Annotated in this window: 116 protein-coding genes, 4 tRNA genes, 1 other RNA gene and 1 pseudogene (2 of these 122 only partly in view); 67 read left to right on the forward strand and 55 right to left on the reverse strand. The window is 55.1% G+C overall.

The genetic code is table 11. The annotated features are described in order from the left end of the window. On the reverse strand, positions 1–129 hold the start of the coding sequence (locus SynBIOSU31_RS03375; protein WP_186492034.1) for a hypothetical protein. The gene continues 576 nt to the left of window position 1, outside the view; the window shows 129 of its 705 coding nt (coding positions 1–129); its start codon is at positions 127–129; its stop codon lies off the left edge, out of view. 73 nt (positions 130–202) lie between these two features. On the opposite strand from SynBIOSU31_RS03375, the gene SynBIOSU31_RS03380 reads away from it, so the two are divergent. Beyond that, positions 203–541, forward strand: coding sequence for a hypothetical protein (locus SynBIOSU31_RS03380; protein WP_186492036.1), 339 nt, complete (start codon positions 203–205; stop codon positions 539–541). A gap of 68 nt (positions 542–609) precedes the next feature. Further along, positions 610–963: a hypothetical protein gene (locus SynBIOSU31_RS03385; protein ID WP_186492038.1), complete on the forward strand. Its 354-nt coding sequence runs from the start codon at positions 610–612 to the stop codon at positions 961–963. Between the two features lie 153 nt (positions 964–1,116). Here the strand turns inward: SynBIOSU31_RS03385 and SynBIOSU31_RS03390 are convergent, their stop codons facing one another. The 5 genes from SynBIOSU31_RS03390 to petP form a co-directional block, all read right to left on the reverse strand. Continuing rightward, positions 1,117–1,332, reverse strand: a complete 216-nt coding sequence (locus SynBIOSU31_RS03390) for a hypothetical protein (protein WP_186492040.1) — start codon at positions 1,330–1,332, stop codon at positions 1,117–1,119. Positions 1,333–1,593: 261 nt separating this feature from the next. After that, positions 1,594–3,045: a site-specific integrase gene (locus SynBIOSU31_RS03395; RefSeq protein WP_186492041.1), complete on the reverse strand. Its 1,452-nt coding sequence runs from the start codon at positions 3,043–3,045 to the stop codon at positions 1,594–1,596. A gap of 72 nt (positions 3,046–3,117) precedes the next feature. Further along, positions 3,118–5,124 (reverse strand): transglycosylase domain-containing protein, encoded by a 2,007-nt coding sequence (locus tag SynBIOSU31_RS03400; protein WP_186492043.1) that lies wholly within the window; start codon positions 5,122–5,124, stop codon positions 3,118–3,120. Beyond that, a complete protein-coding gene (gene chlG, locus SynBIOSU31_RS03405; protein ID WP_186492045.1) occupies positions 5,121–6,074 on the reverse strand; it encodes a chlorophyll synthase ChlG in 954 nt (317 codons plus the stop codon). The genes SynBIOSU31_RS03400 and chlG overlap by 4 nt, the downstream gene beginning before the upstream one ends. Positions 6,075–6,085: 11 nt before the next feature. Then, on the reverse strand, positions 6,086–6,334 hold the full coding sequence (gene petP, locus SynBIOSU31_RS03410; RefSeq protein WP_255477416.1) for a cytochrome b6f subunit PetP: 249 nt from the start codon (positions 6,332–6,334) through the stop codon (positions 6,086–6,088). Between the two features lie 77 nt (positions 6,335–6,411). On the opposite strand from petP, the gene hisF reads away from it, so the two are divergent. The 13 genes from hisF to SynBIOSU31_RS03475 all read left to right on the forward strand — a co-directional run bounded on the left by hisF (position 6,412) and on the right by SynBIOSU31_RS03475 (position 17,166). After that, on the forward strand, positions 6,412–7,191 hold the full coding sequence (gene hisF, locus SynBIOSU31_RS03415) for an imidazole glycerol phosphate synthase subunit HisF (RefSeq protein WP_186492046.1): 780 nt from the start codon (positions 6,412–6,414) through the stop codon (positions 7,189–7,191). A 48-nt stretch (positions 7,192–7,239) separates the two neighbouring features. Then, complete coding sequence (locus tag SynBIOSU31_RS03420; RefSeq protein WP_255477335.1) at positions 7,240–7,497, forward strand: hypothetical protein; 258 nt, start codon at positions 7,240–7,242, stop codon at positions 7,495–7,497. Continuing rightward, on the forward strand, positions 7,494–8,195 hold the full coding sequence (ubiE, locus tag SynBIOSU31_RS03425) for a bifunctional demethylmenaquinone methyltransferase/2-methoxy-6-polyprenyl-1,4-benzoquinol methylase UbiE (protein WP_186492048.1): 702 nt from the start codon (positions 7,494–7,496) through the stop codon (positions 8,193–8,195). Before SynBIOSU31_RS03420 ends, ubiE begins: the two co-directional genes overlap by 4 nt. An 85-nt stretch (positions 8,196–8,280) precedes the next feature. After that, positions 8,281–8,628 carry a hypothetical protein gene (locus SynBIOSU31_RS03430; protein WP_067094159.1) on the forward strand — a complete coding sequence of 116 codons (348 nt, stop codon included), beginning with the start codon at positions 8,281–8,283 and terminating at the stop codon, positions 8,626–8,628. Between the two features lie 53 nt (positions 8,629–8,681). Continuing rightward, a complete protein-coding gene (gene glyQ, locus SynBIOSU31_RS03435; protein ID WP_186492050.1) occupies positions 8,682–9,587 on the forward strand; it encodes a glycine--tRNA ligase subunit alpha in 906 nt (301 codons plus the stop codon). 38 nt (positions 9,588–9,625) lie between these two features. Continuing rightward, on the forward strand, positions 9,626–11,548 hold the full coding sequence (locus SynBIOSU31_RS03440; RefSeq protein WP_186492052.1) for a ComEC/Rec2 family competence protein: 1,923 nt from the start codon (positions 9,626–9,628) through the stop codon (positions 11,546–11,548). A gap of 55 nt (positions 11,549–11,603) precedes the next feature. Next, positions 11,604–11,690, forward strand: a tRNA-Ser gene (locus SynBIOSU31_RS03445). 172 nt (positions 11,691–11,862) lie between these two features. Next, positions 11,863–13,128, forward strand: a complete 1,266-nt coding sequence (locus SynBIOSU31_RS03450) for a tyrosine-type recombinase/integrase (protein WP_186492055.1) — start codon at positions 11,863–11,865, stop codon at positions 13,126–13,128. A 278-nt stretch (positions 13,129–13,406) separates the two neighbouring features. Beyond that, complete coding sequence (locus tag SynBIOSU31_RS03455; RefSeq protein WP_186492057.1) at positions 13,407–13,601, forward strand: helix-turn-helix transcriptional regulator; 195 nt, start codon at positions 13,407–13,409, stop codon at positions 13,599–13,601. 86 nt (positions 13,602–13,687) lie between these two features. Further along, positions 13,688–14,137, forward strand: a complete 450-nt coding sequence (locus SynBIOSU31_RS03460; protein ID WP_186492059.1) for a hypothetical protein — start codon at positions 13,688–13,690, stop codon at positions 14,135–14,137. A gap of 897 nt (positions 14,138–15,034) precedes the next feature. Continuing rightward, positions 15,035–15,391 (forward strand): hypothetical protein, encoded by a 357-nt coding sequence (locus SynBIOSU31_RS03465; RefSeq protein WP_186492061.1) that lies wholly within the window; start codon positions 15,035–15,037, stop codon positions 15,389–15,391. Positions 15,392–15,463: 72 nt separating this feature from the next. Then, positions 15,464–16,009, forward strand: coding sequence for a tetratricopeptide repeat protein (locus SynBIOSU31_RS03470; protein WP_255477336.1), 546 nt, complete (start codon positions 15,464–15,466; stop codon positions 16,007–16,009). Positions 16,010–16,233: 224 nt separating this feature from the next. Beyond that, on the forward strand, positions 16,234–17,166 hold the full coding sequence (locus SynBIOSU31_RS03475) for a tetratricopeptide repeat protein (protein WP_186492063.1): 933 nt from the start codon (positions 16,234–16,236) through the stop codon (positions 17,164–17,166). Between the two features lie 344 nt (positions 17,167–17,510). Here SynBIOSU31_RS03475 and SynBIOSU31_RS03480 read toward each other — a convergent pair whose 3' ends face one another. From SynBIOSU31_RS03480 to SynBIOSU31_RS03500, 4 genes are all read right to left on the reverse strand, one after another. Continuing rightward, positions 17,511–17,807: a DUF1311 domain-containing protein gene (locus SynBIOSU31_RS03480; protein ID WP_255477337.1), complete on the reverse strand. Its 297-nt coding sequence runs from the start codon at positions 17,805–17,807 to the stop codon at positions 17,511–17,513. Positions 17,808–17,992: 185 nt separating this feature from the next. Continuing rightward, positions 17,993–18,607, reverse strand: coding sequence for a tetratricopeptide repeat protein (locus tag SynBIOSU31_RS14910; protein WP_370593702.1), 615 nt, complete (start codon positions 18,605–18,607; stop codon positions 17,993–17,995). Positions 18,608–19,010: 403 nt separating this feature from the next. Then, positions 19,011–19,217, reverse strand: coding sequence for a hypothetical protein (locus SynBIOSU31_RS03495; protein WP_186493195.1), 207 nt, complete (start codon positions 19,215–19,217; stop codon positions 19,011–19,013). Continuing rightward, on the reverse strand, positions 19,217–19,792 hold the full coding sequence (locus SynBIOSU31_RS03500) for a recombinase family protein (protein ID WP_186492066.1): 576 nt from the start codon (positions 19,790–19,792) through the stop codon (positions 19,217–19,219). Before SynBIOSU31_RS03500 ends, SynBIOSU31_RS03495 begins: the two co-directional genes overlap by 1 nt. A gap of 240 nt (positions 19,793–20,032) precedes the next feature. Here SynBIOSU31_RS03500 and SynBIOSU31_RS03505 point away from each other — a divergent pair, with 240 nt between their 5' ends. Further along, entirely contained in the window at positions 20,033–20,266 is a 234-nt protein-coding gene (locus SynBIOSU31_RS03505) for a DUF1651 domain-containing protein (protein WP_370593703.1), read from the forward strand. A gap of 552 nt (positions 20,267–20,818) precedes the next feature. Here SynBIOSU31_RS03505 and SynBIOSU31_RS03510 read toward each other — a convergent pair. Then, positions 20,819–21,076, reverse strand: a complete 258-nt coding sequence (locus SynBIOSU31_RS03510; RefSeq protein WP_186492816.1) for a hypothetical protein — start codon at positions 21,074–21,076, stop codon at positions 20,819–20,821. Between the two features lie 196 nt (positions 21,077–21,272). Between SynBIOSU31_RS03510 and SynBIOSU31_RS03515 the strand changes: the two genes are divergently transcribed. Next, entirely contained in the window at positions 21,273–22,031 is a 759-nt protein-coding gene (locus tag SynBIOSU31_RS03515; protein ID WP_255477419.1) for a sugar transferase, read from the forward strand. Here the strand turns inward: SynBIOSU31_RS03515 and cbiB are convergent. Genes cbiB through SynBIOSU31_RS03540 form a run of 5 tightly spaced genes read right to left on the reverse strand, consistent with a single transcriptional unit; the run spans position 22,025 to position 26,627 of the window. Next, on the reverse strand, positions 22,025–23,029 hold the full coding sequence (cbiB, locus tag SynBIOSU31_RS03520) for an adenosylcobinamide-phosphate synthase CbiB (RefSeq protein WP_186492071.1): 1,005 nt from the start codon (positions 23,027–23,029) through the stop codon (positions 22,025–22,027). The two genes, SynBIOSU31_RS03515 and cbiB, sit on opposite strands and share 7 nt — an antisense overlap. A gap of 28 nt (positions 23,030–23,057) precedes the next feature. Continuing rightward, positions 23,058–24,053, reverse strand: coding sequence for a ketol-acid reductoisomerase (gene ilvC, locus SynBIOSU31_RS03525; RefSeq protein WP_186492072.1), 996 nt, complete (start codon positions 24,051–24,053; stop codon positions 23,058–23,060). A 56-nt stretch (positions 24,054–24,109) separates the two neighbouring features. Beyond that, complete coding sequence (locus tag SynBIOSU31_RS03530) at positions 24,110–24,712, reverse strand: ATP-dependent Clp protease proteolytic subunit (protein WP_186492073.1); 603 nt, start codon at positions 24,710–24,712, stop codon at positions 24,110–24,112. Positions 24,713–24,765: 53 nt separating this feature from the next. Continuing rightward, positions 24,766–25,443, reverse strand: coding sequence for an ATP-dependent Clp protease proteolytic subunit (locus tag SynBIOSU31_RS03535; protein ID WP_186492075.1), 678 nt, complete (start codon positions 25,441–25,443; stop codon positions 24,766–24,768). Positions 25,444–25,472: 29 nt separating this feature from the next. Continuing rightward, complete coding sequence (locus tag SynBIOSU31_RS03540; protein WP_186492079.1) at positions 25,473–26,627, reverse strand: PIN/TRAM domain-containing protein; 1,155 nt, start codon at positions 26,625–26,627, stop codon at positions 25,473–25,475. A gap of 70 nt (positions 26,628–26,697) precedes the next feature. Here SynBIOSU31_RS03540 and hemW point away from each other — a divergent pair, with 70 nt between their 5' ends. Then, entirely contained in the window at positions 26,698–27,960 is a 1,263-nt protein-coding gene (gene hemW / locus SynBIOSU31_RS03545; protein ID WP_186492081.1) for a radical SAM family heme chaperone HemW, read from the forward strand. On the opposite strand, the gene panB is transcribed toward hemW, so the two are convergent. Next, entirely contained in the window at positions 27,872–28,690 is an 819-nt protein-coding gene (panB, locus tag SynBIOSU31_RS03550) for a 3-methyl-2-oxobutanoate hydroxymethyltransferase (protein ID WP_186492082.1), read from the reverse strand. The genes hemW and panB overlap by 89 nt on opposite strands. Positions 28,691–28,734: 44 nt before the next feature. Here panB and ffs point away from each other — a divergent pair. After that, positions 28,735–28,831: signal recognition particle sRNA small type (ffs, locus tag SynBIOSU31_RS03555), an RNA gene on the forward strand. Between the two features lie 64 nt (positions 28,832–28,895). Here ffs and ftsZ read toward each other — a convergent pair. From ftsZ to SynBIOSU31_RS03585, 6 genes are all read right to left on the reverse strand, one after another. Further along, positions 28,896–30,056, reverse strand: a complete 1,161-nt coding sequence (ftsZ, locus tag SynBIOSU31_RS03560; protein WP_186492083.1) for a cell division protein FtsZ — start codon at positions 30,054–30,056, stop codon at positions 28,896–28,898. A gap of 72 nt (positions 30,057–30,128) precedes the next feature. Beyond that, on the reverse strand, positions 30,129–30,971 hold the full coding sequence (locus SynBIOSU31_RS03565; protein WP_186492085.1) for a cell division protein FtsQ/DivIB: 843 nt from the start codon (positions 30,969–30,971) through the stop codon (positions 30,129–30,131). Continuing rightward, positions 30,971–31,381: a hypothetical protein gene (locus tag SynBIOSU31_RS03570; protein ID WP_186492087.1), complete on the reverse strand. Its 411-nt coding sequence runs from the start codon at positions 31,379–31,381 to the stop codon at positions 30,971–30,973. Before SynBIOSU31_RS03570 ends, SynBIOSU31_RS03565 begins: the two co-directional genes overlap by 1 nt. 25 nt (positions 31,382–31,406) lie before the next feature. After that, positions 31,407–32,468, reverse strand: coding sequence for a D-alanine--D-alanine ligase family protein (locus tag SynBIOSU31_RS03575; RefSeq protein WP_186492089.1), 1,062 nt, complete (start codon positions 32,466–32,468; stop codon positions 31,407–31,409). Positions 32,469–32,507: 39 nt separating this feature from the next. Further along, a complete protein-coding gene (gene miaB, locus SynBIOSU31_RS03580) occupies positions 32,508–33,920 on the reverse strand; it encodes a tRNA (N6-isopentenyl adenosine(37)-C2)-methylthiotransferase MiaB (protein ID WP_370593704.1) in 1,413 nt (470 codons plus the stop codon). 1,508 nt (positions 33,921–35,428) lie between these two features. Continuing rightward, positions 35,429–35,501: transfer RNA gene (locus SynBIOSU31_RS03585), tRNA-His, on the reverse strand. Positions 35,502–35,545: 44 nt separating this feature from the next. Between SynBIOSU31_RS03585 and SynBIOSU31_RS03590 the strand changes: the two genes are divergently transcribed. From SynBIOSU31_RS03590 to SynBIOSU31_RS03600, 3 genes are all read left to right on the forward strand, one after another. Next, the gene (locus tag SynBIOSU31_RS03590) at positions 35,546–35,974 is read left to right on the forward strand and encodes a DUF4359 domain-containing protein (RefSeq protein WP_186492093.1); all 429 of its coding nucleotides are present in this window, start codon (positions 35,546–35,548) and stop codon (positions 35,972–35,974) included. Then, positions 35,971–37,218 (forward strand): amidohydrolase family protein, encoded by a 1,248-nt coding sequence (locus SynBIOSU31_RS03595; protein ID WP_186492095.1) that lies wholly within the window; start codon positions 35,971–35,973, stop codon positions 37,216–37,218. Before SynBIOSU31_RS03590 ends, SynBIOSU31_RS03595 begins: the two co-directional genes overlap by 4 nt. A gap of 72 nt (positions 37,219–37,290) precedes the next feature. After that, entirely contained in the window at positions 37,291–38,568 is a 1,278-nt protein-coding gene (locus tag SynBIOSU31_RS03600) for an FAD-binding oxidoreductase (protein WP_370593668.1), read from the forward strand. Here the strand turns inward: SynBIOSU31_RS03600 and SynBIOSU31_RS03605 are convergent. From SynBIOSU31_RS03605 to murA, 5 genes are all read right to left on the reverse strand, one after another. Continuing rightward, positions 38,558–39,085 (reverse strand): pentapeptide repeat-containing protein, encoded by a 528-nt coding sequence (locus tag SynBIOSU31_RS03605; RefSeq protein WP_186492099.1) that lies wholly within the window; start codon positions 39,083–39,085, stop codon positions 38,558–38,560. The two genes, SynBIOSU31_RS03600 and SynBIOSU31_RS03605, sit on opposite strands and share 11 nt — an antisense overlap. A gap of 23 nt (positions 39,086–39,108) precedes the next feature. After that, a complete protein-coding gene (locus tag SynBIOSU31_RS03610) occupies positions 39,109–40,278 on the reverse strand; it encodes a bifunctional folylpolyglutamate synthase/dihydrofolate synthase (protein ID WP_186492817.1) in 1,170 nt (389 codons plus the stop codon). A gap of 66 nt (positions 40,279–40,344) precedes the next feature. Beyond that, entirely contained in the window at positions 40,345–41,565 is a 1,221-nt protein-coding gene (locus SynBIOSU31_RS03615) for an aspartate aminotransferase family protein (protein ID WP_255477338.1), read from the reverse strand. Between the two features lie 112 nt (positions 41,566–41,677). Continuing rightward, positions 41,678–41,759 (reverse strand) — tRNA-Leu (locus tag SynBIOSU31_RS03620). Between the two features lie 38 nt (positions 41,760–41,797). Beyond that, positions 41,798–43,096 (reverse strand): UDP-N-acetylglucosamine 1-carboxyvinyltransferase, encoded by a 1,299-nt coding sequence (murA, locus tag SynBIOSU31_RS03625; protein ID WP_186492104.1) that lies wholly within the window; start codon positions 43,094–43,096, stop codon positions 41,798–41,800. Positions 43,097–43,240: 144 nt separating this feature from the next. Between murA and SynBIOSU31_RS03630 the strand changes: the two genes are divergently transcribed. The 5 genes from SynBIOSU31_RS03630 to trpC all read left to right on the forward strand — a co-directional run bounded on the left by SynBIOSU31_RS03630 (position 43,241) and on the right by trpC (position 47,232). Continuing rightward, positions 43,241–43,324 (forward strand) — tRNA-Leu (locus SynBIOSU31_RS03630). Between the two features lie 430 nt (positions 43,325–43,754). Beyond that, positions 43,755–44,003: a hypothetical protein gene (locus SynBIOSU31_RS03635; RefSeq protein ID WP_186492819.1), complete on the forward strand. Its 249-nt coding sequence runs from the start codon at positions 43,755–43,757 to the stop codon at positions 44,001–44,003. Position 44,004: 1 nt separating this feature from the next. Then, complete coding sequence (locus tag SynBIOSU31_RS03640; RefSeq protein ID WP_255477339.1) at positions 44,005–44,880, forward strand: TrmH family RNA methyltransferase; 876 nt, start codon at positions 44,005–44,007, stop codon at positions 44,878–44,880. Continuing rightward, on the forward strand, positions 44,877–46,325 hold the full coding sequence (gene lpdA, locus SynBIOSU31_RS03645) for a dihydrolipoyl dehydrogenase (RefSeq protein ID WP_186492105.1): 1,449 nt from the start codon (positions 44,877–44,879) through the stop codon (positions 46,323–46,325). Before SynBIOSU31_RS03640 ends, lpdA begins: the two co-directional genes overlap by 4 nt. 22 nt (positions 46,326–46,347) lie before the next feature. Further along, the gene (trpC, locus tag SynBIOSU31_RS03650) at positions 46,348–47,232 is read left to right on the forward strand and encodes an indole-3-glycerol phosphate synthase TrpC (protein ID WP_186492106.1); all 885 of its coding nucleotides are present in this window, start codon (positions 46,348–46,350) and stop codon (positions 47,230–47,232) included. 1 nt (position 47,233) lies between these two features. Here trpC and sodX read toward each other — a convergent pair whose 3' ends face one another. From sodX to SynBIOSU31_RS03670, 4 genes are read right to left on the reverse strand one after another with little or no spacing between them, the layout of a single operon-like run. Continuing rightward, complete coding sequence (gene sodX, locus SynBIOSU31_RS03655; RefSeq protein ID WP_255477341.1) at positions 47,234–47,611, reverse strand: nickel-type superoxide dismutase maturation protease; 378 nt, start codon at positions 47,609–47,611, stop codon at positions 47,234–47,236. Between the two features lie 26 nt (positions 47,612–47,637). Continuing rightward, positions 47,638–48,111: a superoxide dismutase, Ni gene (gene sodN / locus SynBIOSU31_RS03660; RefSeq protein WP_186492108.1), complete on the reverse strand. Its 474-nt coding sequence runs from the start codon at positions 48,109–48,111 to the stop codon at positions 47,638–47,640. A gap of 43 nt (positions 48,112–48,154) precedes the next feature. Then, positions 48,155–48,757 (reverse strand): FKBP-type peptidyl-prolyl cis-trans isomerase, encoded by a 603-nt coding sequence (locus SynBIOSU31_RS03665; RefSeq protein ID WP_186492110.1) that lies wholly within the window; start codon positions 48,755–48,757, stop codon positions 48,155–48,157. A gap of 35 nt (positions 48,758–48,792) precedes the next feature. Further along, on the reverse strand, positions 48,793–49,122 hold the full coding sequence (locus SynBIOSU31_RS03670; protein WP_186492112.1) for a phasin family protein: 330 nt from the start codon (positions 49,120–49,122) through the stop codon (positions 48,793–48,795). A gap of 54 nt (positions 49,123–49,176) precedes the next feature. On the opposite strand from SynBIOSU31_RS03670, the gene SynBIOSU31_RS03675 reads away from it, so the two are divergent. Next, a complete protein-coding gene (locus SynBIOSU31_RS03675; protein WP_186492114.1) occupies positions 49,177–50,694 on the forward strand; it encodes an apolipoprotein N-acyltransferase in 1,518 nt (505 codons plus the stop codon). On the opposite strand, the gene mnmA is transcribed toward SynBIOSU31_RS03675, so the two are convergent. Beyond that, positions 50,618–51,787, reverse strand: coding sequence for a tRNA 2-thiouridine(34) synthase MnmA (gene mnmA / locus SynBIOSU31_RS03680; RefSeq protein WP_186492115.1), 1,170 nt, complete (start codon positions 51,785–51,787; stop codon positions 50,618–50,620). The genes SynBIOSU31_RS03675 and mnmA overlap by 77 nt on opposite strands. A gap of 40 nt (positions 51,788–51,827) precedes the next feature. Here mnmA and SynBIOSU31_RS03685 point away from each other — a divergent pair, with 40 nt between their 5' ends. From SynBIOSU31_RS03685 to SynBIOSU31_RS03695, 3 genes are all read left to right on the forward strand, one after another. Beyond that, positions 51,828–53,399, forward strand: coding sequence for an NAD(P)H-hydrate dehydratase (locus SynBIOSU31_RS03685; RefSeq protein ID WP_370593669.1), 1,572 nt, complete (start codon positions 51,828–51,830; stop codon positions 53,397–53,399). Positions 53,400–53,552: 153 nt separating this feature from the next. Then, positions 53,553–54,494, forward strand: a complete 942-nt coding sequence (locus SynBIOSU31_RS03690; RefSeq protein ID WP_186492116.1) for an RpoD/SigA family RNA polymerase sigma factor — start codon at positions 53,553–53,555, stop codon at positions 54,492–54,494. Positions 54,495–54,524: 30 nt separating this feature from the next. Further along, the gene (locus SynBIOSU31_RS03695; RefSeq protein ID WP_186492117.1) at positions 54,525–55,439 is read left to right on the forward strand and encodes a histone deacetylase family protein; all 915 of its coding nucleotides are present in this window, start codon (positions 54,525–54,527) and stop codon (positions 55,437–55,439) included. Between the two features lie 11 nt (positions 55,440–55,450). On the opposite strand, the gene pdhA is transcribed toward SynBIOSU31_RS03695, so the two are convergent. Beyond that, positions 55,451–56,554 (reverse strand): pyruvate dehydrogenase (acetyl-transferring) E1 component subunit alpha, encoded by a 1,104-nt coding sequence (pdhA, locus tag SynBIOSU31_RS03700; protein WP_186492118.1) that lies wholly within the window; start codon positions 56,552–56,554, stop codon positions 55,451–55,453. A gap of 46 nt (positions 56,555–56,600) precedes the next feature. Here pdhA and SynBIOSU31_RS03705 point away from each other — a divergent pair, with 46 nt between their 5' ends. The 6 genes from SynBIOSU31_RS03705 (at position 56,601) to SynBIOSU31_RS03730 (ending at position 62,886) form a co-directional block, all read left to right on the forward strand. Next, positions 56,601–58,769, forward strand: coding sequence for an ARC6/PARC6 family protein (locus tag SynBIOSU31_RS03705; RefSeq protein ID WP_186492119.1), 2,169 nt, complete (start codon positions 56,601–56,603; stop codon positions 58,767–58,769). 87 nt (positions 58,770–58,856) lie between these two features. After that, positions 58,857–60,308 carry a signal recognition particle protein gene (ffh, locus tag SynBIOSU31_RS03710; protein WP_186492121.1) on the forward strand — a complete coding sequence of 484 codons (1,452 nt, stop codon included), beginning with the start codon at positions 58,857–58,859 and terminating at the stop codon, positions 60,306–60,308. Positions 60,309–60,382: 74 nt separating this feature from the next. Next, complete coding sequence (rpsP, locus tag SynBIOSU31_RS03715) at positions 60,383–60,790, forward strand: 30S ribosomal protein S16 (RefSeq protein WP_186492126.1); 408 nt, start codon at positions 60,383–60,385, stop codon at positions 60,788–60,790. Between the two features lie 8 nt (positions 60,791–60,798). Next, positions 60,799–61,830, forward strand: coding sequence for a PhoH family protein (locus tag SynBIOSU31_RS03720; RefSeq protein WP_186492128.1), 1,032 nt, complete (start codon positions 60,799–60,801; stop codon positions 61,828–61,830). Positions 61,831–61,882: 52 nt separating this feature from the next. Next, positions 61,883–62,617: a Bax inhibitor-1/YccA family protein gene (locus SynBIOSU31_RS03725; protein WP_186492130.1), complete on the forward strand. Its 735-nt coding sequence runs from the start codon at positions 61,883–61,885 to the stop codon at positions 62,615–62,617. A gap of 77 nt (positions 62,618–62,694) precedes the next feature. Beyond that, positions 62,695–62,886 carry a carbohydrate porin gene (locus SynBIOSU31_RS03730; protein WP_186492132.1) on the forward strand — a complete coding sequence of 64 codons (192 nt, stop codon included), beginning with the start codon at positions 62,695–62,697 and terminating at the stop codon, positions 62,884–62,886. 220 nt (positions 62,887–63,106) lie between these two features. Here SynBIOSU31_RS03730 and SynBIOSU31_RS03735 read toward each other — a convergent pair whose 3' ends face one another. Then, positions 63,107–63,625: a hypothetical protein gene (locus tag SynBIOSU31_RS03735; protein WP_186492133.1), complete on the reverse strand. Its 519-nt coding sequence runs from the start codon at positions 63,623–63,625 to the stop codon at positions 63,107–63,109. 65 nt (positions 63,626–63,690) lie between these two features. Between SynBIOSU31_RS03735 and era the strand changes: the two genes are divergently transcribed. The 6 genes from era to larB are packed head-to-tail and all read left to right on the forward strand — an operon-like array spanning position 63,691 to position 67,529. Further along, positions 63,691–64,635, forward strand: a complete 945-nt coding sequence (era, locus tag SynBIOSU31_RS03740; protein ID WP_186492823.1) for a GTPase Era — start codon at positions 63,691–63,693, stop codon at positions 64,633–64,635. A gap of 58 nt (positions 64,636–64,693) precedes the next feature. Continuing rightward, positions 64,694–65,194, forward strand: coding sequence for a phycobiliprotein lyase (locus tag SynBIOSU31_RS03745; RefSeq protein ID WP_370593670.1), 501 nt, complete (start codon positions 64,694–64,696; stop codon positions 65,192–65,194). Between the two features lie 3 nt (positions 65,195–65,197). Beyond that, the gene (trmD, locus tag SynBIOSU31_RS03750) at positions 65,198–65,926 is read left to right on the forward strand and encodes a tRNA (guanosine(37)-N1)-methyltransferase TrmD (RefSeq protein WP_186492135.1); all 729 of its coding nucleotides are present in this window, start codon (positions 65,198–65,200) and stop codon (positions 65,924–65,926) included. A 12-nt stretch (positions 65,927–65,938) separates the two neighbouring features. Next, on the forward strand, positions 65,939–66,424 hold the full coding sequence (ispF, locus tag SynBIOSU31_RS03755) for a 2-C-methyl-D-erythritol 2,4-cyclodiphosphate synthase (protein ID WP_186492137.1): 486 nt from the start codon (positions 65,939–65,941) through the stop codon (positions 66,422–66,424). After that, entirely contained in the window at positions 66,421–66,867 is a 447-nt protein-coding gene (locus tag SynBIOSU31_RS03760; RefSeq protein WP_186492139.1) for a TIGR03792 family protein, read from the forward strand. Before ispF ends, SynBIOSU31_RS03760 begins: the two co-directional genes overlap by 4 nt. Continuing rightward, entirely contained in the window at positions 66,864–67,529 is a 666-nt protein-coding gene (gene larB, locus SynBIOSU31_RS03765) for a nickel pincer cofactor biosynthesis protein LarB (RefSeq protein WP_186492145.1), read from the forward strand. Before SynBIOSU31_RS03760 ends, larB begins: the two co-directional genes overlap by 4 nt. Here the strand turns inward: larB and SynBIOSU31_RS03770 are convergent. From SynBIOSU31_RS03770 to SynBIOSU31_RS03785, 4 genes are all read right to left on the reverse strand, one after another. Then, a complete protein-coding gene (locus tag SynBIOSU31_RS03770; RefSeq protein ID WP_186492148.1) occupies positions 67,520–67,699 on the reverse strand; it encodes a hypothetical protein in 180 nt (59 codons plus the stop codon). The genes larB and SynBIOSU31_RS03770 overlap by 10 nt on opposite strands. Positions 67,700–67,805: 106 nt before the next feature. After that, complete coding sequence (locus tag SynBIOSU31_RS03775) at positions 67,806–68,780, reverse strand: DUF1517 domain-containing protein (RefSeq protein ID WP_370593705.1); 975 nt, start codon at positions 68,778–68,780, stop codon at positions 67,806–67,808. Positions 68,781–68,805: 25 nt separating this feature from the next. Further along, positions 68,806–69,012, reverse strand: a complete 207-nt coding sequence (thiS, locus tag SynBIOSU31_RS03780; protein ID WP_186492152.1) for a sulfur carrier protein ThiS — start codon at positions 69,010–69,012, stop codon at positions 68,806–68,808. Between the two features lie 43 nt (positions 69,013–69,055). Continuing rightward, positions 69,056–70,117: a thiamine phosphate synthase gene (locus SynBIOSU31_RS03785; RefSeq protein ID WP_186492825.1), complete on the reverse strand. Its 1,062-nt coding sequence runs from the start codon at positions 70,115–70,117 to the stop codon at positions 69,056–69,058. A gap of 33 nt (positions 70,118–70,150) precedes the next feature. Between SynBIOSU31_RS03785 and SynBIOSU31_RS14695 the strand changes: the two genes are divergently transcribed. Next, positions 70,151–70,285, forward strand: coding sequence for a hypothetical protein (locus SynBIOSU31_RS14695; RefSeq protein WP_255477474.1), 135 nt, complete (start codon positions 70,151–70,153; stop codon positions 70,283–70,285). Here SynBIOSU31_RS14695 and SynBIOSU31_RS03790 read toward each other — a convergent pair. Then, entirely contained in the window at positions 70,267–71,193 is a 927-nt protein-coding gene (locus SynBIOSU31_RS03790) for a bifunctional riboflavin kinase/FAD synthetase (RefSeq protein WP_186492826.1), read from the reverse strand. The genes SynBIOSU31_RS14695 and SynBIOSU31_RS03790 overlap by 19 nt on opposite strands. Positions 71,194–71,252: 59 nt before the next feature. On the opposite strand from SynBIOSU31_RS03790, the gene SynBIOSU31_RS03795 reads away from it, so the two are divergent. Next, complete coding sequence (locus tag SynBIOSU31_RS03795; protein ID WP_186492154.1) at positions 71,253–71,813, forward strand: DUF3611 family protein; 561 nt, start codon at positions 71,253–71,255, stop codon at positions 71,811–71,813. On the opposite strand, the gene surE is transcribed toward SynBIOSU31_RS03795, so the two are convergent. Next, positions 71,798–72,607 (reverse strand): 5'/3'-nucleotidase SurE, encoded by an 810-nt coding sequence (gene surE, locus SynBIOSU31_RS03800; protein WP_186492156.1) that lies wholly within the window; start codon positions 72,605–72,607, stop codon positions 71,798–71,800. The genes SynBIOSU31_RS03795 and surE overlap by 16 nt on opposite strands. Before the next feature lie 71 nt (positions 72,608–72,678). Between surE and pheS the strand changes: the two genes are divergently transcribed. The 7 genes from pheS to SynBIOSU31_RS14700 all read left to right on the forward strand — a co-directional run bounded on the left by pheS (position 72,679) and on the right by SynBIOSU31_RS14700 (position 77,399). Further along, the gene (pheS, locus tag SynBIOSU31_RS03805) at positions 72,679–73,686 is read left to right on the forward strand and encodes a phenylalanine--tRNA ligase subunit alpha (RefSeq protein ID WP_186492158.1); all 1,008 of its coding nucleotides are present in this window, start codon (positions 72,679–72,681) and stop codon (positions 73,684–73,686) included. Positions 73,687–73,851: 165 nt separating this feature from the next. Further along, complete coding sequence (locus SynBIOSU31_RS03810) at positions 73,852–74,760, forward strand: NAD(+) kinase (protein ID WP_186492160.1); 909 nt, start codon at positions 73,852–73,854, stop codon at positions 74,758–74,760. Further along, positions 74,757–75,476 (forward strand): winged helix-turn-helix domain-containing protein, encoded by a 720-nt coding sequence (locus SynBIOSU31_RS03815; protein WP_186492164.1) that lies wholly within the window; start codon positions 74,757–74,759, stop codon positions 75,474–75,476. Before SynBIOSU31_RS03810 ends, SynBIOSU31_RS03815 begins: the two co-directional genes overlap by 4 nt. Then, the gene (locus tag SynBIOSU31_RS03820) at positions 75,476–75,916 is read left to right on the forward strand and encodes a DUF192 domain-containing protein (RefSeq protein ID WP_186492165.1); all 441 of its coding nucleotides are present in this window, start codon (positions 75,476–75,478) and stop codon (positions 75,914–75,916) included. Before SynBIOSU31_RS03815 ends, SynBIOSU31_RS03820 begins: the two co-directional genes overlap by 1 nt. Before the next feature lie 308 nt (positions 75,917–76,224). Beyond that, positions 76,225–76,572 carry a hypothetical protein gene (locus tag SynBIOSU31_RS03825; protein ID WP_186492166.1) on the forward strand — a complete coding sequence of 116 codons (348 nt, stop codon included), beginning with the start codon at positions 76,225–76,227 and terminating at the stop codon, positions 76,570–76,572. Between the two features lie 87 nt (positions 76,573–76,659). Then, complete coding sequence (locus SynBIOSU31_RS03830; protein ID WP_186492168.1) at positions 76,660–76,905, forward strand: hypothetical protein; 246 nt, start codon at positions 76,660–76,662, stop codon at positions 76,903–76,905. 203 nt (positions 76,906–77,108) lie between these two features. Next, complete coding sequence (locus SynBIOSU31_RS14700; RefSeq protein ID WP_255477342.1) at positions 77,109–77,399, forward strand: hypothetical protein; 291 nt, start codon at positions 77,109–77,111, stop codon at positions 77,397–77,399. 68 nt (positions 77,400–77,467) lie between these two features. On the opposite strand, the gene SynBIOSU31_RS03840 is transcribed toward SynBIOSU31_RS14700, so the two are convergent. The 5 genes from SynBIOSU31_RS03840 to cbiE form a co-directional block, all read right to left on the reverse strand. Next, the gene (locus tag SynBIOSU31_RS03840) at positions 77,468–77,710 is read right to left on the reverse strand and encodes a DUF1651 domain-containing protein (RefSeq protein ID WP_255477343.1); all 243 of its coding nucleotides are present in this window, start codon (positions 77,708–77,710) and stop codon (positions 77,468–77,470) included. Positions 77,711–78,372: 662 nt separating this feature from the next. Further along, entirely contained in the window at positions 78,373–78,840 is a 468-nt protein-coding gene (locus tag SynBIOSU31_RS03845) for a hypothetical protein (RefSeq protein ID WP_186492169.1), read from the reverse strand. 217 nt (positions 78,841–79,057) lie between these two features. Next, positions 79,058–79,648, reverse strand: a complete 591-nt coding sequence (locus SynBIOSU31_RS03850) for a hypothetical protein (RefSeq protein WP_186492171.1) — start codon at positions 79,646–79,648, stop codon at positions 79,058–79,060. 774 nt (positions 79,649–80,422) lie between these two features. Continuing rightward, on the reverse strand, positions 80,423–80,545 hold the full coding sequence (locus tag SynBIOSU31_RS14705) for a hypothetical protein (protein WP_255477344.1): 123 nt from the start codon (positions 80,543–80,545) through the stop codon (positions 80,423–80,425). Between the two features lie 33 nt (positions 80,546–80,578). Further along, positions 80,579–81,829, reverse strand: coding sequence for a precorrin-6y C5,15-methyltransferase (decarboxylating) subunit CbiE (gene cbiE, locus SynBIOSU31_RS03855; RefSeq protein ID WP_186492173.1), 1,251 nt, complete (start codon positions 81,827–81,829; stop codon positions 80,579–80,581). A gap of 12 nt (positions 81,830–81,841) precedes the next feature. On the opposite strand from cbiE, the gene SynBIOSU31_RS03860 reads away from it, so the two are divergent. The 6 genes from SynBIOSU31_RS03860 (at position 81,842) to SynBIOSU31_RS03885 (ending at position 88,818) form a co-directional block, all read left to right on the forward strand. Then, positions 81,842–82,117 (forward strand): hypothetical protein, encoded by a 276-nt coding sequence (locus tag SynBIOSU31_RS03860; RefSeq protein ID WP_186492175.1) that lies wholly within the window; start codon positions 81,842–81,844, stop codon positions 82,115–82,117. Positions 82,118–82,521: 404 nt separating this feature from the next. After that, positions 82,522–82,743, forward strand: a complete 222-nt coding sequence (locus tag SynBIOSU31_RS03865) for a hypothetical protein (RefSeq protein ID WP_186492177.1) — start codon at positions 82,522–82,524, stop codon at positions 82,741–82,743. Positions 82,744–82,926: 183 nt separating this feature from the next. Further along, the gene (locus SynBIOSU31_RS03870) at positions 82,927–83,991 is read left to right on the forward strand and encodes a DUF1254 domain-containing protein (RefSeq protein ID WP_186492179.1); all 1,065 of its coding nucleotides are present in this window, start codon (positions 82,927–82,929) and stop codon (positions 83,989–83,991) included. A 273-nt stretch (positions 83,992–84,264) separates the two neighbouring features. After that, positions 84,265–85,842 (forward strand): DUF1254 domain-containing protein, encoded by a 1,578-nt coding sequence (locus SynBIOSU31_RS03875; RefSeq protein WP_186492181.1) that lies wholly within the window; start codon positions 84,265–84,267, stop codon positions 85,840–85,842. Positions 85,843–85,879: 37 nt separating this feature from the next. After that, the gene (locus SynBIOSU31_RS03880) at positions 85,880–87,433 is read left to right on the forward strand and encodes a DUF1254 domain-containing protein (RefSeq protein WP_186492183.1); all 1,554 of its coding nucleotides are present in this window, start codon (positions 85,880–85,882) and stop codon (positions 87,431–87,433) included. A gap of 86 nt (positions 87,434–87,519) precedes the next feature. After that, positions 87,520–88,818 (forward strand): flavin monoamine oxidase family protein, encoded by a 1,299-nt coding sequence (locus SynBIOSU31_RS03885; RefSeq protein ID WP_186492184.1) that lies wholly within the window; start codon positions 87,520–87,522, stop codon positions 88,816–88,818. Positions 88,819–88,845: 27 nt separating this feature from the next. On the opposite strand, the gene SynBIOSU31_RS03890 is transcribed toward SynBIOSU31_RS03885, so the two are convergent. Next, positions 88,846–89,925, reverse strand: coding sequence for a hypothetical protein (locus tag SynBIOSU31_RS03890; RefSeq protein ID WP_186492186.1), 1,080 nt, complete (start codon positions 89,923–89,925; stop codon positions 88,846–88,848). 144 nt (positions 89,926–90,069) lie between these two features. Here SynBIOSU31_RS03890 and SynBIOSU31_RS03895 point away from each other — a divergent pair, with 144 nt between their 5' ends. The 3 genes from SynBIOSU31_RS03895 to SynBIOSU31_RS03905 all read left to right on the forward strand — a co-directional run bounded on the left by SynBIOSU31_RS03895 (position 90,070) and on the right by SynBIOSU31_RS03905 (position 94,868). Continuing rightward, positions 90,070–91,077: a neuromedin U gene (locus tag SynBIOSU31_RS03895; protein ID WP_186492188.1), complete on the forward strand. Its 1,008-nt coding sequence runs from the start codon at positions 90,070–90,072 to the stop codon at positions 91,075–91,077. A gap of 165 nt (positions 91,078–91,242) precedes the next feature. Then, positions 91,243–92,091 carry a formylglycine-generating enzyme family protein gene (locus SynBIOSU31_RS03900; RefSeq protein ID WP_186492189.1) on the forward strand — a complete coding sequence of 283 codons (849 nt, stop codon included), beginning with the start codon at positions 91,243–91,245 and terminating at the stop codon, positions 92,089–92,091. Between the two features lie 353 nt (positions 92,092–92,444). Beyond that, complete coding sequence (locus tag SynBIOSU31_RS03905; protein WP_186492191.1) at positions 92,445–94,868, forward strand: arylsulfatase; 2,424 nt, start codon at positions 92,445–92,447, stop codon at positions 94,866–94,868. A 79-nt stretch (positions 94,869–94,947) separates the two neighbouring features. Here SynBIOSU31_RS03905 and SynBIOSU31_RS03910 read toward each other — a convergent pair whose 3' ends face one another. The 3 genes and pseudogenes from SynBIOSU31_RS03910 to SynBIOSU31_RS03920 form a co-directional block, all read right to left on the reverse strand. Then, positions 94,948–95,556: a hypothetical protein gene (locus tag SynBIOSU31_RS03910; protein WP_186492193.1), complete on the reverse strand. Its 609-nt coding sequence runs from the start codon at positions 95,554–95,556 to the stop codon at positions 94,948–94,950. A gap of 9 nt (positions 95,557–95,565) precedes the next feature. Beyond that, a pseudogene (locus SynBIOSU31_RS03915) lies at positions 95,566–96,456 on the reverse strand (bile acid:sodium symporter family protein); the annotation flags it as partial. Between the two features lie 27 nt (positions 96,457–96,483). Then, positions 96,484–96,864: a YidH family protein gene (locus SynBIOSU31_RS03920; protein WP_186492196.1), complete on the reverse strand. Its 381-nt coding sequence runs from the start codon at positions 96,862–96,864 to the stop codon at positions 96,484–96,486. 162 nt (positions 96,865–97,026) lie between these two features. Here SynBIOSU31_RS03920 and SynBIOSU31_RS03925 point away from each other — a divergent pair, with 162 nt between their 5' ends. Then, positions 97,027–97,386, forward strand: coding sequence for a DUF1622 domain-containing protein (locus SynBIOSU31_RS03925; protein ID WP_066907215.1), 360 nt, complete (start codon positions 97,027–97,029; stop codon positions 97,384–97,386). A gap of 53 nt (positions 97,387–97,439) precedes the next feature. On the opposite strand, the gene SynBIOSU31_RS03930 is transcribed toward SynBIOSU31_RS03925, so the two are convergent. The 3 genes from SynBIOSU31_RS03930 to SynBIOSU31_RS03940 all read right to left on the reverse strand — a co-directional run bounded on the left by SynBIOSU31_RS03930 (position 97,440) and on the right by SynBIOSU31_RS03940 (position 102,137). Further along, positions 97,440–99,758, reverse strand: a complete 2,319-nt coding sequence (locus SynBIOSU31_RS03930) for an arylsulfatase (protein ID WP_186492197.1) — start codon at positions 99,756–99,758, stop codon at positions 97,440–97,442. Positions 99,759–99,867: 109 nt separating this feature from the next. Then, a complete protein-coding gene (locus tag SynBIOSU31_RS03935; RefSeq protein WP_186492198.1) occupies positions 99,868–100,887 on the reverse strand; it encodes a helix-turn-helix domain-containing protein in 1,020 nt (339 codons plus the stop codon). 209 nt (positions 100,888–101,096) lie between these two features. Then, on the reverse strand, positions 101,097–102,137 hold the full coding sequence (locus SynBIOSU31_RS03940; RefSeq protein ID WP_186492199.1) for a helix-turn-helix domain-containing protein: 1,041 nt from the start codon (positions 102,135–102,137) through the stop codon (positions 101,097–101,099). A gap of 145 nt (positions 102,138–102,282) precedes the next feature. Between SynBIOSU31_RS03940 and SynBIOSU31_RS03945 the strand changes: the two genes are divergently transcribed. Further along, positions 102,283–103,353, forward strand: coding sequence for a sulfotransferase family protein (locus SynBIOSU31_RS03945; RefSeq protein ID WP_186492200.1), 1,071 nt, complete (start codon positions 102,283–102,285; stop codon positions 103,351–103,353). A gap of 14 nt (positions 103,354–103,367) precedes the next feature. On the opposite strand, the gene SynBIOSU31_RS03950 is transcribed toward SynBIOSU31_RS03945, so the two are convergent. Continuing rightward, entirely contained in the window at positions 103,368–104,351 is a 984-nt protein-coding gene (locus tag SynBIOSU31_RS03950; protein ID WP_186492201.1) for a hypothetical protein, read from the reverse strand. Further along, positions 104,348–104,845: a hypothetical protein gene (locus tag SynBIOSU31_RS03955; RefSeq protein ID WP_186492202.1), complete on the reverse strand. Its 498-nt coding sequence runs from the start codon at positions 104,843–104,845 to the stop codon at positions 104,348–104,350. The genes SynBIOSU31_RS03950 and SynBIOSU31_RS03955 overlap by 4 nt, the downstream gene beginning before the upstream one ends. A 114-nt stretch (positions 104,846–104,959) precedes the next feature. Between SynBIOSU31_RS03955 and SynBIOSU31_RS03960 the strand changes: the two genes are divergently transcribed. The 4 genes from SynBIOSU31_RS03960 to SynBIOSU31_RS03975 all read left to right on the forward strand — a co-directional run. After that, a complete protein-coding gene (locus SynBIOSU31_RS03960) occupies positions 104,960–105,259 on the forward strand; it encodes a hypothetical protein (protein ID WP_186492203.1) in 300 nt (99 codons plus the stop codon). Beyond that, positions 105,246–105,518, forward strand: coding sequence for a hypothetical protein (locus tag SynBIOSU31_RS03965; RefSeq protein ID WP_255477345.1), 273 nt, complete (start codon positions 105,246–105,248; stop codon positions 105,516–105,518). Before SynBIOSU31_RS03960 ends, SynBIOSU31_RS03965 begins: the two co-directional genes overlap by 14 nt. 69 nt (positions 105,519–105,587) lie before the next feature. After that, positions 105,588–108,086, forward strand: coding sequence for a GH116 family glycosyl hydrolase (locus SynBIOSU31_RS03970; protein WP_186492205.1), 2,499 nt, complete (start codon positions 105,588–105,590; stop codon positions 108,084–108,086). Between the two features lie 233 nt (positions 108,087–108,319). Then, positions 108,320–112,142 carry the beginning of an autotransporter domain-containing protein gene (locus SynBIOSU31_RS03975; RefSeq protein WP_186492206.1) on the forward strand. 4,271 nt of this gene lie beyond the right edge of the window, so the window shows 3,823 of its 8,094 coding nt (coding positions 1–3,823); the start codon lies at positions 108,320–108,322; its stop codon lies beyond the right edge, outside the window.

Raw genomic sequence — 112,142 nt, forward strand, 5'->3', positions numbered from 1 at the left:
TAAATCCATCACATCGTCTCCAACAGACGCAATCGCAAACGGAATAGATTCAGAAAAAGTTAATTCAATTGAGTTATCACCACTTGTAGAAATGATGTTACTGCCAGGCTGACTATTTGTTTCAGTCATTATTGCCTAAAGCCGTTGTTGATAGAAACAGGGTAGCAAGGTATTGTGCTAGTGACAGAACGGGAAGCAAACAATGAAAACCATTCTTTTACTAGCTGCTCTTGTTATGTCTAGTGTGCCAGTAAAAGCTGATGACACACGGCTTCTTCATAGATCAAAAGTGGTAGGAGCTTTAGCATTTGCAGAGTGCCTTGTAAGGAAGGGAGAAATAACAGAAAAGCAAGCAAAAGAACTAATGAATGAATATGTAAGCGAGAATCCAGAACTCAATGCTGCATATTCATGGTCATTAACATCTGACAAAGTATCTAAAGCTGTGCAAGCATTAGTTCCTCATTTGAGCTCTGATTGTGGCGAACTTACTATTTCAGAAGATGAGGCATTGCGATTAGCTGGACCTTACATGAATTAACAGACGCTCAACCAATGAAGAAATTATCAGTCCTCCTAGGCGCTCTGCTCCTCTCAGCATCACCTGCTGTGGCACAGGATATTGTTTTTCTTAAATGTGATATCACGTATTATGGCACTCTTATTGATGCTGAAACATCAGATGTTGTTGACTCCATGAAAGAAGAGTACACAACGGGTTTTATGATTGATCTAAGGAATGAAACTCTTAATGGATGGCATGATACGCCAGATCCTGTTGAGATTAGGGATGGGGAAGTGATATACAAGTATGTAAAAGATGATAAAACATTAAATATGACGATGAAGTTCAATCCACCTGGAGAGATGTTAGGAACTGGAGATGCGTCCGTGGTCGTGGATGGTAAAAAATATAATTTGATGTTGCGTATGACTGGTAGTTGTAAAGGGGCTAATCAATGAGACTTCCAACCCTCCTGGTGCTCTGCAATGAGTTTCTGAAGGGTTTGGATAGACCCAGTTCGTACAAGTAGTTCTTGCTGTAACTCTTGGAACTGTTGCTGCCTAGCGTTGTATTCAGTGATGGCTAGTTGCAGGGTCTCTTCTAGGTTGTGATTACACATCTGTTTCTTCCTCTGGTGTAGGTGTAGTAGTTGCTGGTTTAACGAGACCAGTGCTCATCTCATAGACATATCCAGGAGCAACCATTGATGCTGCTAATGGTGATGGCCGTTTCTCGAACTGACGTGCATTGGCTGGATACTTAAATTCGAATGATGGATAGACTGGAAGCTCTTCTGTTGTTGTTTTAGATTTACGTTTTGAGGACATTCTGATTACGATTGGTAAGTTTTAGAAGTTGTTCAAACTCTCTTGACTTGATAAGCATGATGTAAGCGTTGTTGCTGACATCCATCTCATCTCCAAGAGTTAGCAGTGCTGTGTAGATATCCCACAGGTCATCTTTGATGTTGTTCTTCCATTCACCAGATGCTTTGCTGTAATCCCTGAGGGAGCTAATCCATTGATGAAAGAGCGATTCTATTTGTACTGATATAGGTACGGTCATTTAATAAGTCCATTGGTATTAGGTCAATAATCAACATCCCACTCAAGGATTTCAGGAAGGATCTCTTTCCTTCTGCCGGGTGTGAATGCCGCTGCTTCTTTAGTTGCACGTTCTCTGGCTGGTAGGCGTGCATAGATCTTTTGCATCACTGACACATCGTGACCTAACAGGTCTGCAGCAAGTAGAGGATCAACACCCATTCTTTTGAGTTCCATAGCTCTGTAACTACGGAATGAATAGGGAGTGTATTTACGGTCTGTTAGCTCTGCACCTTTGAGCTTTGTGTTGCACCTTTCCATAATGGTTTCCCAGCCTGTGGCATAGGTGCGTTCAGCTAGTCGTCTCCATTCATTGTGAATAGGTAGTGCGAAGACCAGTGTGTCTTCAGTGAGCTTGAGAGAGCCTCTTTGTTTGGCTAGCTCTTTACGTTGCCATTCTTTCCAGGCTAGTAAGCGTTCAGCTGCTCTACAGGAGACCTCTCTGGCTTTGTGAGTCTTGGAGTGAAGGATTCTGATGTGAGTAACTACATCATCAACCATTCCAAATGACATCCGTTCTGGGTTGTCTTCTGGTAAGTCAATGATGCGTTGAATGTCTATCTCTGGGTTCTCTATGCTGAGCTTCTGCATGTTCTCTTCGAACATCGTTTTGCTGAACCGTTTGACATTATCGAATTCAATATCAGACCATTTGACACCTAAAGCTTCACCGGGTCTACAGCCACTAGCTCTAAGGAATGCAAAGAAGGCCCACATCCTGCGTCTTGAGTGCAGCCATCTCCCATTAAGTATCCAGCCTCCTTCTTTAACCCAGGCGTGCATCTCTTTCCAGAAGACTGCTAGGTCACTGTCTCTCCAAGGCGGATTGGAGTCGTAATCGCTGTCCTTTGGTTTGACAGCAGGTATGAGCTTTTTGTTGATGAGTAGAGCTGCATCTAGGTGACCAGCTGTAACTAGGTGAACTATGAACTCTTTGAGGTGAGTGAGTTCCCGCCTCCAGGTCCAGATGGAGTACTCAGCTCTGTAAATCGGGTAGTTGTCAAAGCAACCAACCTTGATCTGGTCTGTGTAGGTAAGACCTTCCTGATTCAAGAAAGGGATGAGGCCATCCATGTTGGATTTCCTATTCCTCAACGTCGCATCTCTGATGAGACCTGCTCGGTGCTGCTTAATGAATCCCTGATGCCACTCGTGCATTAGGTCAACAATCTTTTGCTTGCGCTTCTTTGTGCTGCCAACGGTTGAACCTCTCTTTGGCTTACTGCCTGCTTTGAGGTTCTGAGACAGTCCTATGAAGGCATCCAAGGCCATGCTTTTGGCCTCAGTGAGAGATCCAGCCTCTTCGAGCTTCTGGCTCCTGTAGGCACGTCTGGATGCGTCGTAAACCCTGAGGAAGTAGGTAGAGGGATCACGGGTATAGGTGAGTAACTCAGCTCTCCCGTCCAGCACCTGTTCCTTATGGGAGATAGCCGGCATTTGTTAGACAGGCGTTAGACAAGCAGTGTGTCAGACCTTGAGATCCCTTTCTACAGCTGATGCTATCTGCCGCTACTGCACCGGCAGCGGTCTGAAGTTTTCATCCACTGGTGGACCACCAGCTGGTGCGATGTAGCGCCTTGGAGGTGCGCCCGGAGCGACTGTTGTTGGTTCTCCGCTGCTAAAAGGCTGGTCACCATTACTTTCTGAGGCAGCGTCTCCTGTTGTGGTGCGGCCCTGCTTTTTCGGTCCTGTGAAGGGGCGGTTGAGGACTGGTTTGGGAGGAAACTTCTGGATGTTGTAGCTGCCTTTGACAGTGGTCATGAATTGCTTCCAGGCCCAGGCAGCCTCACCGCTGCTGCTTTTGGTTTCGGCGTTGTTGTCGTAGCCAAACCAGACCGCTGTGGTGAGTTGTGGGATGGAGCCGATAAACCACAGGTCCCTGGCTCCTTCCGAAGTACCGGTTTTGCCCGCTACAGGGCGATCATCGAGTCGGGCAGCAGCACCCGTTCCTCCTGTTACCACCCGTTGCAGCATCCAGTTCATGGCGTCGGCTACCTCGCTGTCGAGGGCCCGACGCCCCTTGTCGCCATCAATGCGCCTGCTCCAGAGAACGTTGCCTTCAGGACCGCGGATTTCTTCGAAGGCCATTGGTTTCACGTACACCCCGCGATTGGCAACTGCGGCATAGGCCGCGGTCATGTCGAGCACGGTCTGCTCATAGGCACCGATCGCCATCGGGTAGTACTTGCCCAGAGGGCGCTCGTTGCCAATCCCGAGCTGGTTCGCGGTGCTGATGATTGCGTCGAAGCCCACCTTGTCCTGCAGCTGCACGGCCACCGTGTTCAGAGAATTCTTCAGGGCATCAGCTAGTGAAATTTTGCCGAAGTATTTGTTCTTGAAATTTTTGGGGCAGTAGCCGGACCAGCAGCGGGGCGCATCCACAAAGATGTCCTCTGGCTTCACTCCCGATCTGATGGCGGCGGCATACGGAAAGAGCTTGAACGTGGATCCCGGCGAGCGCAGACCTTGGGTTGCTCTGTTGAATTGACTGCTGCTGAAGTTCTTGCCGCCTACCATCACGCGCACTAGGCCCGTTCCTGGTTCCATCGACACGATCACCCCTTCGGTGTTGAAGGGGGCAAACTTCCGGACCACTTGCTGGGCTTTCTTCTGCCAATCAAGATTGAGGCTGGTGCGGATCTTCAGGCCTCCAACTTCAATTTGCTCAGCAGTGAGCAGCTGCGGCAACTGCTGGGCCACCCAGCTGGTGAAGTACGGCGCTGAGCTGTTGAAATATTTGGGAATGGCTGGTTTGAGATCGAGCGGGCTGGTGCGCGCCTGCTCGGCTTCGCTTGCGGTGATGAAGCCAGCCTGTTGCATTCGATTCAGCACGATGCTTCGCCGCTCCAGGGCAAGGTCTGGATTGACCAGAGGCGAATACACCGATGGAGCAGGGGGTAGGCCCGCAATCAGTGCGGCCTCCTGAAGGTTGAGTTGATCTGGTGTCTTGGAGAAATACACCCAGGCGGCATCGGATAGCCCATAGGCGCTGGCGCCGAGATACACATAGTTCAGGTATTGCTCGAGAATCTGCTCCTTGCTGAGTTGGCGTTCGAGTTTGTAGGCCAGGGCAGCTTCCTTGAGCTTGCGCGTGATCGTGCGGTCCTGGCTGAGGAACACTGTTCGTGCCAGTTGTTGGGTGATCGTGCTGGCGCCTTCCCGCACGGCTCCTTGACGCACGTTGCGTACTAGAGCCCGACCGATTCCCCAAATATCAACGCCGTTGTGGTCGTAGAAGCGTCGATCCTCCGCGGCGATGAAGGCCTGCTTCACGAGCAGAGGCATCTTCCCGGGTTCGATCTTTTCACGAGTCGCGGGCCCCAGCTTTTGGATCACCGCTCCATTACTGGCCAGCAGGGTGATCGTGCCGGGTCTGTTGAAGCGGCTGATGCCGCGTGCATCGGGGAGCGTTGCATCGAAAGCGCTGACAAGAGCAGATTGCGCCAGAGCCACGCCACTGCCGATCACAACGGCTGAACCCCCTATCAGAATCCAATGACGACGGGTGCGGATCACATGACTTGGGTCAGAGGGCTGTGACCAATCGCTAAAGCAGTGACCAACATGCCGAGCACCAGGAAGGGTTGCGCGCTCGCCTGATACTTCACGTCATAGGCCACGGGATCGCGCAGCAGCCAGATGTCCTGGAAGGTGATCTGGGGCACGATCAGCAGCACAAGAAGAACAGCAGCAAAATGCTGCCCGATCGCGATCAGCACCGCAACCATCAGCAGCTGAAAAAGATCAATCATTCCAGCGCTGATCCAGCTTGCGGGGCCAATCCCGAATGCAACTGGAAGTGACTGAAGGCCAAGTGCACGGTCGCCCTCAACACTCTTGAAGTCGTTCACGACGGCGATGCCCAGTCCTGCCAGGCTGTAAGCAAGGGTGAGCAAAGCGGTCGCCCAGGTGAGCTGTCCGAACAGCGCCTGCCCTGCCCACCAGGGCAGGGCGATATAACTCGCACCCAGGGCGTAGTTCCCTAACCAGCCGTTCTGTTTGAGCTTGAGAGGAGGGGCTGAATAGATGTAGCTGACGAGAGACCCGCCGATAGCCAGCAGAAAGAGAACGGGGGTCTCATGGTGGGCCCACTGGTCGAGCCCCCAGGCCACAGCCAGCCCGCTTAGCAGCAGTACCCAGATCTGCAGCCTCACCTGTCCGAGTGAGATCGCTCCGGAGGGGATCGGCCGATAAGGCTCGTTGATCGCGTCGATTTCGCGGTCGTAGTAATCGTTGATGGTCTGGGTGTAGCCGGCAAGCAGCGGACCACTCATCACCATGCAGATCGTGGCGGCAAGAAAGTGATCAAGCCGCCATTCGTAGTTTCCGCTTGCCGCAGCACCGCAAACAACTCCCCAGATCAAGGGGATCCAGGTGACCGGCTTCATCAGCTGCAGACGCAGCTTCCAGATGTTGGTGGTGCCGCTGGCACCCTTCATGCCGAGCAGTTGTCGGGCGTCACTCACAGAACTAAGCCTCAGGCGGCGACGATCTCGTCTTCAAAGAACCAGGAGCTGGATCCATCACTGAGCTCGACGACCACTCCAATCCCTTTGCCATCGACTGTTCGGAACTCAGTGACGGTGCCGAAGGCATCACTTTTGAGCAGGTCAACCATGCCCTGGGGAATGCGATCACGAACCCGGGTCACTCGAACTTTGCTTCCAACTTCAATGGATTCGAGTTGAGGTGTTGGAAGAGGTTCGGAGCCGGTTAATCGTTTGATCAGATTGAGAACATTTCCCAGCATGACCTGCAAGGCTTGGAAAGACGCTGCACCTTAACAGCCATGTATCGAATGCCATGGTCGCCCTGCGCTTGATTCCCTGCCTTGATGTCGCCAAAGGGCGCGTGGTGAAGGGTGTGAATTTCGTAGGACTTCGCGATGCGGGAGATCCTGTCGAGTTGGCTTGCCGTTACAGCCAGGCCGGTGCTGATGAGCTGGTGTTTTTGGATATCGCGGCCAGTCATGAGGGCCGAGCCACTCTGGTGGATATGGTCCGCAGGACATCGGATCAGGTCACCATTCCCTTCACGGTTGGTGGCGGCATCGCTTCGGTGGAGGGCATTACCGAGTTGTTGCGGGCCGGTGCTGACAAGGTCAGCCTCAACTCCTCAGCGGTGCGAAGGCCGGAGCTAGTGAAGGAAGGCGCGGATCGCTTTGGCTGTCAGTGCATCGTGGTGGCCATTGATGCTCGCCGACGGCAGGCAGGCGGCTGGGACGTGTATGTGAAGGGTGGACGTGAAAACACCGGCCTGGATGTCACCGCATGGGCACGCCGGGTTGTTGAACTCGGAGCTGGCGAAATCTTGCTCACATCCATGGATGGTGACGGCACCCAGGCGGGGTATGACCTGGAACTCACGCGGTCGGTCGCACAGGCCGTACCCGTGCCTGTGATCGCTTCCGGAGGCGCCGGTTGTCTTGATCACATCGCTGCCGCCCTCGACGACGGCCCAAATGGCGGGCAGGCTTCCGCGGCACTGCTGGCATCCCTGCTTCATGACGGAATCCTCACCGTTGAGGCGATCAAGTCGGATTTGCTCGGCAGAGGTCTGATGATCCGCCCTCTGGAGACTTGACTTCTCATTAATGTGTAAAGAACTGTTCTGCGTGGTCGGACTCCCTTAGTGCATCTCCTGCTTTCCACGATTGAGGCACTGACGGTTTCTTCAGTTCACCCACTGATCCCAACGAGCTGGGCGCTTCCTCTTGGCATTCTGCTCGTGTTCGTGGTGATCGTCCTTGTGGGCTGGGCACTTCAGTTGATGCAAGCCGCCATGGACCAGGGTGAGTTTTCGCTCATGCTGGCTGGCTGCATGGTGTGTTCAGCCGCCGTCGGACTCGCCACTGTGATGGTGATGACTCTCAGTGATCTGCCGCTTTGAAGCCTGGCGATGCTGAAGCCGTTGAACAGTTGTTCAACGATGCTGCGCCCAGTTACGACAAGTTGAACGACTGGCTCAGTCTCGGGCTGCATCGCCAATGGAAGCGAGAGATGGTGCTGCAGCTCTCGCCACAGCCAGGAGAGCAATGGTTGGATCTTTGTTGTGGGACGGGTGACTTAGCCCTCTCTTTGGCTCGCCGTTTGCGCCCTGGAGGACACGTGATTGGTGTGGATGCGGCCGCTGCACCTCTCGCGATTGCGGACCAACGATCGGCGCGCGAACCCTGGCTGCCGGTGCAATGGCAGCAGGGTGATGCTCTGAATCTGGAGATGCCGGATGCCTGTGCCGATGGGGCGTTGATGGCCTATGGATTACGAAATCTTGCCGACCCAGCTGCGGGCCTCATGGAGCTTCGGCGCGTGCTGCGTGATGGGGGCCGGGCCGGTCTGCTGGATTTCAACCGACTGCCCTCTGGCACTGCTGCGGCTGTGTTCCAACGCACTTACCTGCGCAGAGTGGTGGTTCCGATTGCATCTCGGGTTGGTCTTGCTGAGCACTACGCCTATCTGGAGGAGAGCCTCAAGCGTTTTCCCGACGGAGCCGCTCAGCAGCAGCTGGCTCTCGATGCCGGTTTCCGCGAAGCCTGCCATCGCCCAGTAGCAGGAGGGCTGATGGGCCTTCTCATCGTTTGGGCCTGAACCATTCATCCTTCGACGCACCTCGCTTGCGACAAGCGAGACCGATGAACTATGAAGGAATGATTAAGAAGCGGGGGAGAAACGTATGGCCTTTCCGTTGCCGTCTCTGCTGTCCTCCATCGAGGATCTGCTAGATGAAGTCCAGTGGCTGGATGGAATGATCCTGGTCACTGACTCACAGAAGGCCACCTTCGTTTCGTTCTCTCAGGTGGATCCGGTTCTGCGCCGGCTGCGCTCTCGCCCCAGGGGTGCGGAGGTGGCTGAAAAGCTCTGCATGTCGCTGCTAGAGACCCACGGCAAAGGGGCTAGTAAACCGGTCCTGGTTTTTCAGGGTGATGGCAGTTTCTGGTTGGGCACGATGGGCCCAGGGCGTAGTCATCCCCATCGCCATCACGCGATCGCCCATCTGCGCCGCTGCCTTTCCCTGAGCTGAGCTGCCGAGGCGGCTCTGACGCGAGAATGCATCGGATTGGCTCCAGCGCACGGATGCATTTTCAAGACATCATCAGCACTCTTAACCGTTTCTGGTCCGAGCAGGGGTGCCTGCTGCTGCAGCCTTACGACACGGAAAAGGGCGCAGGAACGATGAGTCCGCACACGGTGCTCCGAGCGATCGGGCCTGAGCCCTGGGCCGTGGCTTATCCCGAGCCTTGTCGCCGCCCCACTGATGGTCGCTACGGCGACAATCCCAATCGAGCCCAGCACTATTTCCAGTACCAGGTGCTGATCAAACCTTCGCCGGATGGCATCCAGGAGACCTATCTCGCTTCGCTGGAAGCGATGGGTATTCGAGCTGCTGATCACGACATCCGCTTCGTGGAAGACAACTGGGAGTCGCCCACCCTCGGGGCCTGGGGCGTGGGCTGGGAGGTGTGGCTCGATGGCATGGAGGTGACCCAGTTCACCTATTTCCAGCAGTGCGGCGGCATCGATTGCAAGCCGGTGTCGATTGAGATCACCTACGGGCTTGAGCGTTTGGCGATGTACTTGCAGGACGTGGAGAGCATCTGGGATCTGAGTTGGAATTCCGACCGCAGTTATGGCGATATCTGGCTTCCTTTTGAGAAAGGACAGTGCCATTTCAACTTTGAGGCCTCTAACCCTGAGCGCCTCAAGCAGTTGTTCGCGATCTATGAAGCGGAAGCCGCTGATCTCATTGAGAAAAATCTGCCTGCGCCGGCCTTGGACTTCGTGCTCAAGTGCAGCCATACCTTCAACCTGCTTGAGGCTCGTGGGGTGATCTCGGTGACGGAGCGCACGGCCACGATTGGCCGTATTCGCAACCTGGCGCGCAAGGTCGCGGAGGCCTGGCTGGCTGAGCGCGAAGCGCTGGGATTTCCGTTACTTGAACAGCCCGCCGCCGCTGCTGCTGCAACCACCACCGCTGTCTGATTGCGGGGGAACCCTCGTTCCAACTCCGATCGTGCTGAATGAAACCGGTTTTCAGTGCCGGGTTGTTGCTGTTCATGGCCTGCATCGGGTCGGCCTGTGTCAGCTCCTCAGAGCAGTGGCTGAGCCTGGTGGCGGTTCTGGTCGGCGGACTGGCTGTCTGGGGGCGAGCCTTTCATCGGCCGAAAAAGGCCATGGCGGCTCTCGCTTTGATGCTCTGTCTGGTCTGCGCTCGCTGTGGAACTGGCGCCATGCCTCAGCCTCAGCCAGGCGATCCCAGCCTGCTCATTCCTCCTGATGGCAAGCCTTTCGTGGTGCGCCTGGTGGGCCGCATCCACGCTGACGCTGCTGTGACGAACGGTCGCTGCCGTTCGTTGCTGGAGGTCAGCAGCCTTAATGGCCAGGTCAGTCGAGGGCGAACGGAGCTGACACTCGATCCCTGTACGACCCCTTTGCTGACTGGGTCTTGGCTTGAGGTTCAGGGAGAACTGCGCCGTCCTCAACCTGCCTCCCACCCACTGTTGGCGAGTGGTGATGAGCGATTGGCTCTGCAGCGAACTTGGAGTCGTCTGCGCACTGATGCCATTCAAGTGTTCCGGCAAGACTGGACCCCACTGGCTAATGCACGCCGAACCATTGCTCAGCGCTTCACTGATCTCGCTGGAGAGCAGTCAGGTGGCTTGCTCGCGGCTCTGGTGCTTGGAGGTGCCCAGGTGTCCTTGCCGCAAAGCCTGCGCGATGGATTCCGGGTGGCTGGCCTATCGCATGCCTTGGCGGCTTCTGGATTTCACCTATCTGTGCTGCTGGGCAGCACACTCGCTTGCGCCAAGACGTTGCCTGCGGCCTTGAGGATTGCTGCGGGGAGTGGCGCTATGGCTTTGTTTCTCGCCCTTACGGGTGCGCAGCCATCCGTGGTGCGCGCGGTGTTGATGGGTGCAGCGGCACTGCTAATTGGTGAAAGCGGACATCGCAGTCGCCCGCTAGAGGTGCTCCTGGTCACGCTGGTGCTGATGCTGCTGGTGCATCCGGCATGGGGGCGTTTCATCGGCTTTCAGTTCAGCGCCGCGGCGACGGCCGGCTTGGTGATTTCGGCAGGCTCTCTGGAGCAATGGTTTGTGCAGCACTGGCCCCAGTGTTTGCATCGATTGGCTCCGGCGCTTTCGATTCCCCTTGCTGCTCTGTTCTGGACCTTGCCACTGCAATTGCTGTATTTCGGCGCAGCGCCTCTTTATGCATTAGTCAGCAACCTGCTTGCTGCTCCGTTGCTAGCTCCACTCACGCTGGCCGCCATGGCACTGGCTGTGATGGTGTTGCTGCTGCCGGCTGCTCTGAGCGCTGCTCTGTTGCCTTGGTTGATCTGGCCTGTGCAGCAGTTGAGTTGGTGGCTGATCAGTTTGGTGCACTGGATCAGTCAGTGGCCAGGGGCTCAGATGCTCACAGGGCCGGTGCATCCCCTGCTTGTGTTGTTGTTTGCTCTGGGGCTGCTCCCCTGGCTGATGCCCGCTACGCAGCGCTGGCGCGGTCTGTCGTTGTTGTGGCTTGTGTTGGCGGTGTGCCTGCAGGTTCGGGTTCAGCTTCGGGATGACTTGATTCGTGTGGAGCAGTGGGGACGCCAGTGGTTGGTGCTGCGCCACCGAGGTCGGGCGGCCATGTTGAGCAGCCATGGCGATGACCTCAGTTGCCGAATCGCGACACGACTGAGTCATGGGCTTGGTCATCAACGGCTTGATTGGATTGCGGTCCTCGACCCGGTGGGTACGGATCAGCAGGTGTGTTGGAACGTATTGGCGCACACGCTTGAAGTGGAACAGAGAGGACGGTTCCCCCTCACTCCAGGGCAGCGTCTGCAGAGCGATGGACTGAGTGTTGGCGTCGCTGACCAGCGGGGCCGCATGTTGACAGTCCGCTTTGGAACTCGAGTTCAACGACTACGTCGCAGCAATCTTCGCCCCCAATCGGGCTGATTGCTCATGGTGTGAGAGGGCTGCCTACTAAAGTGATAATGCGCTTTGAGCGCTTGGAGAGGTGGCAGAGCCCGGTTGAATGCGCACGACTCGAAATCGTGTAGGGGTAACACCCTCGTGGGTTCGAATCCCACCCTCTCCGTTTTTAGTAAGTCCTTGTAGGTTCCGTGTCGCCCCAAACCCGTTGCGGTAAGGGACTTTTTGATGCCTGGTTGTCTCGAATAGTCGCATAAAACACCAGGGTGTCTCGCGGATGTGTTGTTGGATTTGGGGGTTGTGTTGTTGGATAAAATCGGTGTTGTTGGATTTCTGAGATGTCCCTCTCTGACTCGCAAGTCAAGGCAGAGAAGGCAGGACAAGGAAGAAGGAGTGTCTCTGTTGGAAACTCTCTGATTCTGGTTATCGAATCAGAATCCAGAGGAGGTGGAAAGTCCTTTGAGGGACGTATGAGGTTCCCTCCTGGGCGCAAGGGCAAGCAGGTTCCCGTGCGGATTGGTGTCTATGGAAAAGGTCTTGGGAAGTGGTCTCTCAGGGAGGCAAGGGATGAATGGGACCGCATCAAGACTTGGAGCAGGGAGACAGGCAGAGACCCCAGGGAACTGAAAAAGGAAGAACAGCAGGACAAGGTTCAGCAGTCCTCAGGTCCGACCTTCGAGCAGGCATGTGAGTCCTATCTCTCCAACTCAACGGCAAAAGAGAGAACCAAGCAGAACTACCGAAATGTCTTGTGGAACCAGGTGCTTCCAAGGTTTGGGGCAGAAACTCCTGTTGAGCACCTCTCTTGGGACCACAAAGGAGAAGGAGGGAAGAAGGGACGGGAACTGGTGATGGATTACTTCCGTTCCGTGGAGGTCAGGGCACCTGTTCAGGCACAAACGAACCTGATGGTCATGCGTGGGGTCTTTGACCATGCGATTGACCAGGGGTGGATGGAAAGGGACCAAAACCCTGCTCTTGGGACCAGAGGAACCAAGACCAAGCACCAACCCAAACCTCATCCATCGTTGCGTTGGGACCAACTTCCTCAGTTCTTCGAGGAGTTGGAAGGGAACAAGGCAAACGGAACTCTGGTGATGGTTGGTGCGGTGAAGGTCCTTTTCATGACCTTCCTCCGGGTTGGTTCTTTGGTTCCGATGCGATGGGAGGAACTGGATACCGCAGAGGACCTCTGGGTCATCCCAGGCAACCGAATGAAGAACGGACAGGACCACTTGGTCCCTCTGACGGACCCACTCAAAGATGTCCTGGATTCACTGCGGAAGGTGACTGGCGATGAAGAGTTCGTGTTCTTCTCCCATAGGTCCAGAGGCACTCCACACATCAACCCTTCATCCATCAACCAGCATCTGATTCGGATGGGATACAAATCGGTTCTGCGGGCACATGGAGTGCGTTCTATTCCGATGACCGCAGGACAAGATGTTCTTGGGTTTCCTGCTGAACTGATTCAGAGGCAGTTGTCCCACAGCATCGGGGACAAAGTTCGCAAGGCATACGACAGGTCTGAGATGCTGAATGAGAGGAGAAAGTTTATGGTTTCTTGGTGCGATGCTCTGCTTGCTCAGGGCATGAAGGTCTGACGATTTAGGGGGTGGTTTGAGTTAGTCGGACCTCATGAGACCACCTGGTATGACTTGGAGGTCATCCTACAAACCAGCACATAGAACCGGCGGGTCGGGTTCTCCTGGATTATACTATATTCATCGAAACGAAGGGAGCATACCTTCCGCTGCGATACAAATAAAATAATCACTTGCCCGCAAGGGTCTTTCTAAACCAGACATCCCCTCTCTGGTTTCTCTGTCTAACAAGATAAAAAGCAAATAACCGACTTTCTTTCCTCTTGCTTTTTGCCCTTATGTCCGCTTATTCACATTTTCTGCGACTGAAACAGGTCAAAGAAATCACCTGTCTCTCTAAATCCTCCATTTATCGACTAATGGAGCAGGGGGATTTTCCAAAGCAAGTTCCTTTGAGTGCTCGTTCTGTCGTCTGGGTAAAGTCTCAGGTCGAAGATTGGTGTGCTCAAAAGGTTTGTGCTGCTCTTAGTTGAGCAATTGTTAGTCAATAAACTGACTCAAAACCCTATCGGTGAGAGAACACCGAGAAAAAACATATTCACACTATCTCTCTTGTATCATGGTGACGCAAATTAGCAAGTCTTTTGTCAAGACGACCGATATATTAACTCATGAATCACTAAATATCCTCCAAATACCAGCACCTGAAACTCTCAAAGAGCACTCATACTTCACCCTCAAGGGGCGCCTTGAGTTTTCAAAGGACTACAAAGGAGTTCTTTGGGCAATATCGCAGACTCCTGGCATTTCTCGTGTCGAATACAACCATACGGACTTTTCTGTCTCCTGTTCATGGTGTCTAACTCATGACCATTTGACCACTGAAGAGTCATTGGCATTTACCTGCGAGTACATAGATACCTTTGTCTCCAAACTTAAAATGGTTGTTGGCGATAAGGTTATGGAATTCAAGGACATGGGCATCGAACCTCATGTCTTTATTGAAAGTCTGAAACCGATTAATGAATACGACGGGGAACGCAATGGACTCTGGTCAAAGTACTACTAAATAAATATTGGTTTTCTCAGACTCAGATTTCTAAAACCCCTAGGAGTTCAAAAACCTGGGGGATTTTTTTTGAGAGAATGGATTTGATATATCAATGACGCAAAGCACTTCCTCTGGAGGTCAACGGGACCCATCGTTTTAGATGTCAACAAGAAACCAATTGCTGCTTATCGCTTTGTCTTACTTTTGTAGTTTTCTTCTATAAGTTCTGCGATCAGATCTTCTATTTTTATTCTCCATCGTTTGCCTAATGCCACAAGCATTTCATATTGGACTGAACTGATTTTGACTTGCCTCATGTGATCTCCAAGTGTGCCTGCTTTCTTTGTCTGTACAGGTTCTTAAGTGCGATCTTGTATGTATCACTCCTGGTGGGAATATCTAAATCATCCATCAGGAACTCTTCCATCGGCATATAAACCGGAACCTCCTTTGTCTTAAAGGAAAGTTGGAACCTGTTTTGTTTCTTCTTTGGGAACATCGTTTTGACTGGTGTATTAAATGTGAGTGGAATTTGCTTTTGGTCTCTAGAGGTACCTCTGGAGTCTTCGTGAGTAGCAGTCTTAGGTCGCCAGAGATGCAAAGAGCACCTATATTTATTTGATGCTTCTTTAGTATTTTCACCCCACTTCGTGTGGTGAAAATGCCTTCGGCATCTACTCTTATATTTGGTCTTTAATTATTTAGAGGTAGAATTTCTGAAAGACTCTATGTATTATATAGACAACTAAGAAGTTCAAGGTACACAGCGCTTGCCGAAGAACCCTATGTATTCATTCTATTGGATAATTGTTGTTCTGCCAAGTGTTATTGATCGACATAAGTATTGACTAAATAGAATAAATCGTGTATAATGTACATGTGCCAATAAGGGCAATTGTATTTCGCTTTAAACTAATGACTATTACGGAAAAGTATATCCAGATGATGCAACTATCTTTGCTTCACTGCAAAAAGAAACAGTTCAGGGATGGAATGGGTTGGACTCTTGCCTGCCCCTTCTGTAGGGATGCACAGAAGCGTGAGAGCAAGATCAACGAGAAGTGTGCTTCCCTCTACCCAGTAAAGGGCACCTTCACCTATTTCTTCTCCTGCAATAGGGGACTGAATGGTGGAGTTCAAGGTGTTCATTCCTGTAATCACACAATGAAGTTCTCCACCTTCCTCAAGCAGTGGAACCCACCTCAATACAGTAAGTATGTAAGGGAGAAGGAACTGGCAAAGAAGAACTACAAACCCAAGTTCTCTGGTTAGAGATAGAAGAGGTCTGACTGGTTCTTCCTCAGACATCTCTGATTGCCTTCGTAGCATTATCTGTTTACCTTGATGGAATCAGAATCCAAATCATTGTCTCGCAGGACTATTGCCATTGCTTCTGCATTGTCTGTGCTTGCGCTTGGGTCTCCGTTGATGACTGCAGACGCGAACACTTTGGCGGATCATTTATATAGTATTGGAAGAGAAAAATATGAACAAGGTAATTATCAAGGAGCAATTGATGATTGGAGTAAGGCAATAGAGATTAATCCGGAATTTGCTGCTGCCTACAACAATCGTGGTTATGCTAAGTATAATTTAAAAGATTACCAAGGAGCAATTGCTGATTGCGATAAGGCAATAGAAAGTAATCCGCAGGATGAAATTGTCTATCTTAATCGCGGTGTTGCCAAATATAATTTAAAAGATTATAAAGGGGCAATTGCTGATCTCGATAAGTACATAGAGATTAATCCTCATCATGCCAATCCCTACTACATCAGTGGTCTTGCTAGAGAATTGGCAAATGATCTTGAGGGTGCCTGTGATGATTGGAGAAAAGCAGCAGATCTTGGCGAAGTACGCTCTGCTGAACGGGTGAAGAAACAGTGTTAGGGATTGGTTTCTAATCACTGAATGAGGTTCTCCACCTTTCTCAAGAAGTGCAATCCACCTCAATACCGGAAATATGTAAGGGAGAAGGAGATGGCAACGAAGAACTATCAACCAAGGTTCCCTGGTTAGTGATAAATGAGATCAAACTGGTTCTTCCATGATGCATCTTTAATTGCTGTGCCAGTGCTCCCTTCCTAGATTGATGGAAGCAGAACACCTCTTATATGTCACGCAGGACCACTGCCATTGCTGCTGCACTGTCTGTGCTTGCTCTTGGGTCGCCGTTGATTACCGCTTGTGCGAACCCTTTGGCGAACAATTCATACAATAGTGGAGTAGACAAATATGAACAAGGCAATTACCAAGGAGCAATTGCTGATTACACCAAGGCAATTGAGATCAATCCTGATTTTGCCGATGCCTTCATTAATCGTGGTGCCGCCAAGGATGAATTAGGAGATCTTCAAGGAGCAATTTCTGATTACACCAGGGCAATAGAGATCAATCCTCAGAATTCGATTGCTTACGGCAATCGTGGCAATTCCAAGAATAAATTAGGGGATCATCAAGGCGCAATTGCTGACTACACGAAAGCAATAGAGATCAATCCTGAGTCTGCCAATGCCTATTACAATCGTGGCAATGCCAAGAGTGAGTTAAAAGATTATCAAGGAGCAATTGCTGATTACACAAAGGCAATAGAGATTGACTCTCAGCATTCCAATGCCTACAGCAATCGTGGTATTGCCAAGTATGATTTAGAAGATTATCAAGGAGCAATTTCTGATTACACCAGGGCAATAGAGATCAATCCTCAGAATTCGATTGCTTACGGTAATCGTGGCAATGCCAAGAGTAAATTGGGGGATCATCAAGGAGCAATTGCTGATTACACGGAGGCAATAGAGATCAATCCTCAGGATTCGATTGCTTACGGTAATCGTGGTACCACCAAGAATGAATTGGGGGATCATCAAGGAGCAATTGCTGATTACACCAAGGCGCTAAAGATTGATCCGAAGGATGCCAACACTTATGAGAATCGTGGTATTGCTAGAGAATTAGCAAATGATCTAGAGGGTGCTTGTCGTGATTGGAGAAAAGCAGCAGATCTTGGCAAGGAACGCTCTGCTGAATGGGTGAAGAATCAGTGTTAGGGATTGGTTTTCTAATCACACAATGAAGTTCTCAACCTTCCTCAAGAAGTGGAATCCACCTCAATACAGTAAGTATGCAAGTGAGAAGGAATTGGTGAAGAAGAACTACCAACCCAGGTTCTCTGGTTAGGGATAGAAGAGGTCCATCAGGTTCCCGTCCTCATCAACAATCCTGTATTGCTTACCTGATTGACTTGCTTTGCTCTGTGCTGTCCTGGAGGCAGAAGGAAGGTGGTGAACCGTTTGGTATTGCTGCCATCCACCGAACTGATTGCGAACTTGGATTTTGTATTTGGGTGATGCCATGACTGGTAGGGCAAGAAGTAGTAGAAGGAGAAATATTCTCATTCGCCTAGTCCTTTGAACTCCTCCAGGAGAACTCTGTTGAGTCGGTCATCACATCCAACAACCAGTTGCGGGTAAATCGTTCCTTGCAAATAAGGTCGATAGGCAGCAGAGCAGACCTCCTTGGTTGCCTCTCTCCATTGCTTCAGAGTTCCTGGTGAGAGTTTCTTCTCAAGTGCTGCCTTGGATTCATCCAAACGCTTGGAGGCGCACCATCTCATCTCAACGGTGTTGTTCCCTGGGCACTTGATGTCTGGTTGCTCTGCCTTCGCTGGCATCACAGGTAAAAGCAGCATCAGTAGCAGAAGTGCTCTCATTTTTTTTCTAGGACTTGCTCAAGCACAGCATCCTGCACTCGGTCTTGGTATGCCTGGTTTCCTTGTTTTATCCATGCCTCTAAAATCGTAGTGTGAGGGGGAGATCGATCAGGTGTGGTTACCTGTGTCGATGGGTGGGGTCACGCTCACTGCCTCTCTCACACCTATTTGCATACACCAGGATTCATCTCAAGGTTTCTGGTTGCCACTTCATCTCCAAGTGACGATGCTTTCTTCATATCTTTGCAGGCATCAGTCATATTGCCTTGTCTGTCGTAGTTCTTTGCACGATATCTGTAACCGTATGCCAAATTTGGATCAATTTCTAATGCCTTATTCAAATCTATAAGTGCTCCCTTGTAGTTGCCAAGGTCTGACTTCAATGCACCAAGGTTGGCATAAGCACTTGAAAAGTTTTCATCGATCTCAATTGCTCTTCTGAAGTCGAGGAGAGCACCGCCTTTATTTCCCGTTATTGCTTTAGCAACGCCACGAGTTTCGTATGCCTTTGCAATGTTTGGATTGAGTTTTAATGCTTTGTTCGTGTCATCAAGTGCTTCTTGTGGTTTGCCTAATTTTAATAGTGCTGATCCTCGTGAGTAGAACTCATAAGCATTATTGGGTTCTTCTTTGATTAGTTCGTCGAAATCTTCAAGTGCACCTTTGTAATCACCTGAGTGCCATTTCTCTTCTCCACTTATTTGTAAAGGGTTCAGTGTCTTCTTTGGAGGGTAATTGAACCAAGGCGATTCAAACGACGGACCTTTGAAGGTTATGATTTCCTCCCTCGCAACCTGTCGTGCTCAAGGCACAAAGTGAGAGTGCCATTGCTGCCAGGGTTCTACGACGAGGCATCTGCTTAGGCATTTCCTGTCTCCATAGGGTAGTCAGGATTTTCTATTTGTTCGCATTATCAATCATCGATTTTATGCACCATCCCATAGGGTCATAACCGCCGAATTCTTTCCTGCTCAAGTACTTGGAGAATGGAACAAAGAAGTAATACTTGTATTCGCATCTCATTGTTTCGCAAAACCCTTGATTCACGCTTTCTTGGTCTGCTCGACAGTACAAAAGTCTTATCTCTTTTTGATTGCTAATTGCAGAGAGAGATATCCAACCAGCAATAACTCCTATTGCAGCAAGCGATGCCTTATGGGATCTACGGAGAGGCATCTGTTATTACACTGCTTGTTTGTTAGAATAATGATCATTAATAGGACTTCTTGCTCCATTTATTGATTTCTTGTCATTTGTAAATGAGGTCTCTTCTTGCTCTGGTGCAAGAGCATCAGCGGTAGCACGAAGTGCATCAGCAGTGATCTGGCGGGCACCTGGATTTGAGAAGAGCAAGAAACCAAGACCAACTCCAATAAGGATCTTCACCATCACACCGCCTCCTCTTCTTTGATGATGCGCGTGATTGTTGCGAGTGCCAGACCTGTCTGGTCCTTGATTGACCTATAGGACTCACCCTCTTTACGCAGACGGAGCACCAAGGACTCTTTCTTGTTGGAGGTCTTAGGTCTCCCCCCAAGATTCCCTCCAGTCTTTCTGCGGTGTTCTACGGACTCTCTACTCCTCTCCTGAATAAGAGACCTTTCCACTTCTGAAAGACCAGTAAGGAGTCCAACGACAAGAGGTGCCATCTTGCCAAGTGCCTTGGTGTCTATCAATCCATCCAGGGTCCTTACATGGATTCCCTCTTGCTGAAGATCGTTCAGACGGTTGATGACCTCGACCTGACTCCTTCCAAGGCGGTCCAACTTTGCAACACACAGCAGGTCTCCTGCGCGGAGAACAGATAAGCAGGCACGGAGTTGATGCCTTTGCTCCAGGGTCGTGGTGCTTGAGACCTTTTCAAAGAAGACCTCTTCGCATCCATCTGCCTTGAGGTCATCCACCTGGGAGTCAGTGGATTGATGGGTGGTTGAGCACCTTGCGTATCCGATTTTCCGTCCCATCTGTTCGGAAAGGATGTATGTTTCTAGAGCATAAGCAGAAAAGCAGCCGAACGTACTTTCCGAACGCTTATTCGCCCCCTTTTTGTGCTCAGACCTCTTTTCTCATGGTGTTGGAGCAACTCAGGGGTTTCCGAACACCCGCTCCTTGCCCTTCTTCCTGTTTTCTTCTGCGGTCGCCGCGACCAAGCAGGAGTAGAACAGATGAACTACCCGGAGAACTCGCTTATGGATGGTTGGTTGATGACCCCTGGTAAGGAGCAATGGACATATCGGTTTCACAGGGACGACAATTCCTGGACCAGGGACCCCAAGGTTTTCGTAGATGTGGGAAGACCGATGCCTGATGGTTCTCCTGCGCTTCTGAAGACCCGCCAGCACCTTCGTAGAGACGACGCAGAGGTTCTATGGAAGAACTTGCTTCGTAGTGGGTTTCAAAAGGTCCCTGCTGTCTGGGGTGCTGACGCAGAACCCTGACTTTTGTGCCCAGAGGAACTTTTTCTAGAAATGTGCCTTTGACGACTTTGTGTATCACCCTGATACACAACACTGAGTCAGTTCAGGTGAAGGGGGTGCTGACGGAAACGGGAAAACATTAATAGAGGATTGACGGGATGGTCCGGGAAACCATCCCGTTTTTTGTGCCTGGGTGGGGCACGACTCGAAATCGTGTAGAGGGAATCTCTTCGTGAAATCGTTTGCGGGGACTCGATTCAGGAGGTCTCAGGCAGTCCCGTGAATGTGTTGTTGGATGTGTTGTTGGAAATCGGTATATCTTCTTTTAGTTCGTCCCAGACAGAGTCTTACCGTCTTTTTGGGACCTATATGGACTCACACCCTCTCCGTTTTTGAAACGTTCTTGGAAAGAGTTTGAGTCATTGCAGGTCAAAGGCAGTTTTCGGGCTGACTCTGACTATCTCGGACTTGGCTTTTGTGTCGGTCTAAAGCCCATGCCTCTTTGACGCACTCAGCGATCAATCGACAATCGATCCACGACTAGAGATTGCTGGTAATCGCTCAAAGTTGCTCTTATGAGTGAAATAGCAGCACAAGGCCGTCGCTGACTTGATGAAACTCCCTTTCTTCGCGACTCAGGTCCAGGCCGACTTCCAGGCCTTCGGTGACGGCTTGATCAAAGGGCGGAGTGCCGGGAGGGGCGTCTCCCTGCCAGAGCGCTGCGATTCCCACGGCTGTGGCATGCCAGTGGAAGTGAGTGGTTTCTCCGATGGAGGCTTCCTGGAGAGCCTCTTCGAGGAGGCCGTTGAGAGCCGTGCTTATCGATGCCATCCCACAAGCTTCGGGACAGGTGCCGGGGACGGCAATCGCCTGAGAAACTTCTTGATCAATCTGTCGCGTAGTGAGACACGTCTGGATGTTCCGTAAGGAAGTCATGCTGGCTCTGTGCCGTTGGGGCTACTGGCCCTTTACAGCTGACGTATGCACAGCCTTGAGGTTGATTGGTTTGAGACGAAAGGGACAACGCGTGGTAAGTGCTCCTCGTCGTCCCGTCCTTTCGGCATCTCCGTCCAAGCTGCGCCGTCGCGCTTCTCGTCGTCACCTGGAGTTGGTTGCAGCGCCGCCTTCGAGCCTGTCTTCGCTCACGCTGGTTCGGGCGCAAAGTCGACTGGGACGTTCGCTGAAACGCAGCGGTGATGTTGTGTTCTCAGCGGCAGTGCTTGGGTTGGGCTCGCCGTTATTTCTGTTCTTAGCCGTTTTGGTGAAACTCAGCTCACCCGGTCCCGTGTTTTATGTGCAGAAACGGGTTGGTCGTGGCTACCGAAACTTTGGATGCATCAAATTCCGCACGATGCGGCCTGATGCTGATGCCGTCCTGGCCCACGTGTTGGAGCGTTCACCTGAGATGCGCGCTGAATTTGACCGAGATTTCAAACTGCGCAACGATCCCCGCATCACACCAATCGGGAGGTTTCTGCGTCGCTCAAGCCTGGATGAGCTGCCTCAGTTCCTGAATGTTTTGCGTGGTGAGATGAGCGTTGTCGGCCCACGGCCGATCGTCAACAAAGAGATCGGGCGTTATGGCGACTACATGGATGAAGTTCTCGCGGTCCGGCCAGGTCTCACTGGCCTCTGGCAGGTGAGCGGCAGAAACAATCTCAGTTACCCCAAGCGGGTCAGGCTTGATTTGGCTTATGCCCGCGGTCGATCCTTCTTGATCGATCTGGCCATCATCCTGCGCACCTTTGGTGTGTTGTTGCTGCCGATGGATCGTGGTGCTTACTGAAGACCTGCCTGCAGGCTCCAGCTCAACAAGGCCGTAATCAGGATCCAGAGCAGTTCCAGTCGTTGCGTCAGCTCAAGGATTCTGTTGATCCCTTTTGGGTCTGCCTTGGGCTGATCAGCACCGAGCACTGGTTTGTCCACCCAGCGATCGCGGTAACGGTTCGTGCCGCCGAGTTGCACGCCCGCACAGTGTGCATAGATCGCCTCTGAGCGTCCTGCATTGGGAGAGGCATCGTGCCGACCCTCCGATTCAGCCGATCTGACCAGTGCTGGCCACTGGCGCAAGGGCTTGCTCACCATCGGCAGGCTCAGCATCACCAAGCGGCAGGGCAGCCAGGTCAGAAGGTCATCGAGTCGTGCGCCTGCCGTGCCCAGCCAGCGCAGCTTTCCTCTGCGGTACCCCAGCATGGAATCCAGGGTGCTGGCCGCCTTGAACCCCCAAGCCAGGGCCAGTGGACCGGGAGCGTTGGTCAATCCCAGACTCCAGATAGTTGCACCCACCAACATCCAGAACAGCGGTGCGAACAGACCGTCCACCGCATTTTCACTCGCGGTTTCGGCGGTGGCACGCAGGATCTCATCCCTGCTGAGTGAGGTCGTATCACGGCCCACGATCCAGCTGAGCTTCTGTCTTGCTGTTGACAGATCTCCTTCCTCGGCGGAGGCAAGAGCTGAAATCACATTCAGCACGCTTTGTTCAAGGCTTTTGGCTGCCAGCGCACTGGCAAGGCCAGCAACGAGAGCAAGCATCGCAATGCTCTGAAGCATGCCGTGCGTCTGCAGGGCAATCCGTTCGATCAGCCAACCGATGCTGGCGCTGCCAAGGGTGAGAACGAGCGTGATGGCCAGTCCACCCAGACGCAGCCACTGAGGGTGCTCACCGCTCCAATGTTCAACGCTGCGCCGCAGTGTGCTGATACAACGGCCCATCCACACCACAGGGTGTGGCGACCAGAGGGGATCGCCGACCAGCCGGTCGAGACCGGCCGCGGCGATCACCAGGAGAAAGGGCTGGATGATGCCCTGTTCAGGAAGCCTTCAGCCAGCTGAACATGGAGCGCAGGCCCTTGCCCACTTCCTCAATCTTGTGGTCTCCGTCGCGCTTGCGGATCTTGTTCATCTCGGGCTTGCCGGCTTCGCATTCAGCTACAAAATTCTTGGCGAAGGTCCCGTCCTGGATGTCCGCGAGGATGCGTTTCATCTCGGCTTTGGTGTCGTCGGTGATCAGGCGGGGGCCGCTCACGTAATCGCCGTATTCCGCGGTGTTGGAAATCGAGTCGCGCATGGCTGACAGACCACCCTTCACCATCAGATCCACGATTAGCTTCACTTCGTGCAGGCACTCGAAGTAAGCCAGCTCAGGCTGGTAACCCGCTTCGACCAGGGTCTCGAAGCCTGCTTTGACCAGTTCAGACAGGCCTCCACAGAGCACGGCCTGTTCGCCGAACAGGTCAGTTTCAGTTTCTTCCTTGAAGTTGGTCTCCAAGATTCCGGCGCGAGTACCTCCGATTCCTTTGGCGTAGGCCATGGCCAGACCACGGGCGTTGCCAGAGGCATCCTTCTCAATCGCGAACAGGGCTGGAACACCCTGGCCGTTTTGGTACTCCCAACGCACGGTGTGACCAGGACCCTTCGGGGCGATCATCACCACATCCACATCGGAGGGAGGTTGGATCAAGCCAAAACGGATGTTGAAACCGTGGGCAAAGCTGAGAACCTTGCCAGCGCTTAGGTGCTGTGCGATTTCCTTGTCGTAGACCTCTTTCTGGAACTCATCGGGGAGCAGCACCATGATCCAGTCGGCCTTGGCGGCAGCATCCGAGACGCTAAGTACCTCCAGACCATCGGCCTTGGCTTTTTCTGCGGAGCGGCTTCCTGCATACAGCCCCACCACCACGTTCACGCCGCTGTCCTTGAGATTCAGGGCGTGAGCGTGGCCCTGGGAGCCGTAGCCGATGATGGCAATGGTCTTGCCGCTGAGCAGCGAGAGATCGGCATCGGAATCGTAAAAAAGCTGAGCCATCCGGACGATGAACGTGGAGCTTGGTAACGACCGAGCTTACGCAAGTGCCGGATCGATCAGGCCTCGTTGGGGTGGGCGATCACTCGGTCGATCAGTCCATAGTTCTTGGCCTCTTCGCTGCTGAGGAAGTAATCGCGATCGGTGTCCTTCTCGATTTTTTCAAAACTCTGACCGCTCATGTCGGCCATCGAGCGGTTGAGCATCTCCTTCATGCGCAAAATCTCGCGCGCTTCAATTTCGATGTCGCTGGCCTGTCTCTGAGCCGTTCCGCCCAGGGGCTGGTGAATCATGATTCGACTGTGGGGCAGGGCCAAGCGCTTGCCCTTGGTGCCAGCCGCCAAGAGGAAGGCTCCCATCGATGCCGCAAGACCCACGCAGATGGTGACCACGTCGCTCTTGACGTATTGCATGGTGTCGTAAATCGCCAGGCCTGCTGTCACTGATCCACCAGGGGAGTTGATGTACAGATAAATCGGCTTGCTGCTGTCATCGGAGTCGAGATAGAGCATTTGAGCAACCAGGCTGTTGGCCACCGAGTCATTGACTTCGGAGCCCAGGAACAGAATTCTCTCGACTCCCAGACGGGTGTAAATGTCCACCCATCGCTCCATCTGGCTGCCAGGGAGGCGGTAAGGGACGCTGGGGGTACCGATCGGCATGAGTCCTGGAAGGTTGAAGAAAAAGGGGTGGAATTGAGAATGAGCGGGCTGAATCAGCCGGCTGGAACTGGAACTGGAGCTGGGAGCTCTTTGCGACTGGAGAGCACCCGGTCAATCAGCCCGTACTCTTTGGCTTGCTCTGGGGTGAGGTAACTCATGCGATCGGAGTCTTTGGAGAGTTCTTCCACGCTGCGGCCGGTGTTCGTCGACAAGATTTCGAGCATGGCCCGCTTGTTGTGCAGCACTTCCTTGGCGCGTATTTGAATGTCTGTTGCCTGGCCTTGTGCTCCGCTGCGGGGCTGATGCAGCACGATCGAAGCGTGAGGCAGGGCAGCGCGGTGGCCCTTGGTTCCGGCAGACAAAATCACAGCTGCTGTGCCCATTGCCTGGCCTATGCAGATGGTGTGGACCGGCGGCTTCACGTACCGAAGGGTGTCGCAGATGGCAAAAGCTTCTGTTTCGAATCCGATGGCATCGCCGGTATACCAGCTGGTGCCAGTTGAGTTGATGTAGAAATAAATTGGCTTATCAGGATTATCGAATTCCAGAAAAAGAAGCTGGGCAATAATCAATTCAGTGACATCGAGTCCGACTTGACGTTTGGTGTCGTCATCAGAAAAGAGGGGTAGCCCCAGGTAGACGATGCGTTCCTTGAGCAGAAGCGAAGGCAGATCCGGAGGGGGAGTCCGCATCACCGACGAATCGCCGTAATAAGGAGCTGATGTGGTCATCCGCGTCAGGCCGCCGTGGTCGGTGGAGCCTAGCGGGACCCCGGGGTGGGACGCTCATTGCGTCGGTTCTTGCGAGCCAATTTTGCTCCGGCACTGCTCTTGCCGGTGGCGGTTATTTCGTCTTCCTTGTCGAGCCGACCGAACACCATCCTTCCGCTCGGATTTTGTAATGCTCCGGTGATCACGACCGCTCGTCGTTCACCGATTGCGGCTCGGGCGTTTTCAATGACCACCATCGTGCCGTCTTCCAGATAAGCCACGCCCTGATGTTCTTCCTTCCCTTCGCGAACGATCTTCAGGTTGAGTTCATCCCCGGGCTGAACTTCAGGGCGCAGCGCGATTACCAGCTCGCTCAGGTTCATCACCTTGAGCTCCTTGACGCGTGCCACCTGAGCGAGGTTGAAGTCAGCCGTCACCAGTGTGCCGCCGGTGTCTTCCGTGAGCTGCAGAAGACGATCATCTGTGCCTGCCCCGTCGTAGCGGGTCGTGTTGATCACTAGACGTTTGTCATAAGTCTCACGCAGAGCATTGAGCAGCTTCAAGCCACGCCGTCCTTTGCCACGTTTTTCGATGTTGTTGGAATCAGCAAGTTGCTGCATTTCGTTGATCACTGTCTGGGCCACAATCACCTTTCCCTCCAGCAGTCCGCAGCCGATCATTCCCTGAATACGCCCGTCGATGATCACGCTGGTGTCGAGGATTTTTGCTGTAGCAGGTGTGAGCACACCATCCGCCACCAACAAGGCCTCCGTTGAAGTTGGGTTGAACAGCCTCAGCAGAGTCCGTCCATGCACTTCCGCGAGGTTGTACCCCAGAACGCCGAAGAACACATTGCTCAGAATCGCTGCTAAGGGCTTCACCAAGGAGCTTGCGCCGGCCAGTGGCAGCAACAGAATTGGAGCCAACAACAGGTTGGCCACCAGCAGGCCGAGGATCAGGCCAACCGCTCGGCTTACCAAAAGATCGGTCGGCATGGTGCGCACCTGATTCATCAGTCGCTGTCGCAGCCGGCGGAAAACCAGACCCGCCACAAGACCGATGACTGCACCACCGGCGCTCAGGCCCAAACGCACCTGTTGTGCGTTGGTGTCATCCAGCAGTTCCTGGGGGAGCAGATGCACGCCCATCCAGCCGGTGGCCGTCCCGGAGATCAGGAACAAGACGATGATGAGCGCTTCGACCATGAGGTTGGGTTCTCACTGCCCAGTCCATTGCAGGCAGCATGCACCATTCTCACTCTCCTGGCTCGGGCTGATGACCACACCCTCGCCCCGCAGCGCCTATCTCCATATTCCTTTCTGCCATCGGCGCTGCTTTTACTGCGATTTCGCAGTGGTACCGCTCGGCGATAAGGCGGATGCCCAGGGTGGGCCTGGAAGTCGCTCGATCGAGGCTTATCTCGGCCAACTGCTTCATGAAATCGAGCTGTCTCCGTCGGGGCCACCTCTAGCCACCGTTTACATCGGGGGAGGCACCCCATCGCTGCTGACCCCTGAACAGGTGGGGCGTGTGCTCAATGCCCTGAGGGCGCGTTTTGGCTTGCAGAGCGGATCAGAAATCACCTTGGAAATGGATCCCGCCAGCTTTGAGCGGCTGGATCTCGAGGCCTTGCTGCGCTGCGGTGTGAACCGGGTGAGTCTTGGCGGTCAGAGTTTTGACGATCAGGTTTTGGAATCCCTCGGTCGCCGTCATCGTCGTTCTGATCTGGTGGAAGCCTGTGAATGGCTGCATCGAGCCGTTGAGAACGGTGCTCTGCGCAGCTGGAGCCTTGACCTGATTCGCAATTTGCCTGATCAGAGCGACGACGCCTGGGCCGTTCAACTAGAGCGTGCTGTTGCGATGGGTGCCCCCCATCTCTCCATCTACGACCTCAGCGTTGAACCCGGCACGGTGTTCTCGAAGCTGGAGCAGCGCGGTGAGCTGGAGTTGCCTGATGAGGATGGCGCTGCTGATCGGATTGCAGCCACCAGTGATCGCCTCGCCAAGGCTGGTTATTGCCGCTACGAAATCTCCAATTTCGCCAGGCCAGGTCATGCATCTCGCCATAATCGTGTGTACTGGAGTGGAGCTGGCTGGTGGGCGTTCGGTCTGGGTGCCACCAGTGCTCCTTGGGGTGAGCGCTTTGCCAGGCCGCGCACCCGTGAGGCCTATGGACAATGGCTCGATCAGCAGCGGATCGATGGTCCGCATTCGTCTTTGCTGCAGGCGCTGGCCCTGCCGTTGAGCCTGGAAGACCGTCTGCTCGTGGGGCTGAGGCGACATGAAGGCGTTGACCTGCTTGACCAAGCCCTCAGTTGCGGCTGGTCAATCGATGATTGCTCTCGTTGGTTGCCTCAGTTGGAGGAGCGCTGGGCCGGATTTCTCCCGTCCGATCTGATGCGCAGGCGCGGCGCCCGTTGGCAGCTCACCGATCCTCGGGGAATGGCCGTCAGCAATGCGGTTCTGGTGGAGCTGGTGGAGTGGTGGGAGCAGCTGAATGCTGACGCTGATCATCCAGCCAGCTGCTTAAAGCCTTGACCCCAAGGCCCCGACCATTCATCCGCGCTTGGCTGAAGGGTGGTTGTGAGCGGGTGAGCCCGAGTAGATCGGCGGTCACGCTCACTTGACCATCACAGTCATCCCCTGCCCCGATGCCGATCACCGGAATAGTCAGACGCCGCCTCACCTGGCCTGCAAGTTCGCCGGGAACATGCTCGAGCACCATGGCAAAGCATCCAGCCGACTCCAGCTCCGAAGCTTGCCGCAGCAGGCGTTCCTGGCTGCGTGGATCCTTCGCCTGACGGCGGTAGCCAAGGCTGTGGACCGCCTGAGGCAACAATCCCAGATGCCCCATCACAGGGATCCCCGTGCGAACCAGGCGTTCAATCACCGCCAGGACCTCCGGTTCGGCACCCTCAAGCTTCACCCCAGCCGCATCGGATTGTTTGATAAGAGTTCCTGCTGCGGCCACCGCGCGATCCAAGCCGCACTGGTAGCTGAGAAAGGGGAGGTCCGTGATCACCAGCGGTTGTTGGGCCAGCGGTTTGCTCAAGCCTCGACAGACCGCCTGGGTGTGCAGCACCATCTGCTCCAGTGTGACTGGAAGGGTTGTGCTGTGGCCGAGGCTGACCATGGCGAGTGAATCCCCCACCAGCACCACGTCAGCGCCGGCGTCCTCCACCAAGGAGGCGCTCAGAGCATCCCAGGCAGTGAGCATGGTGATGGGTTGGCCGGTCTGCTTGAACCGGATCAGGTCAGAGGCGCGCAACCGCTTTCTCAAATCAGCGGACTTCCATTGCTAACATCGCAAGTGACTCGGACCTATGCGGTTCAGACGCCCAAACTTGGTCAGAACCGGAAGGCAGCAGCCACACGGGATGCTCTGGACAGGCGTGGACTCCGGGTCACCACATTAAAAAACCGACTCCAGAAAGCCTGAGTCGGTTGCCTGATTGAGTGTGCAAAACGCCGAATCAGCTATTTAATCCACCATCCTGTCGTTGTTGACGCTGTCTTAAAAATTCGGGGATGCGAGCACCGGAATCTTGAGATTCAGTGGGGCTGAACGCTGAAGTGGCAGCGCGCGGAACACTTCTCTCGGTGCGATAAGGCTGACCGTTCTCAAACCCTGTGGCAATTACCGTGACGTGAATCTCTCCTTCGAGTCGTTCATCCACCACAGCTCCGACAATGATGTTGGCCTCGGGATCAACTACGTCATAAATCACTTCAGAGGCGCTGGTCATGTCCTCAAGTGTCATGTCGCGGCCACCGCTGATGTTGATGACACAACCCTTGGCACCATCGATTCGAGCAGCCTCAAGAAGAGGACTGTTGATCGCGGTTTGGGCTGCTTCGATCGCGCGTGACCGGCCGGATCCGACGCCGATGCCAAGCAGGGCGGTGCCGGCTTCTGTCATCACCGAGCGCACATCAGCGAAGTCAACATTCACCAGTCCTGGACAGGTAATGATGTCTGTGATTCCCTTCACACCCATGCGTAGAACATCATCTGCACTGCGGAAAGCCTCCTGAAGAGGAGCGCTGCCGATCGCATCACGCAGACGGTCGTTGGGAATCACGATCAGCGTGTCCACATGTTCGGCCAGCCTGGCGATGCCTTCATCGGCCTGGCGCATGCGACGACGACCTTCAAAACCAAAGGGCTTGGTCACAATGCCAACCGTGAGGGCGCCGCTTTCCTTGGCGACTTCAGCGACCACAGGTGCCGCACCGGTGCCTGTGCCGCCACCCATGCCGGCGGCGATGAAGACAAGATCAGCCCCCTGAAGTGCCTGCTGTAAGTCAGCGCGGGATTCTTCGGCTGCTTTCTGACCAATGCTGGGATTTCCGCCGGCCCCGAGCCCACGCGTCAGGGTCTGTCCGAGCTGTACTCGATGTTCTGAAGACGATTGCAGCAGCGCCTGCGCATCGGTGTTCAGAACTCTGTAAGCAACCCCTTCGAGGTCGCTTTGAATCATGCGGTTCACCGCATTGCTACCCCCTCCACCAACACCGATTACTTCAATTCGGGCGGATTGAGAGGGAAGAATTCCTGCTGAATCAGGAGAAGGGGACATCTGACCGCTCACCATCTCCATCGTCGACGTCGAACCATTGAAGTGCGTGTGCATTATGTCCCTACTAGCGACAATCGCCGAATTCAAATAACACTCGTTGTGGTTTCAGCACTGTGCAACCGCTGGTCAGGGTTTGCTCGTTGTCTGCTTTGGATTTGGTTTTAACTGCAATTCGGGCTTGGAGGGGTCAGAAAGGTCAATGCCAGTGCTGGCATTGCCTCGCAGGGTTTCAGGAAGACTGCTGGACAGCTGGGCGATGGTTCTGAGCTGCTGATCCAGCAGACGTTCATTGGACCCCAGTCGCACAAGACCCAGCGTTTTCGTGCGCAGGCTGAGGTCGCCATCTGGAGCGACATAGATCACATTCAACGGACTCCCTAACTGATCGCGTCGCGCCAGCACCGTTGCAATCATCGAGCGCCGGCTGGGAATCCACCCCTCCACACGCACCGCACTGGTGGGGGCTTCGCCTTGACGCGCAACGGTGAGTGGCATCCAATGGCCTTCAACGTCGACCATGCCTTGTTCCTTGCCGTGGGCGCCCGTCCGGCTTGCAGCTGCGATTGGACGCCGATCCTTCAGCTCGATGTCCAGGCCAGGTGGAACGAGACGGCGCTGCACCGACACTGACTGCACCGGCAGTTCGGCCAGCAACCGGCGCTCGAGACGACCGGGTTCCAGGGTGATTAAGGGTCGTGGGAAGCGAAGTCCGGCTGCTTTGACTACCGCGTCACTGCCAAGTCGATCACTGCCTCGAACCGTGAGCTGCTGCTGCGAGCGCAGGCTCCAGCCGGCGCTGAGTAGCACCCAGATCAGTCCGCTTGAGACTCCGCCAAACAGCAGGATGCGCCAGCTCTGAATCAGCTGCTCCCGCCGTCGCTCCTGGCGCAGTCTGCGCCGTCGTTCGACCCCTGGAGCGAGAGGAGCGCTGCTGTGGCTGTTCTCATTGTTGGGTTTCGATCGGCCCATCACAGGTCGCAGCGAGCCTTCGCCATCAACTGATCCATCCAGCGGCGGGCCCGTTCTGCATCCGAGAACGGCACATCCATCTGCCGGCCTTCACCGATCAGCCTCAGTCGGCAGCGACCCTGGGATTCATGGGCCAGTGGTGCATCCCCCGAGGAGAGCGACATCAACTCCACCAGTTCGAGTGTCTTGATCACAAAGCGACCTTCATCCTTAAAGCTGCCGGCATGGAAACTGCTCCAGCACAGCTCGCCGTTTTTCAGTCGTGCTGCGCCGCAGCCATCGAGTTTGGCCAGCTCAGATGATTCGCTCCAGAGCCGAAACAGATTCTGGCGTCGTCGCTCAAGCCAGCCCAGGGATGCCAGCAACACGAAGACCAGCAGCAGCGGGAACCAGAGCAAACCTTGCATCATTGCGGCAGCAGCAGAGGCAGAGGGCTCATTCTTGCGCTGTGGCCACCAGCTCCGCCACCAGCTGTGGCAAAGGCATACCGGAGGCCTCCCACAGCGTGGGATACATGCTCTGGGAGGTAAATCCCGGCAGGGTGTTGATTTCATTCAGCCAGATCCGGCCATCCGCTTCGTCGTAGAAGACATCCACCCGTGCTTGGCCGTAGGCGTGGACGGCGCGGCAGGCATCGACGGCCATGGCCTGAATCCTCTGGCTCACTGCATCGGGTAGGGGTGCCGGGATCAGCGTTTGACTGCGTCCTTCGGTGTATTTGGTCTCGTAGTCGTGCCAATCGGCGTCGAACCGCACTTCACCCACAACAGAAGCTTTTAGGTGTTCACGCCCCAGGACGGCACATTCCAATTCCCTCGCGTTGACTCCCTGTTCCACCACCAAGCGCGGATCGAGTTCCGCTGCCAGCTGCAGGCCTGCCAGCAGTTCATCACGATTACGCACCTTGCTGATGCCGACGGATGACCCGAGGTTGGCGGGCTTCACGAAGCAGGGGTAGCCGAGCTCGTCTTCAACTTTGACGAGCACATGTTCCAGCTGCGGCGGATTGTTGAGGTCAGCCGCGTTGATTCCGAGATAGGGAACCTGGGAGATGCCCGCGACGGCGAAGGCCGCTTTCATGGCGAGTTTGTCCATGCCCACGGCGGATCCCAGCACACCAGAGCCCACGAAGGGTTGTTGCATCAGTGTGAACAGACCCTGCACTGTCCCGTCCTCGCCGTTGGGTCCATGCAGAACCGGATACCAGACATCAATGCAGTCGGGATTCACCGGCAATTGGCGCAGTCCTCTGGCTGGCAGTGGTTGAGGCAGTTCTTCATTGGTCAGTGCTGCTCCACTCTCCAGCACGCTTCTGGCGATGGTGTCCGACCACCACCGCCCTTCACGGTCGATGTAGAGAGGCGTCACTACGAACCTCTCCCGATTGCTGTCATCAGCCAGGGCCTTGATCACCGTTGAGGCCGACCGAATTGAGACGTCATGTTCACCGGACGCACCTCCGAACACCACGCCAACGCGGATCAGGGAAGTCGGCATGGGGGGGCTAGCTGCGCAACGGTTTGCGCCGCAAACGTATCAGCTGTGCACAGGAGTGCCACTGAGAGAGAAGGAACGCACTGCATTGATGCGGACCTGAACGAGATCACCGGGTTGATAGCGACGTCCATCAGAGCCCTCCGCACTGAAGAATGTCAGGCGGTTGGTGCGCGTGCGCCCCATGAGCTGCGTGGGGTCCTTTGGATTGATGCCCTCTGCCAGCACCTCCGCAACCTGGTCGGCGTAGCGCTCATTACGCTCTTTGGCGCAGCGTTCCACCAAGGCGTTGATCTCCTGAAGGCGCGCCACTTTGACATCCTCGGGAAGCTGGTTTTCCCAGTTGGCAGCTGGGGTGTTGGGCCGTGGTGAATAGGCGGCCGTGTTGACTAGGTCAAAGCAGATCTCCTCAATCAGCTGCAGTGTTCGTCTGAACTGGGTGTCTGTTTCGCCAGGGAACGCAACGATCACATCGGCGCTGAGTGAGGCCTCAGGCATGCGTTCACGGATGTGGTCGATGATCCGGCGGTAACGCTCGATGGTGTAGCCGCGTGCCATGGCTTGTAGTACGTCGTTATCTCCGCTTTGGAAGGGGATGTGGAAGTGCTCGCAGAGTTTTGGCAGATCAGCGCAGGCATCAATCAGACGCCTAGTGAAATAGCGAGGATGGCTGGTGGCAAAACGGATTCGTTCAATGCCATCAACGTCATGGACGTGGTGGAGCAGGTCGGTGAATGTGTTTTTGCGCCTTCCTTCGGCAGTGATGCCAGAAAGATCGCGTCCATAGGCGTCGATGTTTTGCCCTAGCAGGGTGATTTCCCGGTACCCCTGAGCAGCCAGCCCTTCCATTTCCAGCTTGATCGCATCCGGCAGGCGCGACTGTTCCTTGCCGCGCACGGAGGGCACGACGCAGTAAGTGCAGCGTTCGTTGCAGCCGTAGATCACGTTCACCCAGCCGCAGATGCTGCTGTCGCGCCGTGCGGTGGTGATGTCTTCAAGTATGTGTTGCTCTTCAGTCGCTACCACCTGCTGACCGCTATCAACCTGTTGCAACAGGGTTTCCAGTCGATTGGCATGCTGCGGGCCCATCACTAGATCCAGTTCGGGCACGCGACGCAAGAGTGATTCACCTTCCTGCTGGGCTACGCAGCCCGCGACGACAAGTTTGAGATGGGGATTGATCCGTTTCCGGCGTGCCTGGCGCCCGAGGTAGCTATAGACCTTCTGCTCAGCGTTGTCGCGGATTGTGCAGGTGTTGTAGAGAACCAGATCGGCGTCCAGCTCTGCGCTGGCTTCTCGATATCCCATTGACTCCAGGATTCCGGCCATTCTTTCGGAATCAGCCTTGTTCATTTGGCAGCCGAAGGTGGTGATCCAGTAGCTGCCCCGCTCCAGGCCTGGAACTTGAGCGGTTGAGGGAGAGGCGGTGACGGTCAAGGCGGAGGGCCGTCCGATGGACCGCCGACGATGGAACCTTCCTTCAGTGTGGTTCACAAATGCCCTGTGTCATCTTGAGATTTAGTTCACGTTCCATTCGCAGGCACTGCCTCGATTTCCGCGGCGCTGGAATGGCTTGAACTGTGATTTGACCAGGTCGGGATCGTCGATTTTGAGGATTAGGGCTGAGCCTCAGCAACAGGTTGCTGTGACCGCTTTCAACGAGCTCTGTCGCTGGTGAAAACTCCTGCCTGTAACTGCTTTGAATGCAAATCGATCAGCCCGAATGATCTGCCCCCGGCAGTGATCTCAATCGTGTTGTGCTGGTCCTTAGAAACTCCCAAACGAATGCAGACTTTGACTCTGCTCTTTGCAGCTGATTGAGGACTGAGCTGAAGAGTGAAGAGTTGAGGAGCTGCGGGCTCAGACTGATTGGCTGGTCTCTTGCTCTGCCAGTTCGCGCAAATAACGACGTCGTTGTGGTGACTCGTAACCAGTGATTTGGTATGCCTTGACAGGCTTGCCAGATCGTCTCCACTCCCGATTGGGAGCAATTTCTCTTCGATTCATTGGGATTCGACTTATCGGTTCTCGCGCAGTGGACCCTTCTGGGCTCTTCGGCGTTTTGTAATTATTGCATAGTCTTAGAGATGTTGCATCGAAGACTGTTCTGCACAGAGTGATGGACAGTCGGTTTTGCTCGAAATTAGAGGGATTCTTTGGCTCGAATTTGGTTTGAAACGACCTGTTCTGCCTACTTGGTCTGCTTGCGGTTCGACATGCACAGTTTCTGATGCACTTTTCTTTCTTCACGGTTTGAGCCGTTCATCTGAGTCGTACATCTGAGTCGTACATTGCCTATGGCATCCGATTATTTGCAGCATCGTCACCTTGTTCTTTCACTCGAGGTTGGATTGCTGCACTTTCAGATGGATTTCCAGGATGTAATCGCTTGCTTTACAAGGCGCTTCAGATCCACTGATGCCGTGTTCTTCTGCCTTCAGAAAGGAGGTTCAGAAGCCTGCTACACGAAGCAGTGTCTCCAATGCGGCGAGTCCCAACAGGAATGTGGCACCGAGAAAACTTGCCTCTTTCAGTCCTTTGGACATGAGCGTGCCCCCCAGAAAAATTCAGCTTTCTGAAGTGAACATTAATCAGCAGTGCTGCTCGAAATTGCACTCAACACAAAAATATTTTTCGCCTATCGATGACAATCAAGTTTCTACAGTGATCTGTGTCATTGCTCTCCAAAAGCCTGCTTTTGAGGCTGTCTGCGCAACAAAAAATCGTGACTTTTCATTGAGTTAATGATTTTTTGTTGCGCGGTTGTCTTGCGCGTCAGATGAGTCTCCGGAGCTGCTTGTTGTTGATTTGTGGGCGGCGCTCCTTTCTCAGCCTTGCAAGGCGTCGAGCAGTTCGGCGAGCGTCTTGCACGTTTGTGCAGAGCTCCCTCGCCCTTATGGAGGGGACGATCTGTTTCGGGCCTGATGACCTCGTCAACAGAGAACCTGCTCAAAAGGTGAAAGGGCGAGCGAGGGGATTTGAACCCCCGAATGGCGGCACCACAAGCCGCTGCCTTAACCACTTGGCGACGCCCGCCGCGTCGGTAAGAATCTAGCAATCCGCCCTGCAGTCACACCCCCATGTCTTCGCCTCGTCGGCGCTGGCCTTCAGTCACGGCTGCTGCTGCAGTGTTGGTGGTGGCAGGAAGTAGTGCTGCACTGTTCGTGACCAATCCCACCAGGGACGATTACCAGGACTTTGCAGGAGACACATTGGTAAAGCTGGCCACCGAGGAGGTCTGCGAGCGACAGGCCTTGCCGATGGTGCTGCAGCTCTGGATCAGTGACTGTCCACGCTTGATCGCTGATCAGGAGCCGGCGCTTGCTTTGCTGGCCGACCAGTTCACTCGTCGCTGGAACCTTGGGATTGCCAGTGTTTATGTCACGACTGTCGGTGGTCAGAACCTGCTGCCTGCCTTGCGGTTGCCGCGCTACTCAGTCACCAGCCTTGGATTAGCAGGCCAATTTGTGGTGCTCAATGCCGATTCGGATGCCGGCAAGCTCGAATGAGCACAGCACGTGTTTCGTTGTCGTCAGGTGAGCTGAGAGCACGCTGTCCTCGTTCTTTGCTCGATCTGGGTTCTGACGCATTGCCAAGGGCTGGTGTGGATGGATTGATTCCCGTTGTCCTCACCTGGTCTGGTGGCACAATCCGGTCGGTGAGGGCTACGTCTGAGGCCACCGGTCTGGTGTTGCCCCGATTGGTAGAACCCCATGCGCACCTGGATAAAGCGTTCTCCTGGAACGAGTATCCCAATGCGGAGGGCACTTATTCAGGAGCATTGGCGGCCAATTTCAGGGAGCATGAGACCCGCACGGCTGAGCGCGTTCAGCAGCGAGCGGAGCGTGCTTTGCAATTGGCTTGGGACCACGGCCTGCGGGCCGTGCGCAGTCACATCGACAGCCTGGGACCAGGCGCGAACTGCAGCTGGCAGGTGCTGTCTGATCTGCGAGCTCAGTGGCTTGATCGGATCGAGCTGCAGCTTGTTGCTCTAGTGCCGGTGGAGCACTGGTCAACGGTCGAGGGTGAACATCTGGCGGCTGAGGTGGCCAAGGTTGAGGGAGTGATCGGTGGTGTTCTTGCTCCTCCATGCAGAGGTCGAGCGACCCGCAGGGCTCTGCGCCGACTGCTCGAGCTTGCGGATCAACACGGCTGCCCTGTGGATCTACACATCGATGAAGCGGCCTCTCATCCAGCTGCTGGGATGCGTCAGCTGCTGCGTGTGCTCGAAAACATGAGCCTTTCAGTTCCGGTCACCTGCAGCCATGCCAGCAGCCTTTCGCTGCTGTCAGCCGGTGCACTACAGCGGTTGGGTGCCCGTATGGCCCGTCAGAACCTGCAGGTGGTGGCGTTGCCGCTCACCAATGGCTGGTTGCTCGGTCACCGAGACAACGAGACCCCCCTGCGTCGACCGCTGGCACCCATCCGCCAGCTGCAGCGTGCGGGCGTTTCCGTCGCTGTGGGTGGTGACAACGTGCAGGATCCCTGGTTCCCGGGAGGACAGCTTGACCCTCTTGCCCTAATCGCGATGAGTCTTCCTTTGGCCCAACTCGCACCCTGGGATGACCATGGGATCAAGCCTTTCGGCACCGATGCGGCTCGTCTGATGGGCCTTGCCTGGGACGGTTGCCTGCGTACCGGAGCACCAGCGGATCTGATTCATCTGCCCGAGGCTGGCTGGCCTGAGTTGCTGGCGATGGCTTGCCGTCGCCGCGTTCTTGCCGGTGGACATTGGGTGCAGGATTGGGCGTAACGCACTCCAGACCGACTAATGCTTACTGATGCCCTGAGAACTGAGTTGGCAGCAGTCCCTGGCCTCAGGTTGATGACGCTGCCGGAAGAACTGGAACGGTTATCCCGTGATGCCTATGACTACTCGCCCGTACTTCGGCAACGGCTGGCTCATTGCAGAGCAGAGCTCGTGGTTCGGCCAGAAACCGTTGAAGCCGTTGTTCATGTGGCGGCAGCCTGTCGGCGTCATGCGGTGCCTCTGACCCTGCGCGGATCAGGCACGGGCAATTACGGCCAGTCCGTACCGCTGGAGTCTGGTGTGGTGATGGTGATGACCCATCTGCGTGCAGTGCGTTCCATTGATCAGGTCAGTGGCGTTGCTGTGGTTGAGTGCGGATGTTTGATGAAGGATCTCAATCGGGAGCTGGCTGGTGTTGGCCGCCAGCTGCGTCTGATGCCGAGCACCTGGCGCAGCGCCACGATCGGTGGGTTCATCGCAGGCGGTTCCGGAGGCATCGGTTCCGTGCGCTGGGGGTTTCTTCGCGATCCGGGGCATCTGCTTGGGCTGGAAGTGGTGACCATGGAGCAGGAGCCGCGGGTTCTCCAGCTCGATGCCTGCGATGCCGAGGCCTTGAATCACGCCTATGGCACCAATGGAATCATCACAGCATTGCGGCTGGCCACGGCAGTGCGGGTTGATTGGCAGGAAGTGGTCGTGGATTGTCCGGACTGGAAGACGGCAGTGGAGTTAGCAAGGCGTTGCAGTTCTGCGGCGATCGACCTGCATCTCTGCACCGTTCTAGAAGCCGCTGTGGTCGAGCTGCTACCGAAGTGGGATCTGCCTCGGCGTCGCTCTGATCGCCTTTTACTGCTGGTGGCCCCTGATGCAGTGAGTACGGTTCAGCGGCTGGCGGCAGCTGTGGGTGCTGAGCTGACCCATCTGGGAGCGGAGGCCGACCGCCAAGGCAACGGTCTAAAGGAGTTGAGTTGGAATCACACCACCCTGCATCTGCGCCAGCGGGACCCCGACTGGACCTACCTGCAGATGCTGCTCCCCCAACCGGAGATCAACTGTCTGGAGACTCTCAAGCAGGCCTGGGGTGATGATCTGCTCTGGCATCTGGAGGCTGTGCGGCAGCAGGGAGTTCAGCGCATTGCTGCGCTTCCTCTGGTGCGCTGGCGTGGCGCTGATGAATTGGAGCGGTTAATGCAGGAATGTAGGAATCTCGGTGCACTGATCTTTAACCCACATGTGCTCACCGTGGAGGGTGGCGGCCTTGGTGTGGTCGATGGTGATCAGGTAGCGACCAAGCACCGTTACGACCCTGCGGGTCTGCTCAACCCAGGAAAACTGGGTGGCTTCAGCAGCTGAGGCTGTCGCGGGTGGAGATACCTGTGCTCGGATTGATGCCCTCAGCGACCTGGCAAAGTCGGCGCTGATCATCCCGATCCAGCAGGGCGTCGCTGAAGTCAGCACCCTCCACATCGGCTCCGGCAAAGCTGCTGCCGGCAGCAATCACACCGATCAGGAGGGCATCGCGTAGATCCGTGCGCGAAAAATCGGCCCGGTCCATCAGCGAATCGCTGAGATCGGCTCCATGAAAATCAGCTTCAGCAAAGGCCCCTTGCGTGAAGATCGCTCCATGCAGATTGGCGCCACTGAAGTCAGCGCCGCGCCCCACAGCGCCGGCGAAGGAGGTGTTGGTCAATTGCTGGTCGTGAAAGTCAGCATCGCTCTGATTGGTGAGTGTGTAGTCCACCCGGTCTTGAAACAGCGCCCTGTCTTGAAGGCCCACCCCAGCAGAGGTGTCGAGGGCCATAGCAGTCAGGGGCGTCAGCCAGGTCATCACCAGGGTGAGTGCAGCAAGCACCTTCAGCAGCGATTTCATGGTTTCAGCGCGTAGCTTGACGTTCACTCTGCCTCCAATGTGCCGTTTTCCATCAAGTGGCCGATCAGATAGAGAGATCCGGCGATCACCGGGACGGATTTGGGCCAGCCCTGTTTTAAAAGTTGATTGAGAGCATCCAGAGCAGTCTCAGCTGACCTCAGTTGATGGGCCTGCAGCGGCAGCGCTGGCTTCAGTTGCTCCAAGCTCCAGCTGCGATGCCCAGGCACCGGCACGACCCAGGCCTCATCTAGAGGGCCAAGCAGCTGTTCAAGCATCTCTGGTGCCTGTTTCTGCGCCTGGATCGCCAGGATCCAAATCTGCCTGCTGCTAGCGGATGACCAGCTGCAGCGTTCCCGTGCCAGCGCGATAGCGGCCGGTGGATTGTGAGCACCGTCCACCCGCAGCCTCAGGCCCCTCCAGCGCATCCACTGCAAGCGGCCTGGCCAGCGTGCCGCTGCAAAGCCTTCACGGATCGCTGGGTTTGAGATCACCTTGCTGCGCGCGCTCATCCACTGCAGTGCGGCCGCAGCCACGGCCCCATTGCGTTTCTGCAAGGCCCCTGAAAGACCCAGGGTCCAGCTTTCATCCAGTGCATCGACCCACTGCAGAGTGCCTTGCACCTCGTACACCCGTTGCTCGAGCACAGCAGACACCTCGGGTTCCTGGGTAGCACTGATCACGTGCGCACCCTCACCGATGGCCGCGGCTTTCTCTGCAGCAATGGCCTGGAGGCTGGGGCCCAGATGCTCCCGATGGTCCATGCCGATCGACGCCACAGCGATCAGAGGCCGCCAGCTGTGGGCGGTGGTTGCATCTAGCCGGCCTCCTAGTCCTGCTTCGAGCACCAGCCAGTCTGGTTTCTGGGCTTCAAAGTGAATCAGTGCGGCACAAATCAGCTGCTCGAACGGAGTCAGACGGCATTGTTCCGTTAATGGTTGCAACTGCTCGAGTGTGTGTCGTAAGGCCGTGATGGAGATCAGCTGGTCGTTGACGCGGATGCGTTCACACCAGCTCACCAGATGGGGCGACGTGGTCAGGCCTGAGCACAAACCGGCCGCCATCAATCCATGGTGGATGAGGCAGGCGATGGACCCCTTGCCGTTGGTGCCAACGACCTGGACAGCAGGAATCGAATGAGCTGGTCGGTGTAGCTGCTCCAGAGCGATCGTCATCCTGTCCAACGACAGATCCATGCCACGAACGTCAAAGCGCGGCAGTAGATCACTGAGTTCGTGGGGAGGGTGACCCGGCTGCTTCACTCAGCTCACGCGGTTCAGGGCTCGTTCGAGGCGTGTGAGCAGGGCCTGGATCTCTCGGGCATTGATCACAAGAGCGGGCACCATGCGCACGACCTGAACACCGGCGGGCACCACCAGCAGCTGTTCGTCGAGAGCTGCTTTCACCACGTCCATCGCAGTGATCCCGCAGTCTTGCTTGAGGACCAGGCCTTGAAGCAGCCCCCATCCACGCGATCCCTCCAAATAATCAGGGAAATGTTTCACAAGTCTGTCGAGGCCTGCACGCAGCTGGTCGCCACGCTCTCGCACGTTGCGCAGCAGCTTGCGCCTCTCGATTTCATTCGCCACGGTCAAACCAGCCTGGCAAGCGAAAGGGTTGCCGCCGAAGGTGCTTGCGTGGTCGCCCGGTTGAAAGAGATCGGCGTTCTGTCGCACCATCAGTGCTCCGACGGCGTGTCCGCCTCCTAGGCCTTTGGCCAGTGTGAGGGCATCGGGACGAACACCGAGTTGCTCATAACCCCAAAGCGTGCCGGTTCGGCCCATCCCCACTTGCACTTCATCAAAGATCAGCAGGATGTTGCGTTGATCGCAATGCTTTCGAATCGCCTGCATCACGTTTGGGGCACCGGGATTCACGCCTCCTTCGCCTTGAAGAGGCTCGATCAGCACTGCAGCTACGCGTGGACCGTTCTGTTCCAGCCGCTCGAGCAGCTGTTCGAAATCCGCAAGATCGTTGTATCGGAAAAATTCAAAGCCTTCCACCATGGGTTCAAATCCCTCGTGGTATCGGGGTTGACCAGTGGCGCTCACCGCCGCCAGCGTGCGGCCATGGAAGCTGGCCGCGGCGGTGATGATCACGGGGCATTCAATGCCCCGACGCAGATGACCATGCTTCCGGGCCAGTTTGATGGCAGCTTCGTTGGCTTCAGCACCTGAATTGCAGAAAAACACGCTGTCTGCGCAGCTGTTGTTGACAAGCCACTGCGCCAGCGCTTCCTGTTCCGGAATTCGATAAAGATTGGAAACGTGCTGCAGTTTGCGCAGCTGGCCGGTGAGAGCCTTGCGCATCGCTCTGTTGCTGTGTCCCAGCGTGCAGGTGGCGATGCCGGCAACGGCATCGAGATAGCGACGGCTTTTGTTATCCCAGACCCAACAACCTTTGCCGCGCTGGAGGGAGAGCGCGAAGCGGTTGTAGGTGCCCATCACCGCATCGGACGGGGGCACTGGCGCTGGCTCCACCATGGATCGTTCAGGGCTATTCCCGTGGGGAAATCAATGACCAGTTCATTGTCTCGCAGTGTCCTGCTGCTTTGGCCGTGATTAGCTCAATCCTGTCGGAGACCTTGAGGATCAATAGGAGCGGTCGGACTTGAACCGACAAACCCGAAGGCGGCGCATTTTGAGTGCGCTGCGTCTACCAATTCCGCCACGCTCCCGCAGTTCGACCTTAGGTGATGCAGTTCAGAGGAGCGTTTTAGGGACAGTGACGTTGCAGATTTGCCCCGCTGGCCGTGAGTTTCGCTTCAATTCCGGCGTAGCCCCTGTCGAGGTGGTTCAGGCCGCTCACGTGCGTTTTCCCCTGTGCCACCAGCCCTGCAAGCACCATTGCGGCTGAGGCTCGCAGATCGGTTCCGTTCACAGGAGCTCCACTGAGGGAGGGAACACCTTCGACGACAGCCGCGTTGCCTTGAACACGGATGGCCGCACCCATGCGCTGCAGCTCTGCCACGTGCTGCATGCGGTTTTCGTAGATCTTCTCGGTGATCACGCTGGTGCCCTGGGCTGTCGCCAGCAAGGCCATGAACGGTGCTTGCAGATCGGTTGGAAAACCAGGGAAAGGCTGTGTGGTGATGTCAATGCCTTTGATGGTGCCCGGAGTGATGACAATGCCATCGCCATCGATCTCTAGACCGCAGCCGCAGTCGCGCAGTTTCTGGAGCACGGAGCTGAGGTGATCAGGAATCACCGGGGCGACTCGCAGCGTTGAGCGCGTGATTGCGGCTGCCAGGAGGAAGGTGCCTGCTTCGATCCTGTCGGGAATGACCGTGTAGTCGCAACCGTGCAACCGCTCCACCCCTTCAATGGTGATGGATGGACCGCCGGCTCCGCTGATGCGTGCCCCCATGGCATTGAGGAGGTTGGCCAGGTCCTGAACCTCCGGCTCCTGGGCTGCGTTCTCGATCACGCTGGTGCCTTCCGCCAAGCTTGCAGCCATCAAAATTGTTTCGGTGGCTCCGACGCTCGGGCAGTCGAGAACAATCGAGGCGCCCTTCAGCCGTTTGCGATGCCCTGGAACAGTGGCTGAGACCACGCCATGCTCAACAGTCACTACGGCTCCGAGAGCTTTCAAACCGCGGATGTGTTCCACCACAGGGCGTGCACCGATGCGACATCCTCCTGGTAGGGGAACTTTGGCGTGGCCCATGCGAGCGAGGATCGAACCGATCGCGAAAAAGCTGGCTCTTAGGCCGTTAACGAGCTCGTAGGGAGGTTCCGCACTCGTGAGGTCGGAAGCCTGAAGGTGAATCGTTTCCGTGCTGCGTCTCACCTTCACTCCCATCGAAACCAGGATGCTTTCCATCCCGTCGATGTCGGTGAGAGGAGGCACGTTGCTAAGGGAGAGTGTTTCTTCCGTCAGCAGGGCAGCCGTCATCAGCACGAGCGCGGAATTTTTGGCGCCGCTCACACGAAGCTCTCCGTGCAGCTTGTTCCCGCCTTGGATCTCAAGATGTGGCTTGAGAATGTCTTGAGACGCGGGTGCCGCGGCTGTCATCCCTGTTATTTCCTGCCGAGTGCTTATCTTGACGGCTAGGCCTGAGACCGTCTAGACGACCGGCCCCCAAACTGTCTTGGCGATCGACTGAAGGGCCGAGTGCCGATGTCGTATGTTTCACGAGTCGCTATGCGACGCACGCCGGCGGATGTGGCGGAATTGGTAGACGCGCTAGTTTCAGGTACTAGTGGCAGCAATGTCGTGGGAGTTCAAGTCTCCCCATCCGCATTGATTGAATCGAACTCTCGATGAGACCCTAGTCAGGCCTTGAATTCGGCCTCACTTCTGAGAGAATTTTTTGTTTCACTGATTGATCATCAAGGATGTCCTTGTTTGACCTCAGTGTGGCTGGTTGGCTGTATGCACGACGCCTAAGTGGAACGCGTTAGATCACTGTTCGCATCGTCTTCGGACAATCACACTCAGCTTCACAGGCTTTTGATCGCACTGATTCAGAGAGGTCTTTGAACGTGAGACTCTGCACTTACGGGATCACTTGCAATTGACCCGTCTTCGGGGATTGAGCTCAGGTGTTGCCTGTGGTCAGCTGAGTGCTGCGTTGATGGCTCAGATCGCTGCGCTGATAGCCGGAGTGTGGCAAGAGTTCAACCTTCGCCATCCGAACTATCTTGTTCTCAGAAGGCTTCAACCACTGCCCATGATTGTCCTGAAAATCTCCAACTCGTCAGAGGTTGTGGCGTCCAAGGTTGGAAAGTTTTTGGAAGCCCTGACTCCCGATAAGGTCGACCAGGCAGCAGTTGAAGACCAGGTCATCAAGAAGCTGGTTGAAAACCTCGCGGCTGAGGGGATCAAGGGTGAGATTGCGTCCGTCAACGGCGTCGATATCGAGGGCAGTGAACTCAGCCTTCACGATGGGTTGAAGGTGCGGAAGCACACCAGCTTCTGAGGTGAATCAGCTTCCGGGATCCGGTGTTGACCTGATCACCAGTCGTCGTAATCCGCTTGTTCGGCGTCTGCGATCTCTGGCTACGTCATCAGGGCGTCAGCAGGATGGTCATCTACTGCTGGAAGGCAGCCATCAACTTCGGGAGCTGCTGTCACTGCGGCGACGGCAGAAGGGACCAGTCAAGGTCATGGCAACACCTGAATGGCTGGAGTCCCACGCGGATCTGATCGATCGGTTCGCGGATGACATCGATCTGCAGCTCATGGCTGAGGAAGCGCTCAGAGCAGCCCTCTCCACGGTCAATCCAGGCGGAGTGGCATGTCTCTGGCCGATCGACCAACTGCCCGTGCCTGCTGAATCTCCATCGTTTGTCCTAGCCCTTGATCGCGTTCAGGATCCCGGCAATGTCGGTACCTTGCTGCGCACTGCACTTGCAGCTGATGTCGGAGAGGTTTGGCTTGCAGCTGGCGCTGATCCTTTGGCTCCAAAGGTGGTGCGTTCAGCCGTTGGAGCAGTGCTGCGACTGCCGCTCAGGCGGTTAGGTCCTACCGACGCGATTGGCATAGAGCAATTGACCGACAAGCTCAACGCAGCCCGTGACCGTGGCCTCCAGGTGGTGGCAGCGTTGGTTCCCGATTCAGGTTCCGGGATGCCGGTGATTCCTTACTGGCAGTTGGACTGGTGCCGTCCCACTGTTTTGGTCCTCGGCAATGAGGCAGCAGGTCTGCATCCATCGCTTCAGGCCTGCTGCAGCCATGGGGTCACGCTTCCCCACAGCAATCAAGTCGAGTCTCTCAATGTCGCCTCAGCAGCCGTTCCTCTCCTTTTGGAACGCCGACGGGCGACAATGACGGCCTCCATGCAGCTGCCCGGGTGAGCGACGCCAGTTTCGACTTCGATGTGATCGTGATCGGTGCCGGTTATGGCGGTTTCGATGCCGCTAAACATGCCGCGGATCACGGTCTGAAGGTGGCGATTATCGAGTCACGGGACATGGGCGGAACTTGCGTGAACCGCGGTTGTGTTCCCTCCAAGGCTTTGCTGGCAGCATCCGGCCGCGTGAGAGAGCTGGCCGATGCGAAGCATCTCTCCAGCTTTGGTATTCATGCGGCACCAGTCCGCTTTGAGCGTCAAAAAATCGCTGATCACGCTAACGATCTGGTGGCCACAATCCGCACCAACCTCACTAAGACGCTTGAGAGGGCTGGTGTCACGATCATCCGTGGACAGGGACGACTCGATGCTCCACAGAGAGTCGGAGTCCGGGAGATCAGTGGTGTTGACAGGATTCTCTCTGCACGTGATGTGATCCTCGCCACTGGCTCTGATCCCTTCGTTCCGCCTGGTATCGAGACGGATGGACGCAGTGTCTTCACCAGTGATGAGGCCGTGAATTTGGAATGGCTTCCTCGCTGGATCGCGATCATCGGTAGCGGTTACATCGGCTTGGAATTCGCTGATGTTTACACCGCGCTCGGATGTGAGGTGACCATGATCGAGGCCCTTGATCGGGTGATGCCGACCTTTGATCCCGACATCGCCAAGCTTGCTGCGCGCAAGCTGATTGACAGTCGTGACATCGACGCTCGCTCAGGAGTGCTGGCTAAGTCGATCAAGCCCGGTTCACCTGCTCAGATCGAACTGGTGGATATGCAGACCCGTGAACCCGTTGAGACTTTGGAAGTCGATGCGGTGCTGGTGGCCACGGGCAGGGTGCCCAGCAGCAATGGCCTCAATCTTGATGCACTGGGCGTTGAAACCAACCGGGGCTTTGTGCCCATCGACGACGGCATGCGTGTTCTGACTGGCGGTCAGCCCGTACCCCATCTGTGGGCCGTGGGGGATGTCACCGGCAAGCTGATGCTGGCCCACACCGCCGCTGCTCAGGGCACGGTGGCTGTTGACAATATCCTCGGCCACACCCGTGAGATCGACTACCGCAGCATTCCTGCAGCCACGTTCACGCACCCTGAAATCAGCTCAGTGGGGTTGAGCGAAGCCGATGCCAAGCAGCAATCTGCTGATCAGGGTTTCGAGCTGGGCGTGGTCCGCAGCTACTTCAAGGCCAATTCCAAGGCTCTTGCTGAACTGGAGAGTGACGGCCTGATGAAATTGCTCTTCAACAAGATCACCGGTGAGGTTCTCGGTGCCCATATCTACGGCCTCCATGCCGCCGACCTGATTCAGGAGGTCTCCAATGCGGTGGCCCGTCGACAGAGTGTGCGCCAGCTGGCTACCGAGGTGCATACCCACCCGACTCTCAGCGAAGTGGTTGAAGTGGCCTACAAGCAGGCGGCCGCTTCTCTCATCTCCGCTGCCTAAATCAACCTCTCACCATTCCGTTATGGAGTTTCGTCGCCGTCCACCCAATCCCAAGATTCAGGTGGCTCATCTCGAATATGCCATTCCTCATCAGGAGAGTGAGCCCCGCAACATTCTTGAAAAGATCGTCTGGGAGAAAGACCGGGAAATTGAATCAGCTCGCCAGCGCATGCCTCTGGCGCAGCTGAAAGCTCGTGTTGCTGAGCTCCCTCAGGCAAGGGATTTTTTGGCGACGTTGCGATCGGCTCCTGTTCTGCCGGCCGTGATTGCTGAAGTCAAAAAGGCCAGTCCCAGTAAAGGAGTGATTCGTGAGGATTTTGATCCTGTTGCGATTGCGCGCTCCTATGTGGCGGGTGGTGCCAGCTGTCTTTCTGTGTTGACGGACAAGACCTTTTTTCAAGGTGGTTTTGATGTGCTTGTCGCCGTTCGCGAAGCAGTAGATGTGCCTTTGCTTTGCAAAGACTTCATTCTTAGCCCGCATCAGCTCTATCAGGCGCGTGCTGCCGGGGCTGATGCCGCACTGTTGATTGCCGGCATTCTTTCTGATCAGGATTTGTCCTATCTGAGCAAAGTGGCTGCTGCAATTGGACTCACCGTGCTGGTGGAAGTGCATGACCGCGATGAAATGCAACGCGTTCTTGCCCTCGGTGGATTTCCTTTGATTGGAGTAAACAACAGGGATCTCACTAGTTTTGAGACCGACCTCGCGACCACAGAGCAACTAGCTGAACAGTTCGACGAGGCTTTAAAAGCTCAGAACACGTTGCTGGTGAGTGAGTCGGGTCTGTTCGCTCGAGCTGATCTCGACCAAGTTCAGGCTGCAGGTGCTGCAGCTGTGTTGGTGGGTGAGGCTTTGATGCGTCAGCAGGACGTTGAGCAGGGCCTTCGCACACTCATCTCCGGTTGATTCAGGTCCTGTCGCTGGGTAGATCTGTCGATGAGATCACAGCAGTCACTTCACCAATCAAGCGATCCAAGGGAACCTGTCCAAAGTGACGGCTGTCGGTGCTCGCTTCTGGGTTGTCGCCTCTGAGCTCCAGCCAACCATCGTTCGACGGCCAGACGCGCTTGGTGATCACCAGATTGATCTCGTTTGGGTGACGACACACCACAACGGTTCCAGGTGTTGGTGACTGGTCACCTTGTCGCCGCAGCTTCACCAGCAGCCGTTGTTTCGGTTGAAGACTCGGGAGCATCGAGTCGCCCTCCACCTGGAACAGTTTGCGACGTCCCATAAAAAACAGCAGCAAGTCCTTGAGACTTGCTGCTGGAAGTGGAGTATTCAAAGGGATGCACCCAGATGGTGATGCACTCAGGATGCAGTGACCCAGGCGTCGTTGCGGCCTTTGGACTGCCAGAACATGCCATGAACTTTTTCGACTGCTGCCATCAGCTCTTCGGCTTTGCCTTGATCGATGTTGACCTTGCAGGCGCTGCAGAGTTTGGCGGCTTTCCAGAACGTGTCGTGCAGGTCCGGGAAAGTAGCGAGATGGTCGGGCTTGAAATAGTCCGTCCAGAGAATCATCAGCTCTTTTTTGGCCTTGGTTGCTTCCTCTTCCTTGATCGCCACGTAGCGCGAAAAGGTGTTGTTGTAGTGAGCGAGAGCTGCCGCGTCGCCAGCTGCAGGCGCTTCCATGGCCTTTAGCTTTTTGGTCATCGAGAGAACAGCTTCTGCTGCGACCCGAGCTGAAGCAGGGTCATAGACCCCACAAGGACCATCGCAGTGGGCTTGTGCTGCTTCAGCTGGTAGTGCGCGAAAGATGGCTAAGAGTGCCGAGCGGAACATGTGGGTTGATGGTCAACTGCCGTTTGCTCAGCCTAAGTGGCGCTCAAGACTTGATGTCGAGCAGCTCGACTTCAAAAATCAGTGTTGCGTTCGGTGGAATGACGCCGCCGGCTCCGCGGGTGCCGTAGCCCAGCTCAGGAGGGATCACGAGCTTGCGCTTGCCGCCAACTTTCATGCCCTGCACACCTTCATCCCAGCCTTTAATGACCTGGCCGCGTCCAAGGGGAAAGGTGAAGGGCTTGCCGCGGTCATAGCTGGCGTCGAACTGCTTGCCGTTCTCCAGCGTTCCTCGGTAGTGCACCACAACGGTCTGACCGGCGACGGCTTCAGGGCCGGTGCCGACCTCAATGTCGGTCACGCGCAGCCCGCTGGCAAGGATCTGCGCTTTATCGGCGCTCATGGGTCCTCCGAGTACCGATGCATCGGCTTGGTTGGAGTCGGGTGCCATGGCGAAAAGGGTGGGATTGGTCTCATCGGGATCCAGTTCCATTGGACTGGATGCAGTGTTCAAACCAGCGGTCTGAACGATGGCAGCTTGCGCTGCAGGTGCTGCAGCAATCACGGTGGATGGAGCCACGATCTGACTGACGAGAGCCACGATCAGGCAGGCCACGCAAACCGCGGAACTGATCAGAATGTCGCGCACTGGAGGTCCGTTCGTTCTTGCTGATTCTGGCAGGCTTACTCCTGTCGATCGCGTTGGCGCAGCTGTTGCTCGAGTCGGTCGATCCGACCGCGAAGCTCATCCAGTTCCTTCTGGCTGGCGAGACCGAGATCCTGAAGCAAGTTGTCGCGGTTGCGTTCGAGGTTGCGACCCATCTGCTGCTCAAGTTCCGGTGTTTCCCCACGCAGAGCCTTGAGAACGTCATCCACAAGTGCGGAGGCGTGGGTCGCATCCATTCGTCCACTACTGACCCATTCCTGGGTCACATAACGAAGACGGTCAGCCACCAGGGTGGTGGTTCCGAGACCACGGAGCAGCAGCAGCTGAAGGGGGTTGGCGGTCTCCATCGAGAATCGCAGTTGAGTCTGAATTCAGGATGACGGCATCCAATGGTGCTGACCATGGGCAATGACCGATCCCTGCCATTGCTTAGGGGATTGAGCGGTGGCGTCCTCGCAGGACTTGGCCTCTGTCTTTCAGGCCCCTGGTGGATGGTTCCCGCGTTGGCGTTGCTGTGGTCGGTCGTCCGATCTCCTTTGGCCGCGGCGCTCTGGGCCGCGGTGGCTGTGGCCATCAGCCATCGCTGGTTGTTGGCCCTGCATCCCCTGACCTGGCTGGGGGTGCCGGCTCCCTTGAGCTTCCCACTTGCCCTGATGGTTTGGTTGGCCTGCTCCTTATCCGCAGCGTTGCTTGTGGCGGGATGGAGTTTGTTGGCACGTTGGCTGCCCGGTCGCTGCGGCTTGCCGCAGGCCTTGGTTCTGTCTCTGGCCTGGGGCCTGAGCGAGACGCTTCTCGCCAGGGGGCCTCTCTTCTGGATCGGTGTCGGCGGCAGCGTTCTTCCTGCTGACCGTTGGCTTGCAGGCTTGGCCGGTTGGATCGGTGCCGGAGGCCTGGCCGCCGTTCAGCTGTTGCTGGGCTGGTGGCTCTGGCAGTTCTGGAGCGCGGTACGCGCTGAAGCAGAGCAGCGCTGGCGGCTGTTTCGCTGGGGTGTTCTTGCCCTGTTGGTGATCCATGGTCTGGGTGTCGTGGCCTTGACGGGTTTCGCTCAGGGCATGAAGGACGACCAAGCGGCATTGTCGATGGCTCTGTGGCAAACGGCGATCCCCACCCGTGAGAAGTTCAGCGTTCGCCGGCAGACAGAGCTGCCTCGGCGATTGCATCAGGCCATGGAGAGCGCTCAACGAGGTGGGGCTCAACTGCTGATTGCTCCGGAGGGCACGCTGCCTGTGAAGTTGGGGATTGAACCCGACGGGGGGATTCCCCTGATCAGTGGCGGCTTCCGCTTCGTAGCGGGCCAACAGCGCAGCTCGCTCCTGCTGATGACACCAGAGGCATCTGGAATGTCCAACAGCATCGACAAGCACCGCCTGGTGCCTCTCGGGGAATGGGCTCCCTCCTTGCCTGGGCTTGCCGGATTGTCGGCGGTCGGAGGCCTGCAGTCAGGAGAGCCCTCCAGGCTTTGGCGCTGGGGTGGCCCACCCGTGGCAGTGGCCATTTGTTACGAGATCAGCAATGGAACAGCCATTGCCGAGGCGGTGGCGGGTGGCGCGCAATGGATCCTGGCTGCAGCCAATCTCGATCCTTATCCACTACTGCTGCAGAGGCAGTTCCTGGCACTGGCACAACTGCGCAGCCTGGAGACAGCCCGGCCACTCGTTTCGGTTGCCAACACCGGCCCCACGGCTCTGATTGCCGATAGAGGACTGGTTAAGTCACAACTGCCTGCCATGGTCCCGGGGCTGCTGCCTGTTGGGTTGGAACCTTTGCAGGGCATGACGCTCTATGCGGTCTGGCGTGAGTGGCCGCTTTGGCTGATGCTCTTGATCGCAGCCGGCTTTCTACTTAAGGCGAGGTCTGGATCAGCCCCCCTCCCAGCACGGACTCGCCTTCGTAAAACACCGCCGCCTGGCCAGGGGTGATTGAAAACTGAGGCTCGTCGAAGTTCAGTCGACAGCGATGGGGGCGTTGCCCAGCGATATCGGCATCAGTGGCCTCGATACAGGTGAGATCGGCCATGACCGGGCCGCTGCGGTAACGAACCTGCACCTCCACTCTGCGGCAGAAGCCTGGAGTTGGTGGTGCGATCGATACCCAGTTGATAGCGCCCACTTCACAGCAATCGCGGCCTGCTTCTGCACGGGGTGCCACCACCACGCGATTCATCGCTGCATCCAGGCGAACGACATGGAGAGGTTCGCTCCATGCCACACCGAGACCTTTGCGCTGGCCGATGGTGAAATGCTCGATTCCATCATGATTGCCCACAATCGTTCCGTCCTGAAGCACGATCTCTCCTTGTCGTGGCGGCAGATAGGCGTCGAGAAATGCACGCATGGAGCCGTGATGATCGGCAAGGCAGAGGTCCTGGCTCTCTGGTTTCTCCGCAGTGCGCAGTCCATGGCGGCCCGCTTCGAGTCGGGTATCGGGTTTGGTCAGTTCGCCTAGTGGGAACACCACGCGGGACAAAACATCTTGGTTGAGGTCATAGAGGAAATAGCTCTGGTCTTTGCGGGTGTCGAGACCCCTTAAAAGCTTCCAGCGTCCTGTTGCCTCATCCAGGCGAATGCGGGCGTAATGGCCTGTGGCAACCCGTTCGAGCCCCCGTTCCTGTCGTGCCCAGTCGAGCATTGGGCCGAATTTCACCGACCGATTGCAACGGGAACAGGGCAAGGGTGTAATTCCTGCTTGGTAGCCCTCGATCAAGCCTTCCACAATTTCGCGCGCGAAGTTATCGCGCGAATCGACGATGTGATGGGGAACGCCGAGTTGCTCGCAGATTCCTGCAGCATCCACCAGTCCTTCGGCGCAACAGGCGCCCTTGCCGCTCATCAGCCAGAGCGTGAGCCCTTCAACCTCCCAGCCGGCCTCCACCATCAAGGCAGCGGTGAGAGAGCTGTCAACTCCCCCGGAGAGCCCTACCGCCACGCGGTGCTCACCAGGCCAGGTTTGTAGGCGTGCCAGGGCCTGGGCACCGGCTGACGTGGCGGCAATGCTGGGCGTCGCTGCCGACATGGCTGGACGGGCATGAACGGGATTCTCTTTCCATAGTGAGGTGCCATGGGTCCCGGCAGTGATCTGGCCAGCCGCTGATGCCGACCATCTTTTGGTCTCAGCCGATCAGATGCTCGCTCTGGAGCAGGAGTGGCTGGCTAGTGGCCTGCCGGTTGCGGCTCTGATGGAAACAGTGGGCCAGCGCATGGCCGATTGGTTTCTGGCGCGTCCGCAGTTGTTGACGTCTGGTGTGCTGGTGCTGGTGGGACCTGGTCACAACGGTGGTGACGGATTGGTGGTGGGTCGCAAGTTGTTCGAGGCGAATGTGGATGTTCGGGTCTGGGCGCCCATTGCTCTGCGAAAGCCCCTCACTCAGGAGCATTGGCGTCATTTGCTTTGGCTTGGCGCCACTTGCTTGCAGTCCTCTCCTGATCCAGCTGAGCAGGGTCTCTGGATCGAGGCGTTGTTTGGCCTCGGTCAGAAGCGTCCACTGCCTGGTGATCTGGCCGATCTGCTTCAGCGCAGACAGCGTCATTTCCCGAGGCGTCTGGTGAGTCTGGATTGTCCCGCTGGCCTGGACTCCGATACCGGCTGCCCCATAAAGGGTGGTGCTGCCATGGCTTCGCACACTCTCTGCGTAGGGTTGATTAAGCGTGGATTGGTACAGGACGCTGCCATAGCGCATGTGGGTTGCCTGCACCGTATTGACCCAGCTGTACCCGTGCGGCTCACGCAGTCGCTCGCTTCACCGCCAACGTTGCGCCTGCGGGCCGATGATCTTGTTGCCCTGCCACGTCCTCCGGAGTTGCCGGCGGCAATGAAATATCAGCGGGGGCGTCTGTTAGTGATCGCTGGCAGCGAGCGCTACCGGGGTGCGGCCCATTTGGCGCTGCGTGGTGCCTTAGCCAGTGGTGCCGGCAGTGTTGAGGCCTGTCTTCCTGAATGCGTCGCAGAGCATCTCTGGCAGTGGGCTCCTGAGGTGGTTCTGAGGGCGGACCTCCCCTCGGATCGCCAAGGATCGCTGGAGTGGGGCCAGGCCTTGTTGCAGGGTGAACTAGCGCGCCTGGATGCGGTGCTGCTCGGGCCTGGTCTGGGGATGGTGCAGGGACGCTGGCAGCAGTGGGCGGAGCCCCTGCTGGAGTTCAGCGGCCTGCTTGTGCTCGATGCCGATGGCCTCAATCAACTGGCCGCCGCTGATGGCGGCTGGCGCTGGTTGTTGAAACGATCTGGGCCGACGTGGATCACGCCCCACGGCAGTGAGTTTGAGCGCTTATTCCCCGACTGCCAGATGGGCTCTGCATTAGACAAAGCCGCGGCTGCGGCGGATTGCTCGGGGGTCGCGGTGTTGCTGAAAGGTGCTCACAGCGTGATTGCTTCTCCCGGCGGAGACGTGAGGCAGCTGACAGACACCGATCCAGAGGTTGCCCGAACAGGGCTGGGTGATTTGCTGGCTGGTCACGCTGCCGGTTGGGGAGCCCGTTGCCTGGCGGCCAAGGGCAACCTCAGTTTCGAAGACCTTGCCGCATCTGCCTTATTGCATGCCGTTGCCGCTCAGACATGCGATCAAAGCAGTGGCGCAATCGCGATTTCAGAACAGTTAGCGAGTCTCACGCGTTTCAGGTTGCGATCTTGATGTGAACCGCGATTAAGCCCGAATTTCTACATTTTTTACACGATTCGCCGGGTTTTGTGTCGTTTTCCACGCACGAATCTGAAGGGTTGCTGAAAACACATCGCTGATCGTGAAATTCATAGGAAAGTCACTCAACGAAAAATATTCTTCCCCATGGTCTCAGCGGCAGCAGGGGTTTCAGAAACCCAAAAACGACGAAGTAGCGATCCGATCAGTTGGTACCTCGCCACGATCGGCAGGATTCCACTGCTGACTCCAGCGGAGGAGATTGAGCTGGGCAATCAGGTGCAGCAACTGATGCAACTCACAGAGGATGGAACAATTCCATCCGACAGTGAGTCGTTTTCAAGCAAGCAAAAGCGGATGATTCGCGTTGGCCTGCGTGCCAAGCAGCGCATGATGAAAGCCAATTTGCGCTTGGTTGTCAGTGTTGCCAAGAAATATCAAGGAAAAGGTCTTGAACTTCTCGATTTGATTCAGGAGGGTTCTCTTGGCCTTGAGCGTGCTGTTGAAAAGTTTGACCCCACCCGCGGCTACAAGTTTTCGACCTATGCCTTCTGGTGGATCCGCCAGAGCATGACTCGCGCCATCGCTTGTCAGTCGCGCACCATCCGCTTGCCCGTGCATTTGAGTGAGCGCCTCACCACGATTCGCAAGGTGAGCCTGGATCTCGCCCACAAGCTCGGTGCGATGCCCAGTCGACTCGAGATTGCTGAGGCGATGGATATGCCGGTGGCAGAGCTTGATTCGCTGTTAAGGCAGTCGCTTACCACCAGCAGCCTGGATGCACCCGTGAATGGGGAAGAAGGTCGCAGCTTCCTGGGCGATCTGATTGCTGATGCTTCATTGGGAGAACCGCTCGACAAGGTGGAGCAGCGGATTCATCACGAACAGCTTGGACGCTGGATGAGTCATCTCAGCGACCAGGAGCAGCACGTTCTCACCCTGCGTTTTGGTTTGAATGGCCATGAGCGGCACACACTTGCCGAAATCGGTCGCTTGCTTGAGGTCTCGCGAGAGCGTGTTCGTCAGGTGGAGCTCAAGGCATTGCGCAAACTGCGTAACTTGACGCGTCGTGTTGCACCCAGCTTCTGATTTCTCTGAGGTCAGTAGTTCTTTGAATCGTTGAAACCACCACTCGTTTATCACGAGGTTTACAGCGCTCCGCTGCCTAGTAGCCATCGTTTCCCGATGGCTAAGTTTCGCCAGCTCGACAGTTGTCTCAGGGAGACTGGGCTGGCCACTGACATTCAGATGCATCGACCACTCCCAGTGCCTCGTCGATTGCTGGAACTGGTTCATGACCGCGCTTATCACGAAGCGTTCGCCAGAGATCAATTGGATCGCCAGGCACAACGGCGGATCGGATTGCCTGTCACCACCCCTTTAGTTCAGCGCACTTTTCTTGCCGTTGGCGGTTCGCTACTGACAGCTCGTCTGGCGTTGAAGCATGGTCTGGCCTGCCATCTCGCTGGTGGCACGCACCATGCCTTTCCGGGTTACGGCAGCGGATTCTGCATTTTCAATGATCTGGCGATCTGTGCCCGTGTATTGCTGGAGCAAGAGCGCCTCACTCAGATCATGGTGGTTGATCTTGATGTGCATCAGGGTGATGCCACTGCGCTGATCTTTCAGCACGAGCCAAGGGTGTTCACCTTTTCAGCGCATGCAGCATCCAACTTTCCTGCCCGCAAGCAGATCAGTGATCTGGATCTGCCCATCAGTGATGGAGTGGGGGATCAGGAGTACCTCGCCTTGATTGGCGACCACTTGCCTGATCTGTTGGATCGGCTGAACCCACAGATCGTGCTTTACAACGCGGGTGTTGATCCCCATCGCGATGACCGTCTGGGCCGACTGGCCTTATCGGATGTCGGCCTTTTGCAAAGGGATCATCTGGTGCTAGATGCCTGTCTGCGCCGCAAGATTCCCGTGGCCACAGTGATTGGCGGTGGTTACGACGCGATGACGCCTTTGGTAAAGCGTCATGCACTGGTCTTCAGGGCAGCCGCTGATCAGGCCCGTTTGCATGGTCTCTGATCAGCCTGAGGTCAGTCTTCGGCCCAGATGTAGCGAGTCAGCTCAGATCCATCCGGCTCGGGTGCACTTAGAGCGAAGTCGACACAGTCCTGAACGATGCCGTCGATCTCCTTTTCGATTGCCCGCAGGTCCTCGCTATTGGTGAGGCCAGTGCCGACCAGGTCGCGTTCAAGAGCTTTCAGTGGATCGCGTTTGGCCCAAAACTGTTTTTCTTCTTCGGCACGCAATTCATCAGGGTCAGCGAGTGAATGGCCTCGGAATCGATAGGTCAGGCACTCCAAAACGGTGGGACCCTCTCCAGCCCTGGCCCGCTCAACAGCCCTTTGGGCTGCGGCCCGAACGGCCAGAACGTCCATTCCGTCAACTTCTTCTCCGGCCATTCCAAAAGCACCGGCCTTACGCCAGATCTCTGGATCGCTGGTGGCGCGGTCGTGGGCCATGCCGATAGCCCACTTGTTGTTCTCTACTACAAAAATGATCGGCAGCTTCCAGAGCTGCGCCATGTTCAGGCATTCAAAGAACTGACCGTTATTGCAGGTGCCGTCTCCGAAGAATGCTGCTGTCACGGAATTGCTGCTGGGGTCACCCAGGGCATCTCGCTTGTAGCGGCTGGTGAACGCTGCACCGAGGGCTATTGGGATGCCTTCTCCGATGAAGGCGAACCCGCCGAGCAGGTGATGTTCTTTGGAGAACAGGTGCATCGAGCCACCTCGGCCTTTACTGCAGCCGGTTTCCTTGCCGAACAGTTCACTCATTACCTCTCGGGCTGGAACACCAGCACTCAGGGCATGAACATGATCGCGGTAGGTGCTGCAGAACCAGTCGTGTTGTCGCTTCATGGCACCGATCACACCGGTGCTAACAGCCTCCTGACCGTTGTAGAGGTGCACAAAACCAAACATCTTGCCGCGGTAATACATCTCCGCGCATTTGTCCTCAAAGCGGCGCCCGAGGGTCATGTCGCGGTACAGCGCAAGTCCGGTCTCCTTGTCAACGCTGGCCCTCTGGGCTGTCACCAGGGTCGAAAGCCGCTCCGCATGGGCACCAAGTACAGATTGTCCTTCGGCGGAGGAGGAGCTTCGTGACTCTGTGCCGATTGCGATGTCCTGACCCATGGCACCACCTGTTTGACCACAGACTTTAAGGGTCCATGGCGGATCGATGGGCAAAACCCCAGACCCTGCCTACAGTCTGCAGCCAATGGCTGCAATGCTGGTGGACCTACCCATCGACCACTTCCGTCTGCTGGGGGTTAGTCCAACGGCGGAACCTGACGCAGTGTTGCGCGCACTTCAGTTGCGCCTGGATCGCTGTCCTGATCAGGGGTTCACCCATGAGTCGCTCAATCAAAGGGCTGAGCTGCTCCGCTTGTCAGCGGACTTGCTCACGGACCCTGAGCGCCGTGGCCAGTACGAAGCAATGTTGCTGGAGCTTGGCCAGGAGCACCCCGGTGATACGGCCGGTCTCGAACTGTCTTCCAATTTGGAGGTGGCTGGTCTGATGCTCCTCTGGGAAGCACATGCACCCCATGAGGCCTTTCAATTAGCCCGTCAGGCCCTGCAGCCGCCTCAGGCTCCTGCTCTAGGTAGTGGCAGAGAGTCGGATCTGTCCTTGCTGGCTGCTTTGGCAGCCCGTGACGCGGCTGATCAAGACCAGCAGCAGCGCCGCTATGAGTCAGCGGCGAACTTGCTGCAGGAGGGGATGCAGCTGCTTCAGCGGATGGGCAAGCTCCCTGAGCAAAGGCAGGTCCTCGAAACCGATCTTTCCAGACTTCGTCCATTCCGAATTCTGGATCTGCTCAGTCGTGATCTGGCTGAGCAATCGGCTCGTCAAGAAGGCCTGGTGATGCTGGAGAACTTCATCAGCGATCGGGGCGGACTCGAGGGCGGCGCTCTCGAAGGGTTGGTGACGGCTGACCTGCCCGCCGGCATGGATCAGGGTGCCTTTGAGTTGTTTTTTCAGCAGATTCGTCGCTTCCTGACCGTGCAGGAGCAGGTTGATCTCTACGGACGCTTGCAAGATGCAGGCTCAGCGGATGCTTCCTTCTTGGTTGTGATGGCCCTTGCGGCTGCAGGCTTTTCCCAGCGCAAACCTGAACGTGTTCAGGACGCTCGCACTCGTCTGCAGGAGTTGAAGCTGGATGGTCTTGACACCAAGCCTCTGCTCGGATGTCTCGATCTGCTTCTTGGCGATGTGGATCGGGCTGAGCGTCATTTCGCCAGCAGCCCTGATCCGGCCATCAAAACATGGTTATCAGCACATCCTGGCGACGCCTTGGCTGCACTCTGCGACTACTGCCGCACCTGGTTGGGACGAGATGTGCTGCCCGGGTATCGGGATGTTGATGCTGCGGCCATTGATTTGGAGGCCTGGTTCGCCGATCGGGATGTACAGGCTTATGTCGAGCGGTTGGAGCGACAAGTGCAGCCCAGGGATTGGTCTTTCGATGACTTTTCCCCGCTGACGGTGGATCCCGACGGCACACTGCCGCTGCCCCTGCTTGACTCCGATCCTTCAGTCGATGACCCGCAGGAACAAGACGATCGGTCCGAGGGCGGTTTCGCATGGCCGGCACTGTCTCTCTCGGCACTGCCTCGCCCCTCGCTTCCGCCCATGCCGCAGCTCCAATTGCCCGAGCTGCAATGGCCACAGCTGTCTCAACCCAGTCGTTCGACCTGGATCGGATCAGGTGTTCTTGCTGTGGTGTTGGTGATAGGGGTCTTCAGTGTGGTGGGTCTTCGCCGTGAAGCTGAGCAGCCCCGGCTGGCTGGTGATCCATCCATGGATGCACCTGTGGATCAGTCGGCTTCAGAGGCGAAGCAGCAGGGCTCTGGGGAGAATCCAAGCAGCATGTCCGTTGAGAATGGGCAGACAGTGCTCACGGAAGTGCCCGAGTTGGAGCCTGCCTCTCCCAATGGGCCTGAAGCTGATGATCTGCTGCGTTCTGATCGCCCCTCCGAAGCCCAGCTGGAGGACCTGCTGCAATCCTGGTTGGATCGCAAAGCGGCGGTTTTGAGTGGAGATGGTTCAGCGGATGAACGTCTTGAACCGATAGCCAGACCCGGGCTGATAAGCCAGGTCCGCCAACAGAGAGCTGCTGATCAATCAGCAGGGCTGACCCAGAAGGTTGAGGCCTCAATCGATTTTATGAGGGTCATCAGCCGCACCCCCAATCGCATCGAGCTGCGTGCCGATGTGGACTACAGCGATCAAACGCTGAATGCAGCTGGAACGGTAGTGAACAGCACCGCACCAAGATCGCTCAAGGTGGGTTACATCCTTGGCCGAGATGAAGATGGTTGGCGCCTTCAGGCCTATGCACCGATCTGATCGACCAATCAGCGTCGTGCAGAGAGAAATTGCACCTTCAGTCCCTGCCACTTTTACGATCAGAGAACTGAAACCGATGTCCGGCCGATGTTCGATGAGCTGTCAGCCCGCTTTGAAGACGCCGTCAAGGGGCTGAGAGGCCAGGACCAAATCAGCGAAACCAATGTGGAGGGCGCACTCAAGGATGTGCGTCGCGCCCTGCTTGAAGCAGATGTAAGTCTGCCGGTTGTCAAAGATTTCGTTGCGGAGGTGCGTGAAAAAGCCGTGGGCGCCGAGGTGGTGCGCGGGGTTTCTCCAGACCAGAAGTTCATTCAAGTGGTGCACGACCAGCTGGTGGAGGTGATGGGAGGTGACAACGCTCCCCTTGCCAAGGCTGATGAGTCGCCCACGGTGGTGCTGATGGCTGGCCTACAGGGTGCCGGTAAAACCACGGCCACTGCGAAGCTCGGTCTCCACCTCAAGGACCAGGGCAGAAGGGCGCTGATGGTGGGTGCTGATGTGTACCGTCCGGCTGCCATCGAGCAGCTGAAGACTCTCGGTGCACAGATCGGTGTCGAGGTGTTCAGTCTCGGTGCCGATGCCAAACCGGAAGACATCGCAGCTGCAGGTCTTGCCAAAGCCAGGCAGGAAGGCTTCGACACGCTCTTGGTCGACACCGCCGGTCGCCTGCAGATCGACACCGACATGATGGAGGAGATGGTGCGGATCAGAACCGCCGTGCAGCCGGATGAGGTGCTGCTGGTGGTGGATTCGATGATTGGTCAGGAAGCGGCTGATCTCACCCGGGCCTTTCACGACCAGGTGGGGATCACCGGAGCCGTGCTCACCAAGCTCGATGGTGATTCCCGTGGTGGGGCTGCGCTCTCGATCCGCAAGGTGAGCGGTCAACCGATCAAGTTCATCGGTACTGGAGAGAAGGTGGAGGCCTTGCAGCCTTTCCACCCCGAGCGGATGGCGAGCCGCATTCTCGGGATGGGCGATGTGCTCACTCTTGTGGAGAAAGCTCAGAAGGAGGTAGAGCTCGCCGATGTCGAGCAAATGCAGAAGAAGCTGCAGGAGGCCACCTTTGACTTCTCGGATTTTGTGAAGCAAATGCGCCTGATCAAGCGCATGGGATCGCTGGGTGGATTGATGAAAATGATCCCGGGCATGAACAAGATCGACGACGGCATGCTCAAGCAAGGCGAGCAGCAGCTCAAGAAGATCGAAGCGATGATCGGTTCCATGACGCAGCAGGAGAGGGAGAACCCCGACCTGCTTGCCAGTGAACCCTCTCGTCGTCGGCGCATCGCTCGTGGCAGTGGCCACCAGCCCAACGATGTTGACAAGGTGCTGGCTGACTTTCAGAAGATGCGCGGTTTCATGCAGCAGATGTCCCAGGGTCAGATGCCAGGCATGGGTGGAATGCCCGGGATGGGTGGCATGCCAGGCATGGGCGGAATGCCAGGGATGCCAGGGGGAATGCCGGCCGGTCGAGGCGGTGGCCCACCGCGGCGTCAGCGGCCGGTCAAGAAGAAGAAAGGATTCGGAGAGCTCTGACGGGCGGCAGGCTAAGTTGGTTGTTTGGCGCTTCTATTAGCGCCGAACTGTTCCTACTCACAGCCAGCGCCACGATGATCAAGCTCCGCCTGAAGCGGTTCGGTAAGAAGCGGGAAGCAAGCTTCCGCCTCGTGGCCTGCAACAGCACTTCGCGCCGGGATGGACGTCCCCTTCAGGAGCTGGGTTATTACAACCCCCGCACCAAAGAGACCCGCTTGGACGCCGAGGCACTGCGTGAGCGTCTGAGCCAGGGAGCTCAGCCCACAGATGTTGTCCGCACCTTGCTTGAAAAGGGTGGTCTGATCGAGAAGAAGGTCCGACCAGCAGAAGTGGTTGGTAAGGCCAAACAAGCTCTCAAACGTGAGGCTGATTCCAAGCAGGCTGCCAAGGATGCCGCTGAGGTAAAGGCTGCTGCTGAAGCTGAAGCCAAGGCTGCCGCTGAGGAATCTCCCGGAGATGACGCTGCCAGCGCAGAAGGCTGATTGACAGCATGTCCGAGGCAACCTCACTTGGTCGCTTCGTCTTTGATCTGCCGCATACGGAGGCCGCACTTGCTCTAGCAGGTGGACCTACGTCACAGACGTTGCGTCAGCTCGAGGCACTGACGGGCACCACTCTGGTTTTGCGCGGTCTGCAACTTGAGATCAGCGGTCGTCCCAGTCAGCTTGAACGCACTGCGGCTGTTGTGGAGCTGCTGCGTAAGTTTTGGCAGGAAGGTGAATCCATCTCTCCGGTGGATCTTCAGTCGGCATTGCAGGCTCTAGATACCGGTCGCAACCGCGAACATGAAGCCATGGGCCAACAGGTTCTGGCGCGTAATCAACGTGGCAATCTTCTGCGTCCGCGCACGTTGCGTCAGAAGGCGTACGTGGAGTCGATGGAGCGTCACGATCTCACCTTCGCGCTCGGTCCTGCTGGCACAGGTAAAACATTTTTGGCCACTGTTCTTGCCGTTCGCATGCTCACCGAGCGCAAGGTAGAGCGGCTAGTGCTGACCAGGCCTGCTGTAGAAGCGGGAGAGCGACTGGGGTTTTTGCCTGGTGATCTTCAGCAGAAAGTGGATCCTTATCTGCGTCCGCTGTACGACGCCCTGCATATGTTGATGGGCCAGGAGAAAACTACGGCACTGCTGGAAAAAGGTGTGATTGAGGTGGCACCACTCGCTTACATGCGTGGCCGAACCCTGTCGGAATCCTTTGTCATCCTTGATGAGGCCCAGAACACCACGCCGGCACAGATGCGCATGGTGCTAACCCGTTTAGGAGAGCGTTCCCGCATGGTGGTGACCGGAGACACCACCCAGGTGGATCTGCCCTCAGGTCAGCTCAGCGGTTTGGTGGAAGCGTCGGAAGTGCTGGATGGGGTCGAAGGTGTGGCCGTATGCCGTTTGACATCGGCTGATGTGGTCCGTCATCAGCTGGTGCAGCGCGTTGTGGATGCCTATGCACGGCGTGACAAGAGCCAACCCCGACGAGATGCAAAACCGATGCGGCGGTCGATGGGGAGATCCGCACCGGGTTGAAAACCACAACCTGGATGAAGCTGGCAAGATACATCTAGTGATCTGGGGCAACATGCCAGCCAGCAGCAACTTCCAAAACGCCATTCGCGAAGCGCAATCCAGTGCGCTTGTGGGACCCAATGTGGTCAACAAAGCCCTTCCTTATGTAGGGGGCGGCATGGCTCTGACTGCTGCAGGAGTGGTTGGCGGAATGGCCACCATGGGCTCCATCGGATTCTCTGCCTTCAACACCCTCTCGTTGGTGGCAATTATTCCTTGGTTCATTCTGTTCTTTGTTGCGTCGAACGCGGCTTCCAAGGGCAACAACGGCACGGCGTTGCCGCTGATGGCCACCTTCAGTCTGCTCACCGGCTTCACTTTGACTGGCCTTGTGGTGCAGGCGATTGCCGTTGCAGGTGTTACCTCGATCGGGATTGCTGCGCTTGCCACGGGTCTCACTTTTGTGATCGCCTCGGTGGTAGGCCGCCGCATGAGCGACAGCGTTGGTCAGGCTCTTTCGGCTGTTGTCGGTCTTGGTCTGATGGGGCTAGTCATTGCCATGCTCGGCATCTTTGTTGCCGGCTTCTTCATTCCTGGTATCTATGAAGTCACCAATCTGGCCATCGCCGGGTTTGGCACCATTTTGTTTGTGGGTATGGCTTTTGTAGACTTTTATACGATGCCTCGCACTTACCGGGACGACCAGTATCTTGCTGGCGCTCTGGGGATGTACCTCACCTATATCAACCTTTTCGTCTTCATTCTGCGCCTTGTGATTGCTATTCAAGGCGGCGGTCGTCGTGACTAAATCAACCTGGACTGGTTGTAGCTGAATGAATTTAACTTCAACCAAACCCCGGCGAAAACCGGGGTTTTTTGATGCCCATGGAGACTGGCTTCTCAACCATGCAGTCGCAGCTGGGATTGACAGTGTCTTCTTCCCTGCTGGACTATCAGATCGCTCTTGGTGATAATCCAAGTCTTCAACCCAACCTTCAGTTCACTCTCAATCCGGATGAAATCAGTGAAGTGCCTGATTTCCTCGCCATCGGTGTGCAGATGACTGTGTTGTTCTGATGGATTGCCAATAAAAAACCCCGGATCAACTCCGAGGTATCGATATCGGTTGATCCCCATCACCCGGCCGATGCCGTAAACAGTAATCAGTGTGCGACGGAAGTTGTCTCAACTTCAGAATGACCTAATAGTGTTGCAAGCAGATGCTTCATGGTTCGTCACACCAGATCTGGTGCTTGATCCTGGGAGATGGTCTGTTGAGGGGCTTTGCATGCTTGGGTCACTCTGCAACGGCTTGCACTGCATCGCCGATGGCCTGCTTTTGGTGTTCGTCGTAACCCCAGCGCTCTAAAAAGGCCAGATCATCTCCACGACTATGGTGCGCCGCTTCCAGCAGGATCTCCAGTCGGTCTTTGACACGCTGGGAATCGAGCTGGCGCAGGAGTTCGGAGCAGCGTTGATTCACGCGCTCTGACCCTGCTGCCTGCTCGTCGTCGTTGTTGTTGCGGTGATGCACGGCCATGGCTGCGCTCATGGCCAGATTGCGGGCCGTGAGATCCACCACGCCGTCACCCGCTTCGCGCAGTTTGATCAACAGGGCGTCCGGAAGTCTGTCCATCAGAGCGCTGTCCCCCGCAAGACTCACCACGAAGAAGCCTCTAGCGCCGTCACGGCTGACCACGAGTGCTCCAACCCGGTCGGCCATCACTTCATCACTGATTTCGTCCTGGTCCCATTGCTTCATCCAGCCGGCGGCGATCTCCATGGCTTCCTGGAAGCTCGGTTCTCGCTGGGTCATCTACAGCAACTGTGTGGCATCACAAGCCTATGGGCAGGGTGCGGCCTTCAGGCGATGCTGAAGCGATGGATGCAGTCTCAACGTCGTTGTCAGTCGGCTACCGCTCGGGTTTTGTCGCCCTGATCGGACGCCCCAATGTGGGCAAGTCAACGCTGGTGAATCAACTAGTGGGCGACAAGGTGGCGATTACCTCGCCGGTGGCTCAGACCACGCGCAACCGCCTCAGAGCAATTCTCACCACGCAGGATGCCCAGCTGATCCTGGTGGATACCCCAGGTATTCATAAGCCGCATCACTTGTTGGGGGAGCGCTTGGTTCAGAGCGCGCGCTCTGCGATCGGGGAAGTGGATCAGGTGTTGCTGCTGCTCGAGGGCTGCGAACTACCTGGCCGTGGTGACGCCTTCATTGTCAATCTTCTGCGTCAGCAGCGCTTGCCGGTGCAGGTCGTGCTCAATAAATGGGACATGGTTCCGTTCGATCGGAAACCAGAGGCTGATGCGGCTTATCGCGAACTGCTCGGAGAGACCGATTGGCGGGTGCACCATTGTTCAGCTTTGAACGGTGAGGGCTGTGCCGATCTTGTGAGCGCTGTGAGTGCTCTGATGCCAGAAGGCCCTCAGCTGTATCCACCCGACATGGTGAGTGATCAGCCCGAAAAGCTGCTTATGGCCGAGTTGATCCGCGAGCAGGTGCTGATGCATACCCGCGAAGAAGTTCCCCACAGCGTGGCGGTGAGCATCGATCGGGTGGAAGACATGCCGGCAAGGGGCAAAGGCAAGGCTCGCACTGCCGTTTTGGCCACCGTGCTTGTGGAACGCAAAAGCCAGAAGGGCATTCTGATTGGGAAGGCTGGCGCCATGTTGAAGACCATCGGCCAGGGGGCTCGCCTACAGATGCAGAACCTGATCGACGGCCCCGTGTATCTGGAACTGTTTGTGAAGGTGGTGCCGGACTGGCGCAGCAAGCCAGCCCGGCTCAACGAGCTCGGGTACAGCGGAGACGGGTTCTGATACGGGACTCTCTGGTTCGGCCATGCCGAAGACAGGATCTGACGCATGACCAATTCTCTTGATCAGTGCGCTGCCCTGCGAAGATGGCCTGATGGATGAGATCGCGTTCCCTCCAGCTGATCTGAAGGCGTTCCTCACACTGTGTGTGGGGTCCTGGATGAGTTTGCGCAGCCGTTTTGACCTCAGTGGCTCAGAGGATGACTGGCACACCAGCGATCGTGGTGAGGTGACCGTGAGCCTGAGTGATCAGGCCGCTGATTCGATCTTGTCGGTGACGTCTGCGGATGGAGCCGCCAGCGAGCTTCGCTTCCGCAGCGATGGGGGTCTTGTGGTGTTGGCTGAGGGAGCAGAGCGCAGCGGCCGCTGGCAACTGCGTGACGATGCCAGCCTCGAGCTCGAGCTCAAGGTTGGAGACTCGGCTGCCACCGTGCTGGAACGGATCTGGTTCATCAAGCCCAATTTGCGCCTCCGCAGCACCACGGCCATCGCCACTGATGGAACTCCTCTTCAGGCGCGCTTCTGCTCCGAAATCCGGCGCGTGTCATCTCCTCAGACCTGAGCTGTGTCGGCCTATCGCTTGGATGTGATCAGCCTCGCGCCCCAGGCGTTTGCACCGCTCCGGGAACTCGGCGTGATCGGTAGATCCTTTGCGGCTGGACGAGCGGAGCTGCACCTGCATAACCCCCGCGATTACGCCACCGATCGCTATCGCAAGGTTGACGATGAGCCCTATGGCGGTGGTGCGGGCATGGTGCTCAAGCCTGAACCTGTGTTTGCTGCCTTTGAGTCGATTCCGCTCAGCCCTCGAAGCAGGGTGCTGCTGATGACGCCGCAGGGCAGGCCTTTGGCACAGGCTGATCTTCAGCGCTTGGCTGAGAACCATGATCAGTTGGTGCTGCTCTGCGGTCATTACGAGGGATTTGACGAACGCATTCGCTCACTGGCTGATGAAGAGGTGTCGCTTGGAGATTTTGTGCTCACCGGTGGGGAGCTGCCGGCCATGACGGTGATCAACGGCGTGGTTCGGCTGTTGCCAGGCACGGTGGGAACGGCGGCCTCGTTGGTGGAGGAAAGCCATAGCGACCTCTTGTTGGAACATCCGCATTACACGCGTCCTGCCGACTTTCGAGGGATGACCGTGCCTGATGTGCTGCGCAGTGGGGACCATGGCGCGATTGCTGGATGGCGTCAGCAGCAACGTGAACAGCGCACCGCTGATCGACGACCTGACCTGCTGGATCGCTGGAACCGGCGCTCTAACCCCGAGAATGAGAGCGACGGCACGACCTGACCGCCAGCACCCATGAACCTCCGCATTGGCAATGGCTACGACACGCACCGGCTGGTGGAGGGGCGCCCATTGATCCTTGGTGGTCAGCGTCTGGAGCATCCGGATGGCCTGGGTCTGGATGGTCATAGCGATGCTGATGTGCTGGTTCATGCGGTTATGGATGCACTGCTCGGAGCGCTGTCGCTCGGCGACATCGGCAAGTATTTCCCTCCCACTGATCCACGTTGGAAGGGTGCGGACAGTCTGGTGCTGCTGGAGCAGGTCGCGGCTCTGGTGAAAGAACGCGGTTGGCAGGTTGTGAATGTGGATTCCGTTGTGATCGCTGAACGGCCCAAGCTCAAACCACATATCGAGGCCATGCGTGGGGCGATCGCCCTGCGCATGGGGCTGGACCCCGATCAGGTGGGTGTGAAGGCGACCACGAATGAGCGGCTTGGACCCGAAGGGAGAGAGGAGGGAATGTCATGCCATGCCGTTGCGCTGCTGACCAAACCATGACCTTGCAGCAGCTGCGCAAAGACTTCATTACTGTGGCCGCTTCTTGTTTGGCGACACTGCTTGTGCTTTCCGGTCATCCCGATGTCAGCTTGGCCGCCTTTTCAGATCCTGATGGCGGCTACGACGTTGCCGTGATTGAGCATCTGCGCATCCACGTTCCCAGTCAGGGTCGTAAGGCCTGGCTGGATGCTGAACGCGGTAGCTGGGAACCTTGGCTGGCCAGCCAGGATGGATTTATTAGTCGTGATCTGCTCTGGGACCCTGAAACAGAAGAAGGCACCCTGCTGATTCGCTGGAGCAGTCGTGAAGCCTGGAAAGCCATCCCTGTGCATGAAGTGGAGGCAGTTCAAGAGCGTTTTGAGCAGCTTGCCCGCCAATCCACCGGTTACCAGAAAGGCAATCCATTCCCGCTTGTCTTCGAAGGGGAGTTGTTGCCGCCGTGACCGTTCAGGAGTCACGCCTTGACCTGGAGCGTCGTCGCCGGCTCGGGATGGTCGAAGCCGTTTGGGGTGAACACAAGAGCGTGGATCAAATCGTGGCGATCTTGCAGGCCATGCAGACAGCTGGCGAGCTTGCTCTAGTGACCAGGGTTGATGCGGAGAAAGCGGCTGCTGTTCGGGAATGCTGTCCTGCTGTTCAGGTTCATCATCAGGCGGCCTGTCTCACCTTGGGTGAGATCCCAGTCATTGGGCGAGCCGCTCAGGTGGCTGTACTGAGTGGTGGCACGAGTGATCGCTGCGTGTCTGAGGAAGCCTCCTTGGCTCTGAGAGTTCATGGAGTTGCCACAGAGCCTTTCCTCGACGTGGGTGTTGCTGGTTTGCACCGTCTATTGGATGTGCTGCCTGACCTCGCACCGATGTCGGTTCTGATTGCCTGTGCCGGGATGGAGGGTGCTCTGCCGACGGTGCTGGCAGGTCTTGTTCCTCAGCCAGTCATCGGTGTGCCGGTGTCTGTGGGGTATGGGGTCAGCGCTGGAGGGCGGGCTGCTCTCGATGGCATGCTCGCCAGCTGCGCGCCGGGCCTCAGCGTCGTGAACATCGACAATGGCTACGGCGCTGCGATGGCGGCTTTGCGCATCCTCAAGGGAGCCGCATTTCAGGATTGAGAAGGGTGAGGCTGGCTGGGCAGCAGCGGTTGGACCGGTCCTCTGGGGTCAAGGTCGAGCATCGTTTCCACCCAGAGCCGCATGGATCGCGGCAACCGGTTCTGTTCGTAGCGCTGCAGCGCTTCAACCAACACGGTTGAGTTGACCCAATGAGGTGATCGAGCGCGCATCGTTTCTGAGCGACAAGGGAAGATTGGATGTAGGGCGCCCACTCAGCAAGAGGGGACGATTCAGGTTCCGGATTGTTGTCGGTTGAGTTTTGGCAGCAGCTTTAATTCAGAGGTGCTGGAGATTCGGATAAGCCGTAACCAGCTCATCGGCGCTAAGAACATCGCCGACGCCGTCTGGCTGCCAGATCACTTCAAGGGCCATTAGGTCGCTTGATGCCGTAGAACCCAAAATGCGCAACGATTCGCGTAGTTGTTCACCGTCATCGGCCTGTTTGAGCTTGACCACGCTGCGACTGGCCACCAGCACAGTGACAACAATGAATTCACTGGTGGCGTCAGCATCACCACGTGTTGTTAGCTCGGTCGAAGCGGATCGAACGCCACCCACATTGGTCGTGAGTTCTTCGCGCAATTTGCTGCGCTCTGTCATCGACAGCCGATTGAAGGTGGATTCAGCCGCGTTGAACGGCACGCTGCCTGATTCAACGTTGGCGTAAACCCATAAATCTGGCTGACGCAGCAATGCAAGGGTGGTGTCTTGCAGCACCCGTTGTAGGCCACTGGAGCTGCTGGTATCAGCGCTGCTCGCCAGTTGACGCAGGTCGCTCTGCAAGTCTTTGGCGCTGGCGAGTAAACCGATCTGGAGTTGCAGCAGCGATACAGGACCCATCGAGATTTCACGAGGACGCTCATAGCCGCCCATGGCAGGACTGCCTGCGCCAGCTCCAGCTCCCCGGAAGGCATTCACGAGTACTCCGACAAACGCCATCAGAACCATGAAGCCCAGTAGGCCGCCGCCACCAAATCCGAAGAAGGGAATGATGAAAGGAAATCCAATGCCACCGCCATAGCCGCGGTTGTAGCCCCCACCCATGCGACCTCCCATACCACCGCCTCGGTACCCACCGGAGCGAGGCATGGAGGGTGCTCGGAAACTGCCGCCACCGATCCGCCCACCACGGGCTGCTTCACTCGGCAGAGGGTGGAAAACCAACAGCCCGATCATCAGAACAGGCACCATCAGGCCGGAAAGCCAGCGTCGCAGCTGAATGAGGGCGGAACGATTCGGCAATTGGGCCAAAACGGCGTTGGAAACTGAGCTGATCCTAGGAACCCCCGCCAACGATGGTGACGATCTCGAGGCTGTCTCCATCCTTGACCTGCTGTTCGGCCCATAGGTCGGGGGTGAGGATCAGCCCGTTGAATTCCACCACCACCAACTTGGGGTGATGGCCGAGCGCTTCAACAACCCGGTCCAATCGGTTGAGATCGGCCTGGAGTTGCTGCTGTTCGCCGTTCACCGTGAGCTGCATGGCCTGAACCGAATGAATGAAACAAGCCCTTCAATCTTGAAGCTCAGCCGAGCCTTTGTAGTAGTTCGCGACTAGCGGCAATTGGATCATCGGACCCCATGATTGCGCTCACCACAGCTACCCGAGAGGCCCCTGCACCTAGCACCTCAGCGATGTTGTGGCTGTTGATGCCGCCAATAGCAAACCAGGGAATCCTGGCTGAATGCTCGGCTGTTCGCACCCAATCCAGACCCGCCGGCGTCCTATTCGCTTTGGTGGCGGTGGCATAGACCGGCCCGACCCCAAGGTAGTCGGCACCATCTTTCTGAGCCTGGTGGAGTTGTTCGATCTGATGGGTGCTACGTCCAATCAGTTTGTCGGGGCCCATCAGCTGACGTGCCTCTGGATGCGGCATGTCCTCCTGGCCGAGATGCACCCCATCGGCATTCACGAGCAAGGCCAGATCAATTCGGTCGTTGATGATGAGCAGTGCCTGGTTTGCCTGACAAAGATCGGCAAGCTGACGTGCTTCCTGCAGTCGCAGTGCATCAGGTCCCTGTTTACGCCGGTACTGCACGAGCGAGACGCCGGCTTGAAGCGCGAGTTCCACCCGTTTCAACATCGCACCGCTTGTGTCGTTGCTGCCGGGATCGGTGATCAGGCATAGCCGTGAGATTTCCAGGCGCTGACGCCGCTGGTTTTGACCGCAGGCCTCCAGGATGCGCACCTCATGGTCGTAGAGCGCATAGCGAACCTTTGCAGCTGTCTGGGCCAGCTCGGAATCACCGTTGCGTGCGAATTCTTCGATCACCCGCAAGGCTTCCTGAACTCTGCTGGCGTTGGCTTTCAACACCTGGGTGTTGTTGGAGCGAGTCTGCTGAGCGGGGTGGCTGAGCCCGGCAGCGGTATCGGTGGCTGTGGAACGTGCCTGTCTGTAGCAGTCGGCGTGCAGCAGTCCCAGCTGCTGTCGCCAGTCTTTGAGAGGCACTACCAGGTCCTGGCGGTCGAGTCCGAAGCGACACCAGTCTTCGATGACTCGCAAGCCTTCACGTGCTCGGTCGAGGTTGGCATCGATCAGCCTCGCGACACGCGTATCAGCGCAAGGGTCGTCGGGCATCCATTCCAGGGCACTGTTCCATGGCACTGTGGGCAGGATCTCATGTCTGGTGTGGCGATGGAGAACGGTGGATCAGAAAGCACGATGCACGTTCTGGTGTGGGGCATCGGTCTTCTCGGTGGCATCGGCGTTTTCATCGTGTGGGGTCTGACTAACGCCTACCCAGCGCTGTCCTGAAGACGTTCTCTCGCTTGTTGGGCATCACGACTGATCTGAGCACTGAGTTCTTCCAGGCCTGAAAAGCGCTTTTGACCGCGCAGGCGTTCCAGGGGCTCAATTCGCAAAGTCCGGCCGACCAATTCGCGATTTGTGTCGAGCAGATGCACCTCAACCGCTGAAGGCAATGCTGGATCCACGGTGGGTTGGGGCCCAAGATTCATCACCGCTGGCAGTGCGAAGGTCTCGTTGTCGACCCACGCCCACGCTGCATAAACCCCTAAGCCGGGAAGAAATTTTCTGCCGTCTACCTGCAAGTTGGCGGTTGGCCATCCCAGCTGTCGGCCGAGGCCGCGGCCTTGCACCACTTCACCTTGGAAGCGGTAAGGCCGTTGCAGCAGATCACTGGCCGTTTTGAGGTCGCCTTCGGCGAGAGCTTCACGGATGCGACTGCTGCTCATGCGGCCGACTGAATCTTCCAGGATTGGCAGCACGCTCACCATGACCCCGGCGGCCTCGGCCAGGTTCCGCAGTGTGTCAGCACCACCCTCGCGACCACGCCCGAAACGGAAATTGGCGCCGATAGCGATGTGACGTGCCTGCAATGTGCCAAGCAGAATTTGATCAACGAATTCGGCAGCACTGAATTGGGCCAGCTGGCGGTCGAAGGGCACCAGCACTAACTGCCTGATGCCAAGCGGTTCGAGCAAATGCAGCTTTTCGTCCGGTAAATCAAGGCGAAGCCGTGTTTCGCCATGCAACACCTCGCGCGGGTGTGGCCAGAAGCTCACCACCGTGGGGATTCCACTTGCCGGCTGCTGGCACACAGCTTCGATCACCCTCCGGTGGCCGGCATGCAGCCCATCGAAGCTGCCCAGCGCTAGGGCGGTGGGCATGCGGGCCTCCTCAGGGGAGCAGAGAGGAATCAACGGGCCGTGCACGGTGCAGTGGTTGATGGCAAGTTTGGACGACAGACCTCCTCGCCCGCATGGCTGATCGGCTCGACTTCCAGCTGCTGGCTCTTGGCCTGCGGCGCACTGCATGGATCCGCTTCTGGATTCAGACCGCCCTTGGCATCGTGGTGATGGGGCTTCTCGCCTTCAATAACATCGGAGGCCGTCTCAGTCGGGAGGCTAATCGTGCGCTTGGACTGAGCCCGGGACTCTCTCTCACCACTCTTGCGTTCCTCATGCTGCTTTTTAGCCTCTGGCAAGGCTGGTTAGTGGTGCGTCTCGGCCGTGCTCTTGGAAGCGATGCTCGCCCGAGTCGAGGAGAAGCGAGTCGCATCATTAAGCGCGGTCTGTTGGCCGATCTGATTGGTCTGGTCTTTGCGGTTCTTGGCTACCAGGCTCTTGCTGGCATCCTGTTTTTCCAGGCCTCTCAGCAGACTCCCGGCATCGCTATCGGTGGCCAGGGTATGCGTGAAAATCAGCCGATTACTTCGCTGGAAATGCTCTCGGTGTTGAGCAACACCCAGGTGCTGTTCGCCCATCTCATTGGCTTGCTGTTCTCGCTCTGGATGTTGCAGAGGATCTACCGGACCCGTTGACCGTCCATCTCAACCTGGGGCAGGCCACTCAGAGATCCACGCCAAAACAGTTCTGGTTGGATCGGTGTGAGTGAAGGTGAGTTGGTTCCGATCTGGGCCACGTCCGTGGGCCAGTCGAGGGGACCATCTCCACCCGATTTCAGGTCTTCGACCACTTTTCCAGCCAGCCAGTAATAAGTACGACCCTGAGGATCGGTTCGCGGACTGAACTGTTCCCTATAGCGACGAACCGACAGGCGTGTCCAGCGCATGGGACCCATGACCTCAGGTTTGCAAGGGGGCAGATTCAGATTGAGCAGCAGATTGGCAGGCCATCCTTCTCTCAGCGCTGATTCGGCCGTATCCATGGCGATCACAGCCGCACCTTCGAATTCGCGCCATTTAAAGCAGGCACTGCTCACCGCCATGGCAGGTCGGCTCTCCAGAGTGCCTTCCATCGCCGCTGCCACGGTGCCGGAGCAGAACACATCGGTGCCTAGGTTCGGGCCGTGATTGATGCCCGATAGCACCAGGTCCGGTGGCGTCTCCAGCAGTTCGCAGATGGCCAGCTTCACGCAATCAGCTGGGGTCCCACTGCAGGCCCAGGCAGAGATGCCCTGGCCGAACAGCTGGTCGGCCCGCTCAGCTCTGAGCGGTTGCTGAATGGTGATGCCATGGCCCGTTGCCGAGCGTTCCTTGTCAGGGCAGACCACTGCCACCTGATGGCCTCGGGCCGCGGCTGCAAAGGCCAGGGCTTTGATTCCATCGGCAAAGATGCCGTCGTCATTGCTGATCAGAATCCGCAGCGGGGCCATTGGGTTGCTTACCAGTGGGGCGAACCTAGTCGTGATCACTGCTTACAGTCAGCTCTCGCGATGTCAAAGCCTTGAGCGACACAGTGTCTCTGCAGCAGCTCACCGATCAGCTGGAAGCGCTTGAAGCAGAGGCTGCTGAAGCGATCTCTGCAGCGGCAGATGCCGAGGCCCTTGAGCAGCTTCGAATCGGATTGCTCGGTAAGAAAGGTCGACTCTCCGGTGTGCTGGGGGCGATGGGCAAGCTGCCTGGCAACGAACGGCCGTTGGTTGGACAACGTGCCAACGTGCTCAAAACCCAGGTACAGAGCCTGCTGAGTGATCGCTTGCAGGTCGTCAAGCAGGCGGCGATGGAAGCACGAATCGCCTCGGAGACCCTCGATGTGACGGCATCTGCCCAGGGGATTCTTATGGGCCATCGCCATCCTCTAATCACCACCACGGAGGAGATCGTTGATCTCTTCTGCGGTCTCGGATACCAGGTGGAAGAGGGCCCTGAGGTGGAAACCGACCACCACAACTTCACCGCCTTGAATATCCCGCCGGACCATCCCGCCCGGGACATGCAGGACACGTTTTATCTCAAAGACAATTTGCTGCTGCGCACACACACCTCACCGGTGCAGATCCGCCATCTCGAGACTCATGCACCACCGGTAAGGATCGTGGCCCCAGGTCGCGTGTATCGCCGCGACGCGGTGGATGCCACCCATTCGCCGGTGTTTCATCAGGTGGAGGTATTGGCCATCGATGAAGGGCTCGATTTCAGCCACCTGCGCGGCACGGTGATGGCTTTTCTTAAAGCGTTTTTCGGGGATTTGCCCGTGCGCTTCCGCGCCAGTTATTTCCCTTTCACGGAACCGTCAGCGGAAGTGGATGTGCAGTGGCGCGGGCGCTGGTTGGAAGTGATGGGCTGCGGCATGGTCGATCCAGCAGTGCTGGAGGGTCTTGGTTTGGATCCAGAGCGTTACAGCGGTTTTGCCGCCGGTTTGGGTGTGGAGCGGTTCTGCATGGTGCGCCATGGCATTGACGACATTCGCCGTCTTTACACCAGTGATCTGCGTTTTCTGGAGCAGTTCTGATCAGCGCAGCATTGGTGGCATCCTTCGTTGAACAATCATTTGATTGGCCCCTGGCCATAAGTGTCATTTCCGCGATCAGGCAGACGCTGATGAAAAAAGTCTCTGCACGTGTGTCAGTGCCAGATCCTTCTCATAAAGTGAGCGCAATGTTGCCTGCTGCGGTCGGTGCCCCGTGTCGGACTGATCGTCAATGACGGCAAGTCGCTTGCCGTTGAAACCGCAGGCACGATTCAGTCGCGCCTAGAGCTGGGCGGTCATGAGGTGATCCGTGTCAGCAGCTCAGGCGGGATGGTGGGTTTCGCCAATCCCGACCAGCACTTGCGCATGTTGGGTTACAACGCCTGCGTTCCAGAGGGGTTTGATCACACAATGGTGCTGGCGATCGTGCTGGGTGGGGATGGCACGGTGTTGTCGGCAGCGCGTCAGACCGCTCCTGTGGGCGTGCCGATTCTCACCATCAATACAGGACATCTCGGCTTCCTGGCCGAGGCTTACCTCGACGATCTCGATCGTGCCCTGGAGCAGGTGCTCACCCAGCAGTGGACGATCGAGGAGCGCGCCAATTTGGTTGTGAGTGTGATGCGCGGCGATCAACGCCGCTGGGAGGCGTTGTCACTCAATGAGATGGCGTTGCACCGCGAACCGCTCACAAGCATGTGTCATTTCGAAATTGCGATCGGACGCCATGCACCGGTGGATATCTCCGCCGATGGAGTGATTCTGTCCACGCCCACTGGTTCCACTGCCTACGCACTCAGTGCCGGTGGTCCTGTGATCACGCCTGATTGCCCGGTGCTGCAGCTCACGCCAATCGCTCCCCATTCCCTGGCTTCAAGGGCGCTGGTGTTCAGTGATGCTGAGCCGGTCACGGTGTTTCCAGCCACACCTGAACGTCTGATGATGGTGGTTGATGGCTGCGCAGGTTGTTATGTGTGGCCGGAAGATCGTGTTCTGATTCGTCGCAGTGATCACCCCGTTCGCTTTGTGCGTCTCAGGGACCATGAGTTTTTCCAGGTTCTGCGCAACAAGTTGGGCTGGGGACTACCCCATGTGGCCAAGCCCGATCGGCCATGACCGTTGCGCATGGCTCCATGGCAGGCAGCGTTCACGCTGACGTTGTATTACTGGTTGGCCATGAGGCGCTAGCGCTGGCGGAACGCCTGAGGGCTTCCGGATACGCCCCAATCAACTGGAACGCTGCTACTGACAGCGGGCTTGTCGCTAGAACCAATTCAGTTCCTGTCGCCGCAATCCTGGCCAGCGACCAGGCCGCGAGTGTTTTTGAGCTGCGTTCTCATTTTGGCTCACTGCCGATTTTGATCGGAGTGAGTGACGACAGTATTGCCGCTCGAGAAACGGTGTTGGCTTGTGGTGCGGATGATTTCTGGTTCCCACTCAGTGCCCCGAGCGATTTGCTGCAGCGATTGCGCCTGCATCTGTTGATTCAATCCCGTAGTGCACTGAAACCCCCGATGCTGCAGCTCGCTGATCTCAACGTGGATATCACTTGTAGGCAGGTCCGTCGCGGTGCTCGCTCGCTGGTCCTCACGGCTAGGGAATATGCGCTGCTGCTGCTGCTGCTGGAAGAGCGCGGCAGGGTTGTGAGCAGAGATCGCATCCTGCGAGATGTTTGGAAGGATGAGCAGAGTTCGTCCAGCAACGTGATCGAGGTGTACGTGCGTTACCTGCGCCAGAAACTCGAGGAAGGCGGGGAGCCTCGATTAATTCATACGATCCGTGGACTTGGCTACTGCCTCAACGACGGCTTGCCGAGTCAGCGTCACGGTTGATGGACCAGCCCCCACTGCCTCCTCAGATCCTGCCGATCGAAGCGCGTTGGTGCCTCGACCAGCGCCCTGTGCGTTGCCTCTCTCTGGAGGTTGCTGATCAGCCTGATGAGCAACGGCGGGGATTGATGCAGCGCCCTGCCCTTCCGCCTCTTCGGGGCATGTGGTTTCCAGTCCGACCCTCTGAGCCGATGCGTTTTTGGATGCGTCACACACTCGCGCCCCTGGATATGGTGTTCATCCGCGATGGCAGGGTGCTCGATATCGCAGCCAACGTTCCGATCTGTGTTGCATTGCCTTGTCGTTCCTACTGGGCTGACGCTGATGGCAATGGTCGAGCTGATTTTGTTGATGGCGTAATCGAAATTGGTGCGGGTGAAGCTCAGCGCTTGGAGATTCGAGTGGGTGATCCAGTGCCGATTGAATCAATCGGCACAAAGTAACCTCGTTAGCAAGCTTTTGATGGTTGAACAGCGAGGCAAATAGTCAGTGTCTATAGCCCTGAATTGTTGACGGATGAGGGATCTTCTGCCTTTAGAGATAGAGATCAGGGCAACAGGCCAAAAAAGTTCCTTAAAAAAGCGGTGATATTCAAATTATTTTTGAGTAGCCTTGATTTTGAGAGGTGCAGATGAACCTGCTGATGACGATTTAACCTTGGCAGGGCTCCATCAATCATTCACCTTTTGATTCCAGATTGTGCATCTCTGCTTGAGCAGAGCTATGTTTGTACAAGTTGTAGCTGTATAGAATGATCTCTTTTTATCTGCAGAAACTGTTTGGTCAAATCAGATCAAAGCCCAATGAAGAGTGGATTCGTCTCAAGCATGTGATTGAGTCTGGTGGAGATTTGGGGCTACAGGCCTGGCTCAAGGAAGTCGCGTCTCTTGCTTCAGATCTTGAGAGCAATTTCGAATCTGCCTCTAGGGGCAAGAAAACCAAGTATTGCCTTAAAAAAGTTCAAGCGCTTGAAGATCGCTATAGAAGGCAGGCAGCTGCATATAAAAAAGCGATTGATGTTGGCCTGATTCATGACAACAACTTGCCAAGGCTTTACAGTTCAAATATGACCTTGCTGATCAATCGTTACGCGCGCTAGCGATGGCGAAGCTCATCGATCGACACCTCGGCTGATAGCAATTAAAAACAAGATTGCCTCATGTGATCTTTGCTGTTGTGATAAATCATGCCTGCACGGCGTGCTGTCCAGGCAATTATCTGCCAAAGCGACAAAGTTATGACATCTCCTGTGTCATCCTTTTTCTACGAAGCCGATGATCATGATTGTCGTGAAGTTGAGCAATGGTGGCAAGAAAGGATTCGGTATTTGATCGGCAATGGTCAGGCTTATGACGCTGCAGCTCTGTTTGAGGATTTTGAACTTGAGCGGAAATTGACTATTGTGAAGCCTGAGAGTGATGAGATCAGGTAAAATCACTGTGAGATATTGATCTCAACTGATAGGTGGATGATTGCGCTCAAGATTGCGACCATGCACGGCTGCGGCTTGGTCTTCAACGAACCAGCAGCTTTGTTGCTTAAATCACACGCCTGGGCTCTTTGAGTCCTGCGCGTAAGTATTAGTACTTGCCAGTATGCGCTAGATCCCTTAAAAGGCAGTTGGGCAAAGGTATCTTGGCTACGCGCCGGTCAGTTGTTACGTTAGTTAATATTCTGAAAGTGCTACCTCTATCAATGTCCGAAGCAACGAACAAGTTCACTCCTGATCCCTATAAGTCTTTTAGCGAGAAGATGAACGGACGAGCGGCAATGCTCGGGCTTGGCATTGGATTGGCTGTCGAAGCCTTGACCGGCAAAGGCATTGTTGAGCAAGTCGCCACTTTTAATCAAGCGTCTGTGCTGGACCTCTCGGGCATCAAAAGATTGCTTGGAGCGATGTTCAGTTGCGTTGGAATCCTTCCTTGAGCGTCATTGCCCACGCGACCCGATGCTTCTGCCTTCGCGTTGGCGGAGGCAGAGGCGCTTAGCGATCTTCACCAGGCGGCCTCAGTCACTGTCCAGCCGTACTCCTTGAGTTGGAACCACAGAGCAACAGCGTCCTCGTATCTCATACTGCGCCGGGCTTTCAGAAGAGCAGGCTCATCGCCAGCCATGGGCCTCCCGTTGTCAACAACCACGCCTGCGTTCAGTGCCTGAGCGTTGGGGTCTTTGTGGAACCTTGTGTACCAGCGTCCCTTTGGGTCCTTCAGCCATCCATCCATTGCGTGTTCCCTCATGTGGCCAATACAAGACTAATAGAACATGCGTACTATGCCTAGTTCCTTTCCTTGTTGTGGAGCGTCTTCATCTCGTCAAGTCCGTCGTGGGCGTTGTTGGTTGTCAAGTCAGGACCCAGATGCGTTTTTGCAGATGAAGTGAATAAAGCAGCCAATTCCGAGTCGCAAGCACTCGAGGTGATAGATCACCCGAATGGCTTCCATTCAATTTTGGAGGTTGTTCTAAAGAGGGTCCGTTGGTGGTGATTACGATTGGTATGTGAACTAATCTCTACTGCGCTCGAATTGCTTGAGAGCTGCTGCGCACTCCGGGGCTCCCTTGGTCTCGCGGATTTCTGTGAAAATCTGCTTTTTGATTTCAGGGCTTAAGCTCTTGCGTTGCTCAATGAGTTTGAACGCAAACATCAAGTCTGGTTTGGAGAGGGCGCCTGCGGCATAGAAAGTGCACGCTCCCGCTAGCCATCCGAAGTTGAAGGCGTACAAGTAAGTCTGCTCATCTCTTGGGTTCAATTCTGCTGAAGCTGGAATGCAAGCTGCCGTCAAAGCGAAAGCAGTGATAGCAGAGATGCGTTTCATTCTTATCTCCTGTCATTCGCAGCATTACTGGGATTCATCTGACGATGCAGAATCCTGTTGGCTGGAGTAAACATGGGATTGATAAATTAGTTTTCAGGCTCTTTCAAGGCCTTTTCAAATATGGATCCTGCCACATTCACGCAATCACCAGTGATGTCAATTTCAGTTGAAATCATTCCAAACGCAATGGCTAAAACCTTGGATTTTAATTTGCCTGCTGGCTGAAATTCGACATCAATCTCTCCGTTGACCTCTAAAGCTTCATTCGCTTGAGCAATGCTCGAGCTTAAGACACCACCAGCAATACTTGCTTCATCCCAGGTGTAATCTTTTTTGTCTGTAGAGGTTTTGTAGGACATAAAACGATTGCCAGGAGGATCAATTTTTAAATATACTGTTTCTTCTTTGACCTCCCCATCGTTGATAATCTTCCCTGTCTTGATTTCAGTGGAAGTAAGCCTCATTTGATTTTCACATTTTAAATAAATAAAACCATCGGCGAAGGCAGGAGGCGATGAGAAAAGTAGGGCGCCAAAAAATATTAAAAATCCCATCTGGTGAGGCTCCTATTTTGCTCTAATTTAACGTTGGATATTTGTTTTTGCAAATTGCCGCAACTCTTTAAGACCTTTAGGTTTATTTGTCATAGAACAAATTTGCCGGGCAGTCGCAGTTTTTAGGCATTTTAAATGCAGTGATTGTCTTAGGCAGCATTGCAGCTTGCCCATGTCACTTTCGCCAAGTGCTTAAGTCATATGTATTGCCTAAGCTTTAACAGCAGGAGCATGACTTTCCATCGTCACAGTCATCTTTTTGAAGTGATTGGCGATATGCGCTGAAGAGTTCCTTGGAGGTATCAGATCTAAAATCCCACTCTCGCCAGGTTGTAACAATTCCATCATTTGTCACATCCTCAGGAAGAGCGAGCTGAACATGCTTCCATTTTTTCTTCGTTACTGGCTTGTAGCTGACGAACCAGTCCAGGTCTGGTTTTGATCCTTTCTCGTGAGCGAGTTTCAGGACTGTCTCTGTGTCCCCCTGATATTGCCTGGTCCTTGACCAATGAGCGAATGGCTTAAGGCAGGAATTGTCAGCAGCAATTCCTATTCGGAGCAGGCCTTTTCCTTGTTCAGCAACTTCTTTGAGCGAAGTGAGCATTCCCCTTATCCCATTAGGTGACACAAAGTCCGGATAAGCGCATGGTTCAAAAATATCTGACTTGGTGAACCAGACGACAGGCTTGTCACCGCGTGGTGCGTACCCCATGTCAGCTTTCAAGAGCTGGCTGTCACCTATGGGGAAGAGCTTTTCGCCCTGCGTGTAATGCCAGACAATCTCTGGCTCAGCGCCGAATCCTTTCATCTTGGTAGTCTCACAGTCTCTTCCGTATCCTTGGATTCAAGGGCATCAGCATAGGTCGAGTCATGAAGTTGTATCGAGTGCCCTGCTGCTTTCAGTATCAACTCGTTTTGTTCAAGCACTAGGCCGCGAGTTGCGTACCAAATTCATAGGTGTTCACAGGGTAGTTGTCTCAGGATATAAGAATCTTTTTTGGAAGAAGTGGTATCAGATGTTATTAATAGATCAGTCAATTCTCAAAAACGGTGCAAGATGAGGGTTTGAAATGGTTGTCTCCAATCGGATGCATCCGCTAATCCTAATCACTGTCCATTCACACTCAAGCGTATTGCTAGTGGGTCTTAAGTTCACTTCGCTAAGAGAATGTACGTTGTGGCGTCGGACGATCCGAAGTCTTTCAGGAAACTTTCTATTCACGTTCTGGCGTATGGCTTAAAAACGTGAATTTAAAATCAGGGGGTTTAATACTCAGTAAGCCAGTTGGGGCGGGGTGGGAGGTGAGTTTGGCTGCTTAATGGACAATGAAAATCGCGAATCTTCAATTAAATTTGTGGATCCATTGTCAATGCAAGGGAGTGAAGCCAACTTTCAATGATTGGTACTGCTTTAATTTTTAGCAATAAAATATTGGATGTTTGTCGCTGGTGTGATTTGCCTTCTGGTCTAAGCAGCTTTCTAGGTCCAACTCGCTTCCTTTCTCTATGGACTCAGAAAAGAACTCACTTAAGGCTCTAACTATCCTGTAAGGCCTGCCCTGGCAGTGCAATTTGGCCAAGATCATCCAAAGAACCCCTTCGATTGCAAAAACAGCCCGATTGCCAGCAGCGGACCGAAGCCAGCGAGCAGCAGCGTAATTTTCATCCGCAGGGGCGATACCTGCTTCTCCTTCTGCACCGGCATTGATCGGGATCGGAATAGCTTTGATTCTGCAGGTCAGCCTTGTGCTTTGGTGCCCCTGAGAATCAAGACTGGGTTCATCGGTGCCAATCGAGTGCCATCGGCAAGAGGCTGGCCTCGATAGGCCTGATGTTGATTGATCTGGATCGACCAACCGGCGTTATCCAGAAGTGGCCGTAGTTCAGCCAGTGCTTCTACGTTGGCCATTGGAATCACCACCACCCCACCAGGGTTCATGCGGTCGATCACAGCTTGGAGCAGTTGAGCTCGCTGGCGACCGCCTCCGCCCAGAAGCACGCGATCGGGTGCTGGCATTTGCGCAACAACAGTCAAGGCATTCGCTTCGATGACGTCTGTTGGTGTCACACCCAACCGCTTGGCATTGGCTTGAATCAGGGTGCCGCCGCCGCTGCGCTGCTCTACTGCAATTAAGTGCATTTGGGGCCTCAGCCTTAATGCTTCAAGCCCCACGCTGCCGGTTCCGGCACCCAGATCCCAAAGCACTCCCTGTTGCGGCAGCTGGAGATCAGCGAGCAGTTGGATTCTCACTTCACGCTTGGTCATCAGTCCTGGACGGTCCTGGTGTTGCAGGAAAAGGCCGTCGTCCAGTCCGAATAGGGGCAAGGAACCTGGAATTGGGTCAGCTGGTTGCTCCGCCAGCAACACAACCATGTGCAGTGGATTGAGATCTGAGGGGATCGGATCAGCTGCACTCAGGCGCTGGACGCGCTCATCGCCATGGCCCAGTGCTTCAAGCAACCAGAGTGCATAACTTGCTTCCAGCCCGCTGCTGCTGAGGATGCGTCGCACGTCTTCGACGCCGCCGCGCTTGGGATCCGTGAGCACAGCTAGGGCTGAGGGGCGTTGCTGCAGCCGTTGAATCAGTGGAGCTGAATCGCGCCCATGCAGGCTGATCCATTCCGCGCTCTGCCAGGGTCTGCCCAGCCTTGCAAAAGCCAATTGAAGTGATGAGGGGCCTGGATGAAAATGCAGGCGCTCTCGCCCCAGGCGTTCGATCAGGATCCGGCCGATGCCGAACCAGAGCGGATCGCCACTGGCAAGCACCACGGCTCGTTGGTCTGAGTCGAGGGTTGTCAGGCTCTGGCAGAGGGTGATCGGCTCGTCACTGTTGATGCACCTTGCTGTGGAGTGACGTTCCTGCCACTGTTGCAATGCCGGTTGCATCCGTTGCGGCGCAGCGATCAGATCGGCTCCTCGCACCAAAGCTTGGAGTGCTTCAGGGAGCGAGTCAGGGGCGCCGGCGTCGGTACCTATCACATCAATCATGCTGTCATTCTCATGCCAGCAGCACATGCTGCGGGTCAGCGTTGGTTGGCAGTCTTCTCCATCGTGGTGGCCATGGATTCTGCGGTTGAGGCCTTGGTGTTGAGCTCAGCCCTGGCTGCGTCAGTTTTTGATGTTGTCGCTGTCACTCTTCATTCCCAGAACAACGAATGCCATCGACTGATCAGTACATCTGAAGAGTGCATGGTGCCTGTTTTTTATGGTTTTGGGGGACAAATACTCAATCACTTCTCCCGGATACATTTTGGGCTTCTGCGCAGCAACAATTGATCAGGGTTTGCTGAGAGCTGCCTGCATTATTTGCCCAGATTTTGTAGCGCTATGGATCTGAGATTAATTCAATTCTTGTCTGAATGTCGCGATGAAGAGCATGAAGCGATTGATCGTTGGTTTCATGCGTTTCAGCCAATCACAATGGCCGGAGCGATCCGTTTTGCAAGGGGTACAACACGGCTGGCTGAGCTGCTCGGGACAACTGAAACTGCCGCTCATCATGCTTGATCTTTGATGGTCTGTTGAGCGAAGTTTGATGGCTTCACGGTTGTTTGTTGAGCCATCGCTGTAGTGGTTAATTGTGGTTCGAGCCTCCGCATCAATCACTACTTGCCATCGATGCATTCAAGTTTGAATCAATGCTCTTGATTCTTAGGGTTGTCATTTGCGATTGATCTCGAATGGCCTCGAGTCGAGTCGATCGAATTTCTAGTGTTCACTGGTGGTTGCCCCATAAGGATATTGGAGTGATGTTGAGACAGGCTCACTCCACATTTAGTGATGATTTTCAGGGTGAAGAAATTCAAGATATGATGGAACAATGGGTTGAAAATATCTGCCGACTGTCAGAAGGGGATATGCGTGATCTTCTGAGCCTGGTTAAAGAATTCACTCTGGATTAAAAAGATCCGTTGTGACTTAGGGTTGGCCTTCAGTCACAGGGTGCCAAAAGGTTTGATGACTTCTCATGTGAGGCCTTGTATGGCCGGGTCTGCAAGGTATTGCTAATCAGTCTCTAGTTCGTGCAACGAGTGTCTGTGAGCAAGTCATTCCGCCAAGGAGCCTCTCTGTTTTTCGCATCTGCGATGGGATGCGCTGCCTTGGCAGGTGCAAACGGCAGAGCAGATGCTGTCAGGTTGGCATCGAGTGGTCAGAACTGCCCGCGAGCGGCGATTGAACATACTGCGGCGGCGGTGACACCAGTCACAAAGGCCAACTATGCCTTTGCGGAAACTGAAGTGATCCTTGCTGACTACGTGCGCAAGATCGCCAAAGGCACCTGTAGTGATGGCGTGGGTGTTTTCCTACACCAAAAGAGTGCCATGGACCCCAAAGAACGATCCATCTTGCGCCCCAATTTCGACACGCTGTATTCCTTTGCGGTGTTGGATCTCAACAGTCCGGCCACTGTGGTGTTGCCCGACACTGATCGCTATCAGATTCTCGAGGTCGTGGATGATGAGCACTGGATCCCGCTCGTGAGTGACAAGCCTGGGAGCTACACCCTCACCAAAGACTCCATGGGCAGTCGTTATGTGTTCGCCTTCGTTCGGACTCAGGTGAACATGCAGGATTCTGAGGATCTCAAGCAAGCAGCTGCTGTTCAGGGGCAGATCAAGCTTGAGCAGAGCGAGAAAGGCTCTTTTGTTGTGGGGCATAGGTACGACATGAAACAAATTCTGGCGTTGCGTGCTGACTACAACGTGCGAAGGCAGCCGGAGGGGATCACCTCGGAAATTGCTTTTGGCAAGAAAGGCCAAATCAGCTCTGAGATGCGCAATTTCGGAGTTGCCATTGGCTGGGGTGGCCTCCCCAAGGAAGGCGCTGTCTATCCATTCCCTAAGGTTGTTAATTCAACCGATCCACAGACATTGACCCTGACAGATGTTCCGATTGATCCAAGAGCATTCTGGTCAGTGACTGTTTACGACCAAGCTGGTTTTGCTATTGGTGAAAACTACAATATTAATAGTGCTTTTGCTAAGCAGAATGAGCAAGGCGACTATGTAATTCATCTTGGTGGAGATAAAAATCAGGATAATTATCTAGATATTTATCCGGGCTGGAATGCCGCAATTCGCATCTACTCACCAATCAAGGCTTACTTTGATGGTTCGTGGACTTCTCCTCAATTTCAGCCGGCAAAGTGATTGGCATCGCAGGGGTTTGGATCGGGCCTCGCTTGTGATGCTCACGCTGTTTGGTTGGAGTTAGCTCGGGATTGTCATCTGGCAAACATCAGTGGATTGAGCGCGTGTGGGTGAGGCCCGCACGCGTTTTTTGTGGCTGTGTGAATCGCTTGTGCAATCGGTTGATAAGCGGCAGAGATCTGCCTGATCCCATTTGGGCGAACTTCTTTTGGCTGCGCAGTCGCATTGACTAATTTTCTTTAGATAAAAAAAGAACGCTCCGTACAGCAGTCAATGAAAGGTTTTGCGAGCAGTCTGCGCAAAAGGTCTTCCGCTGTTTTTCTTTCCACAGCTTTCGCTGCCAGTTTGTGTGCGCCAGTTCTGGCCCAGAGCACGGCCAACACCTCAGGCCCTGTCCCTAAGGGTTACACCACGCCAATTCCTGCTGAGTTGTTCACGCCTGATCAGGTGGATACCAGTGCAGGCACGTTTCGCTTTTTCGACGGCATGCCGGATGCCGCCACGGTTGATGCCAGTTTCGACTACATCAAATTCATCCGCGCCTATGAGACGTTTCTCACGTTGATGCCGGCTGCCAGCATCGAGATGATGCGCGTCGGTCATGCGCAGCAGGGGGTCGACCACTACACGAAGGTCATGTTGATGGCCCCGCTGAATTCCAACCCTCTGTTCCTGACCGGCAATACCGATACGGTGTACGGCTCCGCCTTCTTCAACCTGAAGAACACGGGGCCGATGGTGATTGAAATCCCTGCCGGCCTCGGCCCTGGCACGATCAACGACGCTTATTTCCGATTTGTGGCCGATACGGGTGCTCCCGGTCCAGATCGGGGCAAAGGCGGCAAGTATCTCATCCTGGGTCCCGACGACGCAGAGCCCGCGAACACTGAGGGATATTTCGTGTTTCGCTCACCCAGTTACTCCAACTGGTTGATTATGCGTGCTTTTCTCGATGATCAAGGCAAGCCTGATCAGGCCGTTGCCAACTACGAAAATGGCGTGCGTCTTTATCCCCTCTCGCGGAAAGACAATCCTCCGGCGATGACCTTTGTGCAGGGAGGCGATCTCGTCTTCAACACGGTCCATGCCAATAATTTCCACTTCTTTGAAGAGCTGAACACGGTGATTCAGCGTGAACCCGTCGATTTGTTTGATCCTGAACTTCTCGGGCTGGCTTCGGCGATCGGGCTGGAAAAAGGCAAACCCTTCAATCCCAGTGCTGAGGATCGCAGGACTCTTGAGGAAGCCGTGCAGGTTGGAGTCGCCTATGTGCGCTCCGATATGGCTAAGCCTCGTAATCGCGACGTCTACTTCTATGAGGACAAGCAATGGTTCACACCGTTTGGGGGTGGGAGCCATGAATGGCTGATCGATGGCGGCAGGGGCGGCAGAAACCTTGATGCCAGGAACAATTTTTTCTGGGGTTACACCGTCAATACGCCGGCCATGGTGCTCAAGATGGTTGGCGCCGGATCCCAGTACGGCGTCGTAGCCACCGACACCAATGGTGCTTATCTCGATGGCAGCAAGACCTACAAGTTCACGGTGGATGCCAATGTGCCGGCCAAAGATTTCTGGTCGATGGTGGTCTACGACCCCCAGACGCGCTCTGAATTGCAAACGCCCCAGATGCTGCCCAGCAAAAACAGCAAGCGCAATCAAGACATGGTGGTGAATGCCAATGGCAGCATTGATCTCTACTTCGGTCCCACTGCGCCGCAGGGCAAGGAAGCCAACTGGATTCAGACCATTCCCGGTAAGGGATGGTTTGGAATTTTTCGTTTTTACGGACCGCTGGAGCCTTGGTTCGACAAAACCTGGCAGCTCAACGACATTCAGCCTCTCGGTTGAGACCTGAACCCATCAACACCACGATTCATTCTCAGCCATGACTGTTTTTACTCGTTTCCCTTCCGTCCTTCTTTCTGCATTGTTCCTTGCGTGTAGCGGTTCAGCGTTGCGGGCCGCTGATGTGCGCCCCAAGGGCTACAACACGTCGATTCCTGAAGATGTGCTCACCCCTGACAGGGTGAAGACACGGATCGGCACATTCAATTATTTCGATGGTTTCCCCGACGACGACACGATGGCGAAGGCTCGTCGTCAGGTGGATCTTGGCCGTGGCGTGCAGACCTTCCTGAATTTCATGCCAGCGGCATCGCTCGAAATGCTCTACGTGGGGCACCGTGATGGCTACGGCCTGCGGGAGAACCTGGATATCGGCTTGTATGAAGAGCTGATGAGTTCCAAATCACTCTGGCTGACCGGCAACACCGACACGGTTTACGCCACCGCCTTCCTGGATCTCTCCAATGGTCCCATCGTGGTTGAGGTGCCACCTGGCACAGGCCCCGGCACGGTGAACGATGCCTTCTTCCGCTTTGTGGTGGATATGGGTGGCCCGGGACCAGACCGAGGTAAGGGCGGAAAATATCTGATTGTGGGTCCAGGGCAGACCACTCCTGCTAACACAGATGGCTATTTCGTTGCCAATACTCCCAGCAAGATCAACTGGTTGATCCTGCGTGGGTTTCTGGATGACGAGGGCAAGACAGACACCGCTAGAAATGCCTTCAGGGGAGGATTGAAGGTGTATCCCTACGCACTCCGAGCTAACCCTCCAGCTAACAACTTCAAGAACCTCACAGACTGGGAGACCAACACCATCCATGCGAACAACTTCAAGTTCTATGAGGAGCTTGATGAGGTGATTCAACGTGAGCCTTCCGACCTGTTCTCGCCTGAGCTTCTGGGGATGGCGTCATCAATCGGAATTGAGAAAGGCAAGCCGTTCAACCCTTCACCGGAGCAGAAGGCGCTGCTGACTGAAGCCGTTGCTATCGGCAACGCCACGGCGCGTTCGATTCTGTTCGGTCCAAAAGATCCCAAGAACTTCATCTACCCCGGCAAGGCGGGTTACTGGCAAACCGGATTTCCCGGGGGCAGTCATGAGTACCTGGTGAATCAGGGCAATGGCGGTCGTGACATGGATGGCCGCACGTTGTTCTTCTACCTGGCAACGGTGAATACACCGGCCATGGCTCTCGAGATTCCAGGTGTGGGGTCTCAGTACGCCTTCAGTTCAAGGGACGGCAGTGGCGCCTATCTCAACGGATCCAACACTTACAAACTGAATATTCCGGCTAATCCTCCGGCGCAACGGTTCTGGTCATTTGTGGTCTATGACCCGCAGACCCGCGCGATGTTGCAGAGCGGCGACATGCCCTATCCCAGCAAGAACAACAAGCGCAACACCGATATGGTGAAAAATGATGATGGCAGTATTGATCTTTATTTCGGCCCGCAAGCACCGGCTGGAATGGAGGCCAATTGGGTGAAGACCGTTCCAGGCAAGGGATGGTTCGGCATTTTCCGTCTCTATGGCCCGGGGCAGGAGTGGTTTGACCGCACTTGGAAACTTGGCGATATCGAAAAGGTCTGACCTTGTCTCCTTTTCGCACTCTGCGCTGATTGATTCCGGCAGTCCTGTACCAGGCAGACCATTGACTGATTTTTTGAATCGTGAACATGAAGACCGTTGATGTTGTTGTGATCGGTGGTGGCTTTGCCGGCATCACCGCTGCCAGGGATCTGCAGAAGCGTGGATTCAACGTGATGGTGCTTGAGGCGCGCGATCGCTTAGGTGGTCGCACCTGGAGCACCGATCGCAATGGATTCCATGTGGAGCTGGGTGGCACCTGGATTCACTGGACCCAACCTTTTGTGTGGGCCGAAAAGGAACGCTACGGCCTCGAGATTCAGGAAACGCCTGGGTGTGTCGCCGAGCGGGTGGCGATCAAAGTGGATGGGCAGGTGCAGGAGTTGCGCGAGGACCAACTCGTTGAGTTTGTCTCAGGTTTCGAGCAGTTCTTTGCTGAAGCTCAACAGGTGTGGGAACGCCCTTATGACTCCCATTACAACTGGAGCGCGATCGAGCAACGCGACTCTTTGAGTGTGGCCGACCGTCTTGCTGCTCTGGATCTCACGCCGTTACAGCGCACCAGTCTTGGTGGCTTCCTCGAGATTCTGTCGATGAATCAGCCGGAGAACGCCTCCTATTTAGAGATGATGCGCTGTTGGTCACTCACGGGGTGGAACTATGCCTTATTCAATGACTCTGCAGCCCGCTACAAACTCAAGCTTGGCACCGGCGATCTGGTGCAATCGATGGCTAGTGATGGTGGCTTTGATGTGATGCTCGACACCAGCGTCACATCTGTTCAGCAGACGGCCAACGGCGTGACGGTGACGACAGCCGCTGGTGAGCAGGTGAATGCCAAGCGTGCTGTGGTCACCGTGCCGCTGAATGTGCTTCACAGTGTGGCGTTTGATCCACCGCTGAGTCCTGTGAAAGTGGAGGCGTCAAAGCTCAAGCATGTGGGTGGTGGAGCCAAGGTGTTTTTTGAGGTGGAGGGTGATCCAGGCGCGGTGATGACTCTGGCCAGGTCGACAGACTCTGCTCTCGTTGGCAGCTTCACCTATCAGCGCGGTGATCAGCGTTCGGTGTTGGCTGGTTTCAGTTTGGAGCCTGATGCACTGGAAAAATCTGTTGCTGAATGGCAATCGGTTCTTGAGGAGTTTGTTCCAAGTATTCGGCTGCTGTCGACCTTCGGACACGACTGGGGAGGTGATGCGCTGTCCCAGGGGAGTTGGTGCACGTACCGACCTGGTACCTTCGTGCGCTTCGCTGATGAACTACCGAAGCGGGACAATAATTTGTTCTTTGCCTCGGGCGATCATGGTGAGGGCTGGCGTGGCTTTATTGAAGGAGCCATTTCCAGTGGATCCAAGACTGCAGTGGCTGTGGCAGCAAGCCTCAACCACTGAAGACTCAGTTTGCTTTCGCTGCGGAGCTCAATCAAACAGCCAGCGCAGGCCAAGGTTGACACCGCTCTGGTATGAGCTGTATCCATTGTTGTCACCACCTCCTTCAGAATACGCGATTCCAAAGTATTTGTAGGAGAGGGACACTTGAGCAGAATTGCCAAGTGCATAAGCAATGCCAGCTTGAGCTGTACCGCTCAAATCTTGGCTGCCACTTAATCCAAACCCACCGGCATCAAGATATGCGAAAGCTTGCCAATCTTCGCTGATTGCGTAAGTGCCAAACATTCCTACCATCGGTTGAACCCAGGTATTGCCCCAGCTTGCGTTGGAAGATTTCTCAAGCTCTCTGGAGTTTGATCGATTAACCTTAACTCCTTCCACTGTCACATCTGCGTCTCCTTTGATGCTGAAGTCTGTTGATAGGTTCGCATCGATAAATCTTGCGCCTACCAATCCAAGAAAGCTTGTGCTGCCCTTTTTCATGCGTGGTTTTTGAATGGCGCCTGCCCGATAACGCATCGCAAGATCGAAAATGGTTTGATTGGCATCAACATCAACATCTAAATCGCCTTGAATACGAATGGTACGACTACGAAGGGGCGAAGAGATGCCGGTCTTATTTTTTAACGGGTTTTGCGTTTCTAGAAACGAAGATTTTGAGGCTGATGTTGATAGGGTCGCATAATTGATTGCGGCTAAGACTCCCACTCGCCCATATTCAAAGGAAGCTTTTAGGGTCAATGCCTCGTCGAGGGAATTGATCACATCCGATAAGGGAAGATCTACTTTTGTCGTGTTGCCTTCAACTGTTGATGTGCTGCTTGTTGTTGGCGGTAAGAATGCATAGAGGTCGAGATAGACGCGCCAGTTGTCTTCTTCGTTCTCTTGCTGGGTTGCATCAGTTGTGTCTTCGCTGGACTGACTCAGTACAAGCGGTGCCATGAATCCAGTTCCGCTTTCGGAGTCTGCTTCGCTGGGGGACGCCACCAATTGGAAGTCAGTTGTACTGGATTCAGCCGTGATCGCATTGTCGAATGGTTTTGCAACTGCCTCATTGCACAGCGTGCTCAGTGTTGCGAAGACAGCTAAAGGCAGGAGGCGTGTCACGGAGTTGGATGCTGATTGGCTGAAACGTAGGGGGAGCTCCTTGCTGATGCAGGCCAATCTGATCCCGTTAGTGCTGATTTTTCCTGAGTGGTCTTGGCTTTTCCTTTATATGCAATAAAAAACGTTCGGCTTTGAATCAAACCGATGGTTGCCCGCTATTTGAGGAGTTCTGGATCAGCGTGGCTACTGGCTTTTGCTGCTCTTCTTGTTCCTTCAGCTGTTGACGCTCAGGACCAGTCTCAATTTCTTATTGACGAGGCAGTTGAATTTGATTTCACTCCGCTCGTCTTGGGCGAACTTGCACAGGCTCCATCAAGCTCGCAGGAGCCTGGTACGGATAATCAACCGGTTACAGTAACTCCAGGCGAATCAGCATCTGCAGAAGATGCTTCTCTGGCTAAGGCGGCACAGAACCCGATTGCCAGTTTGATCAGTCTTCCTATTCAGTGGAACAGCACTCCCGGCACGCAGTGGGCGCCGAATGTGCTTGATCCAGATGCCAAGCACAACCAGACCCAAAATGTTGTCAATGTGCAGCCCGTTATTCCATTTAAGGTCAGTGAAGGGCTGACGCTGGTGACGCGAACGATTGTTCCGTTTATTTCCCAGCCTTTTGCTCGTAGTACCAACATCCAGGGCTTGGGTGATATCAATCCTTCCGTCTTTTTCGTGCCCACTCTGAAGGGGAACTTCACGGTTGGTGTAGGTCCAACGGTGGTTATTCCTTCTGCTACTGACTCTCGGCTCGCCTCGGGGCGCTGGAGTGCGGGACCTACTGGAGTACTTGTCTATACCAAAGGCAAAATTGTTGCTGGTGGTTTGATTAATAATGTGTGGTCATTCGCTGGAGGTGGCAAAAAAGATGTCAATAAAATGTTAATCCAACCATTCCTGAATTATAACCTTCCTAAGGGTTGGTATCTCAGTAGTTCGCCAATTATTACCGCGGATTGGATGAGCAAAGATAATAAGGGCTGGACAGTTCCTGTGGGCGCCGGTATTGGAAGGGTTTTTAAGCTTGGAACTCAGCCAATCAATGCTTCTCTCAGTGCCTATTACAACGCGATTAAGCCTGAGATTGCCGGCGAGACTTTGATGGGCGATTGGACTTTCCGGCTTCAGGCCCAATTCCTGTTTCCAACCGGGGGCTGAAGTAGTTCCAAGATTTGATTGCTCTAGGGAAAAGCGTCTTAATTGAGTCGAATCGGTAGTGGCAAGATGCTTTCCTTTGAGCATGTTCCAAGTCTTCTCACAGATTGTGATCTTTGCTGATTAAGTTTCTTCGCCTCAGTAATCTGAATTCATCGATTGATTTCCATGACTAATAGGCGCGATCGCATGATCACGATTCCGGCAGGAGGCTATGCAATTGGATCTGATTCTTTTTATCCAGAGGAGGCCCCAGTTCGTTCTGTCGAGATCCGCTCATTTTTGATTGATATCACTCCGGTGACCAATGCCGAGTTTGCGCGTTTCGTCTCGGAGACCGGCTACGTCACCGTTTCAGAAAAGCCACCCGATCCTGTGCTTTATCCGAACCTTCCACCGGATCAGCAGAATCCAGAGTCGGCGGTGTTCATTCCGCCTCCCCCAACGGTCGATCGTAATCAACCGATGTCGTGGTGGGCCTTGATTGAAGGAGCCGATTGGAGTCATCCCCAGGGACCTGATTCAGGCATCGACGACTTGATGGATCACCCTGTGGTGCATCTCGCCTACGACGATGTGCTGGCCTATGCCCAGTGGGTGGGCAAACGTTTGCCTACCGCTGAAGAGTGGGAGGTGGCTGCCAGAGGCGGTCTGGTGAAGCAGAACTATTCCTGGGGTGAAGAGATGACGCCCGATGGTCAGTGGCTGGCCAATGTCTGGCAGGGGCCGTTCCCCTGGATGAACGAACAAACGGATGGATGGTTCTGGACGTCTCCAGTGGGCGCATTCCCCCCCAATGGCTATGGACTAGTCGACATGTGCGGCAATGTGTGGGAATGGACCTCCACATTGTTCCCCGTTGCCAAGGGTGAACAGGAGCGCCGGATCATCAAGGGCGGATCATTTCTCTGTGCCGAGAACTATTGCCATCGCTTCAGGCCGGCGGCATTGATGGGACAGACCACCGACACGGCAACCTGCCACATGGGCTTCCGTTGTGCGGCCGATTCAGCCTGAGCAGTGGGCGAACTGGTCGCGAATCATTTCCGTCGAGAACGAGACGAATGAGGGACCTGGCCAGGTAGAGCCTGGAGCGAGTGGGCAAAGCCTCCTCTTCAATCGATAGTGATTCAGAGCGTTAGGCCTTCTGGACTCACCGGACCGGATGGTTGGTCCCGATTGTGCAGATCTGAGCTGTATCTCATTCGTCATTTAAGACCCTCAGCTAGCAGAAGGTGATGCCTCTTTTGTCTTGGCCTTGCTGTGAACCTCGCCTCTTGAGAGGTTCCTCAAATCGGCAGCGCCAGCTGAGTTGATGCAAGGCCTTCATTGCCTGCACGCCTGTTCACGTCTTCATTCGCGTTATCAGCATGCTTGATCAAGTCAAAGTCTCCAAACTGATCCGCCATCTCGCTGTAGGTAGTGGATTGCTGTTGCTCTCTGGTCTTTCCACGTCTTGTACGGATCAGCAGCAGGCCTTAGGCGGAAACCTGGATCGGATGAATTTGCCGATTGCCGAGCCGAAGCCTGAAAAGGTCACCAAGGTGCTTCCTTCGGAGGTGCCATTGCCTCCTCAGTGGGAGGTGACGGCACCAGCTGATGCCCCCAATGTGGTGATCATCCTTCTCGATGATGTGGGCTATGCAGCACCCTCCGCCTTTGGCGGTGCGGTGAATATGCCGACGGCGGAAAAGCTGGCAGATAATGGCCTGCGCTACAACAAGTTCCACACCACCGCCCTTTGTGCACCGACGAGGGCGGCTTTGAAATCCGGACGCAATCACCACAAAGTCAATACGGGTTCGATCCCAGAAATTGCAACTGGTTATGCGGGTAATTCCACCGTCGTGCCGGATTATGCCGTGCCAGTTGCAGAAATTTTGAGGCTCAATGGTTACAACACAGCGGCCTTCGGTAAGTGGCATGAAACACCAGGCCGTGAGACCACGGCAGCCGGCCCTCAGATCCGTTGGCCAACGCGGCAGGGCTTTGAAAAGTTCTACGGCTTTGTTGGGGCGGAAGACAACATGTGGGAACCCACCATTCACGATGGTGTCACCGTTGTGGACGCACCAAAGAAAGATCGGTACCACTTCACCGAAGACATGACCGATCAAGCGATCGGTTGGGTACGTCAACAGAAGTCGATCAAACCAGACAAGCCGTTTTTCGTCTACTACTCCTCAGCCGGTGCGCACTCCCCGCATCATGTGGGCAAGGAATGGATTGCCAAATACAAAGGCAAGTTCGACGAAGGCTGGGATGTTCTTCGAGAACGCAATCTTCAGAACCAGATCAAGGCAGGGGTTGTTCCTGAAGGCACTCAGATGGCCAAGGCGCCAGACAGTATTCCTAAATGGGACAGCCTCACGCCACAACAACAGAAAATCTATGCGCGTCAGGCTGAGGTTTTTGCTGCATTTACGGAGCATTCTGATTATGAAGCTGGGCGTTTGATTCAGGCGATCGAAGATCTTGGCGAACTTGATAACACTTTGGTGATCTATATCACTGGTGATAATGGTGCCAGTGTTGAAGGGGATCGAAGTGGTCATTGGAATTGGAACCACTACCTCAATGGAGTTAGAGAAACGCCTGATGAACAGGAGGCCAAGCTTGATGAGTGGGGCGGGCCTACGACCTATCCCATGTATCACATGGGCTGGGCGATCGCCTTCAATTCACCCTTTGCTCTTTCCAAGCAAGTGGCCGGCGATTTCGGTGGAACACGCAACGGCACGGTCATTCATTGGCCGAAACGCATCCAAAAGGGTGGTGGCGTTCGGACACAGTTCTCGCATGTGAATGATGTAGCCCCAACGATCCTTGAGGCGGCCAATCTGCCGATGCCCAAGACAATCAATGGCATTAAACAGATTCCAATGCAAGGAACCAGTCTGATGTATACCTTTGACGCACCACGCGCCAAAGAAAAGCACAATACACAGTATTTTGAAATTATTGGTAATCGAGGCATCTATCACAACGGCTGGATGGCGAGGACAACAATCATGTATCCCTGGATGGCGCCGAAACGAATGAACACGGTTGCGGCCGATGATGGATGGCAGCTCTATGACACCACCAAGGATTTCAGCCTCTCGAATGATCTCGCCGATCAAGAGCCGCAACGCCTTGCGGCCATGAAGAAGAAGTTCATGGAAGAGGCGATTGAAAACCAGGTGTTGCCGCTTGACGATCGTCTGCTCGAGCGTCTTGTGCCTTCTGTCGCTGGTCGGCCGACACTTCTGGGTGATCGGACGTCGATGGATTTGTATCCCTATGCCTGGAATATGGTCGAAGACTCGATCCTCAACGTTAAGAACACTTCCAGCAGCATTACGGCTCAGTTGGATGTGAAGCCAGGCCAGAAAGAGAATGGAGTGATCTTCTCCCAGGGCGGTCGCTTCGGTGGCTGGTCTCTCTATGTAGAGAACAATGTGCCTGCTTACACCTACAACTACATGGGCAAGCTGTACACCTTCACCAGTGATCAGCCGTTACCAGTTGGTCAGTCTGAACTTCGCTTTGAGATCGACTACGACGGCGGTGGTGTTGGTCAAGGTGCCGATGTGCTGATGAAGATCAACAATAAGGTTGTGGCCGTCGGTCGCCTTGATCAGACCATTGCGTCTCGATTCTCCATTGATGAAGGTGCGGATGTTGGTCTTGATCGTGGCTCTGCGGTCACGGTTAAGGCCATTGGTCCCCGGCGTTACAGTGCCTATGGCGGGCAAATTGATAAAGTCACACTTGAGATCTATCCCAAAGAGACTGATGCCAAGAAGAGCTGATTGAATCGAGGTCTTGTCTGTTGGAAGGTGATGTTGTTCTATGGGGCAACATCACCTTTTTTGATGGGTGGTGAATGGATTAATGCGGTTGATTGTGTTGGTAAGTTTTCAATCGATGGCTGATCCAGCCAGGCCCAACTAGGCCGAGAATGATGATGGTAAGTGTTGTCGTGAGACGGCTGGATAGTGCTCTCGCGTCTTCCAGTCCGTTAAACACAAAGGCAATAGCTACTAGAACGCCGAAGACCCCGGTGAACGTTCCGCTGAGGGATCTGATCAGGTCACTGATTGAGCGGCCTTCTACTGCATCAGGGTCGATACCAACATGCCGACCGGCCAGAACGCCTGTGATTCCCAGAATCACGATCAGAGCTAGTCGTTCCCAGGGTGAGTAGGCGGACGCTGCTTCACCGGCACGTTGCATCTGAACCACCATTGCGGATGCCGTGCCCAGATAACTGCCTGAGCAAAGCCCGATGCTTCCCCACCACTGCGCGGGCGCTTTGAGGCGATTGCGCAGCCGACTCAGCAAAATCAAGAAGACGCAGCTGATCGTGACGTCTGCGAGCAGTGGCAAGTGCACATTGATGGCGTAACCCAGCCCAGCACCCAGCAGTAAGGACGCCATGTCGCTTCCCTTGCGACGGTTCTGTTTCAGCAACTGCTCCTGATCGGATGGGGTGTTCATGGATCCGTTCTAATCATCACCTTTGATCTGATCTTGGGATGTATTGGCCTGGCGCCATTTCATGAACGGTGCTGTACCCACTGCCGTCACGACGACGTACCCCACCACGGTGGCTTTGAGATCGATGGCGTTAGGAGCCATGCCTTGAATGATGAGCAGGGCAAGGCCTGGATTACGCATGGAGAGCACCAAAGGAATTGTGCTCCGTTCGACGTGGTCGTCGCCCGCGACGGCGAATCCCAGTCCCAGGGCGATCCAGGTGAGGATGAACATGAGTAAGGCACCTCTGAGATTGCCGATCAACATCGGTGTCACCTTCGGCAATGCCACGATCAGGATCAAGGTCAATAACACCAACAGAAGAATGTTGGCGCCCTTCTGGATGACAGGATTCCAGCGTTCAGACCACTCAGTGCACCATCGGCGTAGTGAAACACCGACCAGCAGTGGAACCAATTGCACGGTCAATACCTGATAGGCGACGTCTTTGGCAGGAATGCTCCAGATCGTTTCTGATGCTTCCGTGGGCAGCTGACTCACCCACAGCGGCACACTGATGATGGCGGCACAGGCAGTCCAGAATTGCAGTCTTGTTGCGAGTTCAGGATTATCGGCCAACTTCCTGCTCTTCAGCGCAATCATCGGAGCGCTGGGACAGATCGCCATCAACATCACTGCTGTTGTGACGGCAGGAGACAGGCCTGCTCCAAGTGGGGTGCGCAGCAGCAGGAAAGCCGCGAGTGGTAGGACTAAGCAGGTGGCTAGCAGGACGCGCATGATCAGCGCTGGCCTTTGTTTCAGAAGGCCAAACTGCAGACTGGGCAAATTCAGGCCCAGAGACACCATGATGAAAAACAGGGCCAGTGAGATCAGCAGTGACATGGAAAGAGAAAGAGTTTTGACGGTGACTTGGGGAAGGCCATGGGTTCAGATAAATCCTGAAAGCAGTAAGAGAAAAGCAATGACTCCGATCAGTAGGACAGCTGTTGCTGTGGCAATCGAAAGCGATGGCTCATCCCGGTAGAGGTATGGGTCATTGCGCAAGCGGATCAGCTCACGTTTGTGCTGTCTCATGGCAATCAGCAACGTGAAAATGCCAACCCCGATGAATCCCATCGACATCAGTTGCACGCCGATGTCGTTGCCGATATTGGCTTCGCCTCCTACATCACGGATGGCGCTGATGATCTTGTCGAGACCGAATCCAAAACTGATCAGAGCCAGGGCTGTTCGGATCCAGGCCAGTGTTGTGCGCTCCGCCGCCGCTCGATTCCGGGTTTTGGCCAGCTCCGTATTGGTATTGCTCATCCGTGTGGGAAGGGCTGACCGCTTTAGACAGCGTAGAAATCGCTGCAGATGACGTCACCCTGAACTGCTCCCGATCGTGCTGAATTGCAGCGTTTTGCTGATGACTAACTGGTGATCGTTCTTTTGCCATTCACAATCATCTCAAACTACAAGTCATCATTGATGGAATGGGCTGAACATCTGCTAACGCATTCCGCAGAAGCATTGCGCTTGATTCTTGAGTGCCTGTCGGTGCTTTCTGTTGCGGTTGGCTTGATTGCGGTGTTCAGTCGCGGTGGGCCGCTGCGTTTGCGGGCTATTCCACCTCATTTGATGCAACGGGGACCACTGACTGCAGCGCGTCTGACCTTCGGTGGTTGGGTTGCTTTGGCTCTGGAGTTTCAGCTTGGTGCTGATGTGGTGCAGACCACAATCAGCAGAGAGGCTTCGGCATTGATTCAGCTGGGAGCAGTGGCATTAGTGCGTACATTCTTGAATTACTTTTTGAGCCTGGAGCTCAAAGAAAAAGAGCAGACCCCTTAAGAAGCCTGCTCCAGATCATTGATGACTAGTTAAATCAATGGTGACTGGCTGTCCTAGTCGAGATACTCCACGTGCATGGTGTGGATGGATCCGTTGAACTTGAACGGTGCGCGTTCGTGGTAATCCAGTGAGACTGGAGATCCAAGCGCCTGTCCCACATCTAGACAGTCATTGGCTGTAAACAGAACAGCTGCCACCCTCGGCACCGTGCCGTCAATCACTTGTGAGCCATTGACGGACACCTTGATCGACAGCGGACCCCTGGGATTGTCGTCAGTGTGTTGGGTCACGATTTCCAGTTTGTGGCGACCTGCAGGTAGTGGCTGACTGGAGCGCAGCTTGGTGCGTTCAATGATGAACAGGTTGTATTCATAGGTGAGAATCCCCTGATCCATATACAAAGTGAGACCACCGGAATTGGCACCGAGTTTGTAGAGCACGCCACTGGCATTCTCTGGAATCTCCATGTCGATAGTGACTTTGTTGTTCAGGCAACCAAGCCGTGGAGCACAGGGTTCCGGAATGCGGGTGATGGTGCCTGGTAACTCCCAGGATGTTGCTTCCGGGGCCACCTTCAGTTCCGGGTGGAAGATGATGGTCCAGAGTCCGCCGCCGATGGGAAGGTTTTTGTATTTGGCCGATTCCACCAGGAACAGATTTTTGAGCATCTGCAATTTCTCTGGATGCTGATCGGCGATGTTTTTGCTCTGACTCCAATCGTCGTCGAGGTTGTAAAGCTCCCAGTCGTCTGTGTCGGGTGACCAGGTGAGGATGTCGGGGTCGACTCCCTTTACCCAGGGCAGCCGAGGACCGACGGCACCTGCGATCCAGCCATTGTGATAGATGGATCGGGCTCCCATGATGTCAAAGAACTGGGTCTTCAGTTCACCGGGTGCATCAGGAGCATTGAAGGCATATGCGAAGCTAGTGCCGTGGATGGGATCCTGCTCCACTCCATTGACGACCTTGGGTGGAGTGATTCCCACCAGCTCGTAGATCGTTGGTACCAGGTCGTTGCAATGGTGGAACTGCGACCTCGGCTTGGGATCCGGCTTGATGCCCTTGGGCCACTTGACCATCATGGGATTGCGGGTGCCACCGAGATAAGAAGCCATCAGCTTCATGCCTTGGTAAGGCGTGCTTCCAGCCCAGGCCCAGCCTGCGTGGTACATGTTGTCGACCAGCGGGGAGCCGAGTGCATCCAGTCCTCCGAGGTCATCGAGCACCTTGATGTGCTCATCGATCTCCGAGGCGATTGAGTTCTGAGCAAGCAGCTCAGAGATGGTGCCGTCCTGGCCCTCACCAGAGGAACCGTTGTCTCCCCAGATGTAGACAACCAGGGTGTTCTCTTCGTAACCGAGCCGTTCAATCTCGGAAAGGATGCGACCAACCTGATGATCCGTGTGTTCGGCAAAGCCAGCCAGAACTTCCATCAAACGCGACTGGAAGGGTTTCTGGTGATCGGGGATGGAGTCCCATGCCGCTAAGCGGGGATGACGTGGTGTGAGCTGGGCGTTCTCTGGAATCCAGCCCTTGGCCTTGGCATTTTTAAAGGCCTTTTCGCGATAAGCGTCCCAACCCTCGTCGAACTTGCCCTTGTACTTGTCTGCCCATTCCTTATTGACATGGTGAGGACCATGCAGGGCTCCGGATGCCCAGTACATGTAGAAGGGTTTTTCGGATCGGAGTGCCTTGTGGGTTTGCAGCCAGTTGATGGCGTCATCGGCCAGATCTTCACTGACGTGGTAACCCTCAGCTGCAGTTTTCGGTGGCAACACCACCGTGGTGTTACGCACCAGATGCGGCTCGTACTGGGAGCATTCGCCGGCGAGGAAGCCGTAGAAGTATTCAAAGCCGAGTCCAGTCGGCCAGTTTTCAAAGGGACCTGCTGCTGTGGTTTCGTTGGCCGGTGTGTTGTGCCATTTGCCCCATGCGCCAGTGGCATAGCCGTAGTTGCGCAAAACGTCGGCCTGCAGTGCACAGCTTTCAGGAATGCGTCCTGAGTAGCCGTCCCAGTCGTTGGCGAATTCACAGATCTGGCCGTTACCTGTGAAAGTGTGGTTGCGGCCGCAGAGCAATGAAGAGCGTGTTGGTGAACACATCGCTGTGGTGTGGAAGCGATTGAAGCCAACTCCGGCGTCTTTGACCGCCTGAAGCGTGGGCGTGTGCATCTCACCGCCGAGGCATTCCGGCATGGCCGGGCCGGCGTCATCAATCAGCACCACAAGGATGTTAGGTGCATCGTCTGGAAGCCTCTTGGGCTCGGGCAGTGGGCTATACGTCGAATCCTGCATTGTCGTACCAGCCTTGCTTCCCGATGGCTTGGCGGGGAAGGGCAGGATCGACCCATCGACTCGTTGACTGGTTGTCATAAATGTGAGGGCAGTGGTGTCAGTACCATCCCTCCGTTGTTAGCCGCCTTGTTCTCGTCTGCCTCTGGTTGGCAGGTTAGATGTGCACAAACGGGATCTGAAACAATTGCTACGGGTTGGCTGATTTCAGCCAGGTTTCACTTGGGCTTTCGGCAAAAACTTGCTGATACGCTTTGGCGAAGTGGCCACGACTTTGAAAGCCGTAGTACTGAGCAATCTCAGAAATTGTTTTAAATTGTTTGGCTGTCCTGACCTCTGGCGTACGTAGAATCCAATTCACTTTCTCGAGTCGTACACGCTTCATCATTTCCATTGGCCCCATGCCAAATGATTCTTTCGTCCCCTGGATTAAGGTGCGCCTTGACGCGAAGAGAAGTTCACTTATTTGGTCGAGATTGTAGTCTTGGTCTGAGTTTTTGAAGCCCCAGGCTACAAACTCTGTGACTAGTTTTTGCCTTGCTGAAGGCGCGTAGGCTAAATATTTTGATTTTGTTTGGTCAGAAATTGCACTCAAAAAAGAGCTGTAAAGATGATTGGTTGTCTGTCTACTTTGTTGGGATGTGAGAGGCTGGTGTTCGAGAAAATACTGAAATTTTTGTCGGAACTTTGTATGCAGTGCAGGGTCAATCTGCATTGCGTTGTTCGTTTCTAGCTTTTCAACGAGATCGTCTGAATCGCAATGGCTTAGGAATGCATTGAATCGACTTATCGACAAAAGGGCTAGATATGTTGTGCTGTTGGCTGAGAGTTGAAAATGTGATTCGAGTTGCCCTTGGCGAAAGCCATTCAGGGAATAGGGAGCGATTGGAATGTTGAACAGCCGATGATCTTCTGCAAGGCCTGTGGCTTCAAAGCAAAACGACATGCAGTCGGATCCCCTCTCTCCATTCAGCAGCAAATGCTGATTGGTTTGCAGTTCAAGGAGCACAATGCTGCCGAGGTTGGCGGCTTTGAATCGCCCGCGCAGTCGTCCCTGGCTGAGTTGAACCACATCAAAAGCTTTGCCAATCAGCTTGAACAGCTGCTTGAGCTCGCTTGCGGATTGAAAGGGACAGTTGATCTTCTGCTGAGAGTGGCCGCTGCCAGCTTTCTGGGCGTTAGTTCCAGTGCTAGCAGTGCTTGCGGTCACTTGAGCGCCATGTGGAACAACACCTTATGTGCTTTTTTCTAGCTTGCCAATAAAAAGTAAAGGCACGTGTAGGACCAATCCAGTCCTTGGACTGGAAGGAGGTTCTGCGCTGCTTTTTATGGCCTGGGGATCGCCCACGCTTTGGTCCTTGAGTCGCGCAGTGGTATCGATTGTCCCCATCCGTTACTTGATACCGATCCTGGAGCGAGTCAATTGTTTGCTGCGCTGATCAGTTGATGCTTGGCCTGAGCAAGTGTTTGTCTTGGTGTTTCGCCGAATTGACTTTGATAAGAGGCGGAAAAATGCCCGCGACTGGTGAAGCCAAAGTGATTGGCAATGTCACCAATTTTGTTTAAACCTAATGACTTGCGAAGTTCATGGGATCTGAGTGCATAATTGACATGCTCCAGACGGATAAGTCTTAGAAGTTCCATTGGTCCTTTTTGGAAATTTTCTTTACATCCTTGGATGAGAGTGCGTCTTGAGCTGAGCAGAATATTGCTGATTTCATCAAGCTTGAACGGTTCTGTGCTGTTTTCAAAGCCCCATTCAATTAATTCGCAAATGAGTTGTTGTCGTGGAGCGATTTTAAATGAGCCGAACTGATTGCTTTTTGCATTTGTGAAAACCTCGAGCATCAGTGAAAAAATATTACTTGTGTGTAATGATCGCAGTTCTGTATTGTTTAACGGATTGTTGAGGTTCCAAGTCAGTTGACGAGAGATTGTGAAATATTGCTCTACGCTTAACTGTAGTGAATTGCTTTTGTGCAGACTATCTAGTAGCTCGAACTGTTCGTGCCGGGCTAGAAAATTGCTAAATTTTTTGGCTGATGTGATCGCAATGATGCTGGTTGAACCGGCTGTGAGTTGAAAATGACTTTCTTGAAGGTCAGGTTTGAAACCGTGAAGAGAATAGGGTTTGATTGATCGACAAAACACCCGATGATCATCATGAATTCCGCTTGTTTCTAAGCTGAACGTAATTGAATCCGTTCCGCGCTCACCGTTCAGTAGAAGCAGCTGGTTGGTTTGGATGCTCAAGATGCTGAGATCTTGGAGGTGGGCTACAGAAAAATGCCCTTGAAGTCGACCTGGAGATAATTGCAGAACATCAAAGCTTTTCCCCAGCCTGAGCAGTGCAGCTGCCAACTCGCTGGCACTGTTGAAGTCGGTGCTCCAGTTGAAGCTTGCGGACGTTGCCGAGGGAACGGCGAAGCGGCTGGTTGTTGTGCTTTGGGCTAGCACCACGCCTTACACCTTCGGCAGCAATGTTGCAAATTATGCATAGGATGTGGTGGGTATTGCGCTGCAGCGTGCAAAAAGCGTGAATTGCGAAACACTGCTGTTTCGCATGTGATGTTTTTCGATCACCAGCTACCAGTTGCTTTTGGGGGTGTTTTTGTCCATTTCCAGGCTTGCTGACGTGCTTGTCGCCGGAGGGTGCATTCGCCCCACCACGCTGCTCGCTGGATTAAGGCATGGCACGGTGTCTTTTAAGCGTTTACCCGTCGCCCTGCTGTTGACGGTCAGCGGTTTAGTGGTGGAACCATTTCCCTGGCTGCAATCCCTTCTGTTTCATCGCAGGGTTTTGGCTTGCGCTTGCCCTGATGATCCCGTGGTGGTGATTGGCCATTGGCGCAGTGGCACCACCTATTTGCATCAGTTGCTGGCGTCTGACCCCTGTGCTGCCACAGCTCGTAACCAGTTCATCATTGCTCCCCAGGCAGCACTGATCCTGAAACCCTTGCTGAATCACTTCCTAAGGCATGTGATGACACAGCATCGACCCATCGATGCTGTGTCGTGGGGGCCTGATGATCCTCAGGAAGATGAGGTGGGTTTAGCTCGCCTCACCATGGACACTCACATGGCTGGGATTGCTTTTCCTCAGCACTATCCGAGGCATTTTCGTCGCACAGTGCTGCATAGTTCAGCTCAATTTGAGCGACACCTGTTGCATTTCACGCGGCTTACTTGGCTGTATGAGGGGGCTGGGAAAACACACCTGGTGATTAAAAATTCTGTGCACACAGCTCGGATTGCGTTGCTGCTGCGTTTGTTTCCGCGTGCACGTTTTGTGTATCTGTACCGCCGACCGTTGGATTCGGTTCGTTCGTTGGTGCAAGTGAAGCAGCGTTTGGCTCACTTAGTAGGACTTCAATTGCCTCTATCCAGCCTCCAGCAAGTGGAGGAAACAGCGGCGGCCCATGACCAATTGCAGGAAGCCTATGAGCGCTCCAAACATTTGATTCCTTCTGGACAATTGCTCGAAGTTGATTACGACGATCTTGTTCAGTCGCCTCATGTCACTCTGCAGCGGATCTATCGCTCACTTGGGATCACTGGATGGGGAACAGCGCGTACTGCGATTGAGGCCAGTATTGCCAAGAGCCAGACGTATCAAGCCGAACCTGTTGTCTTGGAGCTGGAGGCTGAGCAGCGTCTCAAAGCACTGCTCAGCTGAGCCGGTTTTGTCACCTACTGACCGAACGCCACCTGACAAGCAGCATTGAGCAGCTGGGCTTCGTTGCCGTTACCGGGCGTTCCACCATTGAATGTTCCTTGCCTGCAATCGGCGTAGAACCTTGCTGTGGAGTCGCCGTTGTCGGCTTCAAATGTCACTGTGTCACCGGTGGCAGTGACGCTCGGGTAGTAAAGGGAGTACTCCGAGTCGGGCACAGTGATGTAACTCACTTCGTTGCTCTGGGCTGTGTTGACCAAGCTGTTGATCACTCCGAAAGTGGCCATGCTTGCAACGCCCCAGGCCGCTGCCCGGCCTGGGTACCAGCCCCAGTTGTTGTAGTAGGACCCGCCATACCAACCGCTGTTCCAGGGTCGGTTGTTGTACCAGTTGTTTCCGCTGTACCAACCATTGCCGTAGCGATCCCAGTTGTTGATCGCGTCGCGCCGAGTGTTTGAGCGGTTATTGAACCGGTCTGAGCGGTTGCCCTGGCGTGTATCGAAGCGGTCGTTGCGACTGTTCTGGCGGTTGGAGCTGTTGTCCCGCACCTGACCCTGGCGATTGCTTCGGGTGCCCTGCCGGTTGCTCTGACGATTGGTGCTGTTGGTGCGTGCCTGGCCCTGGCGGTTGCTCCGGGTGCCCTGCCGGTTGCTCTGGCGATTGGTGCTGTTGGTGCGCGCCTGCCCCTGGCGATTGCTTCGGGTGGTCTGCCTGCTGCCCGAGCGGCTGCCCGATCGACTGCCGCTGTAGTTGCTGAAGCCAGTGCGGCCACCACTTCTGGAACTGCTGCGGGAACTGCTGCGTGAGCCACCACGTGAGCCACCGCGAGAGCCGCCCCCCCCGCCGCGACGTTGGGCCAGCTGGATGTCCTCAGTTGCGCTCGGGGTGGCTGCTGATTCAGTACCGATGGCTGCCAGACCTGCTGCTGGTTGTAGTGCCAGAACCAGACCCAGCAGGCCGGCAAGACGACGTCTGGAGGATCGGCGAGTGTTGATTGTCATTGTCTGATGGCCTCCTTCAGTCGATTACAGCCGTTGTCGAAACACGCCACATCCACGCGGCCATTGGCAGCAAAGACCATTCCCACCTTGGTACGGCCTTGCATGGCATCACCGCTGCCGACCAACACATCGGCGAGATATTTGGTGTTGTTCACGCAGAAGGTTTGGTTGTTGAAACAGAGCTCCTCTGCCTTGAAATCGATTGTTGCGTTCTTGACCGAGCTCCATGGTTTCGTGTTGCTGGCTCGGCCTTCGATACGCACATAGGGATCATCGATCACGCGATAACTCACGCTCTGAGATCCAAAGGTGTGGACGTATTCAGTGGTGTCGTCGACATTGGATGCCACGACAGTGCAGGAGTGGGTTTGACCTGCGCTTCTGCAGGTGGTTTCCAGGGTGTATAGCTCCTGGGCCACCGCTGCGGATGCGCTGAGGCTGCCGAGCAAGACCGTCAGGCCCGTCAGCACCCTGCAGCGAAAGAGGCTGTGCATGGGTGTAGGGGGTCGCGGAGAATTTCAATCCTCCATTTCGACACCATGACCATGAATGGCTCACTAGGCCGTGGTTCTGCCTGATCGGGATCAGGTCGGCTGTTCAGAGGTACCTTGGCGCTGTTGATTCTTCCCTCTGTTGTGCTCCGCCCCGTCGTTGTTGCGTTGGTGCTTTTGCTCTCGTCTGCCGGTTCTGTTCATGCCCTGGAGGACTGCAGCCTGATCAAGCGGCTGATGAACACACTTGGTGCCTCAATGGCCCGGAATCGGATGCTGATTGCAGCGTCGCAACAGACCGGCGACAACAAGGTCCAGGCTGAGGAGGCGAGTGAATTGCTCTCGCGTCAGACCCGCAATTACCGCGATTTGAGAGAGGACTATGAACGCAACCGGTGTGGTCGTGACTGGGAATGATGCACAGGCAAAGCGCCGTCAGCGACTGCATGAGCTGCTGCTCACGTTGATTGCTCGACAGGATGACCTGGAGCTGATGGATGCCGACGGACCCTCCGGACTGACCAGCTCTGGCGCTGGTGAGGGACCAGCGGAAGCGGCGCGCTGGTTGGATCGGAATCGGCGGGTGTTGCAGCATTACCAATCACTGGTGCGCACAGCGGTGACCTTCGACGCCCTGTTGGATGCCGAGCAGGTTCTGCCCTCTAGGGAGATCTGAGCTAAATCGATCTGGTGATGAGCACAGACGGTCCAGGTCTGGCAGGCTGGGTCGACTTTCCGCCTTTCCATGGCTCGGTTTGGACTGACTGCTCTGCGTTCGCTGCTGCGTCGCAGTCCCCGTCCTGAAGCCTGGAGTGCTCCGCAGGCCAGCTGGAGTTGGCCCTTTGGACTGAACTGGGATCAGCCCTATACGGTCCGTTATGCCAGCAATCTCGATGACGGCCCCAATCACGGCATGCCGCTGGGTGGCTTCGGGGCTGGCTGCATCGGCAGGGCTCCCGATGGCAACGTCAACCTCTGGCATCTCGATGGCGGTGAGCACTGGTTTGGTGTGCTGCCCGACTGTCAGTTCGCTTTGTTTGAAGACAACGGCAGTACCAAACGCGCCCATGCCCTGGCGGTGAAGCCGCAGGTGGATGCCTCCAGACCGGAGGCGGCTGCTCCACTTCAGGCCTGGGACTGGTACCCCGCCAGCACGCCGGAGCGCAGCACGGGTACCTACGCCGCCCGCTATCCACTTAGTTGGACGCAGTACGACGGCGTTTACGACGCCGATGTGCGTTGTGAAGCCTTCAGTCCGATTCTTCCTGGCGATTACCAGCGCACCAGTTATCCGGTGGCCGTGTTCGTGTGGACCTTGCGAAACCCCACCAAAAAACCGCTCGATCTTTCGCTGATGCTGAGCTGGCGCAACAGCTGCGGTTGGTTCACCAACACCGATGCTTCCGCTGAGGTGCATTTCCGCGATGACGGCAGCCCGGAGCACAACTACGCCCCTGCGATTGGCCGCAGCGAGGGTCAACGCAACCGTTATGTTGACGACGGCAAGTTGCGGGGGGTGCTTCTCGAAGGCAATGTCTCCGCTCCGATCGCTGAAGGCGAAGGGCAGTGGTGCATCGCCACCACTGAGCAAACAGGTGTGAGCATTCAACGCTGCAGCCGCTGGAATCCTGCGGGTGACGGCAGTGAGCTGTGGAACAGCTTCAGCGATGACGGCTCGATCCCCAACAGCAACAATGATCGGCACAGTGGCAGCGATGATCCACTCAGTGCAGCCCTGGCGGTTCGTTGTCAGCTAGCTCCCGGGGAGAGCATCGAGATCCCTGTGGTGATCAGCTGGGATCTACCGGTGACGGCCTTTGCGACCGGCAGCAAAGCCCTGCGTCGTTACACCGATTTCTTTGGCACTGGTGGCAACCAGGCCGCGGCGATTGTCGCCGAAGCACTGCGTGACTGGAAGCAGTGGAGGGCTCAGATCGACGCCTGGCAGCAGCCGGTGCTGCAGCGAAGTGAGCTGCCCGAGTCGTTGAGGATGGCGCTGTTCAATGAGCTCTACGACCTCTGCAGTGGCGGCAGCCTCTGGAGTGCGGCATCACCGGAAGATCCCCACGGTCGCTTCGGCGTACTCGAGTGCCTCGACTACGCCTGGTATGAAAGCCTGGATGTGCGCCTGTACGGCTCCTTTGCCTTGCTGCAACTATGGCCGGAGCTGGATAAATCGGTGCTGCGTAGCTTCGCGCGGGCCATCCCTGCTGCGGATGCCACCCAACGACCGATCGGTTGGTATTTCACCCAGGGCAAGGGCCGGGTGGAAGCTGATCGCAAGGTGAAGGGCGCAACCCCGCATGATCTCGGCGCCCCTAATGAGCAGCCCTGGGATGCCACGAACTACACCGCCTATCAAGACTGCAATCTCTGGAAGGATCTCGGCAGTGATTTTGTGCTGCAGGTGTGGCGCACCTACAAGCTTGCTCCCAATGGCGAAGATCTAAGTTTTCTGGCGGAGTGCTGGCCTGCGGCGGTGGAAGCGCTGCGCTATTTAAAAACCTTTGATGTGAATAACGACGGCCTCCCCGATAATGGCGGAGCACCGGATCAGACCTTCGACGACTGGCCTTTGAAGGGTGTGAGTGCCTATTGCGGTGCGCTCTGGATCGCTGCTTTGGAGGCGGCGTTGGCGATTGCTCAGACGTTGCAGCTCAAAACTGGATTGGAGACTTCCGCCGAACAGCATGAATTCGGTGGCTGGCTGGAGCAATCGCGCAGCAATTTCGACAAGTTGCTCTGGAACGGCGAGTTTTACGACATCGATGCCGAGAGCGGCACGCCGGTGGTGATGGCCGATCAACTCTGTGGTGATTTTTATGCCCGCTTGCTTGGCCTAGAGCCTGTGGTGAGTGAAGTGAATAGCCGCAGCACGCTCAAGGCGGTGAAAGAAGCCTGCTTTGAAAAATTTGAAGGCGGAACCTTGGGTGTGGCCAATGGGTTGCGCCGCGATGGCACGCCACTGGATCCCAACGGCACCCATCCACTGGAGGTGTGGACCGGCATCAACTTCGGCATTGCCAGTTATTTCCAGCTGATGGGTGAAGCTCAGACAGCGGAAGCGATCTGCTCAGCGGTTGTGAATCAGGTTTATTCAGGCGGGTTGCAGTTCCGAACGCCTGAAGCCATCACTGCGGTGAATACCTTCCGTGCTTGCCATTACCTGCGTGCGATGGCGATCTGGGGGTTGTGGGCAACGCAGACAGAATGGCAAGTGATTCCTGGTGCCGAGAGAGGCTGATAGAGCTTCTTGTTGAGCCAGCTAAGGAATCGGATAGGCGTTAGCCAGATCAGCATTGTTTCTGCTGTGGCATAGACCCAAGAAAACCCCAAAGCTTGATTTGGTGCAAAAAGTGCACTATTGGGGTCATCAGCCTGTTGTAAAGCAAGTTTTTTGATTGTAGGTCGACTAGAAGATTCAAACGGTTTGTCAGTTTTAAGGCCTTGTCATCTTTCACTGTCAAATCTCCTTGGATGCTCGCAGCACTACTGTTTTGTGCATTCGCCGCGGATTCATCGAAAGCTTTTGCGCAAGATAAGAAGCCTATTAATTTTCCAGAAGGGCAAGAAGTTCCTCTGCCTGGTCCGGATACAGGAACTGACACTGTTACGTTGTGGCAATTGCCTGATGAATACAAGGCAATCCTTGAAACTGATAGTGGAGAATTGTATGGTATTTATTATTCAGCCTGGTCGAATCCCAAAGATAATAACCCTGGTGTATCTGCTACACAATGGGTTGAAGACGCGAATGATACCAATGTTCCCTGGGCAGGTATAGACAATGCTGATTTAGCCCAAGAGTTGTCGATCAAATATTTTGAACAGAATGGTTCCTTGATGGAATCAGCTTGCGATCAAAACGCAAATGGTTCCAATACTTCTTGTGTTGATGGAGTGCAAAATTTATATCTCTATGGTTACTGGAATGGGGGTGGATTCGCTTCTTGGACAGGTGATCAGAGTGCGCAAGCTAGGCCCAACAATGATGGAAAAAATAAGTATCAAATTAATTACTATTGGAATGGAAAACTTTTTACAACACCCAAAACAGGTGACGACCTTAGGATTCAAGCATTTGCAGGTTGTAAGCTCAGTGAGCAGGGAACAATTAGCTCTGGCAAGACAGTTCCGTCCTCTGCCTTAGCCCCAGAGCAAGATTGTGAACGTGGCGTCGCTTCTGTTTTTGAAGGAGGAACTCTTGAGGCAGTTGAGCAGGCTGTAGATCTAGATGAAAATTTTGCTGTGCGCTATGGGCTGTCTGATCAGGACACTGATATAGGCGGAACGATTGATAATAATGGCCTGAATTTAATGTTTACTGGTCGCTTTGATTCAGTTGGAGATGGAGCAGATGGCAAGTTGACGTTTACTGGTTCAGGATCATCAACCATTAAGAATCAAGCTGCGTTGCGCGGTGATCTTGTTATTGAGGAAGGCAGCCTAACAATGACCACTCCGTCATCGTTGTTTGGCCAGATAGCTTCAGACAGTCCTGGCGTGGGCAATCTCAGACTGATTCCGACACCTCTCAGATTTGAAGATGGCAATAACAGCATTACGGTGAAATCTGGATCATTTCTTCGCGTTGCAGGGGATGATTTGCAAAACGGATTTGGTCCCCGTACTCCTGGAAATAGCGATGAACCAATTAATGGAGACGGGAACCGACGATCACCAGTGATTTCACTGGGAGATGGTGATGACATCCTAAATATCGACGAAGGTGGTCTATTGGTGGCCAGCTATGTGGGCATGTTGCCGTCAGAATATGAACTTTATAAAAATAACTGTAAAGAAGGCAGCGATCCATCCACTTGCTATCGAGCAATCCCGCAGATTGATTTTGGAAAAGGTGCTGATACGATCATCAATAATGGTGTGATTGCAGGGCCTGGAGAAAGTCCTACCGGTAATTCTTTAGAAATTCATTTACGTGGTGGTAACGATAAAGTTATCAATAATGGTTATGTAGGCTGCCTTACTGGGGGAGCAGACGAAGGAGGCTGGAATGGTTTCAAAGGCGAGAATACATGTGAAGGGGCATCATCACTAGCAGCAGGACAACTTGAGAGCAGTAAGGATTTAAATCGTAACTACAACGTTAGTTTTCAATTTGAGGGTGGAGATGATGTTTATGAAAATTATGGTTATCAGCGTGGTGCTGTCAATATGGGTGGTGGAAATGATGAACTGATTTCAATAGGTGGTATTCGTGGAGCAATCACCATGGGTGCTGGTAATGATATTCTGAAAATCGAAGCCAATGATTCTTGGAATGGCAGCGGTATTGTTGATGACTGGATTAATTTAGGAAATAGTCGTTTGACAGATAGTAGTAGCACTTCCGATACCAATCAATTAAGGCTTATCGGTGATGCCGTTATTTCGTTTCGTAACTCGCTCGGTTTCAGCAGTGATCAATGTGGAACTAAATCTGGATCATCGGGTGGTTATGGCTGTCGTTGGGGGGACAATGGCTCTGGAGATTATGGATATAACTATCTTGCTGTATCTGGCAGCCAAGGCAGAGATCAAATTGTTGTTTCAACTGATTCAGTAGCTGGTACCTCTTCTACCTTGAAAACTAATCAGGGAGCTCAAATTTGGGGTTCCGTTGATCTCGGCGGCTCAAATGATTCGCTTTTTCTTGAGTCCGGCACCCACTTAGACCTTGTGGGTGATTTGGATATGGGCTCTGGTGATTCTCAGTCAATCACTATTGGTGAAGATGCTGATCTGTCTGTTCGAGCGATCAAAGGAAGCAATGTTGATCTTTCCATTACCGGTACGGCCACACTGGGTGGTGATCCGGTTCTCGGAGTTTTTGATTCAGAGACCCCTGCTGCTCTGAAGAAAGGAAATACTCTCAGCACCTATAAAGGAACAACATCGATCAATGAAGCTGGAACCCTAAGAACTGGTCAAGCATGGAGTTTAAGTTCTCAATCCATTCATCAAGTCGATGGAACTTTGAAACTAGGCGATAATACAGCGAGAGAAGATCAAGAGATTGGAGAGCTGACTGGCTCAGGTTTGGTGGTTTTGGACAATAACTCCCATCTTTATTACGGTGGCTTGGACGGTGATGTTCAGTTCTCAGGTACAAGTGAAGGCAATGGTTCCTTGGTGAAAGCAGGATCTGGAACAACAACCTTTTCTGGTGAATTTTCTCACACTGGGTTTACCAAGGTACATGGCGGAACATTATTGATCTCAGCAGGTGGCGTATTAAATCCGTCTTCAACCGTTATTCTTGGAGGCCAGGCAGGGACACTTGATTTAGCTGGTACCACTCAATCCGTCGATAAAATAAAGCTTTGGAATGGAAAACAGGGCACTCTCAAAAACGGATTTTTGAATACTGGAAGTGTTGAAGTCCAAGGGGCTGGATTTATCGAAAGTGTTGGTGCAGTTGTTGAAAAATCACTCAGTTCTGATGGAGTTGATGTTAATCAAGGGTCGGCATCCCTAGTTGTAGTTGGGCTTGCAGATGATGGTCGTGAATATGGTGGTTATTTAACCATGTCTGGAGATAATCACTTTAAGGATCTCGCTTTAACCAAGGGAAAAGTATTATTGGATTCTGGTTCTCTTGTGCTTGATGCTGGAGTCACAGGCAGCGCTGATACAGATGCATTGGTGCTTCAAGGTGCCTTGACCTTAAACGAAGATCAAACGATTGATTTAGGTAGTGGAAATGACCTCTTTCTTATTGGAGAACAAGGATCATTAATTGCAGCTCCTTCAGAGGAAGCTGAATCAGAGGTAGATTCAAAGCAAGTTGAGAAATTAAAAATAACGATCGATGGAGGACCTGGTGATCTGGACATCTTCTGGGATGGTTCTGGAAATTATTATGGTCTAACCGAATCAGCGGATGGCCTTTTTACTGAAAATGAAGAGTCACAGTTAGCGGGCAACGTTCAAAATTTCGAACTTGTTGGTGTGGCGGGTCAAGGCATTGCTTATTTTGGAACAAAACCATCATTTGTTACTGTTCAGACCGAAGCATTTCCTCCTGCTGCTGATTATGGTTTGATGTTGGGTAGCGTAGGAAAAGATAAAAGTCAAATTGGTATTGATCAGAAGCTAACAATTAATAATAACTATGAATCTGTTTCCTTTGACTCATTGATAACAACTGTCGGAGGCATTGCCTTAGGCAAAGGTAAGGCGACAATTTTGGTGCCAGGTGGAACATTAGAGGCTGGCATTATTTATGGTCAAGGTGATTCCAGTAAAAACACGATTGAACTGGGTTCGGTATTTACAGATGAAGTAATAACAGGTGCTT

Origin of the sequence: Synechococcus sp. BIOS-U3-1, assembly GCF_014279975.1 — a bacterium.
Lineage (GTDB): Bacteria > Cyanobacteriota > Cyanobacteriia > PCC-6307 > Cyanobiaceae > Synechococcus_C.

Bases quoted from the DNA above. Each gene is read 5' to 3' on its own strand.
- SynBIOSU31_RS03380 (WP_186492036.1), top strand. From the start codon at position 203: ATGAAAACCATTCTTTTACTAGCTGCTCTTGTTATGTCTAGTGTGCCA.
- SynBIOSU31_RS03390 (WP_186492040.1), bottom strand. From the start codon at position 1,332: ATGTCCTCAAAACGTAAATCTAAAACAACAACAGAAGAGCTTCCAGTC.
- SynBIOSU31_RS03395 (WP_186492041.1), bottom strand. From the start codon at position 3,045: ATGCCGGCTATCTCCCATAAGGAACAGGTGCTGGACGGGAGAGCTGAG.
- hisF (WP_186492046.1), top strand. From the start codon at position 6,412: ATGGTCGCCCTGCGCTTGATTCCCTGCCTTGATGTCGCCAAAGGGCGC.
- SynBIOSU31_RS03430 (WP_067094159.1), top strand. From the start codon at position 8,281: ATGGCCTTTCCGTTGCCGTCTCTGCTGTCCTCCATCGAGGATCTGCTA.
- glyQ (WP_186492050.1), top strand. From the start codon at position 8,682: ATGCATTTTCAAGACATCATCAGCACTCTTAACCGTTTCTGGTCCGAG.
- SynBIOSU31_RS03440 (WP_186492052.1), top strand. From the start codon at position 9,626: ATGAAACCGGTTTTCAGTGCCGGGTTGTTGCTGTTCATGGCCTGCATC.
- SynBIOSU31_RS03450 (WP_186492055.1), top strand. From the start codon at position 11,863: ATGTCCCTCTCTGACTCGCAAGTCAAGGCAGAGAAGGCAGGACAAGGA.
- SynBIOSU31_RS03455 (WP_186492057.1), top strand. From the start codon at position 13,407: ATGTCCGCTTATTCACATTTTCTGCGACTGAAACAGGTCAAAGAAATC.
- SynBIOSU31_RS03460 (WP_186492059.1), top strand. From the start codon at position 13,688: ATGGTGACGCAAATTAGCAAGTCTTTTGTCAAGACGACCGATATATTA.
- SynBIOSU31_RS03465 (WP_186492061.1), top strand. From the start codon at position 15,035: ATGACTATTACGGAAAAGTATATCCAGATGATGCAACTATCTTTGCTT.
- SynBIOSU31_RS03470 (WP_255477336.1), top strand. From the start codon at position 15,464: ATGGAATCAGAATCCAAATCATTGTCTCGCAGGACTATTGCCATTGCT.
- SynBIOSU31_RS03475 (WP_186492063.1), top strand. From the start codon at position 16,234: ATGTCACGCAGGACCACTGCCATTGCTGCTGCACTGTCTGTGCTTGCT.
- SynBIOSU31_RS03480 (WP_255477337.1), bottom strand. From the start codon at position 17,807: ATGCTGCTTTTACCTGTGATGCCAGCGAAGGCAGAGCAACCAGACATC.
- SynBIOSU31_RS03495 (WP_186493195.1), bottom strand. From the start codon at position 19,217: ATGGTGAAGATCCTTATTGGAGTTGGTCTTGGTTTCTTGCTCTTCTCA.
- SynBIOSU31_RS03500 (WP_186492066.1), bottom strand. From the start codon at position 19,792: ATGGGACGGAAAATCGGATACGCAAGGTGCTCAACCACCCATCAATCC.
- SynBIOSU31_RS03505 (WP_370593703.1), top strand. From the start codon at position 20,033: ATGACCCCTGGTAAGGAGCAATGGACATATCGGTTTCACAGGGACGAC.
- SynBIOSU31_RS03510 (WP_186492816.1), bottom strand. From the start codon at position 21,076: ATGGCATCGATAAGCACGGCTCTCAACGGCCTCCTCGAAGAGGCTCTC.
- ilvC (WP_186492072.1), bottom strand. From the start codon at position 24,053: ATGGCTCAGCTTTTTTACGATTCCGATGCCGATCTCTCGCTGCTCAGC.
- SynBIOSU31_RS03530 (WP_186492073.1), bottom strand. From the start codon at position 24,712: ATGCCGATCGGTACCCCCAGCGTCCCTTACCGCCTCCCTGGCAGCCAG.
- SynBIOSU31_RS03535 (WP_186492075.1), bottom strand. From the start codon at position 25,443: ATGACCACATCAGCTCCTTATTACGGCGATTCGTCGGTGATGCGGACT.
- SynBIOSU31_RS03540 (WP_186492079.1), bottom strand. From the start codon at position 26,627: ATGGTCGAAGCGCTCATCATCGTCTTGTTCCTGATCTCCGGGACGGCC.
- hemW (WP_186492081.1), top strand. From the start codon at position 26,698: ATGACCACACCCTCGCCCCGCAGCGCCTATCTCCATATTCCTTTCTGC.
- ftsZ (WP_186492083.1), bottom strand. From the start codon at position 30,056: ATGCACACGCACTTCAATGGTTCGACGTCGACGATGGAGATGGTGAGC.
- SynBIOSU31_RS03565 (WP_186492085.1), bottom strand. From the start codon at position 30,971: ATGGGCCGATCGAAACCCAACAATGAGAACAGCCACAGCAGCGCTCCT.
- SynBIOSU31_RS03570 (WP_186492087.1), bottom strand. From the start codon at position 31,381: ATGATGCAAGGTTTGCTCTGGTTCCCGCTGCTGCTGGTCTTCGTGTTG.
- SynBIOSU31_RS03575 (WP_186492089.1), bottom strand. From the start codon at position 32,468: ATGCCGACTTCCCTGATCCGCGTTGGCGTGGTGTTCGGAGGTGCGTCC.
- SynBIOSU31_RS03590 (WP_186492093.1), top strand. From the start codon at position 35,546: ATGTCTTCGCCTCGTCGGCGCTGGCCTTCAGTCACGGCTGCTGCTGCA.
- SynBIOSU31_RS03595 (WP_186492095.1), top strand. From the start codon at position 35,971: ATGAGCACAGCACGTGTTTCGTTGTCGTCAGGTGAGCTGAGAGCACGC.
- SynBIOSU31_RS03600 (WP_370593668.1), top strand. From the start codon at position 37,291: ATGACGCTGCCGGAAGAACTGGAACGGTTATCCCGTGATGCCTATGAC.
- SynBIOSU31_RS03605 (WP_186492099.1), bottom strand. From the start codon at position 39,085: ATGAAATCGCTGCTGAAGGTGCTTGCTGCACTCACCCTGGTGATGACC.
- SynBIOSU31_RS03610 (WP_186492817.1), bottom strand. From the start codon at position 40,278: ATGGATCTGTCGTTGGACAGGATGACGATCGCTCTGGAGCAGCTACAC.
- SynBIOSU31_RS03615 (WP_255477338.1), bottom strand. From the start codon at position 41,565: ATGGTGGAGCCAGCGCCAGTGCCCCCGTCCGATGCGGTGATGGGCACC.
- murA (WP_186492104.1), bottom strand. From the start codon at position 43,096: ATGACAGCCGCGGCACCCGCGTCTCAAGACATTCTCAAGCCACATCTT.
- SynBIOSU31_RS03635 (WP_186492819.1), top strand. From the start codon at position 43,755: ATGATTGTCCTGAAAATCTCCAACTCGTCAGAGGTTGTGGCGTCCAAG.
- trpC (WP_186492106.1), top strand. From the start codon at position 46,348: ATGGAGTTTCGTCGCCGTCCACCCAATCCCAAGATTCAGGTGGCTCAT.
- sodN (WP_186492108.1), bottom strand. From the start codon at position 48,111: ATGTTCCGCTCGGCACTCTTAGCCATCTTTCGCGCACTACCAGCTGAA.
- SynBIOSU31_RS03670 (WP_186492112.1), bottom strand. From the start codon at position 49,122: ATGGAGACCGCCAACCCCCTTCAGCTGCTGCTGCTCCGTGGTCTCGGA.
- SynBIOSU31_RS03675 (WP_186492114.1), top strand. From the start codon at position 49,177: ATGGGCAATGACCGATCCCTGCCATTGCTTAGGGGATTGAGCGGTGGC.
- mnmA (WP_186492115.1), bottom strand. From the start codon at position 51,787: ATGTCGGCAGCGACGCCCAGCATTGCCGCCACGTCAGCCGGTGCCCAG.
- SynBIOSU31_RS03690 (WP_186492116.1), top strand. From the start codon at position 53,553: ATGGTCTCAGCGGCAGCAGGGGTTTCAGAAACCCAAAAACGACGAAGT.
- pdhA (WP_186492118.1), bottom strand. From the start codon at position 56,554: ATGGGTCAGGACATCGCAATCGGCACAGAGTCACGAAGCTCCTCCTCC.
- SynBIOSU31_RS03705 (WP_186492119.1), top strand. From the start codon at position 56,601: ATGGGCAAAACCCCAGACCCTGCCTACAGTCTGCAGCCAATGGCTGCA.
- ffh (WP_186492121.1), top strand. From the start codon at position 58,857: ATGTTCGATGAGCTGTCAGCCCGCTTTGAAGACGCCGTCAAGGGGCTG.
- rpsP (WP_186492126.1), top strand. From the start codon at position 60,383: ATGATCAAGCTCCGCCTGAAGCGGTTCGGTAAGAAGCGGGAAGCAAGC.
- SynBIOSU31_RS03720 (WP_186492128.1), top strand. From the start codon at position 60,799: ATGTCCGAGGCAACCTCACTTGGTCGCTTCGTCTTTGATCTGCCGCAT.
- SynBIOSU31_RS03725 (WP_186492130.1), top strand. From the start codon at position 61,883: ATGCCAGCCAGCAGCAACTTCCAAAACGCCATTCGCGAAGCGCAATCC.
- SynBIOSU31_RS03730 (WP_186492132.1), top strand. From the start codon at position 62,695: ATGGAGACTGGCTTCTCAACCATGCAGTCGCAGCTGGGATTGACAGTG.
- SynBIOSU31_RS03735 (WP_186492133.1), bottom strand. From the start codon at position 63,625: ATGACCCAGCGAGAACCGAGCTTCCAGGAAGCCATGGAGATCGCCGCC.
- era (WP_186492823.1), top strand. From the start codon at position 63,691: ATGGATGCAGTCTCAACGTCGTTGTCAGTCGGCTACCGCTCGGGTTTT.
- ispF (WP_186492137.1), top strand. From the start codon at position 65,939: ATGAACCTCCGCATTGGCAATGGCTACGACACGCACCGGCTGGTGGAG.
- SynBIOSU31_RS03760 (WP_186492139.1), top strand. From the start codon at position 66,421: ATGACCTTGCAGCAGCTGCGCAAAGACTTCATTACTGTGGCCGCTTCT.
- SynBIOSU31_RS03770 (WP_186492148.1), bottom strand. From the start codon at position 67,699: ATGCGCGCTCGATCACCTCATTGGGTCAACTCAACCGTGTTGGTTGAA.
- thiS (WP_186492152.1), bottom strand. From the start codon at position 69,012: ATGCAGCTCACGGTGAACGGCGAACAGCAGCAACTCCAGGCCGATCTC.
- SynBIOSU31_RS14695 (WP_255477474.1), top strand. From the start codon at position 70,151: ATGTCTGGTGTGGCGATGGAGAACGGTGGATCAGAAAGCACGATGCAC.
- SynBIOSU31_RS03795 (WP_186492154.1), top strand. From the start codon at position 71,253: ATGGCTGATCGGCTCGACTTCCAGCTGCTGGCTCTTGGCCTGCGGCGC.
- surE (WP_186492156.1), bottom strand. From the start codon at position 72,607: ATGGCCCCGCTGCGGATTCTGATCAGCAATGACGACGGCATCTTTGCC.
- SynBIOSU31_RS03815 (WP_186492164.1), top strand. From the start codon at position 74,757: ATGACCGTTGCGCATGGCTCCATGGCAGGCAGCGTTCACGCTGACGTT.
- SynBIOSU31_RS03820 (WP_186492165.1), top strand. From the start codon at position 75,476: ATGGACCAGCCCCCACTGCCTCCTCAGATCCTGCCGATCGAAGCGCGT.
- SynBIOSU31_RS03825 (WP_186492166.1), top strand. From the start codon at position 76,225: ATGATCTCTTTTTATCTGCAGAAACTGTTTGGTCAAATCAGATCAAAG.
- SynBIOSU31_RS03830 (WP_186492168.1), top strand. From the start codon at position 76,660: ATGCCTGCACGGCGTGCTGTCCAGGCAATTATCTGCCAAAGCGACAAA.
- SynBIOSU31_RS03840 (WP_255477343.1), bottom strand. From the start codon at position 77,710: ATGAGGGAACACGCAATGGATGGATGGCTGAAGGACCCAAAGGGACGC.
- SynBIOSU31_RS03845 (WP_186492169.1), bottom strand. From the start codon at position 78,840: ATGGGATTTTTAATATTTTTTGGCGCCCTACTTTTCTCATCGCCTCCT.
- SynBIOSU31_RS03850 (WP_186492171.1), bottom strand. From the start codon at position 79,648: ATGAAAGGATTCGGCGCTGAGCCAGAGATTGTCTGGCATTACACGCAG.
- SynBIOSU31_RS14705 (WP_255477344.1), bottom strand. From the start codon at position 80,545: ATGCCGGTGCAGAAGGAGAAGCAGGTATCGCCCCTGCGGATGAAAATT.
- cbiE (WP_186492173.1), bottom strand. From the start codon at position 81,829: ATGATTGATGTGATAGGTACCGACGCCGGCGCCCCTGACTCGCTCCCT.
- SynBIOSU31_RS03860 (WP_186492175.1), top strand. From the start codon at position 81,842: ATGCCAGCAGCACATGCTGCGGGTCAGCGTTGGTTGGCAGTCTTCTCC.
- SynBIOSU31_RS03865 (WP_186492177.1), top strand. From the start codon at position 82,522: ATGGCCTCGAGTCGAGTCGATCGAATTTCTAGTGTTCACTGGTGGTTG.
- SynBIOSU31_RS03870 (WP_186492179.1), top strand. From the start codon at position 82,927: ATGGGATGCGCTGCCTTGGCAGGTGCAAACGGCAGAGCAGATGCTGTC.
- SynBIOSU31_RS03875 (WP_186492181.1), top strand. From the start codon at position 84,265: ATGAAAGGTTTTGCGAGCAGTCTGCGCAAAAGGTCTTCCGCTGTTTTT.
- SynBIOSU31_RS03880 (WP_186492183.1), top strand. From the start codon at position 85,880: ATGACTGTTTTTACTCGTTTCCCTTCCGTCCTTCTTTCTGCATTGTTC.
- SynBIOSU31_RS03885 (WP_186492184.1), top strand. From the start codon at position 87,520: ATGAAGACCGTTGATGTTGTTGTGATCGGTGGTGGCTTTGCCGGCATC.
- SynBIOSU31_RS03895 (WP_186492188.1), top strand. From the start codon at position 90,070: ATGGTTGCCCGCTATTTGAGGAGTTCTGGATCAGCGTGGCTACTGGCT.
- SynBIOSU31_RS03900 (WP_186492189.1), top strand. From the start codon at position 91,243: ATGACTAATAGGCGCGATCGCATGATCACGATTCCGGCAGGAGGCTAT.
- SynBIOSU31_RS03905 (WP_186492191.1), top strand. From the start codon at position 92,445: ATGCTTGATCAAGTCAAAGTCTCCAAACTGATCCGCCATCTCGCTGTA.
- SynBIOSU31_RS03910 (WP_186492193.1), bottom strand. From the start codon at position 95,556: ATGAACACCCCATCCGATCAGGAGCAGTTGCTGAAACAGAACCGTCGC.
- SynBIOSU31_RS03920 (WP_186492196.1), bottom strand. From the start codon at position 96,864: ATGAGCAATACCAATACGGAGCTGGCCAAAACCCGGAATCGAGCGGCG.
- SynBIOSU31_RS03925 (WP_066907215.1), top strand. From the start codon at position 97,027: ATGGAATGGGCTGAACATCTGCTAACGCATTCCGCAGAAGCATTGCGC.
- SynBIOSU31_RS03930 (WP_186492197.1), bottom strand. From the start codon at position 99,758: ATGACAACCAGTCAACGAGTCGATGGGTCGATCCTGCCCTTCCCCGCC.
- SynBIOSU31_RS03950 (WP_186492201.1), bottom strand. From the start codon at position 104,351: ATGACAATCAACACTCGCCGATCCTCCAGACGTCGTCTTGCCGGCCTG.
- SynBIOSU31_RS03955 (WP_186492202.1), bottom strand. From the start codon at position 104,845: ATGCACAGCCTCTTTCGCTGCAGGGTGCTGACGGGCCTGACGGTCTTG.
- SynBIOSU31_RS03970 (WP_186492205.1), top strand. From the start codon at position 105,588: ATGGCTCGGTTTGGACTGACTGCTCTGCGTTCGCTGCTGCGTCGCAGT.